Source organism: Halosaccharopolyspora lacisalsi, from assembly GCF_014137975.1.
GTDB classification, from domain to species: Bacteria; Actinomycetota; Actinomycetes; order Mycobacteriales; family Pseudonocardiaceae; genus Halosaccharopolyspora; species Halosaccharopolyspora lacisalsi.
Map to the genome: position 1 here is coordinate 281,883 of NZ_JACGWZ010000001.1, position 115,343 is coordinate 397,225.

Here is a 115,343-nt window from a genome sequence, read left to right on the forward strand (position 1 = left end):
CAGGTAGTCCCGCGTGGTGACCTCGCCGAGGGCCAGTCGCAGCGCGGCCAGCTCGCGGGCGAGGTACTCGGTGTCGGCCTTGGTCTGCTCCGCCCGTGCCCGGTCCTCCTCCAGCGACACCCGGTCCCGGTCGTCCTGCCGGTTCTGGGCCAGCAGGATCAGCGGCGCCGCGTAGGCGGCCTGGGTGGAGAACGCCAGGTTGAGCAGGATGAACGGGTAGGGGTCCCAGGCCAGCGAGACCGCGAAGAGGTTCAGCGCGATCCAGCTCACCACGAGCAGCGTCTGCCAGAACAGGAACGTGCCGGTTCCCAGGAAGCGGGCGATGCGCTCGGAGAGCCTGCCGAACATCTCGGGGTCGAAGGGGATGGCGAACCGCCGTGGTCGGCGAGGCTGGTCGAGTCGTCTCCTGGACGGGAGCTCAGGCATCCGCGTCCCCCGTGCCCTCGGCCGCGGCGGCCGTCTCCTCGCTGTCGGGGAGCCCGCCCTCGCGCCAGTTCTCCGGCAGCAGGTGGTCCAGGAGGTCGTCGACGGTCACCGCGCCGATGAGGTGCTCCTGGTCGTCGAGCACCGGGCCGCAGACCAGGTTGTAGGCGGCGAAGTAGCGGGTGACCTCGGTCAGCGTCGCCGTCGACGGCAGGCTGGCCAGGTCGGTGTCCAGCGCCCCGGCCACCAGGGTCGACGGTGGTTCGCGCAGCAGCCGCTGAATGTGGACGCATCCGAGGTAGCGGCCGGTGGGCGTCTCGGAGGGGGGGCGGCAGACGAACACCATGCTCGCCAGCCCCACCGGCAGTTCCGGATTGCGGACCATGGCCAGCGCCTCGGCGACGGTGGCGTCCGGACCGACGACGACCGGTTCGGGGGTCATGAGTCCGCCGGCGGTGTCGAAGGAGTACTCCAGGAGCCGCTTGACCGGAGCGGACTCCTCCGGCGACATCAGCTCCAGCAGCCGCTCCTTGTCCCCTTCGGCCAGCTCGGCCAGCAGGTCGGCCGCGTCGTCCGGGTTCATCGCCTCCAGCATGTCGGCGGCGCGTTCCTCGTGGAGGTGTTCGACCAGGTCCTTCTGGTCGTCCTCGGGCAGTTCCTCGACCACGTCGGCCAAGCGCTCGTCGTCGAGCGCCTCCGCGACCTCGTGGCGGCGCTTGGTGGGCAGTTCGTGCAGCGCGCTGGCGACGTCGACGGCTCGCATCGTGTCGAAGACGGTCAACAACTGGTTGACGTCCTGGGGCTGGCCGGTCAACTCCGCCACCGCGGGCCCGTTGACCTGGTCCCACTCGAGCACCTGCACGGGTCCGCGGCGCCCCAACCGCCCGGTGCGCTCCCGGACGGCGAGCTTGCCGATCCGCCAGTCCCGGGTACGGGTCTGCTCCAGCGCCGCGTCGATCAGCACGGCGGGGGTCTCCGACGCGGCCACCGTGACCCTGGCGTCGAGGAGCTGGCCGAGGACGAGGATCTCGTTGGGACGCTGGTGGAACTGGCGCATGTTCACGGTCCCGGTCGACAGCATGACCGCGTTCGCCTCGATACCGGTGACGCGCAGCATCGGCACGAAGATGCGGCGGCGGGTGGCCATCTCCGTGACCAGCCCGAGCACCCGGGGCGGCTGGTGGTCGGCACGCAGTCCCGCGACGACGTCGCGGACCCTGCCGATCGACTCGCCGTCCGGTCCGAACACGGCCAGTCCCGCCATCCGGGCCGCGAAGACTCTGGTCGTGCCTGCCACGCTGATCAGGCTAGTCGGTGCTGGCACCTCGGGCAGGCCGCTCGCCGCGGTCGCCGCTCGCGCGAAGCCGTGACGGTGACACGCGACATGCCCGTGCCGGGCGAGCGCGTGGTAGACACGGTGCGAACGTCGGACGTTCCCGAGGAGGCATCGCAATGGTCGAGAGGCAGCGTTCGCGCCGCACCTGCCTGGCCGTGCCGGGCTCCAGCCCGAAGATGATCGGCAAGGCCAGGGGGCTGGACGTCGACCAGTTCTTCCTCGACCTGGAGGACGCGGTGGCCCCCGGGGCCAAGGACCAGGCCCGCGAGACGGTGATCGAGGCGCTGAACGCGGGTGGCTGGGACGGCAAGACCCGCACCGTGCGGGTCAACGATCTCGGTACCCGCTGGACCTACCGCGACGTGATCGAGGTCGTCGAGCGCGCCGGAGCGGAACTCGACACGATCATGCTGCCGAAGGTGCGCGGCACCGACGAGGTGCGCTGGCTCGATCTGACGCTGAACCAGCTGGAGACGGCGCTCGGACTTCCCGTGGGCGGAATCGGCATCGAGGCCCAGATCGAGGACGCCAGGGGACTGGTCGAAGTGGACGCCGTCGCGGCGGCCTCGTCGCGGCTGGAGACGCTCGTGTTCGGCCCGGCCGACTTCATGGCCTCGATCAACATGCGTTCGCTCGTGGTCGGCGAGCAACCGCCGGGCTACGACGTCGGCGACGCCTACCACTACACGCTGATGCGCCTGCTCATGGCCGCGCGGGCCCACGACCTCCAGGTGCTGGACGGGCCGTACCTGCAGATCAAGGACGTCGAGGGACTGCGGCGGGTGGCCGGGCGGTCGGCGGCACTGGGCTTCGACGGCAAGTGGGTGCTGCACCCCGACCAGGTCGAGGCCGTCAACGAGCTCTTCTCGCCGAGCCAGCGCGACTACGACCACGCGGAGAACATCCTGGAAGCCTACGAGTGGCACACCTCCGCGGCCGGAGGGATGCGCGGGGCGGCCATGCTCGGTGACGAGATGATCGACGAGGCCTCCCGCAAGATGGCGCTGGTCGTCGCGGGCAAGGGGCGCGCGGCGGGACTCGAGCGAAGCGACCGCTGGACGCCGCCGGACTGAAGCCTCCACTCGGCCGTTCCGAGCGAGGTGTTCGCACGGTAGTTTTCCCGTCGCGAAGGCAGGTTTCGAGCGAGGGCGGGTTCGGCGATGACCTCGGACACGGACGGGCGCGATCAGCGACAGCTGCGGCTGGCGCTGGGGATGCGCGGTGGGGCCAGCATGGCGGTGTGGATCGGCGGCGCGGTCGCCGAGATCGACCACTTGCGCGAGGCGATGGCCGATCCCGAGACCGGGCAGCCGGACCCGTCCCCCTGGGCGAGACTGGCCCGGCTCGCCGGGTACGAGTCCGTGGACGTCGACGTCCTGGCCGGTGCCTCGGCGGGAGGTCTCAACGCCACCCTGCTGTCGGCCTCGCTCGTCTACGGAATGCCGTTCGACTCGATGCGGCAGACCTGGGTGCGGCTGGCGGACCTGGAGGCGATGGCCCGGCCGGTGCCGAAGTTCTGGAACCGGCGTCCCCGATCGCTGCTGGAGGGCGACGCCTACTTCCGCCCCGAGCTGGCCCGCACGCTGCTCGACCGGATTCCGCCGTCCGAGCAAGCGCGCTCCGGCAGACTGGACACGCTGCTCACGGCGACCCTGCTGGAGCCGGTGGCGCGGCACGATCTCGACGGCAACGCCGAGCCGATCCTCACGCAACGCCGCCGTGCCTCCTTCCGGTTCCGCCATCGGGGCCGCCCGGGTCACCCGCTGTCCGACTTCGGTGACACCGAACGGCTCACCACCACGGTGGAACAGCTCGCCCAGGCGGCTCGCACCACCTCGTCGTTCCCGGTGGCCTTCGAACCCGGCGAGATCCACTCCGCCCGCGGCGACCCGCCGCGGGGCGTGCCGAACATGTACGGCCTGTTCTCCGAGACCGCCGCGTCCACCGATTCACCGACGTACCGGGTTTTCGACGGCGGGGTGCTCGACAACATTCCGGTGACCGCGGCGATCCGCTCGATCACCGGGTCGATGGCCGACCGGCCCGTGGACCGCTGGCTGCTGTATCTGAATCCCGATCCGGCCACCGACGACGCGGGACGGCGTCACCGGCGGTGGTTCGCGCTCCCGGTCGCGCTGGCCGCGTTGCGGGCCAGGTCGGGGCAGGAGAGCCTGCTGTCCGATCTCGAAGCCCTGCACCGGCACAACGACTCGGTCCAACGTGGGGAGATGCGCCGGCGGGCTCTGTACGCAGGGTTGAACTCCGCGTCACCGCGGGAGCGCGCCGGTGAGCTCGCGCGGCGCGTGGAGGTGGTGCGTGACGAGCACGCGCTGGTGCGGGCGGAACTGGACGCGCGAACGGTCCGCGACATCCTGACCGATCCGAACAAGCAGGAGGAGAGCCCACTCCTCGAGCCGGTGGCCGGGGATCCGCTCGAAGGCTGGCCGTCGCGGGTTCGCGACGAGTTGGGGACGCGGCTGTCCGAGCGGTTCGCCCACCGCGCCGGGACGGACCCCCGGACGGTCCTCGACGGGGTGCGCAGTCTGCTGTCCGGTGTGGACGAGTGCCTCGGTTGGGCGCGGGACGTCGAGCACCGCACGGCTCACCCCCGGGAGGTCGGGAACTGCAAGGCGGCGCTGTACCGGCTGCGGACGGTCGGCGAGTTGCTGCACGGGCACGGCGACCGGTACTGGATCACGGGCGCGCGACTGGAACCGATCACCCAGTTCGCCGAGCTCGACGACTGGACGGACCGGGTGCTGGAGCGCCGGCTGCGGCTGTGGCACCACCTGCCCGCTCCGGTCGGGCCGCTGCTGGCCGCCGTGCTGGCCGCGGTCGAGGAGGAGGACGGGCTGCCGGGGCAGTGGTTCCAGCAGGCCCTGACCGACCTCGCCGCCGAGCTGTCCTCCATCGTGGACTCCTCCGGTGCGGACGCCGCCGCGAGCAACGACGACCACGTCGACGCGGTCGCCGAGGCCACCGCGGTGCTGAACCGGATCGCGGTCCGGCTGGCCGCCGTGGCGCCGGAGCGCGACACGATCACCGAACCCCACGAAGTCGGCTACTCCCTGCTCGAACAGGAGCCGGCTGAGCAGTTGACCGCGGTGCTGCGCCGGTTGGTGATACTCACGGTGCCCTTGGAGGTCGACGGTGTCCGGGGTTCACGCATCAAGTTCCTGCGGGTGACCAGCGACGCGGACACACCGCTGCCGTTCGACGCGCTCCTCACCCGCGGACACGTGAATACGGCGGACAAGGTGCGGGGATCCACCCTCGGCGGCTTCGCCGCGTTCCTGTCGGCGAAGTGGCGAGCCAACGACTGGATGTGGGGGCGGATGGACTCCGCGTCCACCCTCGTCGACCTGCTCCTCGATCCGGAGCGCCTCGTGCGGTACAACGCCGAGCTCGGTGCCGAGGGCCTCGGCGACGCCATCCAGGCCGTGGTCAGTCGCCCCACGCCGGCGGAGGGGCGCAACGGCGAGCAGACCAGGCGGTGGCGGGAGTTCCTCGCCGAACGCTGGGCCGATCGTGCCGGCGAGGTCCGCGCCGAGCTCGACGCGCTGTTCGAGCGGCCCGGGGGGCGGCATCCGCTGACCGAGACCAGGAAGGTCGTCCTCGAGCGTCTCCAGTGGACGATCGCGGCGGCCGAGGTCCCGTTCGTGACGGAGGTGAGCTCCGGTGCGGCTCCCGACGCGAGCCCGACTCCGGTGGCCGCGGAACCGAACCGGTTGGCCACCGACGTGCGGAGCTACGACGTCGGGCGGCAGCGGGTCGACGACCTCGGTGAGCGGCGCAGGGCCTCGACGGCGACCCGGTTCGCGCTGATCGCCTACCGAGCCGTCGTCCCCGGCCGACGCGGTGTGGCCGCGTCGCTGGCCAGGTGCGCCATGACGGTGCTGAAGCCGGTGGTGATGGCCGTCGTGTTCGCCTTCGCCGCCCCGCTGCGTGCGGCGGCGGTGTCCTTCGCCGCCGCCACGGGGGTGGCGTTGACGGCGGATTCGGTGCCCGCGACCCGGTCGGTCCTGCTCGACCTGGCGGGATCGTCGTTCGGGCACGGCGCCTACGTCGCGGCGGCGCTGGCCGTGCTCGCCGCCCCGTGGTTGGGCTGGCAGCTCGCCGGGCGGACGAGCCGGGGTCCGGCGCGGTGGGGAGTGGCACTGGTCGCGGCGGCGGTACTGATCGTGCTGGGGTACTGGCCGCTGAGCACGGGGATCCGGATCGGTCCGGTCGTGCTCGCGGCCCTGGCCGTGGCGCTGACCTGGTTCGCGACCCTGGCCTACCGTCCCGGTGGCAGGATCGCGGCCACCGGGCTCACGGCGATCGTGCTGGTCGCGTCGCTGTGGGGGCTGATGGCGGGGGTGTTCTCCGTCGGCGGATGGGTCCTCGTCTCCTTCGCGGCGAGCGCTTATGCCCACATGCTGTTGCAGAGCACTGTCGACGTCCTGCGCCCGCGGCCCCGTTCCGAGCGGTCCGCGACCGAGGGCTCGTGAGTTTCGCGACTCCGTCCGCGTGATCGGTGCCGTGGTCCGGGAGCCCCGCATACGCTGTGACCACGATGATCGATCGGGCAGGTATAGGCACGGATGCGAGGGGGTACTCTCGGTGTGAGACGGGACTCGCCCACGTCGGGCGGGCCCTGCGGTGCCACGCTGCGCCGGGCCCCGCGCCGCGCCGGGTGGCACCTCGCCATGACCATACCGCCGTACCCGTATCGCCGTACCCGTACCGATGTGCCGCACAGCCCCATGACCACTGCCGAGCCACCCGAATCCGGGTAGCCAGTTCCACGGAGGTGTCAACGGTGTCCAGCCCGTTTTCCGGCTCCGCCCGGTCGACGCCGGGCGGCCCGAACCTTCCCACTCCGCCGACGGGTTGGCCCATCGGCTCGTACGGCAAGTACGAGGAGGCCCAGCGTGCGGTCGACCACCTGGCCGACAACGAGTTCCCGGTCCAGGAGGTCACCATCGTCGGTGTGGACCTGATGCTCGTCGAGCGCGTCACCGGTCGGCTGACCTGGGCGCGCGTGCTCGCTCAGGGTGCGGGTTCCGGCGCGTGGCTCGGTCTGTTCGTCGGCCTGTTGCTGACGATCTTCTCCACCCAGGCGACCTGGATCTCCCCGCTGCTGGTCGGCGTGGTCGCCGGTGCGGTCTTCGGCATGGTCTTCGCCGCCATCAGCTACGCCGCGATGCGGGGCCGTCGCGACTTCTCCTCGGCCAGCCAGCTCGTCGCCGGGCGTTACGACGTGCTGGCCCAGCCCGACCACGCCGAACAGGGCCGCGAGATGCTCGCCCGCCTGGCCATGCGTCCGGCCCAGTGAGGTCGTGACAGCGGGCGGTCGTGACGACGCGGTCACGCGCGAAGCCGCGTCACCGCCGCCCCGCGGACGGGTGAAGATCACCCTTCCGCGTCCTCGGCGCCGTTGGCCGTGCGGAGGGTGCGCATGGCCGTGGCCAGGGACGCGGACATCTCCGTGCCCAGCGGATCCAGCACGCGATGACGCAGGATCTCGGCGCAGGCCCGCCTGGACCGCTCGGCGGTGTCGCGTCCGTGCTCGGTGAGCACGGCGTAGGTGACCCGGCGGTCGTGCTCGCAGGGCTCGCGCCGGATCAGCCCCGCGGCCACCAGGCGGTCGGCGACCTTGGTGAATCCCCCGCTGCTGAGTGCGGCCTCGTGGGCCAGGCGGGTCATCGGTAACCGGTGCTCGGGGGAGCGGACCAGGCGCAGCAGGATGTCGAAGGCCGCTGGGGTGAGATCGAAGCGCCGTCCGATCTCGGTCATCAGCCGCTCCTGAGTGACGTGGTAGCCCTCGATGACCAGGCCCCACCAGGTGACGATCTCGTCGTCACCGGTGTCGGGGGCTTCCTCGGCGTTCACTGCCAGCTCCTCTCGCCGCATGGTGGCACCTCTCGACCGTACCGCCCGGACTTTTCGGGTGAAACCTCTTACCTGCCTGAGAAGTATCTTGCAGGAAAGAGTTTTTCTGGGTAGTGTCCGCCCCGACGGCCGGCCAGGTCCGTCTCCCCGCAGGACACGAAACAGGAGCGTTGTCATGAGTGAGCCCGTCAAGCTCAGCGTCGTCTACTACTCCTCGACCGGGAACATCGCCGAGATCGCCAACGCGCTGGTGGCCGAAGCCGAGGCCGCCGGTGCCGAGGTGCGGCTGCGCAGGGCGCCCGAACTGGCTCCCGACGCGGCCGTCGACTCCAACCCGGCCTGGCGCGCCCACCTCGAGGCCACCCGCTCGGTACCCGAGGTGACCGCCGAGGACGTGGTGTGGGCCGACGCGGTGCTCTTCGGTTCGCCCACCCGCTACGGCAACATCGCCGCGCAGCTCAAGCAGTTCATCGACTCGCTGGGCGGTGAGTGGCAGCAGGGCCTGCTGGCCGACAAGGCCTACAGCGGGTTCACTTCCAGCGCCACCCAGCACGGCGGTCAGGAGTCGACGCTGTTGGCGCTGTACAACTCGATCCACCACTTCGGCGGCATCATCGTCAGCCCCGGCTACACCGACGGTTCGAAGTTCGTCGACGGCAACCCCTACGGAACCAGCCACGTCGATGCCCAGGGCGAGATCAAGGTGGGCGAGCAGACCCGCACGGCCGCCGCCGTGCAGGCCAAGCGCGTCGTCAGGGTCGCGGCAGCGCTCAAGGGAGCGGCCTGACCAGCGGTAGCGACGGAGTCGGGCGGTTCCGGCCGAAGCCGCCCGGCCTCCTCCCGGCAAGCCCCCAGGAGGGTGCCATGACCATCGCGACCAATGGCCTGCACCACGTCACCGCCATCGCGGGTGACCCGCAGCGCAACGCCGACTTCTACCTGAAGACGCTGGGCCTGCGGCTGGTGAAGTCCACGGTGAACTTCGACGACCCCGGTACCTACCACCTCTACTACGGCGACGAGGCCGGGCGCCCCGGTTCGCTGATGACCTTCTTCCCGTTCCGGGGAGCTCCGCGCGGCAGGCAGGGCACCGGCCAGGCCACCACGACCTCGTTCTCCGTGCCCGAGCACTCGATCGGCTGGTGGTACCGCCACCTCGAAAGCGTCGGTGTCGAGGTCGGCCGGATCCAGAACCGCGACGGCGAGGACGTGCTGACGTTCCGCGACCCCGACGGGCTCGTGCTCTCGCTGGTCGCCCACCCCCAGGGCGATCCGCGCGCGCCCTGGGACAACGGCATCGTCCCCGCCGAGCACGGCATCCGCGGCCTGCACTCGGTGACCCTCTCGGTGTCCCGGGAGGAGGCCACCTTCGGGATGCTGAACAAGCTGGGACTGAACCTGGTCTCCGAGCAGGAGAACCGCTTCCGGTTCGCCGCCGCCGACGGCGGTCCCGGATCGTTCGTCGACGTGCTCGTGACTCCGCGGGAGCCCGAGGGATTGGTCGCGGCCGGGACGGTGCACCACGTGGCCTGGCGCGCTCCCGACCAGCCGACGCAGGCGACTTGGCGCGCGGAACTAGCGGAAAGCGGTGTTCGCCCGACCTCCATCCTGGACCGCCAGTACTTCCGGTCGGTCTACTTCCGCGAACCCGGCGGCACGCTGCTGGAAATCGCCACCGACGATCCCGGCTTCACCGCTGACGAGCCGCTGCTGGAGCTCGGTCGCGCACTTAAGCTTCCGCCGTGGCTGGAGCCCAGCCGCGAACAGATCGCGGCTGGGCTGCCTGCGCTGAACCTGCCCGCCGAGAACAACCCCGAGGAGTTGCCGGCATGACCGAACTGTCGCTCCGCCACGAGTTCACGCCCGCTACCAGGGACGCCCCGGTGCTGCTGCTGTTGCACGGAACGGGGGGAACTCCCGGGGACCTGGTCGATCTCGGTCGTCAGCTCTCCCCGGACTCCGCGATGCTGGCTCCGGCGGGGCCGGTCTCGGAGAACGGGGCGCCGCGCTGGTTCCGGCGCGAGGCGGAGGGCGTTTTCGACACCGAGGACGTCGTCGCGCGCACTCACCAGCTCGCCGACTTCCTCGGTGAGGCCCGCGAGCACTACGGAATCTCGACGCAGCGACTCGTGGCGGTCGGCTTCTCCAACGGCGCGAACATCGCGGCGGCGTTGACGTTGCTGCGTCCGGACGTGCTGCGGGAGGCGGTGCTGTTCGCCGCGATGTTGCCGGTGCCGGATCCGCCCCGCGACGATCTCACGGGCAGCAGGGTGTTCCTGTCCAACGGGCAGCGCGACCCGATGGCTCCGAACCAGTCGGTCGACGAGTTGGTGTCGGCGCTGCGCGAGCGCGGTGCGGGGGTTTCGGCGCACCGCCATTCCGGGGGCCACCAGATCGTGGCGGACGACGTGGACCGGGCCTGGGAGTGGTTGCACACCAGTACCGCCTCGGTGTGACCGGCGCCGGCGTGACCGTCGAGCCGGCCGGTGCGGCGGGAAACGGTCATGCCGGCACCACGAAGGGCCTGACTGTGACGATAAACACACGGAGCGTCGTCACTCGGTCCTTCGGGTGTCGTTGTCACTGGTGAGGACGCGGATTGCTCCTCGAGGGTGACGAACGAACGGCACCCGGACGGCGGTATCCAAATCGGTGCTCGCGAAGTATAGCCGAGCGACCTTTTGCATCACTTTCCGCGTACGCGAAATACGCAGTGTCGTCAAATCGCGTTACACGTGTTTAATAACAGTGTCGACACGGCATATACCGATCTGTTGTATCTGCAGCTCAGTGTCGCTGCCATCGGGAGTTTTCCCCCGGTTTCGGTGTCCGTTCTCACACTGACCAATCGCTGAGCGGGGTCGCCTCGAATGCTCTCCTGTAAGCGTGCGATTGTGGTCCGCAAGGGGGAGTAGCGCTGCGCTGTCCGGAGCTGGTGGATTCGTATGTTTCCGCAAGGGGCATATGGGTACCCGTCCGGTGCGCCCGTTAAACCAGTAACAGTCCGGATGTGTTTTCGCGGTCGGCACGCGTGCCGACCGCTGGCAATCCGCGCACTTTTGAGGTCTTTGATTCTGCGCTCGATGCAGGCATCGGGAAGGTGGGTCAGAATTGAGTTCTGAGTCTGTCCGGAGCGTTGCTCTCACGCCCGCTCAGTCGGGTATCTGGTACGGCCGGCGGCTGAACCCCGCGGATCCGACGTACACGATCGCCGAGTACCTGGACGTACCCGGCCCGATCGACCCGGAGATCCTGGAGCGGGCCCTGGAACGCACCGCGGCGGAGGTTCCGGCACTGCGCCTGACCTTCGACGAGGACGAGCAGGGGCGTCCCCGGCAGACGGTCGGCTCCGTGGGGCGGTGGGGCCTGCGTACCGTCGACCTCTCCGGTTCCGGGGACTTCCGGGCCGCCGCCGAGGAGTGGATGCACGCGGACCTGCGGCGCCCGATCGATCCCGTTCACGACGAGCTGTGCTCCCTGGTGCTGTTCACCGCGGGTGAGCGACACAGCCTGCTGTACCAGCGGACGCACCATCTCGTGGTGGACGGTTACGGGGCCGCGCTGGTCCTGTCCCGGATCACCGCCGTCTACACGGCGCTGAACCGGGGCGAGCAACCGCCGGAACCCCGGTTGGGCGACTTCGGCGAACTGCTGGAGGCCGAGGCCGCCTACCCGGAGACGTCCCGCCACGAGCAGGACCGACAGTTCTGGACGCAGCGCCTGGCCGACCGACCCGACCCGGTGGTGCTCAGCGACCGGCCCGCCGCGACCGGGCCGATCCTGCGGCGCAGCGTGAGCATGGACGGCGCGGCCACTCGCGGATTACGAACGGCCGCTGCCGAATTGCGTACCGCGTGGAGCTCGGTGGTGCTGGCGGCGATGGCCGCCTACGTGCACCGCACCACCGGTGCTCAGGACGTCGTGCTCGCGCTCCCGGTCAGCGCGCGGAAGGGGACGCTGGGGCGCGAGACACCGGCCATGCTCTCCCAGGTGCTGCCGTTGCGAGTGCGGGTGCACCAGTGGATGACCGTCGCCGAACTGGTCTCGGCCGTGTCGGCCGAGGCCCGCCGGGTGCTGCGTCATCAGCGCTACCCCCGGTCTGACCTGGCCCGGGACCTCGGAGTCACCGCTGGTGAACGCATCACCGGTCCGGGGATCAACATCATCCCGGTCGCCCGTGAGGTCCCGTTCGGCGAGGCCACGGCCACTTCGCACAACCTGTCCGTCGGCCCGGTCGACGACCTGACGGTGACCGTGCACGGCGCGGCCGACGACAACGGGCTGCGGCTGGACTTCGACGCCAACCCCGGCCGCTACGAGCAGCGGGAGCTGGAGGCCCACGCCGAGCGTTTCCGCCGGGTGCTGGACACGCTGATCTCCGCGCCGGATGCGCCCGTGGGATCGGTGTCACCACTGGACGAGCGCCCGGACCCGGCCCCGTCCGGCGGGGACGTCACACCGCGCCACGCCACCGTGGTGGAGGCCTTCGAGTCCGCGGTGGCCGGTGGTCCGGGAAGCACGGCGCTGGTCTCCGAATCGGGGACGCTGTCGTTCGAGCAGCTCAACGCCCGTGCCAACCGGCTCGCCCGCGAGCTGATCACCACCGGGGTCGGGGTGGGTGACGTCGTCGCCGTACTGCTGCCCCGCTCGGCCGACGTGGTGGCCGCGCTGCTGGCCGTGTTCAAGGCCGGAGCGGTCCACCTCCCCGTGGACCCCGGTCAGCCCGCCTCCCGGGTGGCCGACATGGTCGCCGACGCCCGGCCCGTCGCGGCCGTGACCACTGCGGACACCCGGGCGTCGCTGCCGGACGGGCTGGCGGCCCTGTGCCTGGACGACCCGGACACGGCGGCTTCGATCGCGGAACGCGACGAGCACGACGTCACCATCGTCGAGCGCGGTGCTCCGGTGAGCTCCGATCACGCCGCCTACCTGCTGTTCACCTCCGGCTCGACCGGGCGCCCGAAGGGGGTGCTGGTCGAGCACGGGTCACTGGCCAACCTGCTCGAATCGCACCGGGAGCGGGTTTACGAGCCGGCCGGGAGCGCACTCGGCCGTCGACTCCGCGCCGCGCACACGGCGCCATTGTCGTTCGACGCCTCGTGGGATCCGCTGCTGTGGATGTTCGCCGGTCACGAGCTGCACCTGGTCTCCGACGCGGTGCGCCGCGACTCCGAGGCGCTCGTCGCCGAGCTCGATCGGCAGCGTTGGGACGCGCTGGAAACGACTCCCTCTCACCTGCGCGAACTGCTGCGGGCGGGGCTGCTCGACCAGCGCCACCGACCCCGGGTGCTGGCTCTCGGCGGGGAACCGTTCGACCAGGACCTGTGGACCCGGCTGGCCGCCGAACCCGATCTCGACGTGCACAACTTCTACGGTCCGACGGAGACCACGGTGGACTCGGTGGTGGCCACCACCGACGACGCCGACAGCGCGGTGATCGGCCGCCCCACCGCCAACCTGCGCGCCTACGTGCTGGACACGGCGTTGCAGCCGGTGCAACCCGGAGTCACCGGCGAGCTCTACATCGCCGGGGCCGGACTGGCGCGGGGCTACCTCGGACGCACCGTGGCCACGGCGGAGAAGTTCGTGGCCGACCCGTTCACCGGTGCCGGACAGCGCATGTACCGCACCGGCGACCTCGTGCGCCGGGACGAGCGCGGCCTGCTGAGCTTCGTGAGCCGGGCCGACGAACAGCTCAAGTTCCGCGGGATGCGCATCGAGCCCGGCGAGATCTCCGCCGTGCTCGGCGAGCGTCCCGAGGTGGACCGGGCGGCGGTGACGGTCCGCTCGCTCCCGGACGGGCCGCAGCGATTGGTCGCCTACGTCACCCCCGCGCCCCCCGATGGCACGCAGCCGCCCGAGGACGCTCCGTTGCGGGAGTTCCTGGCCGATCGGCTCCCGGAGTACATGGTCCCCTCGGCCGTGGTGGTGCTCGACGAGCTGCCGCTGACCGCCCACGGCAAGCTCGACGTCGCCGCCCTGCCCGACCCGCGACCGGCCACCGGCGGCCGTGCCGCCCGCGACGACGTGGAACGCAGGCTGGGTGAGCTGTTCGCCGAGGTCCTCGGCGTCGACGCGGTCGGTATCGACGACGACTTCTTCGCCCTCGGCGGGCACTCCCTGCTGGTGACCCGGCTGGCCGCACGGGTGCGCGGCGAGCTCGGCGCCGAACTGGAACTGCGGGCGCTGTTCGAGAACCCGACCGTGGCGGCGCTGGCGCCGCGACTGCGGGGACTGTCCTCACCCGTGCTCGGCCCGCGCGAACGGCCGGACGAGTTACCGCTGTCCCACGCCCAGCGCAGGTTGTGGTTGCTCAACCACGTGGAGGGCACCGGCGGCGCTTACCACATCCCGATCGCGCTGCGGATGCACGGCGAGCCGGACGTCGCGGCGCTGCGGCTGGCCCTCGGCGACGTCGTCGCCCGCCACGAGAGCCTGCGCACGGTCTTTCCGGGCCGGGACGGCATCCCGCGGCAGGAGGTCCTCGACCCCGCCGACGGTGCCGTGTCGCTGCCGGTGCACGACACCGACGAGGAGCACCTGCGCGAGGAGCTGGACGCCTTCGCGGCCGAACCCTTCGACCTCACCCGCGAGATCCCGTTGCGCACCCGGCTCTTCGCGCTGGGCTCCGAGGAGTCCGTGCTGGTCGTGGTGCTGCACCACATCGCCGGTGACGGCTGGTCGCTGCGGCCTCTGATGGCCGACCTGTCCCTGGCCTACGCGGCACGCTCGTCCGGAACCGAGCCCGCTCCGGAACCGTTGCCGCTGCAGTACGCCGACTACACGTTGTGGCAGCGCGAGGTGCTCGGGGACGACGCCGATCCGGACAGCGAGTTCGGTGCGCAGCTGGACTTCTGGACCGAGACCCTGGGCGGTTCGCCGGAGGAGCTGGAGCTGCCCACCGACCGGCCGCGCCCGGCCCGGCCGAGCCACCGGGGCGGGACGGTGCCCGTCGACATCGACGCCGCCACGCACCGAGCGCTGCACGACCTCGCGCGCGAGGCGGGCGCGAGTCCGTTCATGGCCCTGCACGCCGCGCTCGCCGCGACCCTGACCCGGATGGGCGCGGGCACCGACGTGCCGATCGGCACGCCGGTGGCCGCGCGCAACGACGAGCGGCTCGGCGAGCTGGTCGGGTTCTTCGTCAACACCCTCGTGCTGCGCACCGACACCTCGGGGGACCCGAGCTTTCGCACCCTGCTGGGCCGGACGCGCGAGACCGATCTGGACGCCTACGCCCACCAGGACGTGCCGTTCGAGCGCGTCGTGGAAGCGGTGGCGCCGCACCGCTCCCCGGCCCGGCACCCGCTGTTCCAGGTGATGCTCGCGTTGCAGAACGCTCCGGCCGCCACGGTGCACCTGCCCGGGTTGCGTGCCGAGGTGGAGGCCGAGGACCTGGGGCGCTCGGCGAAGTTCGACCTGTCGCTGTCGCTGCGCGACGACTACGACGAGGCGGGAAGTCCGGCCGGGCTCGTCGGGAGCCTGGAGTTCAGCAGCGACCTGTTCGACCCCGCCACCGCCGAGCACCTGGTGCGCCGGTTCGTGCTGCTGCTGCGTTCGGCGATCGCCGAGCCCGACACCCCGATCGGCGACGTCGAACTCGTGGACGCCGTCGAGCGGCGCCGCCTGCTCGACGAGTACAACGACACCGGTCGGCCGGTGGGCGTGTCGAGCATCGTGGAGGCCTTCCACCAGCAGGCGGCCCGCACCCCGTCGGCGGTGGCGCTGGTCGCCGCCGACGGCGCGCTGTCCTTCTCCGATCTCGACGCCAGGGCGAACAGGCTGGCCCGCCACCTGATCACCGAAGATGTGCGCTCCGGGGACGTGGTGGCGCTCGCCCTGGGACGCGGAGCCCGTGCGGTCGTCGCGCTGCTGGCGGCGGCCAAGGCGGGTGCGGTCCTGCTGCCGGTCGACCCGTCCCAGCCCACCGAGCGCACGGTGGCGGTCTTCACCGACGCCGTCCCTCGTCGGGTGCTCACCACCGGTGCGCACGCCGCGGCACTGCCCGTCGAGGACCCGCTGGTGCTGGACGACCCAGTCGTGGAGGCGGCGGTGTCCGCACGGTCGGGAGAGCGCCTCGACCCCGAGCAGTGGCCGCTGCCCGGTCCCTGTGACGCCGCCTACGTGCTGTTCACCTCCGGCTCGACGGGGCGCCCGAAGGGGGTGCTGGTCGAGCACGGGTCGCTGGCCAACCTGCTGACCCAGCACCGGGACCGGATGATCGAGCCCGCCGTCGAGCGAGTCGGCGGCAGGCGACTGCGCGTGGGGCACACGGCGCCGCTGTCGTTCGACGCCTCGTGGGACCCGCTGCTGTGGATGTGCGCCGGTCACGAGCTGCACCTGCTGGACGACCCGCTGCGGCGCGACGCCGAGGCCTTCACCGGTGAGGTGGTGGCCTCCGGGCTGGACGTGCTGGAGACGACCCCCTCGTTCGTGTGGCAGCTGGTTCACCACGGCCTGCTCGAACCGGGCAGGCACCGTCCGACCGTGCTCGCGCTGGGCGGCGAACCCGTCGACGAGCGGCTCTGGCGACACCTGCGCACCGTCGAGGGGATGCTGGCGCTGAACTTCTACGGCCCGACGGAGACCACTGTGGACTCGGTGGTGGCCGCGCTGGGCGACGCCGAACACCCGGTGATCGGTGAGCCGGTGGCCAACACCCGCGCCTACGTGCTGGACGAGCGGCTGCGCCCGGTCCCGGCCGGCGTCGGCGGCGAGCTCTACCTGTCCGGGCACGGCCTGGCGCGGGGCTACCTCGGCCGGGGCGACCGCACCGCGGAGCGCTTCGTCGCCGACCCGTTCGCCGCCGACGGCCGGCGCATGTACCGCACCGGTGACCGGGCTCGCTGGACGCCGGAAGGCAGCCTGCGGTTCCTGGGACGCACCGACGACCAGGTGAAGCTGCGCGGTTTCCGCATCGAGCTCGGCGAGATCGGTTCCGCCCTCGGCACCCATCCGAGCGTGGAGCGCGCGGCGGCGGTGGTGCGCGGTGAGGACGCCGCCGACCAGCGGCTCGTGGGCTACTTCGTCTCCCGCGACCACGAGGAACTCGACATCCCCGAACTGCGTGCCTTCCTGGCGCGACGACTGCCCGGGTACATGGTGCCCTCCGCCCTGGTCGAGCTGGCCGAACTGCCGCTGACAGCCAACGGCAAGCTCGACACCCGGGCGCTGCCGGTGCCCGCCGCCGACGGGAATCCCACCGGCAGGGCACCGCGCGATCCGCGGGAGGAGATCCTGTGCGGATTGTTCGCCGAGGTCCTCGGCGTCTCGGCGGTCGGTGTCGACGACGACTTCTTCGACCTCGGCGGCCACTCGCTGCTGGCGACCCGGATGGTCAGCCGCATCCGCTCGGCCCTCGGCGCCGAACTGGAGATCCGCGCCCTGTTCGAGAACCCGACGGTGGCGGGACTGTCCGGCCGGATCGAGCGCACGCGGCGCATCCGCACCCCGCTGCGGCCGATGCAGCGCCCGGACCCGCTGCCGCTGTCGTACGCTCAGCAGCGGTTGTGGTTCCTCAACAGGCTGGAGGAGCACAGCGCCGGCTACAACATCGCCTTCGTCGTCCGGCTGTCCGGTCCGGTGGACGCCGTGGCGCTGCACCGGGCGCTCGGTGACGTCGTCGACCGGCACGAGACGCTGCGCACGGTCTTCCCGGACCGCAACGGCACCCCGCACCAGCACGTCCTCGACGACGGACACCCCGAGCTGCCCGTCGTCTCGGTCACCGAGGACGAGCTGCGCCCCGCGCTCGAGGCCGAGGCCTCGACCGGCTTCGACGTGGCCACCGAGACGCCGTTGCGCGCCCGACTGTTCACCGTCGCCCCCGAACGGCACGTGCTGTCGCTGGTGCTGCACCACATCGCCGGGGACGGGTGGTCCACCGGACCGCTGGCCCGGGACCTGTCGCGGGCCTACACCGCCCGCGTCGCCGGGGAGGCACCGCAGGGGGCGGCCCCGTCGGTGCAGTACGCGGACTACGCGCTGTGGCAGCGGACGGTGCTCGGCAGCGAGGACGACCCGGACGGCGAACTGCGTCGTCAGCTCGACTTCTGGACCTCGCGGCTGGAGGACCTGCCCGGCGAGCTCCCGCTGCCCACGGACCGGCGTCGTCCAGCCGAGGCCGGTTACTGCGGCGGACAGGTGCCGCTGGACCTCGGCGCCGCGCGGCACGCCCGCCTCGAGGAGCTCGCCCGGGACCACGGCGTCAGCACGTTCATGGTGCTGCAAGCGGCGTTGGCCGCGCTGCTGACCCGGCTCGGCGCGGGCACCGACGTGCCGATCGGCAGCCCCGTGGCCGGGCGCACCGACGAGGCGCTGGAGGAGCTGGTCGGGTTCTTCGTCAACACGCTGGTGCTGCGCACCGACACCTCCGGGGATCCGGCCTTCACCGACCTGCTGGCTCGGGTCCGCGAGACCGACCTGGATGCTTACGCCCACCAGGACCTGCCGTTCGAGCGGCTGGTGGAGGCGCTGTCGCCGGACAGGTCGCTGGCCCGGCACCCGCTGTTCCAGGTCATGCTGACCCTGGACAACACCCCCGACGTGGGACTCCGGCTGCCCTCGGTGGACGCCGAGGTCACCCCGATCGAGAGCGGCGGGGCCAAGTTCGACCTGTCGGTGAGCTTCCGGCAGCGCCACGACGCGGACGGCACGCCGGGCGGCATCGCCGGTTCCCTGGAGTACAGCGCCGACCTGTTCGACCACGGCACCGCCGAACGCATCGGAGTCCGGTTGCTGCGGCTGCTCGACGGCGTGCTGGAACGTCCGCGAGCCCCGATCGGTGCCGTGGAGCTGCTCGACGAGCAGGAGCGTCACGAGGTGCTCGTCGGCCACAACGACACCGCCCTGCCCGTCGGGGAGGACACCGTGGTGGAGGCCTTCCATGCCACGGTGCGGGCCACGCCGACCGAGGCGGCGGTCGTGGACGCCCACCGGTCGCTGACCTTCGCCGAGCTCAACCTGCGGGCGAACCGGCTGGCTCGCGAACTGCTCGCGCGCGGCCACGGTGGCCGGGTCGTCGGCGTGGCCCTGCCCCGCTCGGTCGACGCGGTCGTGGCACTGCTGGCCGTGGCCAAGGCCGGATCCACGTACTTGCCGATCGACCCCGCCCAGCCGGGCGAGCGCATTCGCGCCATGCTCGACGACGCGGCACCGTCGACGGTGCTGACCGGCAACGACTCGGACGTGGCGCTGGGGGACGCCGACAGGACGGTGCTCGACGAGCCCGGCACCGCGTGGGTGACCGCCACCCGGGACGGACGGGACGTCACCGATGCCGAGCGCGGGGCGGCGATCCGGCCCACCGACGCCGCCTACGTGCTGTTCACCTCCGGCTCGACCGGGCGCCCGAAGGGAGTGGTCGTCGAGCACGGCTCGCTGGCCAACCTGCTGGCCAACCACCGGCGGCGGTTGTTCGGGACGGTCGCCGGCCGCAGGATGCGCGTCGGCCACACGGCCCCGCTGTCGTTCGACGCTTCCTGGGACCCGCTGCTGTGGATGGTCGACGGCCACGAGCTGCACCTCTTCGACGATCGGTCGCGGCGGGACCCGGAGCGGGTGGTGCACCACGTGCGCACTCACCGCGTCGACGTGCTGGAGAGCACGTCCTCCTACGTCCAGCAGCTGCTGTCGTTCGGCCTGCTCGACGAGTCCGCGCACCGGCCGTCGCTGATCGCGCTCGGCGGCGAGGCCGTCGGCGCCGAGCTGTGGCGGACCCTGCGCTCGAGTCCGGTGACCGCCGTCAACCTCTACGGCCCGACGGAGTCCACCGTGGACTCCGTGCTGGCCGGGCTCGACGAGGCCGACCACCCGGTGATCGGCACCCCAGCGGCCAACACCCGCGCCTACGTGCTCGACGCCGGACTCCGCCCCACACCGCCCGGCGTCACCGGCGAGCTCCATCTCGCAGGTGCCGGTCTCGCCCGCGGGTACCTGGGGCGCGCCGACCTCACGGCGGAGCGCTTCGTCGCCGACCCGTTCTCCGGCGACGGTTCCCGCATGTACCGCACCGGTGACCTGGCGCGCTGGAACACCGCCGGGCAGCTGGAGTTCGTGGGACGCGACGACGACCAGCTCAAGGTCCGCGGCCAGCGCGTCGAGCCCGGAGAGGTCGTCGCCGTCCTCAACGAGCACCCCGCCGTCGCGGAATCCGCCGTGTTCGTCGAGGACGACCGCCTGGTCGCCTACGTGGCGGTGCACCGGGCGCTCGACCCGGACGAGGTGCGCACCTTCGTCGGCAGACGGCTGCCCGCGCACATGGTGCCCGCCCTGCTGCGCGTGCTCGACTCGTTGCCGCTGACCGCCAACGGCAAGCTCGACACGAGGGCGCTCGCGCGGGCGACGGCCACCGAGCTGACCTCCTCGCGGCAGCGGCGCGGTCCGCGCACCCCGCAGGAGCACACGCTCGTCGGTCTCTTCGCCGAGGTCCTCGGCCTCGACGAGGTGGGCATCGACGACGACTTCTTCGCCCTCGGCGGGCACTCGCTGGTGGCGACCAAGCTCGTCAGCCGCATCCGCTCGGCGCTCGGCGTCGAGCTGTCGATCCGTGCCCTGTTCGACGCGTCGACCCCGGCGACGCTGGCCGAACGCCTCGGAGTGGACACCGGCGACGACGCCCTCGACGTGCTGCTGCCGCTGCGCGCAGGCGGCTCCAAGCCGCCGCTGTTCTGCGTGCATCCCGCCGGAGGGCTGAGCTGGATGTACTCGGGACTGGTGACCCGCGTGGACCCGGACCGACCGATCTACGGACTCCAGGCGCGGGGCATCGGCGATCCCGACCGGGCACCGGCCGACATCGACGAGATGGCCCGTGATTACGCGGCGCGGATCCGCGAGGTGCAGCCCCGCGGCCCCTACTGCCTGCTCGGCTGGTCGTTCGGCGGCAACGTCGTGCAGACCGTGGCCGCCCAGCTGCGCGACCAGGGCGAGGAGGTCGCGTTGCTGGCGGTGCTCGACGCCTACCCGGTCGAGCACTTCTCCGAGCAGGAGCACGACGGCGAGACCGACCTGTTCACCTCGCTGGTCCACGCGCTGGGCATCCCCGCCGAGGCGCTCAGCGACAACGAGATGGACGCCACCGAGCTCCGGCGGACCCTCGAACGCGTCGGCAACCCGCTCGGATCCCTCGACGAGGGGACGCTGCGTGCGATGGCGGTCAACTTCGAACACCAGGCGCGGCTGCTGAAGCGGCACAGTCCGGGCGTGTTCGACGGCGACGTGCTGTTTTTCACCGCCACGGAGGAGGGCCACGGCACACGCACCCCGTGGACCTGGCGCCCCTACGTCACCGGCGAGATCACCGAGCATCTCGTGCACTGCGGACACGCCCAGATGGCCGGGCCCGAGGCGCTGGACGAGATCGGGCCGGTGCTCGACGCGGCCCTGACCGCCGCCTCCGACGACACCGCCCGCGCTTCGGCCTGAGGCCCCCGAGAGCTGACACCCCGAGAAAGGAGACTTTCGTGAGCAATCCGTTCGACGATCCGGAAGGCCGGTACCTGGTGCTGGTCAACGACTCCGGGCAGCACTCGTTGTGGCCGTCGTTCACCGCGGTCCCGAAGGGCTGGCGGATCGCCCACGGCGAGGACAGCAGGCAGGCCTGCCTGGACTACGTCAACGAGCACTGGACCGATCTGACCCCTCGGCGGTCGGTCACCGAGTCCGAGCGGAGCTGACCTTGCCCACCCCCACGATCGTGGCCGAATCCCTGGTCAAGCGGTTCGGCCGGCACCGCGCCCTGGACGGCGTGAACCTGGAGGTCCCGCGCGGGCACATCCTCGGCCTGCTCGGCCCCAACGGCGCCGGCAAGACCACCACGGTGCGGGTGCTGAGCACCCTGCTGGCCGCCGACTCGGGGCGCGCCGAGGTGGCCGGTTACGACTGCGCCACCGAACCGGCCGCCGTGCGGAGCACCATGGGACTGTCCGGTCAGTACACCTCCCTGGACGAGAACCTCACCGGCCGGGAGAACCTCCACCTGGTCGCCCGCCTCTACGGTTACTCCAGGGCGCGGGCTCGCGAGCGGGCCGCCCGGCAGCTCGACCGGTTCGGGCTCACCGACGCCGCGCACCGGCGCGCGGGTGGTTACTCCGGCGGGATGCGGCGGCGGCTGGACCTCGGTGGCGCGCTGATCGCCGACCCCCGAGTGGTGGTGCTGGACGAACCCACGACGGGACTGGACCCGCGTGCGCGCAGGGACACCTGGGAGACCGTCCGGGGGCTGGTCGCCGACGGCACCACGGTGCTGCTGACCACCCAGTACCTGGAGGAGGCCGACCAGCTCGCCGACAGCATCGCCGTCATCGACCACGGTCGGGTCATCGCCACCGGCGCCCCCGCCGAGCTCAAGCGGCGGGTCCGCGGCGAGCGCGTCGAGATCGTGCTCGCCGACCCGGCCGACGCGCCCCGCACCGTGCACCTGCTGGCCGGCGTCGGGCCGTCGGTGTCCGAAGCGGAGCCGGGGCGCGTGGAGCTGGTCACGCGCGACGGCTCGCGGGCGCTGCTGGAGGTGCTGCACCGGCTGGAGCGGGCCGGGATCCCGGTGGCCGACGCCGGTACCCGCAAGCCCAGCCTCGACGACGTCTTCCTGTCGCTGACCGGGCAGTCCGGAGTCGACCAGCCCGACACCACCGACGACCCCGCGCCCGCCGGAGCCCTCTCGTGACCGCACCGTTCGTCGCCGCCCCCGTTCAGGTCTTCCGCGACGGCGGGATCGTCGCCTGGCGCAACTTCACCAACACCCGCCGCACGCCGGGAGCCCTGTTCTCGGCGGTGCTGCAGCCGCTGATGTTCGTGCTGCTGCTGGCCTACGTCTTCGGCGGCAGCCTCGGCGGGGACTCCTACCGGGAGTACCTGCTGGGCGGGATCTTCGCCCAGAGCGTGACCTTCAACGCCTCGTTCACCGCGCTCGGCCTGGCCAACGACCTGAGCAAGGGGATGGTCGAGCGGTTCCGCTCGCTGCCGATGTCGCGGGTGGCGGTGATCCTGGGGCGCACCACCTCCGACATGGCCACCAGTGTGATCACGCTGGTGGTCACCGGGGCGTGCGGGCTGCTGGTGGGGTGGCGGATCCGCGGTGGTTTCTGGGAGGCGCTGGCCGCGTTCGGGTTGCTGCTGTTGTTCGCCTTCGCGATGGCCTGGGTCGGTGCGCTCATCGGACTGACGGCCAGCAGCGTGGAGGTGGCCCAGAGCATGGGACTGATCTGGCTGTTTCCGGTCACCTTCGCGTCCACGGCGTTCGTCTCGGCCGCTCGGATGCCGCCGGGACTGCGCACGATCGCGGAGTGGAATCCGGTCTCGGCCGTGGCCGACTCGGTGCGCGGACTGTTCGGCAATCCGACTCCGGCGGGACTGCCGCAGCCCGACGGCTGGCCGAGCCAGCACCCGACGCTGTACGCGGTGCTGTCGGCCGCGGTGCTGATCGCGGTCTTCCTGCCGCTGGCCGCCGCCCGCTACCGGCGCGTCTGCGCTCGCTGAATTCGAGGTGGTTTCGCGCGAAACCGCATTTCGGCGATTTCGTGCGAAACCACCGGAACTCCTCCGCTGACTCGGGTGCCCGGTCTCTTCAGATCTGGTTGGCGATGATGACGAAGAGGGCGAGAATCCAGCCCATGATGAGGGTGGACAGCACGGTCAGCTTGTGAGTGATCAAGCGGGTCATGGCGTACTCCAGCGTGAAACGAAGGTCCGGTTTTCTCGCCTAGGGTTTTCGCGCGGAGACCGTGGAGTGCTGTCGCTCCCGAAAGTCCCGGCGCGAGCCGGGACTTCGTCGCTGGAGTGGTTCGCGTACGAGCGCGTTGGGGGGGACGTCGAGAACGCGGTGCGAAGTCCGGAACATGACTGCCTCCCCACTCGTGAACGAGGTCGACTCGTGGATCGACCGATGAGTACGTGTCCGGCGCTCCGCCGAGAACGTGGCGGGCGCGTGGATGAAACCAACGGGGTCCTCTGCCTTGACATCGTCGGCGAGGACGTGTTCGTTACAGCACATCGCTACAACCACTTGTTCTTGCGGAAGATCTTGAACAGCACGACGCAGGCCACCATCATGACCAGCAACGTCACCGGATACCCGAAACTCCACTCGGTCTCGGGCATGAGCTCGAAGTTCATCCCGTAGATCCCGGCGATCATGGTGGGGGTGGAGATGATCGCCACCCACGCCGAGATCTTGCGCATGTCGGTGTTGAGCGCGAGCGTGATCTTCCAGCCCGCCGCGTCCATCAGGGTGGTCAGCAGCTCGTCGAACCCGGAGACCCGTTCGGAGACCGTGTTCAGGTGGTCGTCGACGTTGCGGAAGTACGAGCGCACCTGCTCGGGGACCATCGGCGTGTTCCCCTCGGAGAGCCGCTGCAGCGGTTTGGTCAGCGGCAGCACCGCCCGCCGCAGCTCCAGCAGCTCCCGCTTCATCAGGTACAGCAGCTCGGTCTCCACGGTGGTGTGCGGGGCGAAGACCTCGGCCTCGATCTCGTCGATGTCGTCCTGGATGGCGTCGGTGACCTCCAGGTAGGTGTCCACCACGTAGTCGGCGATGCCGTGCAGCACGGCGGCCGGACCGAGCGCCATCTGCTCCGTGTCCTGCTCCAGCTGCTGACGTACCCGCGCCAGCCCGGCGTGCTTGCCGTGTCGCACAGTGACGACGAAGTCGTGGCCGACGAACGCCATCAGCTCACCGGTCTCCACGATCTCGCTGTTGGCCGTCAGCGTGCCGCTGGCCACGTAGCGAACGGTCTTGAGCACCATGAACAGGGTGTCGTCGTAGCGTTCCAGCTTCGGACGCTGGTGCGCGTGCACGGCGTCCTCGACGGCGAGCTCGTGGAGTCCGAAGGTCTCGGCGATACCGTTGATCTGGTGCGAGTCGGGCTCGTGCAGGCCGACCCAGACGAAACCGCTGTGGCGACGGCGGACCTCGGCCACGGCTTCCGAGTGGGACCACGTTCCCTCGAGTCGTTCGCCGTCGACGTAGACACCGCAGTCGACGACGGAGGTCGTCGACTGCGGCACCGATGCGGGTCGCAGGCGGCGATCGCTGTTGCGGGTGGCGCGGTTGCGCAGGCCGAGCGAGGGCAGAGCTGGCACGGCGACCTCCAGAGACGAGCGCTGGGATGGCTACACGAAACTCAGGCGCATCCCGGCCGAAACCGAAGGAGAGGTCGTACTGGCGGTGGCTGGCCTACCGGTGAACCTCGTCGGCGGGGATGCGGCTGGTACTACACGGAGGAGAGCTGTCGGTACGACCGGGCACGAACCCTCACCTCCTCACGAGTCGGCCACCGCTGGTGGGCCTGCCTACCAGCGTCCCACCGTACTCCTCGCTCCGAGTCGCGGCGTACCGGTGTGGCTACTGTCCACTGGGTGGGAAGGAACGTGGACCGAACGAGTGAATTTTTCGATCACCAGGACAGCGCGGAGGCGGATTTCGAGGGCTCTGCACCTTCGCTTCGTGTTCACGCGAAGCCGATGTGTGTCCAATCGCGTCACTGAGAGTTCTGTGTCACCCGTTACGGGTAAGGTATCTCACTGCGCCCCCGGAAGACAGTCCCAGGAGCGCAGCAACTCCACAAGGCCCTCGGTGAGGGCTGCGTCGCGGTCCAGTGTGGTCAATGTCGCACGATCGATCCACCGCGCATCGGCAGCGTCGTCACCTGCACAAAGAGTCCCGCTGTCGGGAACGCACCAGTAGTCGCGAATGTCGTAGTCGCCGTGGGGGCCCGTTCGCCGCAGGTTCCCGACGAGAGGGCCGACGGTGACGCGCAGTCCGGTTTCCTCGTGAACCTCCCTGCGCAGCGCCGAATCGTCGCTCTCGCCCCGCTCCACTCGGCCCCCCGGCAGAGACCACTCGCCGCGGCCGGGATCGTTGGCCCGGCGGATCATGAGCAGTCGTCCCGTGCGGTCGTGGACCACCGCGCCGACGCAACGGATGGCGGGCGGTTCGGATATGATCACTGACACGGAGGGTAGCTGAATCCGGTGTGGCCGGAAGCGGTTGGCCCGTATGCACGAAAACTCTGCCGTACAGGCGCCGAGTGCGGTACAACGGATCAGCAGGCGCTGGCACGACTCAAGGGAATTTCGGACGGGGTGCGTCACCGTGAACATCAAGAAGATCCTCACCTGGGCTGGGATCGCGTTCCTGCTGTTCTTCCTCATCTCCGCGCCTGAACAGGCCGGAGGAGTGGTCAACGGCATACTCGCGAGTCTGCGGCAGGCCGCGGAAGCGGTCATCACCTTCATGCAGAACATCTTCCGCTAGGCCCTTCGGAGGCGACCGTGTTCGCACCTCGGGATCCGGACGAGTACTTACTGCCCTCGGAGCGTCGGGTCATCCGTTTCCGCAGGCACTGGGCGTGCCTGCTGTGGGACCTGTTCGAGGCGGTGGGGCTGCTGTTCGGTGTGGTGATGGTGTCCTACCTGTTGCCTCGGAGCACGCCGCTGCTGCAGAACCTGCTCTGGTACGGCGGTCTGTTCGTGCTGCTTCGGCTCACCTATCAGACCCTGGACTGGTACGTGGAGCGCATCGTGGTGACGGACAAGCGGTTCGTGATCACCGAGGGCATCATCACCACCAACGTGGCGATGATGCCCGTCACCAAGGTCACCGACATCTCGTTCCACCGCACGCTCATGGGGCGACTGCTCGGGTACGGCACGCTGGTGGTCGAGTCCGCGGGACAGATCCAGGCGCTGAACCGGATCGAGTACCTGCCCAACGCCAACGAGGTCTACGACGCGATCTCCGAGCTCGTGTTCGGGCAGAAGAAGGAGCAGCAGGAGCGGTTCTCGATGCTCAAGGCCCGCCGCGCGGCGGTGGGGCGGGACAAGGCCAAGCTCGGTAAGTAGCGGGGCCTCGGCCCGGCTCGCGTCGCGATGAGTGGGTCGGTGCGGTGTGCTCGCGGGGCGTCGGCCACACTGGCCGGTGTGCGTATCGACCTGCACACCCACTCCACGGAGTCCGACGGCACCGACACTCCGGCCGAACTGCTGGCCACCGCGGCCGCCGCCGGACTCGACGTCATCGCCCTGACCGACCACGACACCACGGCCGGCTGGGCCGAGGCGGAACGGGAAGTACTGCGTACCGACGGTGCGAGCCCGGTGCGCGTGGTCCCGGGAGCGGAGCTGTCGTGCTCCTGCCAGGACGGCAGGGGCAACGCGATCACCGTGCACCTGCTGGCCTACCTGTTCGACCCGTCCTCTCGGGCGCTGGTCGAGGAGCAGTCCCGGTTGCGTGCTCAACGGCGGTCCCGGCTGTACTCGATGGCCCTGCGGATGGCCGAGGACGGGTTCCCGGTGGATCCCGATCGGCTGATGGCCGAGCTGCCCGCCGACTCGCCCGGAGGACGACCCCACCTGGGGCGTGCGCTGGTCGGCGGCGGCACGGTTTCCAGCGTCGACGAGGCTTTCGACCGCTACCTCGGCAGCGGTGGCGAGTACTACCTCCCGCGCAGCGACACACCCGTGCACCGGGCCATCGACATGATCACCGAGGCCGGTGGCGTCACCGTGCTGGCGCATCCCTTCGCGGGCAGGCGTGGTCCGATGGTCACGGCCGAGGTCATCGGTGAGCTGGCCGAGCACGGACTGCGGGGCGTCGAGGTGGACCATCCCGACCACGATGCCGCCGCCCGCGCCGAACTGGGTCGCCTCGCCGACGAGCTCGAACTGGTTCCCACGGGCAGCAGCGACTACCACGGGACCAACAAGACCATCGGCATCGGCCAGGAAACGACTCCTCCCGAGTCGCTGGACCGGCTGGTTCGGCAGAGCACCGGCAGCGAGATCATCGGATAGTCCGGTCCCGTGCGGACGACGGAGTCGCGGTACCCGTCGTCGCGGGAAGTGCTAAGGTTCGATCAGACCGGGAACTCCCTTGCCCGGCATCTCGAACGAGCCGTGCGGCTGGCGGGGCAGTCGCTTACGGCGGCCGGGGCCTCGGGAGCGGACGCGGACTCGGCGCTTCCTCCGCGGACCGGCTACTGTTCAAGGTGCGATTTCCGGACACACCATTGGATGGGCGGCTTCCGGCGACTTCGCGTCATGAGCACCGCCGGGGGCAGACGTTGGTACCGACCGGATCTGGTGAGGACGACCCCATGCACACACCCGCCGGGCAGCGCAGGCAGAATCCGGTCACCGCACCGGATTCGGAGCCGCGTGGGCAGGGAGCCGTGACCGCCCCTCATCGGTCTCAGCGGCATGGGGAGAGGTCTTCCGGAGTGGCTTCCCGAATGGGTGGACTCGTGCGCGGACTCACCGGCTCGTTGGCGGCGGGGCTGTTGGTGCTCGCCGTGGCGCTGGGGGGCGTCCAGTGGTGGGCGAGTACGCACTCCGTCCCCGGGCCGGGCATCGGCGTCGTCATCGGCCACTTCGTCGCCTCGGGAGCGGCGCTGGCGTTGCAGACGGTCGCCGACCGCCGCAGGGACGTGGTGGGAGGCTTCGCGGCTCTCGGCGCCTTCGGCGTGGTCGTCGCCGCGCTCGTCTACTGGTGGTGGCTGTAGGGCCTGTTTCGGTGTCGCACCGACCGTGCGAAACCGGAGCGCGCAACCGCTCCGCTCAGCGCAGGGCCACGAGGGTGTCACCGCGCTGCTCCAGCAGGACGTCGCCGACCGAGTCGAGAACGACCTCCCCCCGGTAGTCGTGCCGGTCCACCGGCAGCACCCGCAGGCGCTCGCCCGTGTTCGGGTCGTGGACGGCCAGTCCGCCGCGCACCGGGACGACGAGCTTGTCGGCGAAGATCGTGCCCGCCCCGAGGGTGTCCGGGATCGTCCACAGCGGGGTCAGCGTCCGCGAGTCCAGCGCCACGGTGTCGGTACCGGTGTGCCAGTAGATCCGGTTCGCCTTCGTCGTGGACTCGACCCGCACGTTGGCCTGCGGCGGTCCCGGCTCGGGAATCCGGAGGCGGTGGGTGGACCGCTCGTTGTCCCGGAAGCCGTGGACGACCAGTTCGGAACGGTCGTGGAGCACGACGGCCACGTGCGTCCTGCTCACCGCCACGACGCTCGCCCGCGAGCTTCCGAGCAGGCTGGTGAACACCTGCTCGGGTTCCTCGCTGCTCTCCGGGTGCGCCTTGAGCACGGTGATCCGGTCGCTCGGTGCTTTCGGGCACTCCTCGACCACGCCCACCCGGCCCCGGCCGACGGCGATGGAGGCGTACTCGCACTCCGGCCGCGCCATGTTGTTGTCCGGGTTCTTGAGATCGACCGGGATTCCGTACTGCTGCGTGCGCACCAGGTCAGAGCGCCAGGTCCCGAACAGCTGACGGCCGGTGGCGGTGACGTAGTCGCCGTCGGAGAGCAGCCGGGTACCGAACGGGGTGCTGCCGTTGCGCTGCGGCCCGAACTCGCCCGTCGCGCCCTTCAACGAGGTCACTCCGCTGCAGTTGTGCCACTTGCGGTACACCGCGATCGCACGTCCCCACTCCGCGCCGACGGTGCACAGGGGGAGGTCGCGCGCGAAGCGCCAGCGCACCTTCCCGGTGACGGGGTTCCGGCCGCGGACCTCACCGTCGCCCGCGGTCACGGCGGCCGGTCCGGCTACCACCGGCTCCGGCGTGGCGGGGCTGGGAGCCCGCCACACTTCCCCGAGTTCGGCGGGGACGCCGGCGGGGGCCGGTGCGGGTCGGATCGCCTGGCCGGCGGGTTGGGAGACGGTGGCCCGGGCGTCGCTGTTCCACCAGATCACACCAGCGCCGACGAGCACGACGAGCACGATCGCGACCACGGCGGTGAGATCACCCCGGGTGCGCCGTTCCGGCCGGACCACTACGCCTCCTGCAACTCCTCGGACGGACCGGTCGGTGCCTTACTCGGTGCCTTCGGCTGTACCGGAGTTGCTCTCACTCGCCGAACGTCCTCCGCGCCGCCTGCGACGACGACGGGCCGGCCGCTCGGTGCCACCACCGGTGGTCGCGGTGTCACCGGTGGCTGAGGTGGACACCTCGGCGGGACGCGCCTCGCCTTCGACGCCGACACCGCCGCGCGTGCGCCGCCTCCTGCGGCGCGCCGGACGGGTGTCTTCGGTGGCCTCGCCGCGCGAGCCGTCACCCTCGGCCTTCTGCGGCTCCGTCGAGCCCCCGCGAGTGCGCCGCCTGCGGGGCTTGGAATGGCCGCTCTCGGCCTCGGCCTCGGAGCGCTTGCGCTGGGACAGCGGCAGTCGCCCGGTGATGTCGGTGGGGATGTCGAGGTCGCTGTAGAGGTGCGGCGAAGTGGAGTAGGTCTCCACCGGCTCCGGCTTGTCCAGGCCCAGCGTGTTGCTGATGAACTTCCAGCGCTGTTCCTCTTCCCAGTCGACGAGGGTGATCGCCACACCTTCGCGGCCGGCCCGGCCGGTCCGCCCGATCCGGTGCACGTAGGTCTTCTCGTCGTCGGGGCACTGCAGGTTGATCACGTGGGTGACGCCCTCGACGTCGATACCGCGGGCCGCGACGTCGGTGGCGACCAGGATATCGATCTTTCCGGAGCGGAACTTCCGCAGCGCGCTCTCCCGCGCGCTCTGGCCGAGGTCGCCGTGGACGGACCCGGCGGCGAACCCGCGTTCGACGAGGTCGTCGGCGAGCCGCTGCGCCGTGCGCTTGGTGCGGCTGAAGATCATGCTCAGACCGCGCTCGCGCGCCTGCAGCGCCCGTGCCAGCAGTTCCGTCTTGTCCATCGCGTGCGCGCGGTAGACGAACTGCTTGGTGCGCTCGTGCACGGCGCTCTCGTCGGCCTCTTCCGCCCGGATGTGGGTGGGCTGACCGAGGAACTTGCGGGCCAGGGTGATGATCGGCCCCGGCATGGTGGCCGAGAAGAGCATGGTCTGACGCTGCTCGGGGACCATTCCCAGCATGCGCTCGATGTCGGGCAGAAAGCCCAGGTCCAGCATCTCGTCGGCCTCGTCGAGCACCAGGCCGCCGATCTTGCCCAGCACGAGGTGGCGCTGGTCGGCGAGGTCGAGCAGCCGCCCCGGTGTGCCGATGACCAGGTCCACGCCCTTGCGCAGGGCCTCGATCTGCGGCTCGTAGGGACGCCCGCCGTAGACGGCGAGAGTGCGGACGTTGAGGTGCTTGGCGGCGTCCTCGAGGTCGCGGGCGACCTGGACGCACAGCTCGCGGGTCGGCACGACCACCAGCGCCTGGGGAGTGCCGTCACCGGGGGTCTCCAGGCGCTGCAACAGCGGCACGCCGAAACCGAGGGTCTTGCCCATGCCGGTGCGTGCCTGCCCGATCAGGTCCTCGCCGCCCAGCGCCAGGGGGAGGGTGAGTTCCTGGATCGCGAAGGTGTGCTCGATACCCGCATCGCCCAGCGCGCGCACGATCTCCTCGCGCACGCCGAGCTCGGCGAAGGTGGGGGTGTCGGAGCCGGCTCGCTTCTCGGCGTGCAGCGGGCGAGCGCGTTGGTCGTCGGAGTTCTCGCTTTCGGCGGGAAGGTTGTCGATGGTTCGGTTCTCGGTGGACGTCAGGGTGATCGCCTCTTTCGTTCGTGCACGCACGATTCCCGCGTCCGTGTCCCCGGGCCGGTAGCCCGGGTCTCGGCGAGCTCCGGCGACCACGACTCTCGATCGCGGTCGCGCACGGCGCTCGGCCACCGGCGTGTTGGTGCGCGCTCTTGTTTCACTAGGCGGAAGGGATCCGCTGTCAGGTCTGTCGTTGTCGTGGTGCCGCAGCGCGATGCTGCCTCCGTGGCGCGGCACACACGTCGGCCCTCGCGCGCAACGTGGTTCACGTTCGCGCCGCCAGGGGTACTGAGGAGATCGGGCTGCCGGGGCGTTGCGCCCTGACCGGCATCGACCGCGGCGTCAGGGTATCGACATGGCCGAGTGACGGCCCGCGCCGAACGTGCCCGCTCGGAAACGCTCCGTGAGGAACTCGCTGATGAGCCCTTGCTCAAGTTCGCGCTGTAGCTATCAGCGCAGCTCCCAGTATAGCTCTCAGCGTAACTCTCAGTGTAGTTCTCAGCGTAATCACTGTCCGACGCCAATACTCCTCCTGTTCAAAGGGTACCCGTTTGTTCGTCCCGTGTCGCTGACGGATGCGACGGCGAAGGCGTTCGGGCCGGTTAAGCTCGTGGTCATGAGTGAGGCTGAGCAAACCGGGCAGCGGTCCCCGAGCAACGGCGAGCAAGACTACGAGCAAGGTGTCGTCGATCTGCTCGCGGCGCTGGCCTACGGTGAGCTCTCGGCTTTCGACCGGCTGGCCGAGGACGCCCGCGCCGCGCCGACGCTGTCCGGCCGTGCCGCGCTGGCCAGCATGGCGGCCGCCGAGATCGGGCACTATCGGCTGCTGGAGGAGCAGCTCGCGGGGCGGGGAATCGCCGTGGAGGAGGCGATGCGGCCGTTCGTGGCTCCCTTCGACGCCTTCAACGCCTCCACGGCACCGCACTCCTGGCTGGAGTCCCTGGTCAAGGCCTACGTCGGTGACGGGTTGGCCGCCGACTTCTACCGGGAGGTCGCCCAGTGGCTGGATCCCGACACCGAGCAGCTCGTGCTGACGGTGCTCGCCGACACCGGCCACTCGGCCTTCGCCGAGCGGGAGGTGCGGGCCGCCTGCGCGGAGGACCCCTCGTTGGGGGACAAGTTGACGCTGTGGGGGCGCAGGTTGCTGGGGGAGGCGGTGACCCAGGCCCAGCACGTGGTGGCCGAGCGCGACGCGCTCGCCGAGCTCATCATCCGCGGCTCCGGGGATCTCGCCGGAGTCGCCGCGCTGTTCCGGCGGCTGCAGAACAGTCACACCAAGCGCATGTCCCGGCTCGGACTGGGATAGCCTGGGGATATCCACAACCCACGAGATTTCGCCACGGAGGTTCAGCGTGGAGGTCAAGATCGGCATCGCGGACAACTCGCGTGAGTTGACGATCGCCAGCGGTCAATCGCAGGACGAGGTCGAGTCGCTGGTTACCGACGCGCTGGGCAAGTCCGAGGGGCAGTTGGCCCTCACCGATGAGAAGGGGCGTCGCTACGTCGTGCCGTCCGCCAAGATCGCCTACGTGGAGATCGGTGCTTCCTCCGCTCCCCGCGTCGGTTTCGGCGTCAGCTGACGTTGAGAATTTCTCCATCCGGGGTGGGCGGTTTCGACGAAAACCGCCCACCCCGGCTTGGTCAGGCGGTCTCCTCCAGCTCCGATTCCACCGTGAAGGGGGGACGCCCGACCCCGGCGATCCGGTAGCGGTTCCACGGGTCGGGGTCGGACAGGGTGCCGACCGCCTCGCCCTCCGTCGTGCGAACCACGACGTTCCTCTTCTTCCCACCGGCCAGCTCGGTGACGTCGTCGCCGGCGGGTAACCGCCCGTACCAGTGGAAGCGGCCGTCGATGGGTTGGAAGTGCCCGCGTAGCACCACCTCGTCGATCGCGACCTCGCCGCCCTCGGTGAACACCACCGCGTTTCCCCGGTAGTCGTCCTCGTCGTGGTCGTGTTCGGACACGGTTTCCCCTTCCTCGTCAGCCCACATCGGGTGGCTCTTCGTCTGTCGCGGCCCGCAGCCGCAGGGTCTGTTCGAGGGGAGCGTCCGGATCCGTGACGATGCCTCCGGAGCGCAGCACTCCGTCGATGGCGAACCAGATGATGCGCGCGAGGTAGTCGGTCAGGTCCTCCCGGCTCATCGACTGCCGGTCCAACCACCAGTCACCGCTGGCCTGCACCATCCCGACCAGTCCGTGGCTCCACGGCTCCACCCCACCGGAGTCCAGCTCCAGCGCCCGCAGGTACTCGCCCAGCAGGCGGGACAGCGAGTTGGCGATGACGGTCTTCTCGGCGGTGACCGGATCGCTGCGCACGGGTCGGTCCGCGAAGGTCCGGCGCACCACGAAGCGGTAGAGCTCGGGATGCTCCTCGATCACTCCCAGGTAGGTGCTGATGATGCACCGGATGCGCTCCAGCAGCGTCCCGCCCTCGTTGATGGTCGGGCCGATACGGCGCATGAGCAGGTCGGTGCCCCACTCGCCGACGGCCACGTAGAGGTCGCTCTTGTCGCTGAAGTGCCGGTAGAGCACGGGCTTGCTGACCCCGGCCTCGGCGGCGATCTCGTCCATGCCCACCTCGGCGCCGTACTTGCCGATGGCGCGTACCGCGGCGTCGACGAACTCGGCGCGGCGCGCTCGGCGGTGTTCGCGCCATCTCTCCTTGCGGGCATCGCCACGGGGTGGCGGTGACTGAGCGGTCTTGACAGGCCGGGGGCTGTGACTCACGCTACCCAAGATAACTGTTACTCGAAGTAACACGCAATTGTTCGTCGCACTTGTTCACTGCGGTCGTCCGCAGGGAGAGTGAGCACGCCATGAGTAAGGCCCTCCAGGTCAACGAGCGGGAGAAGACCGCGGCCCGGTTGCTCAAATCCTCGGCCAAGAGCAGCTACGACCCCGAGGTGGACATCGACTGGGACGCTCCGCTGGCCGAGTCCCAGCCCTACATCCCCTTCAAGCGCAGCACGCTGTACGGCACCTCGCTGTGGGAGCAGCTCACCCACGAGCAGCGCATCGAACTGACCAAGCACGAGTTCGCCAGCCTCGCCTCGAACGGCCTGTGGTTCGAGATGCTGCTCATGCAGATCCTGATCAAGGATGTCTACAGCCAGGACCCCCGCACCGATCAGGTGCACTACGCGCTGACCGAGATCGCCGACGAGTGCCGCCACATGACCATGTTCGGCAAGGCCTGCGAGCGGATCGGCGCTCCCGCGTACGGGCCGATCCCGGTCCTGCACCACGGCGGCAAGATCCTGCCTACGCTGGTCAAGGGACCCTCCGCGTACGCGTCGGTGCTCGTGGCCGAGGAGGTGCTGGACCGGTTGCAGCGCGACCAGATGTACGACGAGGAGGTCCAGCCGCTGGTGCGCATGGTCAACCGCATCCACGTGATGGAGGAGGCCCGTCACGTCACCTTCGCCCGCGAGGAGGTGGTGCGCCGGATGCGGGAGTGCAACGCCGCCGAGCGCGCTTATCACCAGCAGATGACGGCCGTGGTGGCGTTCTGCATCGTCGCCGCGCTGGTCAACCCCCGGCTCTACAAGTCGGTCGGGCTCCGTCCGAGGGACGCCTACCGGGTGGCGATGAACAACCCGAACTGGCAGGACACCGTCCACTGGATGGGCGAGAAGATCATGCCGTTCCTCCAGGAGGCCGGGATGATCGGCAAGTCCGGGATGATCTGGTGGAAGAAGGCGGGGTTGATCCGGTGACCGTCGAACAACTCACTCCGAACACGTTCACCACCGGCGACGGAACCCGACTCCGGGTGCACGTCGACGACGTGGCGGACGCGCCGGTCACCGTCGTGTTCGTGCACGGGTGGACGCTGAGCAGGCACACGTGGGACCGCGTGTCGCCCGGACTGTCCTCCGAGGTCGGAACACCGGTGCGCACGGTGCGCTTCGACCTGCGCGGGCACGGCGACTCCGATCCGTCGCCCGCGGGCACGGCCACGATCGAGCGCTGCGCCGATGACCTCGCCGAGGTCATCGGCCACTACGTCCCCGACGGCCCGATCGTGCTGGCCGGGCACTCGATGGGCGGCATGACGATCATGGCCCTGGCCGAGCGGTACCCGCGGCTGTTCGCCGACCGCGTGACCGGGACGGCGCTGGTGGCGACTTCGGCCGGGGAGCTGGCCGAGCCCGGCCTGGGGCTGCCGAAACCGGTGGCCGCCGTGTTCAACGCGGGGGAGCGCCTGCTGCGCTCCTGGCTGGCCGCCTCGCGCAGGCTTGTCGTGGGCAAGCGCTCGGCGTGGATGCGTCCCGGGCTGCGCTGGTTGCTGTTCGGTTCGCGGCCCGCCTCCGCCGACCTCGCGGTCACGGCCGAGTGGGTGGCCGGGTGCCATCCGGCGAGTTTCGCGGGCTTCCGCGAGTCGCTGGCCGAGCACGATCGGACCGGGGCGTTGGAGCGTTTGCGGTCGGTGCCCGCGGTGGTGCTGGTGGGGCTGGACGATCGGTTGTGCCCCTACGCGCACGCCCGGCGCATGGCCGACGCGGTTCCGGAGGCCGAGCTGATGGTCTACGCCGGGGCGGGGCACATGTTGCCGCTGGAGCGCGCCGACGAGGTCACAGCGCGTATCGCCGGTGTCGTCCGCGCCGCCGTGCGCGGATGAGACGCCGTCCGGTTCGTCTTCGGTACCGTGGGGAGGGCGAACCGGCCGGACGAAAGGATCACCCGTGGGACAGCACGCAAGCGGTGTCCACCACCATCACGGCTATGTCGAGGATGCGCCGCTGAACACGGCCATGCCCGCCCACGAGCGCCCGACCCGGCTCGACGCCGCCGAGGTGTTGCAGACTCCGGACGAGGTGGCCCAGTGGCTGGCCAGCACGTTGCGCGCGGCCATGGGCAAGTCCGAGGAGGAGGTCGGTTTCACCGACGAGTGGGCCCAGTGGGTCAAGTTCGCCCAGGCGGGCGAAACCATCACCACCGGCCTGCGCGACGGCCCGACCATCAGCGCCGTGGCCGTTTCCGAGGACGAGTGCCGCTGCGACACGACGCCGCTGGTACCGGTAGGCGGGAAGAAACGCAGCCGCTGACCTGAGAGCTCACTGGCTGGCTTGCTTAGGGGGCGGGTGGCGGAACTTCGGGCTCCGCCGCCCGCCCTGTCGTCGTCCCTCGACGGTCACGGGCTCCCGGTGGTCACGGGGCCGCCGAGGTCGCGGTGGTGATGCTTCCCTCGGTGTCGTACTCCAACTCGATGTGGTGATCGGCGTGCTCGCCCGCGGCCAGGCGGAAACCGGCCGATTCCGGTTCGGGGCCGCGTGCCACCAGGGTGTAGCCGCCTCCGGTGAGGCCGTCGAAGGCGTAGCTGCCGTCGGAATCGGGTGTGGTCACGGCGATGCTGGTGCCGGTCTCGTCGAGCAGGATCAGTCGCAACTCGGTCAGCGGCGTGCCGTCCGCACGGGCTCGCACGGTGCCCCGGACCCGGCCTGCCGCGGACAGCGCGATGTCGCGACGCGTGTGCTGCTCGGCGTGCGTGATGGCGGCGGCAGCGGGCTGGTGACCGGGAGCCGAGGCGGTGAGCGTGTAGGAACCCGCGTCGACCCCGTGAATGGTGTAGTCACCCTCCGGCCCGGTGGTGGCCACGTCGAGGACCTCGCCCCGGGCATCGGTGAGCGTCACCGTGGCTGCCGGGACGCCGCGATTTCCGGCCCCGGTGACGGTGCCGGTGACCGCACCGGCTCCGCTGCCGTCCACGGTCACGTCGTGCTGGATGGTCCGATCGTCGACGGTGACCGCCTCGACGCTGGGCTCGCGCTTGTCGGAGGAGACCACGAGCAGGTAGTTGCCGGGACCCGGCAGGCTCAGTTCGTAGCCGCCGGTGTCATCGGTGTACGTGCGCGCAGCCTGCCCACCGGCCGAGTCGATCACGGTTACCGTGGCACCGCCGAAGGCGCGGCCCGCGGTGTCGCGGAGCTGCCCGCGCACTCCCGGCAGGGAGCGATCCTGCACGGCGGTGGTCGGCCGGGTGGTTTCCGGATCGGGAGCCGCGGGGGCGGGTTCGACCGCCTCCGCCGACTCGGCGGACGCGCCGGTCTCGGCGTTGCGCGTGGTCCCCAGCGGCTTCTCCCGTTGCATCAGCGCCAGCACGAACGCCACCGCCAGCAGCGGAACGAAGTAGCGGAACACCGGTGGCAGTGCCCCCGCGAACGCCTCGATGAAGCCGTCGCGCAGCGGTGGCGGCATGCTCTCCAGCGCTTCGGGGGTGATGCTGCTGGCGTGTGACGAGGCCTGCTCGGCCAACTCCGGCGGCAGCGCCTGGTCCAGCTGGTTCGACAGCCTGCTGTTGAACAGCGTTCCCACCAGCGCGGTGCCCACGGACGCGCCGAGTTGACGGAAGAAGTTGACTCCGGAGGTCGCCGTCCCCAGGTCGGAGCGGGGCACCGAGTTCTGCACGGCCGTGGTCAGCACCGGCATGATGGAACCGATACCGGCGCCGAGGAAGACCATGTAGACGCCCGCTTCCACGCGGGTGGTGTCGACGCCCATCGTGGACAGCAGGTACATCCCGACGCCGGCCAGCACCGTGCCGTAGATCGGGAAGATCTTGTAGCGCCCGAACTGGGTGATCAGCTGCCCGGTCAGGAACGACGCGCCCATCATGCCCAGGACCATGGGCAGCATCAGCAGTCCCGAGTTGGTCGCTCCGGCGCCACCGACGATCTGCAGGTAGGTCGGGATGTAGGTCACGGCGCCGAACATGGCCAGCCCGACGGCCAGCCCCAGCGCCACGCAGACGACGAAGACGCGGTCGGTGAACAGCCGCAGCGGAAGCACCGGTTCGGGGGCGTGGCGCTCGGCGAAGAACCAGCCCGCGGTCAGCACGACGAACCCGGCGAGCAGCCCGAGGATCGTCGGGCCGTCCCAGGCGTACTCGGTGCCGCCCCAGCTGGTGATCAGCACGAGGCAGGTGACCGCTCCGCCCATCAGCACGGCCCCGGGATAGTCGATTCGCGGGGTGCGATCGTTGCGGGGGAGCTTGAGCACCAGGCTGACCACGGTGACCGCGATCGCGCCCAGCGGGATGTTGATGTAGAAGATCCAGCGCCAGCTCAGCTGTTCGGTGAAGAACCCGCCCAGCAGCGGTCCGATCACGGTGCCGATGCCGATCAGCGGAGCCAGCAGGCTCATGTAGCGCCCGCGCTCCCGGGGGCTGGTGATCTCACCGATGATCGCCTGCGCGCCGACCATCAGTCCGCCCGCACCGACGCCCTGTAGGGCGCGGAAGGCGATGAAGGTCTCCATCGACTGCGCGATCCCCGCCAGCACCGATCCGAGCAGGAACACGCCGATGGAGAACAGGAACACGGGTTTGCGGCCGAGCAGGTCGCCCAGCTTGCCGTACAGCGGCATGGTGACGACCTGACCGAGCAGATAGGCGGTCACCGTCCAGGAGATCTGGTCGAAGCCGTGCAGGTCCCCGGCGATGGTGGGCAGCGCGGTGGACACGATCGTCTGGTCCAGTGCCGCGAGCAGGATGCTCAGGATCAGGCCGACGAAGATCAGCCAGATGCGTCCCCGGCTCAGCTGCACCTCCTCCTGGGGAGGTGGAGCGGGCTCGCCACCGGATTTCTGGGCGCGCGAGGGCGCGGCGTGTGTCAACGAAACTCCTCATCGCCGGCAGGGCGGTGTCGGTCGTGGAACGTGGGTGTGGTGACGCCCTCGGTCGGTGCGGGCCGGTTGCCGGGGCGGTGTGCGCTAGAGACCGCCTTCGAGTCGGTCGAACGCCTCGTCGATCAGCGCGGCGAGCTCGGAGTCGCTGCTGCCGTGCCAGTGCTGGAAAACCACGCGAGCCACCATGGTGAACGTCGCCGCCACCAGCTTGGGACGCAGCTCGTGTTCGGAGTCGGCACCGAGGTGCTCGGCCACGGCTTCGGCGATGGCTCGCTCGCCGGCGGCGAAGTTGGCCATGTGCTGTGGCAGCAGCGCCGGATTGTCGGAGAGCAGCTGCTTGCGCAGCAGCATGTCCTCCCGCATGTCGACCACGTCGGCCGCCGCCTCGTGCAGGGCGCGGCGCAGGATCGGCAGCAGCGGCTGATCGGGTGCGGCTTCCAGCGCCGCGCGCACCCGGCGCTGAAGGCCCGTCCCGTCGCCGACCAGCGCTTCTTCCTTGCTGCCGAAGTAGTTGAAGAACGTCCGTGTCGAGACCCCGGCGTCCTCGCTGATCGCCTCGACCGTGACCTGCTCCACGCCGTGTGCCGTCGCCAGCCGCAGCGCCGCGCGCTGGAGCGCGTGCCGGGTGGCCTGCTTCTTGCGCTCCCGCAGCCCGGTACCGGATTCCTCTCCCGTCATCGCCACACGACTATGATTGCACGGCGCGCAAAATTTCTCAAAGTGCAAAAACATGTTGGGTTCGCCACAGGCCGGCCGGCCGGCGGGCGGGTCGGTCGTGGCGTCACCGTGGCGTCCGGGGGCCCGGGTGCAGTACCGCGAAAACGCGGTTTCGCGGGGAACCAGCCCGCTCGGCCACGTCGGGTACGCGATTACTCTCCGGACCGAGGGGGCGCTATCCGGTACCTGCGCGGTGACCGGGCTTTTCGCCGATCAACCGTGTTGGAGGGGGAAACCGGCCAGGCCCTTCCAGGCCAGGGTGGACATGAGGTTGACGGCCTCTTCCCGAGGAATCGAGTGCTGGCTGTTGTCCAGCCAGTCACGGGCGGTGACCTGACTCAGACCGACCAGTCCGACCGCGAGCAGTCGGGCACGGTCGTGGTCGAGTCCCGCGTCGGCGGTGACAGCCTCGGCGACCGCGTCCACGCAGGCCGACAGCGCGCCTTCGACCGCCTGCTCCACGGCGGGCTCCCCGCGCAGGTCGGACTCGAACACGAGCCGGAACGCCTGGTCCTCGCCGTCGACGAACTCGTAGAGGGCACCGACGGCAGCGCGCACGCGCTGCTTGTTGTCCGGGGTGGATTCGATGGCGTGCCGAACCCGGTGCACCAGTTCGGCGCCGTGCTTTTCCAGCAGTGCCAGGTACAGCTCCAGCTTCCCGGGAAAGTGCTGGTAGAGCACGGGCTTGCTGACTCCGGCCCGCTCGGCGATGTCGTCCATGGCGGCCGCGTGGTAGCCGTTGGTGACGAACACGTGCTGAGCCGCCACAAGCAGCTGGGCCCGGCGCGCGTCCCGAGGAAGCCGACCCCCTCGCGTCGGCTGCTCGGTACCGTGCTGCGCGGTCTCGGTCATGTGGCCTCCACCCGGATCATGCTGTGCCCCCCGGGCGGTGATTGTCCGACCGGGACCCCCGACTTTACCCCTCGGTAGTGGGGTCTCGTGGTGCTGTTCGCCGGAGTGCGCGACAACCGGCGAGAAGGCGTCGGATTGGGCATCCTGGAAGCCGTGACGGTGAACTCTTCCCAGACTCCCCCCGGAGCCCAGTTACCACGCCCCCGGCTGCGTCCGCTGCGCCGGCGTGGGGTGCTTCCCGCGGCGCCGTTGTCCGAGTCCGAGTTGCCCGCGGTCGACACCACGGTTCGCCCCGCGGAGGGGAGACTGCTCGACATCGACACCTCGCTGGGACGCGAACAGCTGTTCGTCCGCGAGAAGCCCGGGCCGGATCCGCTCGCGGACACGGCGGTGTTCCTGCACGGCCTGGCCGGTTCGTCCTCGAACTGGACCGACCTGGGCCATCTGCTCGGATCCCGAATGCGCACCGTCGCCGTCGATCTTCCCGGGTTCGGCTTCACCGAGCCCCCGGAGGGGTTCGACTACACCCACCACGCGCACGCCGAGATCGTGATCGGGCTGCTGGAACACCTCGACGCGGGTGAGCTGCACCTGGTCGGCAACTCCTTCGGCGGAGCCGTCGCCGTCGAGGTCGCCGCCCGGCGTCCGGACCTGGTCGCGACCCTGACCCTGATCTCCCCGGCCGTGCCCGACCTGCGTCCCAGCCTGCGGCGCATCTCCGACGGTCGGCTCGCGGTGGCCTACCTGCCGCTGATCGGTGCCAGGGCACGGCGCCAGCTGGCCGCCACCAGCGCGCGTGAGCGCGTGCAGCGACTGATTCGACTGTGCTTCGCCGATCCCGACTCGGTACCGGCCAACCGGGTGGAGGAGACCGTCGAGGAGTTCGTCGCCAGGGACCGGTTGCCCTGGGCGGTGTCCGCGTTGGCGAGCACCACGCACTGCCTGATTCGTTCGTGGCTGCTCGATCCGTCGCTGTGGTCGACGCTGCGCCGGGTCGAGGCTCCGACGCTGGTGGTGTGGGGCGAGCGGGATCGTGTGATGAGCGTGCGCAAGGCGCGGCGCACGGCTCGCGAGCTCCCACGGGGCAGACTGCTCGTGCTTTCGCGAACCGGTCACGTGGCGCAGATGGAGCGCCCGTCGATCCTGGCCAGGGCGGTGCTGGGCATGTGCGCGGCGGTGCGCGCGGAGGCCTGGTGAGAACACCGCTCCCGTCGGTTCGCTCGATCACGCAGGGTGCCGGGCGAAGCTGCTCGCCGTGCCGTGCTGTGACACCCTGGTCGGGTGCGTGGGCCGATCGAAGAACCGAGTGATTCCCCCGACGAACGCTCCACCGGTGGACGGGGCGAACCACTGGCGGCCTCGTGGAATCCCACCCCGGAGGAGGAACCGGAGCCCGGTTCGCGGCGGCGTCGACTGATCTCCAGATACAGCTGGGGGCTCTACGTCGTTCCGCTGCTGGTGGTGATTTCCGCGCTGGCGGTGACGCAGATCGTTCAACCCCCGCGCGGAAGCTCGGGGGAGGGCTCGGCCGGTGCGGCCCCGACCTCGGCCGACGTGCTCGATCCTCCGGAACTCACCGAGGCTCCTCGCGGTCAGACCTACGAGCCGAAGCTGTTCTCCGCCGAGCTCCCGCCGGGCGGGCCGGTTCCGAAGACCGGTGCCGGCACGTTCGAGGTGATGCCCGGTACCTCGCCGCGCATCGGCTCCGGCAAGCTCTACCGGTACACGATCGAGATCGAGACCGGTGTCGAGCTCATCGAGGGCAACGACTCCTTCGCGCGCCTGGCGGAGCAGACGCTGTCCGATCCGCGCAGTTGGACCAACCCGCGTGCCGGGGGCATTTCGCTGCAGCGGGTGGACGCCAAGGGACCACGCCCCGATTTCCGGGTCACGCTGGTCAGCCGGAACACCGCGCGCGAGGTCTGCGGATACGGCAACGGGCTGCCCTACGACGCCTCCTGCCGGATCGGGGAGCGGGTCTACATCAGCACCGCTCGGTGGGTGCGCGGCGCGGTCGCCTTCGACGGCGACATCGGCACCTACCGGCGCTACGTGGTCAACCACGAGGTCGGGCACGTCCTCGACAACGATCACGTGGCCTGCACGGAGCAGGGCGAGCTCGCGCCGGTGATGATGCAGCAGACCTTCAGCGTGTCCAACAACGAGCTGCACAAGCTCAACGAGCGCGTCTCGCAGGGCACCGAGATCCCGGCCAACGGGTTCGTGTGCAAGCCGAACGCGTGGCCCTTCCCGCTGGGCAACCACGCCGCCTGAGCGGTTCCGGCGAGGTCACCGCTCCGGCAGCGGTCCTGCGTGACCTGTTGCACCCCACGAACGTCCGGGGCGGGGCCTGAATCCGGCTGTCCTCCCGGATGATGGGAGTACCTTGGGCGAGGGAAGACCATGGGCCAGTCTTGCGTTGCACTCTCCGTGAGGCGTCCGCGGAGCGGGCGCCGCCACGGACCGTCCGGAGGCATCCCACGGGTGCCGCTTCCGGAGAGGTAAGGACCACTGAGGAGGAGCTCGGAGATGTCCGGCGATGAAACCCGGGTGACACTCCCGCCGCTCGTCGAACCCGCGGCGGAGCTGACCAAGGACGAGGTCGCGCGCTACAGCCGCCACCTGATCATCCCGGATGTCGGGATGGAAGGGCAGAAACGCCTGAAAAACGCCAAGGTGCTGGTGATCGGTGCCGGTGGGCTGGGCAGCCCCGCGCTGCTCTACCTGGCCGCGGCCGGAGTCGGCACGCTCGGCATCGTCGAGTTCGACGCGGTGGACGAGTCGAACCTGCACCGTCAGATCATTCACGGCCAGTCCGACCTGAACCGCTCCAAGGGCGAGTCGGCCAAGGACTCCATCGCCGAGGTGAACCCGCTCGTCCAGGTCAACCTGCACGAGACGCACCTGACCTCGGAAAACGCCCTGGACATCTTCCGGGACTACGACCTGATCCTGGACGGCACCGACAACTTCGCCACCCGGTACCTGGTCAACGACGCGGCGGTGCTGCTGGGCAAGCCCTACGTCTGGGGATCGATCTTCCGCTTCGAGGGCCAGGCCAGCGTGTTCTGGGACGCCCACGGGCCGAACTACCGCGACCTCTACCCCGAGCCGCCGCCGCCGGGAATGGTGCCCTCCTGCGCCGAGGGCGGCGTGCTCGGCGTGCTGTGCGCCTCGATCGGCTCGATCATGGTCAACGAGGCGATCAAGCTCATCGTCGGTATCGGTGAGACGTTGCTCGGCCGGCTGATGATCTACGACGCGCTGGAGATGAGCTACCGCACGGTCAAGATCCGCAAGGATCCCAGCGCCGACGAGGTCACCGAGCTCATCGACTACGAGACCTTCTGCGGCGTGGTATCCGACGACGCGCAGCAGGCCGCGGCGGGCAGCACCATCACCCCGCGCGAGCTCAAGGACAAGTTCGACTCCGGAGAGAAGTTCGAGCTCGTCGACGTGCGCGAACCGCACGAGTACGAGATCGTCAAGATCGACGGATCGACGCTGATCCCCAAGGACCGCATCCTGTCGGGGGAGGCGCTGGCCGAGCTGCCGCAGGATCGTCAGATCGTGCTGCACTGCAAGACCGGTGGTCGTTCGGCGGAGGCGCTGTCGGCCCTGCACAACGCGGGCTTCTCCAACGCCGTGCACGTCGGCGGTGGGGTTACCGGCTGGGCCAATGAAATCGATCAAAGCCTGCCGACTTACTGAGGAGTCGAGGCCGGGTTCCGCGCGTGGTCCGTGCGGAACCCGGCCCGGGCACGTAGGTGACTGGCGTGAGCAGAAATGTGGTGCCATCACGGCACCACGGCTCGCATGAATCTGCGCGAAGTTCCCGACGAGGTCCACGCGGCTCTTGCCAGAGCCGCCGAGGACAACCACCAGTCCCCGAACGCCTTCGTGGTGGAGCGTCTGACCGAAGTGGTCGGCGTGCTGCACAGGGCGGAGTACGTGGTTTCTTACACGCCACCACGGGGAACCGGTGTGTCGATGGATGACGCCGTGGCGGCCGCACGATAAGTACGTGAGGCCCCATGAGCCCGGCTGTGGTCGACGCGTCGGTATTGACCGCTTTCTACGTCGCTGGTGCCCCGCGTCCTCCCCAGGCCGTGCGGCGTTTGTCAGCTGGTCACGCGCTGTTCGCCCCGGCCCGTTTTGATGCCGAAATCGTTTCGGCACTACGTGGTGTGGCCGAGGGGAACGCCGTTCTCGCCGAGGCCGTACCCGGTGCCCTTCGCCATCTCGCAGGGTCGTCGGTTCGCCGCGTGCCGGTCGCGCCCCTGATGGAGCGGATGTGGGGCCTGCGCCACAACATCACCGCTTGCGACGCCGCCTATGTGGCGCTCGCCGAACAATGGGACGCCGACCTGATCACGTGCGACGCGAAGCTGGCAGGTTCCGGTGGACGGTGTCGTTTCGATGTCGTCGAATAGTCGGTCGGAAACCCGGCGACTTACCGGAGCGCCTGCCACGGAATCCCGGACGCTGCGGGTAGCGTCACATTCGTGAGTGCAACGCCGGAGCCACCCCCGTCGCACGTGCGCGCGGCATTCGGCGCGCGGGACGAGGAACCCGAACTGCTGGAGGGCGGAGTCGCATGGCGCTGCGACGAAATCGTGCTCAAGCCGGTCGCCAACACCGCGGAGGCCGCGTGGGTCGCCCAGACGCTGGGCACCCTCGAACCCGATGAGGTCCGGCTGGCCAGGCCGCTGCGCTCCACCGACGGCCGGTGGGTGGTTTCGGGGTGGTCGGCCAGCCGCAACCTCATCGGCCGGCCCGAGCCCCGCCACGACGAGGTCGTGGCCATGTCGCTGCGGTTGCACGCCTCCTGCGGTTTCCTGGCGCGTCCGCGTTTCCTGGACGCCCGCCAGGACATCTACGCGCTGGCCGACCGAATGGCCTGGGCGGAGGTGGATTTTCCGCTGCAGGCCGACAAGGGCGGTCGGCTCTACGACGTGCTGGCGGCCTCGCGACGCAAGATGCAGCTACGTCCCCAGGTCGTGCACGGGGACCTGTTCGGCAACGTGCTGTTCGCGGGCAACGTCGCACCGGGGCTGATCGACTTCACCCCGTACTGGCGTCCCGCCGAGTGGGCGGCCGCCGTCGCGGTCATCGACGCCCTGGCCTGGGGCGGCTCGGACCCGGCCATCGTGGAGCGCTGGTCGCACCTGGCCGAGTGGCCGCAGGCCCTGCTGCGTGCCCTGCTGTTCCGCCTCGCGGTCCACGCCCTGCACCCGCGCTCCACCACGGCCTCCCTGGGTGGTCTCGAACACGCCTCCCAAACGGTCCTGGAAGTACTCTGAGCGACGCGTTCGTGTGACGATGAGGACGTGAACGACGACAGGACCGCCCGACCGCTGGAGGGTTGCACCGTCGGTGTGACCGCCGAGCGCAAGGCCGAGGAGTTCGGCGCCCTGCTGACCAAGAAGGGGGCGCACGTGGTGCACGGGGCGGCGATGCACACCGTCCCGCTGCCGGAGGACGGCGAACTCGCCGAGGCGACTCGGCGGGTGCTGGCCTCGCCGGTGGCCTTCGTGGTCGCCACCACCGGAGTCGGTTTCCGGGGCTGGCTGGAAGCCGCCGAACACGACGGACTCGGCTCCGGGCTGGTCGAACACCTGCGCTCGGCGACGTTGCTGGCTCGGGGGGCCAAGGCGCTCGGCGCCATCCGAGGTGCCGGGCTGCCCGATGCGTGGAGCGCTCCCTCGGAGGAGTCCTCCGAGGTCTTCGACCACCTGCTGGAGCACGACCTCGCCGGTAAGCGGGTCGTCGTGCAGCTGCACGGCCAACCCATGACGGAGTACCGGGAGAAGTTGCGCGCGGCCGGAGCCGAGGTGATCGCGGTCCCGGTGTACCGGTGGACCGATCCGCTCGATCTCGACGCGCTGGACCACTTGATCGGTGAGATCGTCGCCGGTCGGGTGGACGCGCTGCCGTTCACCAGTGCCCCGGCGGCGGCGAACCTGCTGGACCGGGCACAGCGGCTGGGACGCGGCGAGGAGCTGCACGAGGCGCTGCGCTCACGGGTGCTGCTGGCCTGCGTCGGTCCGGTCACCGCAGCACCGATCGCCCGAGCGGGACTGCCCTACGTCATGCCCGAGCGCGCCAGGACCGGTTCACTCGTGCGCCTGCTCACCGAGCGACTCCCCGGGAGTTGAGGTCGGATGTGCGTCCCAGCGGTGGCGGCGCATGTCGACGCGGCCGTTGTCGGCGAGGACGCCTTCGGTCCGCAGCAGCTCGAGTTGGCGCTGCCGGAGGTGTCCGGCCGTGGTGCCGTCGGAGCGCAGTACCCGGTACCAGGGCAGGTCGGCGCCGTCCTCGGCCAGCATTCGACCGACCAGCCGTGGCGAGCGCAGCCCGGCGAGCTCGGCCACGTCACCGTAGCCCAGTACCCGTCCCGGCGGGATCGACGCGACGACCGATCGGACCCGCTCCAGCGTCTCCTCGTCCACGGCTCCAGTCTCGCAGAGCGCCGAACGGGGTTGATTGCCACTCCTTCGGGTGAATCGAGTCGCGTGAAGTCCAGTCGGGTGAAAACGCGTCACCCGTTCCGGTGGGGTGACCCGGTTTCGCGCGAAACCGGGGTCTTACAAGACCGCGACCGTCGCACCGAGGTGTTGTCCACGGACTCCGGTCGCCCGGAAGTGCCGGTCGCGGTGTTCAGCCGCCTACTCCGGGGACGGTCTCAGCCGCCGAAGTCGGCGACGAGCCCGGTGAACTCCCAGGGTCGCTGGTCGATGCCGCTGCACGAGGACGAGGCCGCGCCGCCGTCGGGGCAGGGACGATCACGGTTGACCGCCCAGAAGCTCAACCGCCCCAGCCCCTTGCTCTTCGCGTAGTCGGCGATCTCGTGGAAATCGGCGACCGCGACGGTCTCGTCGGAGTTGGTCCGACCGTTCATCGACGTGATGCCGATGTGGGCGTACGCCTCGGCGGCGCCGTAGCCGAAGGCTCCCCGCACGGTCTCGTGGAGCGCCTCGGTGGCGTTGACGGTGTCGCGGACCATGTCGGTCCCACCGAAGTTGAACGGCAGGACGGTCCACACGTCGACGCCGGCTTCGAGTTCGGCTCCTCGCCGGACCAGCCGCTCGCCCCACCAATTCGGCCCGTCCTTGGCCGTGGGGAAGGTGACGACGGTGCGCAGCTCGGGATTGTCCCGCTGAACGATGTTCAGCGCCTTCAGGATGCGGTCCTGGGCGGCCTGACTCTCGAACTCCGCTGCCTCGACGTCGATCTCGACGGCCTCGAGCTCGTAGGCGTCGATCACCTTTTGGTAGGCCCCCGCGAGCGCCCGCGCGTTCGGGCAGACCAAGCCGAGCTTGGGGCCGCCGTGTCCGCCGATCGAGGGCATGACGTCACCGCCCGCGTCGCGGATGGCCCGGATCGTGTCCTGCTGGGGGCCGTCCAGGGGCCGCTCGCCGCCCCACGCCGGGTTGCAGGTGCCGTCGGAGATCAGGAAAGCCATCGCGAAGCTGCCGATCCCGGTGGACCGCATCACCTCGGCGGGCTCGGGGGGATCGCCCCAGGGATACAGGTAGGGCGAGGCCGCCACCGGCTTCGGTGTCACGGAGGGAGGGGGCTGCGGTGCGCGAGCCGCTTTCGGAGCGGGAAAGGAGTCCGTGTGCTGCGCGGAGCCGGTTCCGCAGGCGGAGACGGCGGCCAGTGCGAGGGCGCACACCGCGGCCGGAACGGCTCCCGGCCGAAGAGCTCGCCTGCGTCCGATCGTGCCCATGTGTCCTCCGGCGAAGGTTCGTGTGTTGGTCGGTTCCGAGCCGCTCACCGGATCGGGCGGTGCGACCCGGAGGCGGGCAGGACGGCGTTTTCCGGCGCCCTGACGACACTTTGGCGCAACAGCGGTTTCGCCGCTCGCTCAATCGGGTGGCGCCGACGGCGATCACACGTCCGGTACCGGGCGTGCCGGTACCGACCCACCTCCGTCGGTCCGGCGGCGCGGCATGGTTCCATCGTGGTCGTGACCTCCACGGAAGCTCCCGCTCTCGTTCGCCGCGGCGACGCGGGCCGACAGCGGTACTCGTGGGACGCCCGGGCCCGTCGGGTGCTGGAGCACGACGGCGGCTTCCTGCGGGTCCTCGGCGGCCCCGGCACGGGCAAGACCACGTTGTTGGCCGAAGCGGCGGCCGACCGGATTCGCGGTGGTGCACCTCCGGAGTCGGTGCTGGTGCTGACCACGAGTCGCGATGCGGCGCTGCGGATGCGATCACTGATCGCCCGGCTCGTCACCGACTCGGCCGAAGTCCACACAGCTCGGGAAAAACTCGTGCGCACGGTGCACTCCTACGCCTTCGGCGTGCTGAGCTCGCAGGCCGCGCGCGACGACCTCCCACGCCCCACCCTGCTCAGCGGCCCGGAAAAGGACGCCCGGGTGCGCGACCAGCACAAGGACGAGCTGGAGGCCGGCATTGGCGACTGGCCGGAAGCGCTGCGTCCGGCCCTGGCGGCGGAAGGTTTCGTCGACGAGCTGCGGGACATGCTGATCCGCGCGAAGAAGCACGGACTCTCCCCGGAGCGACTGATCGAGCTCGGTCGGAGCCACGGACGTCCGGAGTGGATGGCGGCGGGAGAGTTCCAGCTCCGGGAGGAGCAGGGCGCGCTGCTCGAGCACTCCTCGGCCTGGGACGCCGAGGAGATGGTGAGCGCGGCGCTGCGAGCCTTCGACACCGACTCCGCGCTGCTGACGGCCGAACGCGAGCGCGTGCGTCACGTCCTGGTGGACGACGCGCAGGACCTGGACCTGCAGCAGTACGAGCTGTGCTGCCGCCTCGGAAGCACGTCCGCGGAGTTCCTGCTGTTCGGAGACCCGGACCAGGCCGTGTCGTCGTTCCGCGGGGCCGATCCGCGCTGCCTGCTGGAGTCCGATCCGGACGGTGACCGGACGACGGTGCTGACCACCGACCACCGGATGCCCTCGGCGATCCGCACCGGCGTGCGGCGGTTGGTGGACCGGCTACCCGGCTCCGGCCCGCAGCGCGAGCTCACCGGAGCGGAGACCGAGCCCGGCTCGCTCCGGGTGCGGGTGCTGGCCTCTCCCGCCCAGGAAGCGGCGTGGGTGGCCGACCAGCTGCGCCGATCCCACCTCATCGACGGGGTGGCCTGGTCGGAGATGGCCGTGCTGGTTCGCTCCACCGGCCTGTCACTGCCGGTGTTGCGCCGCGCGCTGCTGGCCGCCGGGGTTCCGCTGGCGCTGCCCGCCGACGACGTGCCCCTGGCGCAGCGCGGCGCGGTCCGTCCCCTGTTGACGCTGCTGCGGTGCGCCGTCAGACCGGAGGCATTGGACGCCGACGCCGCAGACGAGTTGCTCCGGTCACCGCTGGGCGGGGCGGACCCGTTGGCGTTGCGGCGGCTGCGTCGCGGGCTGCGTCGGCTGGAAGCGGCCGAGGGTGGTGAACGAGGCAGCGGTGACCTCCTCGTCGAGGTCCTGCTGCACCGGGACCGGCTGGCAGCGCTGGAGGACGGCGCGGCCGAACCCGCCCGGCGGGTCGCCGAGTTGCTGCGCCTCGGCGCCGAGGCCGGGCACCGCGGCGTCGAGCACACGCTGTGGCAGGTGTGGAAGGCCTGCGGGCTCGAACGGCAGTGGCTGAGTCGCACCGAACGGGGTGGTCTCTCCGGTGCTCAGGCCGACCGCGACCTCGACGCCGTGGTGGCGTTGTTCGAGGCCGCGGCCCAGTACGCCGAGCGCCATCCCGGTGCGGACGCGGCGGCCTTCGCCGACTGGCTGGACGGCCAGCAGATCTCGGGAAGCTCGCTGGCGCCGACCGCCCCCGCGGGGGAGGCGGTGGAGGTGCTGACCGCGCACGCCGCGGGTGGCAGGCAGTGGGAGGTCGTGGCGATCCCCGGAGTGCAGGAGGGAACCTGGCCGGACCTGCGGCAGCGCGGTTCGTTGCTGGGATCGGAACACCTGGTCGACGTGCTGTCCGGAGTGGAGGAAACGGACCGGGTCTCGGCCACGGCACCGCTGCTGGCCGAGGAGCGCAGACTGCTGCTGGTGGCGACCAGCCGGGCACGGAGTGAGGTGCTGGTCAGCGCGGTGCGCGGGGAGGACGACCGGCCCTCGCGCTTCCTCGACGAGCTGGAGGGGGTGGCGCACGATCCCGAGTCGGTGCAGCGGCCGCTGCTGCAGCCGCAGCGAGGGCTGTCGCTGCCCGAACTGGTCGGGGAGCTGCGGCAGGTCGTCTGCGACGCCGAGGCCGCCCCGGGGCGTCGCGAGCGGGCCGCCGCCCAGCTCGCTCGACTGGCCGCGGAGAACGTCCCCGGCGCGCATCCGGACAGCTGGTACGGCCTTCCCGAACCGTCCACAGCGGAACCGCTGCTCGAGGCGGGTGAGCCCGCCAGGATCAGCCCGTCCACGGTGGAGGTGCTGACCTCGTGCCCGCTGCGGTGGATGCTCGAACGCCACGGTGGTCAGGACGCCGCCGAGCTGGCCTCGGTCACCGGGACGCTCGTGCACGCCCTGGTGCAGCAAGCCGCCGAAGGGGCCGACGCCGAACAGTTGCGCAAGGAGCTGGACACGGCCTGGGAGTCGGTCGACGCCGGTGCCCCCTGGTTCTCCAGGAAGGAGCGCAAGCGGGTCGAGGGGATGCTGGAGGCGTTCCTGACGTGGTTGGACTCCTCGCGGGGCGAGCTGACCCAGCTCGGCGTCGAGCGGGACCTCGACCTGAAGATCCCCGCGCGTGATGAGGACGGACCGTGGCTGCGGCTGCGCGGACGGGTGGACCGGCTGGAGTCCGACGCGCAGGGGCGCCCGGTGGTGATCGACGTCAAGACCGCGAAAACCCCCGTGACCAAGGACGAGGCGCAGCAACACCCGCAGCTGGCCGTGTACCAGCTCGCCGCCGCGCTGGGTGCCTTCGGAGGTGAGGAGGGGGGCGAGCCCGGTGGCGCCCGGCTGCTGTACGTCGCCAAGCCCGAGGCCCGCAGCGGAGCCGCTGTCGAGCGCGACCAGCCGCGGCTCGACGAGGAACGGGTGCGGGTGTGGCTCGACGTCGTCCACGACGCGGCGGCATCCAGCACCGGGCCGTCGTTCCTGGCTCAGCAGAACTCGGACTGCTCCCGGTGCCCGGCCCGCACAAGTTGCCCCGTGCACTCGTCGGGAAGGCAGGTCGGTCAGTGATCAGTCCACAGCGGATCGCCCACGCGCTGGGTCAGCATCCGCCGACGGCCGAGCAGTCCGCCGTCACCGGTGCGCCGCCCGAACCGGCGCTGGTGGTCGCGGGCGCGGGCGCGGGCAAGACCGAGACGATGGCCGCGCGGGTGGTGTGGCTGGTGGCGAACCAGCTGGTCACCCCGGACCGGGTGCTGGGCCTGACCTTCACCCGCAAGGCCGCGCGGCAGCTCGCCGACCGGGTGCGCGCGCGGCTGCGGCGGCTGGCGGGATCGGGACTGCTCAACGAGGTGGACCCCTCCGGTGAGCTGCGGTCGACGGTGCTGGCCACCGAACCGACCGTGCTGACCTACCACGCCTACGCGGGGCGCCTCGTCGGCGAGCACGGTCTGCGCGTGCCGGTGGAGCCGGGAGCGCGGCTGCTGACCGAGACGGCGGCCTGGCAGCTCGCGCACCGCGTCGTGTCCACCTGGACCGAGGACCTGGACACCGACAAGATTCCCTCGACGGTCACCGGATACGTGCTGTCCCTGGCGGGGGAACTGGCCGAGCACCTGGTCACTCCGGAGGACGTCCGGGAGCACGCCGAGAAGCTCTGCCACGTGGTGGAGAACGCCCCGCGCGCCAAGGGGCAACGCACCGCACTCCCGCAGGACCTGCTCAAGGTCGCGTCCGCCCAGCGGCTTCGCGTGGCCCTGCTGCCGCTGCTGAAGGAGTACTCGCGCCGCAAGCGCATCGAGGCGGCGATGGACTTCGCCGACCAGATGTCGTTGGCGGCGCGGCTGGCTTCCGAACACCCCTCCGTGGTCGCCGGTGAGCGGGAGCGCTTCGGCGCCGTGCTGCTCGACGAGTACCAGGACACCGGGCACGCGCAGCGCGAGTTGTTGCGCTCCCTGTTCGGCGGGGGCGAGACTTCGATCCCGGTGACGGCGGTCGGTGACCCGGCACAGGCCATCTACGGCTGGCGCGGTGCGAGCGCGGCGAACCTGCCGCGCTTCACCGAGGACTTCCCCCGGCGCCTCACACCTTCGGGTGAACTCGACGGTTTCGGCGCGAACCGCCCGAACCCCGCCGAGCTCGCAGTCGCCGAGCGCCACGATCTGCTGACGAGCTTCCGGAACCCGCCCGAGGTCCTGGAACTGGCCAACGTCGTGTCCGAGCCGCTGCGCGCGGCGGGGCTGGACGTTCGGGAGCTGCGCGCCGAGCAGGACGCGGAACCGGGCGACATCCGCTGCGTCCTCGTCGACGACATCCGGCGGGAACGCGAGTGGCTGGCCGACCGGATGGCGGCGCAGTGGCAACGGCGCCTGGACGAGACGGGCACGCCACCGACCGCCGCCGTGCTGATGCGCCGCCGTGCCGACATGACCGAGATGGCCGCCGCGCTGCGGGAACGCGACCTGCCCGTCGAGGTGGTCGGGCTGGGCGGGCTGCTCGACGAACCCGAGGTGCGGGACCTGGTCAGCGCGCTGCGCGTGCTGGTCGATCCGCTCGCGGGCACGGCGGCGATGCGGCTGCTGACCGGTTCGCGCTGGCGACTCGGTTCCGCCGATCTCGCCGCCCTGTCCGAGCGTGCCGGTGAGCTCGCCACCCGGAGCACGGCGTCCGAGGGCCCCAAGGACACCGTCTCCGCGGCGTTGCCGGGGGAACAGTCCGATCAGGCCGGTCTCGTGGACGCGCTGGACGATCCGGGCGAGGGCAAGCGCTACTCCCGCGACGGGTTCCGGCGCATCCGTCGCCTCGGCTCCGAGCTCGCGGCACTGCGCCACCGGCTCGAACAACCACTGTCCGAACTGGTCTCCGACGTCGAGCGCACCCTGCTGCTCGACATCGAGAGCATCGCCCGCCCCGGTGGCGTCGGTCGCGCCCACCTCGACGCCTTCGCCGACGTGGTCAACGAGTTCGCCACCGCCAACCCCGCCGCCACGCTGCCCTCGCTGCTGGACTACCTCGCAGCGGCCGAGCACGCCGAGGGCGGACTGGAACCCGGCGAGGTGGAGGTCGCCGACGACCGCGTGCAGGTGCTGACCGTGCACGCGGCCAAGGGGCTGGAGTGGGAGATCGTGGCACTGCCGCACCTGGTGCACGGTGTCTTCCCCGGCGGGCGCAAGGCGTCCAGCTGGCTGCGGTCGGTGACCGATCTGCCCGCGGGGCTGCGTGGTGACGCCGCGGACCTGCCGAGACTGGACCCCGACCGGCTGGGGGGACTGGATCGCAAGGAGCTCATGGCCGAGCTCCGGGTTCACGAGGAGGAGTTCGAGCAGCGCAAGCTCACCGAGGAGCGGCGGTTGCTCTACGTCGCCCTGACCCGTTCGGAGCGCGCCCTGCTGGTGTCCGGGCACTGGTGGGGCGAGAGCGGTGGCAAGCCCAAGGGGCCGTCGGCCTTCCTGACCGAGGTCGCCGAGGTGCTGGGCGACCGCGTCGAGCACTGGAGTCCCCAGCCCGACGACGAGGCGACGAACCCGCTCGACGACCAGGCCCCCAGCGCCCGGTGGCCGGCCGACCCGCTGGGGCGGCGCCGGGAGGCCGTCACCGAGGGGGCCGAACTCGTACGGGCCGCGCTGGACGCCGGGCAGCAGCAGGAGCCGCAGCCGGAGGAGCCGCAGCCGGAGGAGCCGCAGCCGGAGGAGCCGCAGCCGGAGGAGCCGGAGGACGAGGAAGCACGGCGCTGGGCTCGGGACGTGGACGTGCTGCTGGCCGAACGCGCTTCCACGCGCAAGCGCGAGGAGGTGCAGCTGCCCGACCAGCTGTCGGTCAGCCAGCTCGTGGAGCTCGCCGGTGATCCGGACGAGTTCGCGCGGCGGCTGCGGCGTCCGCTGCCGTCGCCGCCGAACCCAGTGACCCGGCGCGGGACCGACTTCCACGCCTGGTTGGAGCACTACTTCTTCGACGGTGCGCTGCTGGACCTCGACGAGCTTCCCGGCTCCTCCGACGACTCGGCGGAGCCGGACGCCGATGTCGAGGAGCTCAAGAGCGCTTTCCGCAGCGGTTCGTGGGCCGATCGCGTCCCGCACCGGGTGGAGGTGTCCTTCGAGACCCACATCGACGGAGTGGCCCTGCGCGGCCGGATGGACGCCGTCTTCGGCGACGACGACGGCGGTTGGACGGTGGTGGACTGGAAGACCGGTTCACCACCGGGGCCGAACCGGATGCGGGCCGTGTCGGTGCAGCTGGCCGCCTACCGGTTGGCGTGGGCGGAGTTGTCGGGGACACCGCTGGAGCGGGTCCGCGCGGCCTTCTACTACGTGCGCCACGACCGGACCCTGCATCCCGCCGACCTCCACGACGCCGACGACCTCCGACGTCTGATCACCTCGGTGCCCGCCGCGGAGTGAGCGCGTCGTTGTGGCGGTGAGAGTGCCAAAACGACTCGTTCACCACGGGAACTTGGCTGTGACTTGCCCGCAGGGGATCCAGTTGTCCCCAGGACGGCACGGGTTCTTGCCGGGGAGGTCGAGGGGAATGCCGTGGTCGGGGTGTGATTCGGGGAGTCGGTGGCGTCCGACGTAGTCCTCGGGCACCCCGGGGCCCGATGCGGTCCGAAGCGCGCGTCGCTGGTGGCGGGTGATGAAGCCGCGGGTCACTTCGGCGGCCAGAGTGTCCCGTATGTGGGCGACCGTGACGGTGTCGGGACCGGAGTGTCGGCCGGTACTGCCGCGGAGGTGACCGCGGGCGACGATCGCGGCCATGACCAGCAGCGCGGCGCCGAAGACGGTCAGGGTGGCCAGCACCTGAGTGTGCGCATCGATGAGCACTCCCGGCCTCCCTCAGAAGTCCCAGTCGCTGCCGGACCAGTCCCGGTCCTCGGCGGTTTCGGTGCACGTCGGACAGCGCTCGGTGATTCGCTTCGACTCGGGCGTGCGGTCGGAGACCGTGTCGAAGGGCCACCGAATCCACTGCTCGCACACCGTCGGGACCCAGTAGCCGCCCGGCCGGGCTCCCGGCAGGACCGTGGTGGCGTGACGAACGTGCGTGCCCACCCCGACGATCCAGAAGACGTCGGCGCTGCCCGCCCGGAACGGACTCGGAAACATACGTGCCCTCCTGCTTCGTGGTTCCAACGATCGAATGAACCGAAGCTAGGACTCTGGAAACTGGAACAGCAACCAGTTACAAATAAGACAGGAAGGCGCTCTGTATCAGGTGTAACAGATACTGTTACAAAGTTTCACGCGTCGTAGGAGGTCAGGTCGTGGGTGGAGCGGGCAAGGTGCGTCAGGTGGGGTTGGGGGCTGATCTGCGCCAGGCGCGGAAAAAAAGTCAGATGTCCACCCGATCGGTGGCCGAAAGACTGGGTATCTCACATACGTCGGTAGCTCGAACCGAACAGGGGGCGCGTATCCCGGAGGTCACGGAAGTGATCGCGTTGTGCGCTCTGTACGGCATCACCGGTCACAAACGGGACCAGTTCATCGAGCGCGTGAACGACAGCGACGGGAGTACGGCATGGTTGGCGACAGGACCTGCGACAGCGCAGCAGATAACCAGCCTCGTAGCGCTGGAACGCCAAGCAGTGACCATCACCGATGTTTCACTCAACTTGGTACCGGGCTTGGTGCAGACCCCCGAATACGCACGTGAGCTGATTGGTACAGGACCGGACGAGGAGTGGTTGCTTTCTACGCGGCTGGCTCGTCAGGCGCTGCTTACGAAGCCCGGAGCACCTACGGTGCGGTTCATCGTCGACGAGTCCGCTCTTCGGCGCCTGATCGGCGGTGCGTCAGTGATGCGAGACCAGCTTGATCACCTGCTGCGCAGTCGGTCGAAGTCGAACGTTGCGGTCCAGGTTATTCCCAGGTCGGTCGGAGCCCATCCAGGTTTGGACGGGTCGTTCGTCATGCTCACCTATCCTGATCGTGAGCCACACGTGTATATAGAGGCTCGGCGAGTGGGCCTGTTCCTGACTCGCCCGCAGGACGTCGAACCCTTCGCCGACGGGATCGAGGAGATCGACATGAACCTGCTTGGCGAAGAACGGTCTGCGGAGCTGATCACCGAGATCAAGGAAGGACTACCTGATGAGTGAGTTGGTATGGCGCAAGAGCAGCCGTAGCGGCTCGAACGGCAACTGCGTCGAGGTGGCGCTGAGGACGGAGGGCGTGGCCGTGCGGGACTCGAAGGACCGCGCTGCCGGGCACTTCGGAGTGTCCGTGCGCCAGTGGCGGTCCTTCCTGGCCCGGCTCAAGCACGGGTACTACGACGGCTGAACCCCTCGCCTCTTGTCCAGGTCGGTGTCCTGATCGAGTTCGGTGGGCGGGGTTTCGAAGAGGCGGTCGCTCCAGGGATCTTGACCTCGAGTTCGCTGGAACTTCTCCGGTTCTCATCGGAGTGGTCGGAGGAAGGGGAAGCGGACGCGATGGTTTTCACCGATGTCGAGCGGGACCACCTGTTCGGGCGGCTGCTGGGGCGGCTGGCCACGATCGACCCCGACGGGACGCCGCAGGTGCGTCCGCTGGGTTTCCGGCTCAACGCCGACGGCACGATCGATCTCGGCGGCCCGTGGGTCGCCTCGACCCGGCGGTACCGCAACGTGGTGGCGAATCCGCGCGTGGGCTTCGTCGTCGACGACCTGACGCCGGACGAGCCGGGTGAGATCGAGCCCGGCATGGGACGCGGTGTCGAGGTGCGCGGCCGTGCCGAGGCACTGAGCGTCGACGACCCGCCCGGTGCGCCGGGCATGGCCGGTCGCGACATCATCCGCGTTCGGCCCGAGCGGATTCCGAGCTGGCACATCGATCCCGAGGCTCCGGCCGGATATTCCCGAAAACGTGGTGTGACGGACACCGGCGAATCGAAAAACCACACCTTCGGGTGAAGCAGCTTGTCAGGGGGGATCTTCGCCGAGGAATATGCTCGCGATGTCACAGCACACCGAATGGCAATTGGATTCTCCGCCCGAGACCGAGGTGCGGGTGGACGAGGACGTCCTGGCGCTGCGCGCACCGCTGGTGCGGGTTTACCGGGACGGCGCGGGAGCGTGGTTCTTCGACGGCCCGGGCGAACCACCGCGCCCGGCCACGACCACGCTGTTGGGGGCGGTGGTCGGAGCCTGGCCGCACGTCGCGGCGCTGACGGAGCTGGACGACGGCACCACGATGGTGTGGTCCTGGGAGAAGCACGGCTGGACCGGTGAGTTCGAGTGCCGCTGCGGAAGCTGCGAGCAGCCGGCCGCCGCGGACCTGGACCGTCATACCTGGCCCTCGGAGCTGGAGCCGGACCGCCTGGTCAGCGTCGAGCAGACCGCGTTGGCCGGGCAGATCGCGCTGTCCGACATCCTCGCCACACCGGGCGGGATCGCCCTGCTGGGGCCGGGTGGCCAGCGCCGCACGAGCGACGAGATGGCGCCGGTGGCCCTGGCCAACGTCATCCGCCGCTGGCCGCACACCATGCAGGCCCTGCGCACGGTGCGTGAGGGTTACGGGATGCGCTGGAACTCCGAAGAGCTCAACTGGCACGAGTACGCCACGGCCTGAGACCTCAGCAGGTGGTGTTGCCCGCGCTGTCGGCGGCTCGTTCCAGGGCCCTGGAGTAGAGCACCTCCAGCAGCCAGCGGGTGAACGGGCTGGAACCGAACTCCGGGGAGCGGTCCTCCGGGCTGAGTATCAGCTTGGCGGGACCACTCGTGCCGGACTGGACGACCCCGATGCCGTAGTAGTCCAGCTCGACCAGCGGCCACGGGCGGTAGGGGTGGTCACCGGGCAGCACGACCGTGCAGGGGGCCAGTGTCATGAGTGAACCGCACGAGCGCAGTGCGCGTCGGGACTTCGTCACCGGCACGAGCGTGCCGATCAGGTCCACGCCGGGAAGCGGGAGATGGTCGTGGGTCCGCGGCTCCGACCAGGAGCGAAACCCCGACGGGTCGAGCACGGGTTCCCAGCCGTTGCGGCTGCGCCAGCGATGCACCTCGGGGCGGATCCGCGCGACGGCGGTGAAGCGGGCGCCGAGGACCTCGACGTCCGGAATGAGAAATCCGTGCCATCCCAGGGCACGAGCCGCGTGCTCAAGTTGCTGCACCCGCTGCATGATACGCACGAGAACCCGGTGACCACCAAGCCGTTCGGCCGTGGCGATGAAGTCGTTACGGATCGGTGTTCGCGCGTACGCTCAGCGCCCGCCGGATCAGTGGGAGTTGCAGCGGTAGCCGTGCGTAGGCACCGTAGCGCAGCGCCCGGGGTTTGTTCCGCCAGTCGACGGCCATCCTGACGTTGGCGGGGAACACCGCGGCCAGCAGCCCGGCCGTGGCGGTCGCCCCGGCCCGGCGCGTGCGCGGGTGTGCGACCGTGGCCGCGCAGGCCAGCTCCGCGACGCCGGAGACGTGGGTCCAGGGGCGAGCCGATCCGGGCAGCGTTCGGGGGACGATCGTGTCGAACGGTTTCGGCCGCAGGAAGTGCACGGTGCCGGTGACGGCGAGACCTCCGGCGAGCAGCAATGCGGAACGATTCGGTATCATAAAAGAAGGCTGTCACGGCCGTGGGGCCGGGGCAACGCCGTGATCGACCACTTCGAGGGTGAACGTGCGCGTCCTTTCGTGGTCGCCACACCGGAGGCGTTACGGTACGACTTCGTGACCGAATCGATCCACGCCGGTACCACGCCGAGGAGGCGTACGCGGTGACTCGCCATGACCCTCGCGCGAGTCCGCGCGGTGGGAGAACCCACAGACTCGGAACGCCAGGAACGATCGGCCGCCGCGATGACGACGACGGGATCGCCGACCGGCTGACCGACCGCCCCGATCACGCCCTGGTCGGGATCATCCGGATGCCGGAGACGGCGATCGGGCCGGCGCGCTCGATCGGCCGCCGCATCATCGGTGCCACCCTGGCGCTGGTCGTGACCGTCGTCATCGTCTACATGGACCGCGGCGGCTACAGTGACACCGACGGTGACGCGCTGAGCCTGCTGGACGCCCTGTACTACGCCACGGTGTCGCTGTCCACCACCGGATACGGCGACATCGCCCCCGTGAGCCAGTCGGCCCGGCTGGTCAACATCCTGATCATCACGCCGTTGCGCGTACTCTTCCTCATCGTGCTGGTCGGGACCACGCTCGAAGTGCTCACCGAGCGGTCCCGCCAGGCATTCAAGATCCAACGCTGGAGGTCCAAGGTGCGCGACCACGTGGTCGTCATCGGGTACGGAACCAAGGGCCGCTCCGCGGTCACGGCCCTGCTCGGTGACGGCGCCGATCCGAGCAGGATCGTCGTGGTCGACAACGACCAGAACGCGCTGGAGACCGCGTCCTCGCTCGGCCTGGTCACGGTCCACGGCTCCGGAAGCCGGTCGGACGTGCTGCGGGTGGCCGGTGCCCAACGAGCACGCGCCATCGTGGTCGCCCCGGCCCGCGACGACACGGCCGTGCTGGTGACGTTGACCGCCCGGGAGCTCGCATCGAAGGCACAGCTGGTCGCCGCGGTGCGGGAGGCGGAGAACGTGCACCTGCTGCGTCAGTCCGGGGCGGACTCGGTCGTGGTCTCCAGCGAGACCTCCGGCAGGCTGCTGGGCATGGCCACGACGACACCCTCGGTGGTGGCGATGTTCGAGGACCTGCTCAGCCCGGACCTGGGACTGGCGATCGCCGAGCGGGAGGTCGAGCGCTTCGAGGTCGGCGGATCACCACGGCACCTGTCCGACATCGTGCTGGGCATCGTCCGCGAAGGCGCGCTCTACCGGGTCGACGCACCGGAGGCCGACGCCATCGAGGAGGGCGACCGCCTGCTCTACGTGAAGAAGGTCTCCTCGGCTCAGGAGTGAGGCGGTCCTGCCGCCCGGGGACTCTGGGAGTATCGAGGTGTGGGTCGACGACGAGCTGCGGCATCGGTGGGACTGATCCTGCCGACTCTGATGGTGATGGGAGTGGTGCTGGTCGCCGCGTCCTGGTGGCCACTACCCGGCGTCTACGGGCGGGAGGCCGGCACGCTGCGTTCGGTGTCGGCCACGGTGGTCGAGTCCGCGCCCTGCGGCTCCTCCACCGCGGGCGATCTGCTGGAGATGACGGTCGACGGCGAGAAGGTGCGGGCCCGGTACGACGGGTGCGGCCACAGCAGGGGACGACAGTTGCGGGTCCGCATCCCCGCCGATCCCGCCGGGAAGTTCACCGCGCTGCCCGCCGGTTCGGGCGAGGGCAACAGCGGCGCCGACCTGCGCACCCGGCTGAGCTGGGTGCTGGTCACGCTGGCCGGTGTCGCCGGTGGTGGTTATTCCCTCATGCTGCGCCGATGGATCTTCGACCGGCCGTCGGCGTAGCCGGGTTCGTGCGGTTTCGCCGGGCTCTTCAGCTCACTCTCGATGCGCCGGCCAGCCAGGTGTTGCACTGGGTGATCCGGTTCTCGTAGAAGCCCTGCCGCGCCCACTCCTGGTTGTGGGCCGTCGTGCCGTGGTTGCGCACGTTGCTGTACTCGTCGCCACGGTTTCCCGCGTCCCTCAGGGCGGGCAGGATGTAGTCGTCGCTGACACCGCCGTTCTGCAATGAGGCGAGGGCTTCGCCGCCGTAGCAGGTGGCCTGGAGCTCCAGGCGGCGGGACAGCTCGAGCCCTTCGGCGGTGTCACTGCCGTCGGCCTGGTAGACCGCCCGGTTGTACGCCTTCATGATCCCGGTCATGCCCTGGACGGCGTGACCGAACTCGTGGGCGAACTGCCCCAGGTACGGACCGGCGCTGTCGCGGTCCTCGACCTGGGAGTAGTGCCGGGCGGTCCAGTAGATCGTGTGGTTGCTGCTGCAGTACATGGCGGTTTTCCGCCATCCGCGGGTGCCGCACGGGCTGTTGACGTCCGAGCCGGTCACGACCACGTTCGGCATGGTCGCGGGGAGATCGGCCTCCCGGAGCGCGGGAGTCCACATCTTCATCAGGCAGGGTGCCAACGCCTGGATGAAGGCTCGTTGAGAGGCGAGGTCGGTGGCGAAGGGCGGCAGTTCGCACGAAGTGTTGACCGCCCCGTTGCCCTCGATGTTGAACGGGTGCTCGCCGAGCGCGCTGACCGGTCGCGGCCCTGCCCCGACGGTCGCCGTGGTGGTTTCCGTGGTGGTCGTGGTGGTGGACTCGCGCGTCGAGCTGTCCGTGGTGCTGTCGTAGGTCGACTCGGTGCCGGAGAGTCCGTAGTCGTTGTCGTAGGTCTCGGTCGCGGGGGGTTCCCCTCGGGGGGAGCTGTAGTCGGAACCGGCGGCGTTCGTTTCGGAGTTGGCCGCGACGAGTCCTATCGAGGTGGTGAAGACGAGGAGGACTCCGCAGACGATCGGGATGACGATCGCGGCGGCGTTGGTGCGCTTGCGGGGCGGTGCTGCCGGGCGTGCTCCGTGGTGTAGCGGAGGCCCCTGCGGTAGTGGTTGTCCGGGATGGACGGGCCCCGATGGGCTGGCGCGGGGCGGTGGCATGACCGGTTGCGCGGGAGCGTTCCGGGGCGGCGGCTGCGGTGGCGGCCCGGCGGGAGGAGCCCCCGGATGCCGAGGGGGCGGTGCGGTGGGGCCGGCTCCCGGACGTCCCAGCGGACCGGCCGCCGGGGGCGGTGCGGGAGGCCGCTGGTGAGGTTGTTGGTGAGGCCACCGAGGTGGCTGCTGTGGTGGTGTCATGGACGTCTGCGCCCCCAGCTGGTCACTCCGATGAGGACGCTTTCGTCCGGATCCGGTGAGCCCGTCATCGCCGAAAACCGCCCCTGTCTCTTGCGCTGTTCGCCGGATTAGCCTACCCAGGATTCGCTAGGGTTTGGTCCGTGTTGATGAAACGGTTTCTGATCTCCTTCGTCACTACCGTGGTGACCATGCTGCTGGCCGGTGCTTCGGCTTCGGCCGTCGCGGCGCAGGCCGGGGAGGTGACCAGTGACATCGACGTGAAGTTGGAGCGCGACGGCAGGCTGTCGGTGACCGAGCGGGTGACGGTCCCGCAAGGGAGCACCGCGCACCGCACGGTTCCGCTGCGACAGGCCGCCGGTGCGGACGCCGACCGGGTGTTCACCGTCGAGAACGCACGTGTGCGTGGCCCCGGCAGCGCCGATGTCGGGGCGGAACGCTTCACGCTCACCCTCCCACCAGGACAGTCCACTGTGACTTATTCGGCGGGCGGGGCCGTCGCCGACACGGCGGAGGGTCAGCAGGTGCGCTGGCGGGTCTCGGGTGGCTGGGACGTGCCGGTGAGCAAGGTGGAGACCTCCTTCATCGCCCCCCGGCTGGCGCGCTCCATCGACTGCAGCGCGGGCCGGGTCGGGACCGATACCGAGTGCGACCAGTTCCAGATCGGCCAGGCCGGGGGGACGCGGGCCGTGCACTTCGACCTGCAACCCGGGGAGCGCATGGGACTGGCCGTCGAGCTGCCCGCGGGGACAGTGCCGCCCAATGCCCGTTTCGACGAGTCCTTCGGTTTCGGCAGCGCTTTCGCGCTCACTCCGGCCAGCGGATCCGGTCTGGTCGGCATCGGGCTGTTGTTGATCGGTGGTTTCGGCCTGTTGTGGTACTTGCGGGGGCGTGACGAGCGCGTGCTGGCCGGTGAGGTCGGGCAGGTCGAGGTGCTCATGGAGGACTCCGACGGCGGGATGTCGTTCGCTTCCCCGGACGGGGTGCTGCCGGGCCAGATCGGCACGGTCATCGACGAGCACGTCGACGTGGTGGACGTGACCGCCACCGTCGTCGACCTCGCGGTGCGCAACTACCTGTGGATCGAGGAACTTCCCGGCGAGGAGCAGGGGCGGGACTGGCGGATCGTGGGGGTCAATCCGCCGGACGAGTCGCTGCGGCCGTACGAGCGCGAGGTGTACGAACTCCTGCTCGGGGAGGAGGAGCAGGCCCTGGTCTCCGAGCTGCGTGCCGGCCGGGAGGTGGACCTCGCGAAGGTGCGGGACGCCCTGTACTCCGACGTGGTGGAACAGAGCTGGTTCTCCCGCAGGCCCGACACCGAGCGCAATCTGTTCTGGTGGGCTGGCGTGGGAGTGGCCGTGGCCGGCGTGGTGCTGACGGTCGCGCTGGCGTTGACGACGTCGCTGGCGTTGCTGGGTGTCGGGGTCGTCCTCGGTGGAATCGCGCTGACCTTCGGGGCGCGCCTGATGCCCGCGCGGGCGCGGCGGGGCAGTGCCCTGGTGGCGCAGGTGCGCGGACTTCGGGACTACCTGCACAGGGTCCCGGCCGGTTCCGTCCCGGCGCGGGACCGGGAGATGGTGTTCTCCCGCTCGTTGCCGTACGCGGTGGTGCTGGGCGAGACCGAGCGCTGGCTGTCCGAGTTCGCAGAGCTGGACCCGGGGGCCGACGGGACACCGGGGTTGTACTGGTACGGCGAACTGGTCGAGCAGGACGGACACGTGGTCCCGAACCTGCGCCGTTTCCGCACGCACTTCCCGATGCTGGTCTCCGCCCTGGACGGCGTGCTGGCTCAGCCCGGTCACCTGCGTTCGGTGCGGTAGTGCGCGGAGCGTGAGAAAATAGTTCGATAACGCTGATTCGGGGTAATCCGAATGCCGTTCGCGAATTTATTCTTCTCGCGGGGAGACCCCTCGTTGGAGTGAAAACCCCTTCGGGGGATTGTTCCGGCTCGTCCTCCGTTTCAAGATCGGTGTTGATCGGATGCAGCGGTCCGATCGGAGGAAATCCATGAAACGACATCGCAACCCCCGCATTCTCGTCGCCGCGCTTTTCGCCGCGTCCGTGGGGACCGCCTCGGCCGGGACGGCCGTGGCCGCCGAACCGCCCGAGGAGATCTCACCGGGGCTCACGGGCGACTACGACGACGGTCGGGGATTCGACAACTGCCCGCAGAACACCTACTGCCTCTACGACGAGGCCGATTTCAACCAGGACAACAGCCACGCCCGCTACTGGTGGCTGCGCGGTACCGCCGGAGACCTTGCCGAGCTCGCGGACGGAGGTTTCTCAGACAGGGCCGCTTCGGTCGTCAACAGGACGGGTGGTCCCATCTGCCTCTTCTCCGAGTACCTCGACGGAAACTGCCTCAAGGTCGACGCGCACACCGCGATCCACGATCTGGACCAGTACGAGTTCTACGACGAGAACTCGGACGGCGTCTCCTCGGTGCCGGCGAACTCCTCCGTCGACTGCGACAACCCCATCAGCTGAGGATTCCTTCGCGGAACCCGCTTTCCCGCATCGCCACACGTCTTCTGGTGTGGTGACGTGTGTCTTCTTCTTTCTTCGTAGTTTCGAAGTGCAAAGGTCGAGGAAATGATCGTGCGCAAAACAGGAAGAAAGATCCGACTGGCCGTGGCGGCGGGAATCGCCGCGACCGCGATGACCGGGGCGATGGCCCACGCCGCCGCGCCGCCGGACGACGGCCCGGATCACAAGACCGGCTCCGGCATGGAGGAGTGCCCGACCAACCGGGTCTGCTTCTACGCCGAGGCTGAGTTCAACAATGGTGGAGACACCGATGAAAACGACATCTGGACCGTCGGCAGGAGTTGGCCCTACTTCAACCAGAATTTCGAAGGGAGCACGCTGAGCAACCAGGCCCAGGACAGGACCGAATCGATCGTCAACAACACCGATCACCCCGTCCACGTGTTCGACGGCTGGAAGTACGGCGGGGAGTGCCTGACCATCAAGCCCCGTAGTTGGGTGACCGACCTCGCCGATTACCACCCGATCGGTCGAGCGGTCAACTCCAATGCCGCCGCGTCGATGTCGACCGATCCGATGTTCACCAACCACTGCTACCCGGCTTACAAGAGCTGATCCGTCCCGGTACCGTCCGCCCCGGCACGTCGTGTCGGGGCGGACGTGCGTCGATCACAGCGCCGACGGCGTGGCGGCCGCCCGCCCCGGTCGCCTTCCCGAGATCGGCTGTTTTGCCTCGAAACACGCAAAGTGATCGACCAGCCGAACACGGTTGCGGTGCTGGCTAGGATGATCGGGTCGGCACGACACCACCCGCACGGGCGAAGACACGGGAGCAGGCCATGGCACGGGACGGAAGCTACGGACCGCAGGATCTCGACCTGAAGTTGCCGAACTCGGCTCGGCTCTACGACGTCTTCCTGGGCGGGGACCACAACACCGCCGAGGACCGGTCCCTGGCGGAGCGGATCCGGCTCAACGCACCGCGGTGGTCGCTCGGGGCGCAGTTGAACCGTTCCTTCCTGCGCCGGGCGGTGCAGTACATGGTCGAGCAGGGGATCGACCAGTTCCTCGACCTGGGCTCGGGCATCCCCACGGTGGGCAACGTGCACGAGATCGCCCAGCAGCACAACCCGGACGCCCGCGTGGTCTACGTCGATTACGAGGCCGTGGCCTACAACACCGCGCGCACGATGCTGGCCGACAATCCCAACGCCACGATCCTGCACGCCGACTTACGGGACCCCGCCGCGGTCCTCGATCACCCCGACACCCGCGAGCTGCTGGACTTCTCCCGCCCGGTCGGTCTGCTGGTCGTCGGTGTGCTGCTGTTCTTCAGCCCGGAGGACCGGCCGGGCGAGCTCGTGCGGGCCTATCGCGAACAGCTCGTCCCCGGGAGCTACCTGGCCATTTCCCAGGCCAGCGACGACGACCTCCCGCCGGACCTGCAAAGCGAGATCGACCAGGTGGTGGCCTCCTACGAACGGGCCAACGAGCAACTCACTCTGCGCGACTACGACGAGGTCGCCTCGTGGTTCGCCGGAACCGAGCTGGTCGAGCCGGGGCTGGTGCACTATCCGGACTGGCGTTCCGAGGACGAGGAGCTCGACGACGTCCAGCTCAGCTGCCGTTACGGATACGTCGGCGTGGGCCGCGTCAGCTGACTTGCTGGCCTGCCGGCGCGGTGGCCACCCGGTCGGTCACCGCGCCGGGAAGACCTCGGTACTGCCTCACCGCGTCGTGAGTCCTTGCGGCCGTTCGGGTGATCTTGCCCGGGTGCGCCTCCCGTTCGCCATCCGTGCGCGGTAGACAACGTGGCGTGAACGTTGCGAACGGTTCCGGGCGGACGCCCGCGTTTCGTGCCCTGGCCGGTCATTCCGCGTGGTCCTCGCTGGTGAACAGCGGTGTCCGGGGCAGGCACGACGCCGGTACGAGGGTGTTGCGGCAGGGCGATCCCGGTGGCTGGGTCCTGCTGTGCGTGGCGGGCCGGATCAAGGTGACCTATGCGGAACCGGACGGCCGGGAGCTGATGCTGGCCGTACGCGGTCCCGGAGACGTGCTCGGCGAGTTCTCCGGTCGTGACGGTGGGCCGCGCTCGGCGACGGTGCGGGCGATCGAGTCGTGCGTTGTCTCGCGGTTGCCCGACGAGCGGTTCGCCGAGACGGTGGCCCGGTTCGGCCTGGACGCCGAGCTGAACCGCTACATCCTCGGAAAGACGCGCGAAAGCAGCGCCCACGTCTGGCGGATGGCGTACCGCCGTACCCCGGTGCGCCTGGCGGAGCTGCTGCTGACGATCGTGGCGGCGGCGGGGCCCGACCACCGCAGCCCCGCCACGGTGACGCTGTCGCAGGAGGAACTGGCCGACGCGCTCGGGCTGGCCCGCAGCGCGATCACTCCGGTACTGGCGGAGTGGAAGGAAACCGGCCTGATCACTTCCGGCCGGGGACGCGTGGAGATCGAGGACCTGGCGGGACTGTCCGCCGTGGCGCGATCGACCGGGGACTGAGTGATTTTCGCACTGTGTCCAGTTCTGGACAGAAGTCCCGTTCGCACGGGGTCACAGTGGTCTCGGCAGTCCGACGACGACGGAGGAAGCGATGGACACCGATTCCGAGACGCACCACCACGGGCCGGGCGAGTACCTGGGAGTGCTCGTGGTCGACGCTGAGGGGTTCAGCGCGCACGACGACGTGCGGCAGAAGCGACTGGCGGGCCTGGTCCCGCGGGTGCTGGAGAAGGCGGCGGCGCGCAGCGGGACGGAGGCGTTGTGGAACGGTCGCCGTTTTCCGGCTCACCGGGGTGACGGCTACCTGTTCGGCTTCGACCCGGGGCTGCTCGCCAGGGTGGTCGACTTCTACTTGGACGCCCTGCAGTCCGAGCTGCGCTCGTGGGGGCGGAGCCTGAGAGCAGAGGGCATGTCCCTGCGGCTGCGCGCGAGCGTGCACGCGGGGCCGCTCCAGGACTTCGACAGCCTGCTGGCGGACTCACCCGCGGGCAAGGTCATGATCGATACCCACCGGGCCGTCGATGCGCCGCAGGTCAGGGCTCTGCTGGAGGAATCCGACCCGGGGGTCACCTTCCTCGGCACGGTCGTGTCCGAGGAGGTCATGGAGCGCGTCGTGCGTGCCGGTCACTCGGTCCGGCGTCCGAGCGAGTTCGTGGTGGCACCCCTGGAGGTCGCCGGTAAGGACTACCGGGGGACGGGTTACCTCCGGGTGCCCGTGCCGTCCGGGGACCTGCTCGTGCACGGTCTGCTGCGCGGTCAGCCCGAGGAGCACGAGGAGCCGGTCGACACGTCCGCCGCACCTCAGCACGGGACCACGACGAACACCGGTGGCGACGTGGACGGCGGCAACGTGGTGCAGGGCGGGCACGTGGGTTCGTTCGGGGATCACGGGAACAGGGCCACCCACGGTTCCGTGGCGGTCGGTTCCGCGACCGGCCCCGGCACCACGGTCGGCCACACCGTGGACCAGTCCTCCGGAAAGCAGGAGTTCTCGGGGAACTTCGGCATGGGCGGTGACGGCAACTTCGGACCATCGGCCGGCCGTCGTGTCGGGACCGCGCGTGACGACGAATCGGGAGGTCAGCGGTGAACGACGACGGCGTGGCGGACTTGCTCGATCCCGACGGAGGCCATCAGGGACGCGTGGACGACCACGGCATGCTCGTTCCCGAGCAGGTGCTGGAGGCGTTCCCGGAATCCGCCGCAGCACCGCGGGAAACCGACGAGGCGCCGCAGGAGTCCGTCGGAGACCACCACGACGTGAGCGCCCGGGGTGACAGTGTCGCGGTCGACTCGATCTCCGGTTCGGGCGTCACCGTGGCGAAGGAGGTCGACCACTCCCGGGACAAGCGGATCAACTCCCCCGAGTTCAACCTGTACTCCTCGGCGGAGGAGATCCTGGAGGTGGCGCGCTCGGCCGATCCGGGAGCGCGCCGTCGGGAGTGGGACGCCGACGCACTGCGGAAATCGGCCGAGAACTACGTCGTCCCGCAGGGGTTGCTCGAACCGGAGGAGCGCTCGGCATACCGGGTGCTCACCTCACGTCGTCACCTCGCGATCACCGCGCCGGTCGACCGGGCCGGACACGAGGCGGCGGCGCTTCGCCTCGCACACGAGGTCCGGAAGCGTTCGGTTCCCGACCTCGTGGTGTGCAAGGAGCTGGTGGACCGCGACTTCCGCCTGACCGCGAAAACGCTCCTGCGCGAGACGCGTCCCTGCCTGGTGATCCTGGATCTGCGTGACGCCCTCGACTCCGCCGTCGACAGGGTGTGCAATGGCCTGACGTCCTTCGTGGAGGAACTGGAGCCCCGGAACGGCTACCTGGTGCTCCTTCTCCCGCACGGTCAGCGACGCCGGTTCGACGACGAGTTCCCGGCACGGGCCCACGAGCTGGGCAGGCCACCGGCCCCCGAGGTGCTGTCCCGGCATCTGCGTGGTGTCGACGACTCGGCTGACCTTCTCGAGCAGTCGCGACTGACCGCCTACCTCGAACAGGCGTGGCCGCCACGGGCGACCGAGCTGGCGTGCTGGGTCTCCGAGATCGCCGAGAGGGGAGAGACGGACTCCGCCGAACTCGCTCGGCAGGCATGCGGTGTGGTCGAGGACTGGTCGGGCGCTCTCCGCGAGGAGATCGCGGCGCACCAGCAGGAGGAGGACGTCGAGTGGCTGAGTCTGCTGCTCGCGGCGGCCCTGCTGGAAGGAGCTCGACCCCAGCAGATCGTCGCGGCCTCGGACCGGTTGCTGCGGCGTCTGGAGCACCGTCCGCCGGAGGCCGAATCGCTGCTGCGGCCGGGTGTGGTGACCACCCTGCGAAAACTCGGGAGCACGGTCTTCGACGTGGAGCGGAGCCGTTTCGAACGTCCCCACTACGGGGAGTCGGTGCTGCGGCACTTCTGGAGCGAACACCCGATGCTGCGGAGGTCCATCCGGGACTGGATGGCCGAGCTGCGGGTCGGCGGGTTGCACCGACGGGACCTGGAGCGGGTGGCCGACCGGACCACCGAGCTGGCCAGGGTGACCGGATCGCGCGTGGCCATCGACCTCGCCAGGAGGTGGGCGACGCCCGAAGGGGGAAGCTCCGCCGGAGCGGTGGGCGGGTTCGACGGTGCGCGGCGTTCGATCGCGGTCCGGTTGCTGACCAACACTGCCCTCGATGCGACGACCGGGCGCCACGTGCGGGACAAGCTCTACGACTGGGCTCAGCGCGGCACTTCGCCCGAATTGGGCTTGGTCGTGGCCGAGGTGTGCGGCGGTGCGATGAGCGTGGAGTTCCCGCGCGTGGCGCTGACCCGGCTGAAGCTCCTGGCGGCGAGCGAGAACGAGGCGGTGCACGCGGCCGTGGTGGAGGCTCTGACCAGCATCGCCGGGCACCTCGGGCCGCCCGGTTTCCTGCGCTACCTCGCGGAGTGGTTCGACCGGGCCGAGCCGATCCGGTTGGCGACGTTGGCCGAGGGCATCGATGCAGTACTCGCCCTCGCTGTCGAGGGTGACGCCCTGTCGCCTGATTTCATCGATGCGGCCGAAGTCCGGATCTTCTGGCGGCGGGCGCTCGACGACATGCCGCTGGAGGAGAGCCGCAGGGTGCTCGCGGCGTGGTTGCGGCCCGCGACGTCGGTACCGGAGACGGTTCGCGAGCGGATGGTGGAAGTACTCGTGGAGGCCACCGAGCACCAGCCGCACCGGATCCAGCGGTTGTACTACGCGAGCCGGATCGCCACGCCTTCCTCCGAAGCCCCGGGGACCGATCCGCTCGGTGACGTCGTCCAGCAGATGTGGACGCGGCTGGACGAGGTCGACCCGCTGCGCGCGTGAGACGGGACCTCCGAACGAACCCGGAAGGGGAGTGATGACGATGACGACTCCGCAGTGGTGGCAGCAGCTGCGTGCCTGGTGGGAGGAGCGTCACCTGCGCAGGCAGTGGGCGATCCAAGCCCGGAACGGAGACGCCCTGCGCAGGCAGAGCCAGCTCGGTGCCGTGCCGGCGTGGCACCATCCGGAGCCGAACGACACGCTGCGGCTGGTCAGCGCCGACGACCCGTTGAGCTTCGACGTTCGGGTCCACGTCGGGTGCTACCGGACCAACGGCGGCCAGCTCGCCTCGGCGGCGCACCCCATCGCCCGGGAGGGGATACGCCGGCGGGCGGAGTCGATCGCCGCCCGTTACACGCTGGCTCGGCGGGACGAACTCCGCGATGAGCTCGAAACGGAGTTCTGCCGGCCTCGTGAAGTCCCGGAAACGGGGGTGCAGGCGTGGGCGCACTGCGTCGCCGTCGAGGCCGATCCGGAACTGGTCGAGGCCGTCGAGCGGCGCGACGAAGCGCGGCGGCGGCAGCTGGTCGCCTCCTGGCAGGGGCAGCAGCGCCGGGTGGAGGAGCAGCGACTGCGCGAGCTGCTCACCGATCCGACGCGTGCCACGGCGTGGTGGTTCGCCGAGAACCAGGACAAGCCGGAGCGGCTGCTCGAGACGGCCCGGAACTTCCAGCAGCTCCGTGACGTGCTGGAACCCGCGCCGGGAGACGAGGCCGACAGCGTGGGTCGCGTGGTCGACGACTACGTCACCGACGCGGATCCGGCCCAGCGCGACTACCTGGTCCGGCGGCTGAACGCCATCTTCAAGGAGGCCGGGCGTTCCGACCTGGCCGACCGCGTGTACGCCCTGCCCTCCGAGGACATGGCGGGTCGGGGTGCGGACGCTCCGGGGTGACCGACCGCTGGGACGGTGGCGTCTCGGCTCGTGAGCCGTCACCGTTCTCGGCTCACCTGCCGACACGCCGAGATTGCGCTAGGTGTTCAACGACACATCAGGGGTCGCACGTAGGCTGGTGCCATGGTCGAACCGCAACTGCATCGCGTCACCCTGCCCAACGGGTTGCGCGTGGTGCTCGCTCCGAACGCCCCCGGCGGTCCGCCGGTGGTCGGGCTCAGCGTGCACTACGACGTGGGCTTTCGTTCCGAGCCCGAAGGCCGTACCGGATTCGCGCACCTGTTCGAACATCTGATGTTCCAGGGCAGCGAGAGCCTGGAGAAACTGGCTCACTTCCGGCACGTGCAGGGTTCCGGCGGCATCTTCAACGGTTCGACGCACCAGGACTACACCGACTACTTCCAGGTGTTGCCCTCCAACGCGCTGGAGCGGGGGCTGTTCCTGGAGGCCGACCGGATGCGTGCGCCGAAGCTGACCGAGGAGAACCTGCGCAACCAGGTGGACGTGGTCAAGGAGGAGATCCGGCTCAACGTCCTCAACCGCCCCTACGGCGGGTTCCCCTGGATCCTGCTGCCGCCGGTGCTGTACTCGACCTTCGCCAACGCCCACAACGGCTACGGCGACTTCACCGACCTGGAACGGGCCACCGTCGACGACTGCGCCGCGTTCTTCGACACCTTCTACGCGCCCGGCAACGCCGTGCTCACGCTGACCGGTGACTTCGACGTCGACCAGGCCACCGAGCTGGTGCACAAGCACTTCGGCGACGTGCCGGGGCGTTCGGTCACCGAGCGCCCGTCGTTCGGCGAACCGTTCCCCGCCCAGCAGCTGCACGACCACCACCCCGATCCGCACGCGCCGTTGCCCGCCGTGGCTCTCGGCTACCGGCTGCCCGATCCGGTGCACGAACTCGACGGTTACCTGGCCAACGTCGTGCTGGCCTCCGTGCTCTCCGACGGCGACTCCTCCCGGCTGCAACAGCGGATGGTCCACCGCGACTCCCTGGTCGTGGACATCCAGGCCGGATGCGGACTCATGGGCGCCCCGCTGGACGCCCGGGACCCCGACACGTTCACGGTCACCGCGATCCACACTCCCGAGGCCGGTTCCGAGCGCGTGATCGGTGCCGTCGACGAGGAGCTGGACCGGTTGGCCTCCGAGGGCCCGGACGCCGACGAGCTCGCGCGGGTGACCGCGCGCTGGTCGGCCGGACTGCACCGCGAGCACGACCGGCTGGTCTCCCGCACCCTCGATCTGGGCAGCGCGGAGCTGATCCACGGCCGCGCGGAGTTGATCTCCGAGCTGCCCGGGCGCGTCGACGGGATCACCACACAGGACGTGGCCGCGGCCGCCAAGGCACTGCGCCCGGACGCCAGGGCCGTGCTGGAGCTCGAACCCGCAAGCGAGACGAACACCGCCGGAGGTACGGCATGACCCGGGCAACTCACCGCAGCGCCGAGGAGATCGGTCGCACCGAGTTCGGGCCTCGCCCGCTGCCTCCACTGGACACCCCGCGCAGCGGGCAGTCGCCGGAGACGGTGGACACCGTGCTCGCCAACGGGCTGCGCGTCGTCGCCGCCCGCCACGGCGCGGTGCCGATGGTGGAGATGCGACTGCGCATCCCCTTCGCCGGCCAGGACACGCTGCATCCGGCCAAGGCCGAGGTGCTGGCCGAGACCCTGCTCACCGGCACCGAGAGCAGGGACCGCGTGCGCGTCGACACCGATCTGGCCGCGGTCGGTGGCGAGCTGCACGCCGTGGTGGACCCCGAGCGGCTCAGCATCTCCGGCGAATCGCTGGCGAGCGGTACGGACACCCTGCTCGACGTGCTGGCCGACGCCCTGACCGGTGCGGTCTACCGTGACGACGAGGTCGCCGGTGAACGTGACCGGCTGGTCGAGCGGATCGCGGTCGCGCGGTCGCAGCCACGCACCATCGCCCGCGAGGAGCTGCAGCGCCACCGCTACGGTGACCACCCCTTCGTGCGGGAGGTCCCGGAAGCCGCCGATGTCGCCAGGGTCACCGCCGAGGACGTGCGCGAGCTGCACCGCCGGTCCGTGTTGCCCCGCGGTGCGACGCTGGTGCTCGTCGGCGACATCGACCCGGAGCGGGCCGTGGCCGACGTCGCCCGCGCGCTGTCCGGCTGGTACTCGGACGAGTCCGCGCGGGAGCTGCCCGAACTCCCGGCCGTGCGGGGAGGGGACCTGCGGCTGGTGCACCGCGAGGGTGCGGTGCAGTCCCAACTGCGGCTGTCGTCCCAGGGGCTGCCCCGGACCGATTCGCGGTACCCGGCGCTGCAGATCGCCAACCTCGCCTTCGGCGGCTACTTCTCCTCGCGGCTGGTGGAAAACATCCGCGAGGACAAGGGCTACACCTACGGTGCGCACTCCACGTTCGAGTTCACCTCGTCGGGGGGCACCATCATGGTCGACGCCGACACCGCCAGCGAGGTCACGGCGGCGGCTTTGCTGGAGACCCGCTACGAGCTCGGCAAACTCGTCGCGGTCCCACCGACCGACTCCGAGGTGGAGTCCGCGCGCCAGTACGCGATCGGCAGCCTGCTCACCTCGGTCTCCTCGCAGTCCGGGTTGGCCTCCATGCTCTCCGCGCTCGCGGCCCTGGGGCTGGGGCAGGAGTGGCTCAGCGCCCATCCCGATCGGCTTCGTGCGGTGACCCGCGAGGAGGTCGTCGAGGCGACGCGTTATTACGCGCCGACGGCGTTCACCGGAGTGATCGTCGGCGATGCCGACAAGATCGGCGAACCGCTGCGTTCGCTCGGCGGGGTGGCGCTGCCGTGACGACGTGTTCCGGACAGCACGCCGTGGTCGGGTTCCAATTGGACAGCACTCCGCTGCTCTCCCGGCCCACGGCGGACCTCGCGGAGCCGCGGTGGGACACCCTGGACCAGACGGCGCTGTGGGGCAACGGACTGGTCGTGCGGGTCGATGCCCGCGGTCGCACCCCGCTCATCGCGGACGACCGGCTGGTGTGCGTCCCCGCGAAGGAGTACGGCTCGCAGCCGGTGGCCGGGGCCGTGCTCCTCGCTGTCCGGGGTGAGACGAGCTACTGGGCGTTGCGCACCGAGCCGGACGAGGAACAGGACACCTGGCGGGATCTGCGCTCCGCGGGCGGATTGCTCGACGACACCGACGCGAGTCTGCTGACCACCGCCGTCGGGTTGCTCGGCTGGCACGACAAGGCGCGCTACTGCGCGGTGTGCGGGGCGACGACCAGGCGTGTGCAGGCGGGCCGGGCGCGCCGGTGCACCGGATGTGACCGGGAGGAGTACCCGCGCACGGACCCGTCGATGATCTGCCTGGTTCACGACGGCGGCGACCTGGTGCTGCTGGCGCGTCAGACCAAGTGGCCTCCCGAGCGCTATTCCGTGCTGGCCGGGTTCGTCGAGGTAGGGGAGTCGCTGGAGGGGTGCGTGCGGCGTGAGGTGGCCGAGGAGGTCGGTCTCGCCGTGAGCGACGTGCGCTACCTGGGCAGCCAGCCGTGGCCGTTCCCGCGCTCGCTGATGCTCGGCTTCGCCGCGATCGCCGATCCCGCGGTAGAGCTGCGCCTGGCCGAGGACGAGATCGCCGAGGCCCGGTGGATGCACCGGGACCACATTCGGGAGGCGCTGGAGGCCGACGGGCCGGTGCGGGGGCTACGACTCCCGCCGGGAGTCTCCATCGCCTACCGGATGCTCCGCGGCTGGGCCTACTGGAACGACTGAGCACCGGGGGGCGATTTCCACGAAAATTGCCCCCGCTCAGGCGGCGGATTCGGGCACCCGCGGGGTGACGTCGGTGTCGTCGAGGTGCGCCACCATGCGCACGCTGCCGCCCAGCACCTCCACGTGGGCGCGGACACTGGCCACGGTCAGCGTGTCGATGTCGCCACGCTCGATCGCGCCGACCCGTGGCTGTCCGATGCCATGGCCTTCGCCTGCTCGACCTGCGTGATCCCGGCCTGCTTGCGCAGCTCGCCCAGCCGGTCCCCGGTGACGTAAGCCCCCGTGACCCGCCGCGCCTCGTCCTGTCGTTCGGGGGTAATGGCCAGCTCTTCGCGAACCTGTTCCCAGAGGACAGCGGCCAGCTGTGCTGCGTGCTCTGCCATGAGCACAAACCAGCGCGTACTCACGTTATCCCCTGGCCGCGTCCAGGATCACCACTCGAAAGTGAGTGCATCACCCGGTCGTGAGGCGGGGGCCGGGGGTGAACCGGACGGGCAGGTGCTTGATGCCGTGGATGAAGTTCGAGACCAGGCGTTGGACGGGTCCGGTGGTTCGCAGGTCGGTCATGCGCCACAGGGCTTCGGAGTGGAACGCGCGCAGTTGCAGTCGGGCGAAGTGGGCACCGAGGCAGACGTGCGGACCGTTGCCGAAGGCGACGTGCTCGTTGGGCCGGCGGCGGATGTCGAAGCGCCGGGGCTCGGCGAACCGGTCCTCGTCGAAGTGCGCCGAGCAGTGGAACACCACCACCTTGTCGCCCGCACCGATGGGCTGCCCCGCGAGCTCGGTGTCGACGGCCGCCGTGCGCCGGAAGGTGAGCACCGGAGGGTGGTAGCGCAGGGTTTCCTCGATCGCGGTGTCCAACAGCTCGGGTTCACGCAGCAGCAGTCGGTGCTGCTCGGGGTGCTCGGCGAAGGCCAGCATCCCGCCGGGCAGGGCGCTGCGAACCGTGTCGTTGCCCGCCACCGACAGCAGGAAGAAGAACATCTCCAGCTCGGCCTCGGTCAGCTTCCTGCCGTCGACTTCGGCAGTGGCCAGCGCGGTCATCACGTCGTCGTCCGGAACGCGCCGCTTGTACTCGGCGAGTTGGCGCGCGTACCCGAACATGTCCGCCAGCATCGCCGGTGACCGGGGGTTGACCGGTTCGCCGTCGGAGTCGAGTTCGGTGGCGGAGTGCTCCGGGTCCTGGTACCCGATCACCCTGTTGGTCCACTCCAGCAGCATGCTCCGGTCCGACTCGGGAACACCGAGCAGATCGGCGAGGTTGAGCAGCGGGAAGTCGTCGGTGACCTCCGTGGGCAGGTCGCACTCGCCGCGTTCGATCACCGCGTCGACCAGTCGTCGCGCCCGCGTGGCCACGTTGGAACGGAAGCGCTCGATGCGGCGTGGGGTGAAGGCGCGGCTGACGATCCGTCGCAGCTTGCCGTGCTCGGGCGGATCGAGGTTGAGCATCATTCTGCGGATGAACGGCAGGTCCGCCGGATCGGGATCGCGAATCTGGGTGGCTCCGACCCACGACGAGAACTCGGCGTGCGACTTCAGCACCCGCACGACGTCGTCATAGCGGGTCACCGCCCAGAATCCGGTCCCGGCGGGCCAGACACCGACGGCGGGCTCTTCCTGCCAACTCACCGGATCGTGCTCGCGCAGCCGACGGAAGCCCTCGTGGGGGATGCCCCGCGCGTAGTGCCTCGGGTCGAAGACGTCGATCAGTGCCTCGGTCATCGTGCGAGGAACGCCTCCATGCTCGATACCAGGGAAAGGGGGACCTCGTCGGGCGCGTAGTGCCCGGCGTCGGCGAAGACCTCCAGCTCGGCGTTGGGGTACCACCGCAGCCAGGTGTCGGTCATGACCTCGGGCGACAGCGCCGGATCGTGGGCTCCCGCCAGCGCCAGCACCGGCGTGGTGTTGCCCTCGATCCGCTCGTGGATGTCCGTTCGCGACCAGGAGTCGAGGAAGCGACGGAAGGCGACCTTGTCGGTGCGGCGCAGCGAGCGGTCCACCATCATGTCCAGCCAGACGGCGGGTAGTCGGTTCCCGGTGGTGAGGTCGATGATCGCCCTGCGCTGGTCGGGGGACTCGTCCGCGCCCTCGAACAGGTGCCGGCTCCGTTCGTCGAACGGCACCCCCGACGCGGGTACCGGAGAGATGCCGACGACGGCCTCCACGCGCTCGTCCGCGCTGACCAACACGTGCTGGGCCACCATGCCGCCCATCGAGTGGCCGACGAGGGAGAAACGATCCCAGCCGAGCTCCTCCGCGGTGTCGAGGACGTCGGCCGCTGCCTCGGCGACCGAGTGCTCGCCCTCCTGCTTCAGGGCTTCGCCGTAGCCGCGCTGATCGACCAGCGCGTAGCTGAACGACCCGGTGTCCAGATACGGGCGGATCGGGCCGAAACTCGTGCGGTCGCCGAGCCAGCCGTGCAGGACCAGGACCCTGCGTTCTCCCGAACCGATCAGGTCGTGGGGCAGGATCATCGAGGCTCCCGGGAAGCAGGTGTCGGAGCACTCCACTGTGTTCGCGGCCACATCCTCGAGTCAAGGATCCCCGCCGACACGCGGATCCGTGTGCAGGGTGTGCGGCTGAGTGCGGGTGGTCCTCTGCGAGGATGCGGGCATGGCCGAACTACCGCGACTGCTGGAAGGACTGGATCCCGAGCAGCGCGAGGCGGTCACGGCCCCGCGCGGCCCGGTGTGCGTGCTGGCGGGTGCGGGCACCGGAAAGACCCGCACGATCACCCACCGCATCGCCCACCTCGTGGAGCGCGGGTTGGTCGTTCCCCAACAGGTGTTGGCGGTGACGTTCACCGCCCGAGCGGCCGGGGAGATGCGCACGCGGCTGCGCGCGTTGGGGGCCGGCGGGGTGCAGGCGCAGACCTTCCACGCCGCGGCGTTCCGCCAACTGCGCTACTTCTGGCCGCGCGTGCTCGACGGCTCCGTGTGGCCGCTGACGGACAACAAGTTCCGGCTGGTCATGCAGGCCGCGCATCGACTCGGCATGTCCACGGAGAAGGAATCCGTGCGCGACGTGATCGCCGAGATCGAGTGGGCGAAGGCCTCGCTGGTCGGTCCGGAGCAGTACTCGAAGGTCACGACGCAACTGGGGCGTCCCACACCGGTGGTCGCCGACCAGCTCTCCAAGGCCTTCGAGGTCTACGAGCAGCTCAAGAACGAGGCACGCGTCCTCGACTTCGACGATCTGCTGCTGCACACGGCCGCGATCCTGGAGGATCACCCCGAGGTCAGCGAGGAGTTCCGGTCCCGTTACCGCTCCTTCGTCGTCGACGAGTACCAGGACGTCAACCCGCTGCAACAGCGCGTCCTCGACGCGTGGTTGGGCGGCAGGGACGACCTCACGGTGGTCGGTGACGCGAACCAGACCATCTACTCCTTCGCCGGTGCCGCGCCGAAGTGGCTGATCGGGTTCCCGCGCCGCTTCCCGGAGGCCACCGTGGTGCGCCTGGAACGCGACTACCGTTCCACACCGCAGGTCGTGTCGCTGGCCAACGAGGTCATCGACGCCGCGCAGGGACGGCCGGCCGGTACCCGGTTGCGCCTGGTGGGACAACGCGCGGACGGACCGAAGCCGGACTTCGCCGAGTACGACGACGAGCCCGCCGAGGCCGAAGCCGTCGCGCACCGGATCGCGGCGCTGGCCCAGCAGGGCGTGGCGCTGTCCGAGATCGCCGTGCTGTTTCGGGTCAACGCGCAGTCGGAGGTCTACGAAAAGGCGTTGTCGGACGCCGACATCCCGTACCAGGTACGCGGGGGCGAGCGGTTCTTCGCGCGCAACGAGGTGCGGCAGGCGATGGTGTCGCTGCGCGGCGCCGCGGCGCGTGACGACCTGTCGGGTGAGGACCTGCCCGCGAACGTGCGCGCGGTGCTGTCCGAGCTCGGTCTCACGACGCGGCCTCCGGAAGGCGGAGCCGCGCGGGAACGGTGGCAGTCGCTGAGCGCGCTGGTCGAGCTGGCCGAGGAACTGGCCGCGACGGTGCCGGAAGCCGGGCTCGCGCGGTACGTGGCCGAGCTGGACATGCGGGCGGAGGCACAGCATCCGCCGACGGTGGAGGGCGTGACGCTGGCTTCGCTGCACTCGGCCAAGGGGCTGGAGTGGGACGCGGTGTTCCTGGTCGGGGTCGTCGACGGCACGTTGCCGATCCAGCACGCGGACGGCAACGACGCGGCGGTCGAGGAGGAGCGCCGGCTGCTCTACGTGGGCGTGACGCGTGCGCGGGAACACCTGACGCTGTCCTGGGCGCTGTCCAGGTCCGCGGGTGGCCGCCGCCACCGCAAGCGCAGCCGATTCGTCCACTCGCTGGTGCCCGAAGGACATCCGGCCGCACTGCCCGCCCAGACCGCACGACGCTCGGGTTCCTCCGGCAAGTCCAAGGCCGACAAACCGACCTGTCGACTGTGCGGCAACCGGCTGGTCAACACCAAGGACATCAAGCTGGGGCGGTGCGCGGAGTGCCCTTCCGACGCCGACCAGGAACTGTTGGCCAAGCTACGCGCCTGGCGCAGCCAGCGGGCGCGTGAGCTCCAGGTGCCGGCCTACGTGGTGTTCACCGACGCGACCCTGCTGGCGATCGCGGAGCAACGCCCGGGTGACTCGGCCGCGCTGACGGCGATCCCGGGCGTCGGAGCCACCAAGCTGGAGCGTTTCGGTGCCGAGGTGTTCGAGCTGGTCAGCGGCGAGTAGGCCGCTGCGCTGCGGGAGCAAGATTTTTACCTCCATTCGGGGGTCGTGGTGAAAAATCGGTTGCGGCGGACATCGCCGCGGCCATAATCTACGAGTGCCAGGCCGAGAAGCCCCGTGCCGGATCACTGTCATCCCGGTGCGGAACTCAGTGGAAGGAGGTGACCCCGAGATGCTCGACATGATGATGCCGACGGCTCCGGGGCACCTCGTGTCCGGAGTCACCGCTTTGTGCGGGATTCACGGTGAAGATTCCGGCTATGGCCACGCTCTCGTGCGCCAGCGTGGGTTCCACGCGTCCCCCGAGACGAGCTCCTGCCGGTTCGTGCGGAAACGAAGTCCCTGATCTCCTGACCAGGAGCAGGCATGTTCTCTCCAGGCCGCGGACCCGCAGGAGTCGGGTCCGCGGCCTTTTTGTCGCGCCCGGATTCTGCGTCGAGACCCGCCCAGCACATCGATACAGACAGGAGGAAGTGTTTTGTCGTTCACCAGTGTCCCGGTATCGGGCGGGACCGAAGCCGAGCAGTGCGGTGAACCGGTGGCCGAACTGCTCGACAGTGCTCTGAGCTCGGGTGACGAGCTACCCTGCCGCCGCGACCCGGATCTGTGGTTCGCCGAGACCCCGACCGAACTCGACAGGGCCAAGGCCCTCTGCGCCGACTGCCCGATCAAGGTCGAATGCCTGGCCGGAGCACTGTCCAGGGGAGAGCCGTGGGGAGTCTGGGGTGGAGAGATCTTCGAGCGGGGGGCCGTGATCGCGCGTAAGCGTGCGCGCGGCCGTCCGCGCAAGAATCCGCAGAACTCGGGCGCGGTACGTGAGGGGCAGGAGCGCGTGGCATGACCGGCGACTACGGTTTCGCGCGAACTCGTGTTTTCGCGGTTTCGCGCGAAACCGCGAAATCCGCGGTCGTCGCGGTGCCGGGCGGAAGGCGGTACCACCGTCGGGTTCTCGGCGCCACGACGCCGTAAGCTCCTCCGGTGATGGGACACGTGCACTCGCATTCATCCGACGGGATCGACTGGGACACGCGATTGCGCCAGCTCAGGGAGACCGATGCCCTGACGGCGCCGGAGACCGCGGCGCTCGCCGAAAAACTGCTGCTTCCCGCCGACCGCACGGTCGTCGACATCGGATCGGGTGCCGGTGGTTCGGCGGCGGCCCTCGCCGCCGCCCTGCCCGCGGGCGGTGTCGTCACCCTGGTGGATTCCGCCCCGGAACTGCTCACCGCCGCCGTTGAGCACGTTCACGAAACGGCTCCCGGGGCGGAGGTCCGCACCGCCGAGGTCGACGCGGCGACCGACGAGGTCCGTACGGCCGCCGAACCCGCCGATCTCGTCTTCGCCTCCTTCGCCGTGCATCACCTGCCCGACCAGGCCGCCGGCATACGCCGGTTGTCCGCGCTCGTGCGGCCCGGCGGACGACTGGCCATCGTCGAGTTCGGCCTGCCGACGCGCGTACTGCCCTGGGACGTGGGTCTCGGCGCTCCGGGTCTGGAAGGAAGGCTGGCCGCGGCCGGTGACGAGTGGTTCCGGCGAATGCGTGCCGACATGCCCGGTGCGACCCGGCTCCCGACGGGCTGGCCCGCGGCACTGACGGCGTCCGGCCTGGAGCGAGTGCACTCGTGGAGCTACCTGATCGACCGTCCGGCACCGCTGTCCGGGCCCGCGCTCGACGTTGTGGTCCGGCGCCTGGAGGGGATGCGCGAAACGGCCCGGACGGAGGGCTGGAACGAGGACGCGGAAGTCGTCGACCAGCTGCTCGACGTCGACGGTCAGCACTACGTCGGTCATCGCGACGACGTGTACTACCTGACAGCGAACACGGTGCACGTCGGCACCCGGCCGCGCGGGTGAGGCTCACTCGTCGACGAAGCCCGGCTGCCAGGTGGCGATGATCTCCCGAGCGGCGACCTCCGCGTCGAGTTGGCAGAGGATGCCGGTCGCTCCCAGCGTCACCCGGTGGATCAGCAGGTAGTCCGGGGGCAGGTTCAGCGACCGCCCGGTCCGGAACTCCGGGCTGCGCAGGTCACCCACCCGGTCGGCCTGCCACTGCATCCACGAGCGGGTGAAGTGGAACGTTTCGGTGCGCACCGGGTCCACGAACGGACCGAGATAGGCCTGCACGTCCTCGGCCCGCAGCGTGGAGTCGGTGTGCACGAAGCGATCGGCGCGCAACAGCTCCAGCAACTCCTCCGAGCGGTCCTCGTAAGCCAGCCGCAGCATCCGGCCCATCGTGACGGGTAACCCGTCCGGGAGCCGGGCCACCGCGCCGAAGTCGATCACCGCCAGCCGTCCGTCCGGCAGCAGCATGAAGTTGCCGGGGTGGGGGTCGGCGTGCAGCAGCCCGGACCTGGCCGGCGAGGAGAAGTGGAACTCGCTGAGCAGCCGCCCCGCCTCGTCGCGCTGCTCGCGGGTCCCCTCGTTGATGATCTCCGAGAACGGTGTGCCCGTCACCCACTCCGTGACCATGACCTTCGGCGAGCTGGCCACGACCCGGGGGATTCGCACCTGCTCGTCCCCCTCGAACGCGGCGGCGAACGTGCGCTGGTACTCGGCCTCGTCGCGATAGTCGAGCTCCTCGACCATCCGGTCCTGCAACTCCCCCAGCAGTGGCTTCACCTCGGCACCGGGAGCCAGTGACTGGAACAACCGGGAGAAGCGCATGAGCTGGCGCAGGTCCGAGCGCAGCGCCTCGTCGGCGCCGGGGTACTGGATCTTGACCGCGACCTCGCGGCCGTCGTGCCACCGTGCCCGGTGCACCTGACCGATGCTGGCCGCCGCGGCCGGGGTCTCGTCGAACTCGGCGAACCGCTGTGGCCAGGCACTGCCGAGCTGCTCGTCGAGCATGCGCCGCACGTCGTGCTCCGACATCGGGGGCGCCGCGGCTTGCAGCTTGGCCAGCGCCTCGCGATAGGGCTCGGCCATCTCGTCGGGCACGGCCGCCTCGAACACGCTCAGCGCCTGCCCGAACTTCATGGCGCCGCCCTTGAGCTCCCCGAGGACCGCGAACAGTTGCTCGGCGGTTCGGGCCGAGACATCGGCGCTGATCTCCTCGGAGTCCTGGCCGGTCAGCCGTCTGCCCCAGCCGGCGGCCACCCTTCCCGCGACCCCCAGAGGCAGGCTGGCAAGTTTGGCGGTGCGCTGTGCCGCACGGCGGGGCATGTCGGTCACGAATTCTCCTTCCCGCACAGCTTGGGATGGGGCCGTCCCGTCGGGGAAGGTCCCTACCACATGTTAGTGGCTGAGCACGCAGTTGTGGCGGGCTCAGGCGTACGGAAAGTGCGTTGTCAGGACGACTTGCCGAGAATGCGGGTCATCTTCGTGCCGCAGACGGGACACGTCCCCTTGGCCATGCGTCGGCCGTTGGTTTCCGAGACCTCACCGGAGAAGTCCCGCTTCTCCCGGCACTTCACACAGTAGCCGTTGTACGTCTCGGCCATGGTTGTCCCTCCCGTTGTCCGTGGTCGTTCGCCGCCGTGGTGACGGTGACACGAGTCCCGCCTCGTGCTGGGGAAACAGTACCCGTGGAACGCCCCGCATACCTACGCACGACGTATCGCACTTTCGGCTTAATGGAGTAGTCCATCGGTGACTACAGCAAGTAGTCGCTTGCGATGGAGGGGTGTGGCGGTCTCGCGCGAAACCGGGGAACCACCCACCGGAGATAAACGGTCACAGGGCGGGAGGGAGGTAGGCCCGGACCAACGCCGCGGGGAGGCACAACTAGAGTGCCGCAGCGTGAAGGGGCAGAGCGCTGAACCGCAGGTGGAGGTGCGTCGCAGCAAACGCCGGCGCAGGACGGTGAGTGCGTACCGGGACGGCGGCACGGTGGTCGTGCTGCTTCCCGCGAGCATGGACGAGGCGGAGGAGGAGCACTGGGTCGCCGACATGCTCAGCCGGTTGCGCCGCAGTGAGACCCGTCGCCGATCCTCGGCACGTTACTCCGACGAAGCCCTCGCCGCGCGCTGTCGGGATCTGTCGGAGGCCTACCTCGACGGACGAGCCGTGCCGGAGGGGATCCGCTGGGTGGCGCCGATGCGCACGCGGTGGGCTTCGTGCACACCGGGAACGGCCACCATCCGCGTGAGCAGGCGGCTGCGCAATGTCCCCTCGTGGGTGCTCGACTACGTGCTGGTGCACGAGCTCGCCCACTTACTGGAGCCGGGGCACGGAGCGGACTTCTGGAAGTGGGTCGACCGCTACCCGAAGACCGAGCGTGCCATCGGCTACCTGGAGGGGCTCTCCGCGGCCGCGAACCTCGACCTGGACGACGAGCTCGACGGAGCGACCGGATCCGACTCCTGAGAGCTCGCGGGACTCACCGGTCGTTCTCGTCGTCTCCGTCGTCCCGGTTCGACTCCTCGCCGTCCCGGTTCGACTCCTCGCCGTCCCGGTTCGACTCCTCGTCGGTATTGCTCTGTTCGCGCTCCTGGGCCTCGGTCCGGCGGATCGCCGCGATCGGGTCCTCGAGGTCCTCGTGGCTGCCGCCGCCCCACCTGTCGGCGAAGTCCAGCGGCTCGTCCAGGTCCTCCGCGGAGGGAAGCAGATCGGGGTGGTCCCAGACCTGGTCCCTGCTCTGCACTCCGTAACGCTCGGTCAGCAGGCGCCACAGCGAGGACGCGGCGCGCAACCTGCGCGGACGCAGTTCCAGGCCCACCAGGGTGGCGAAGGTCTGCTCGGCGGGACCGCCACTGGCGCGGCGTCGCCGGATCGTCTCGCTCAGGGCCTCGGCGCCCGGCAGCCGCTCGTCGACCGCGTCGGCGACGACGACGTCGACCCAGCCCTCGACGAGCGCGAGCAGGTTCTCCAGCCGGTTGAGAGCCGCCTGCTGCTCGGGCGTGGTCTGCGGTTCCAGCATCCCGGAGCTCATCAGTTCCTGCATCGAGCTCGGATCGCTGGGATCGATCTTGCTGGCGAGGTCCTCCAGCGAGGAGGTGTCGACCCGGATACCGCTGGCGTACTCCTCGACGGTGGCCAACAGCCGCTGCCGCAGCCACGGCACGTGGCTGAACAGTCGGTGGTGCGCGGCCTCGCGAGTGGCGAGGAAGACCGTGACCTCACTGGCCGGGCGGTCGAGCCCCTCGACGAACCGGTTCACGTTGGCGGGCAGCAGGGCGGCGGTGCCCTCCGGACCGAGCGGCAGTCCGATGTCGGTCGTGGTCAGCACCTCACCGCCGAGCTGGGCGAGCCCGTTGCCGAGCTGGGAGCCGAAAGTCAGCCCGCCCATCTGCCCGAGCATCGACATCAGCGGGCCGGCGGCCTGCTTGGCCTCCTCCGGCATGGCCTCCAACCAGGACTGGGAGACGCGCTGGGCGACCGGATCGCACAGCCGCTGCCACGTGGGCAGCGTCTTCTCCACCCAGTCCACCGACGACCACGCCTGCACCGCTTGGGTACCCGCGGGAAGCGCCGTGGTGGGATCCAGCCACATCTCGGCCAGCCGGACCCCGTCCTCGATGGCCTTGACCTGCTCCTGCTTCGGACGCTCGGTGCGCTCGTTGCTGTGCAGCTGCTGAACGGCGAGCTGCTTGGCCAGGTCGTAGTTGACCGGCCCCTCGCCCTGGCCGCCGCCGGAGTGACTCAGCGCCTGACCGAGCTGGGTCAGCATCTGGCCGAGCGCGCCGATGTCGAAGTTCGGCATACCGCCGGACCCGGGCATCCCCCCGAAACCGGGGAACTGGCCCGCGTTGCCGGAACCACCGGCGCCGCTTTCCGAACCACCCGATCCACCTTGCGAGGAGTCGCGCTTGTCGCGATCGTCGGGATCCTCGTTGTTGGGGTCGTTGGAGCCGAACCCGAACGGCACATCACTCATGGTTCCAGCGTACGCGGAGCCGTTCCGCCCGACAGTCCCAGCCCGGGGCTGCTCGCGCTCGGCGAAACGGGCTTTTCGCCTGCCGGGGCGCCTCCGGCCGTCCGCCACGGCGTCGGCACGTAGGGTGGCGTGCCGTGACCCGCCGAACGTGGACGCTGCTGACGAGTGTCGTGCTGGTTGTCGCCTTCGGGCTACTCGGGGCCTTCGTCCGAGTACCTTACGTGGCGCTCGGTCCGGGGCCGACCCACGACACGCTTGGTGCCCAAGGTTCCCGGCCGGTAGTACGGATCCAGGGACACAAGACCTACCCGACGACCGGGCACCTGAACATGACCACGGTCGCGGTGACCGACCGGATCTCGTTGTTCGGCGCGCTCGCACTGTGGACCAGCGGTAGCTACGCGCTCGCTCCCCGCGAGGTCTACTTCCCCCCGGGCAAGACCGAGAAGCAGGTCGAGAAGAAGAACGCCAAGGCGTTCCGGAGCTCGCAGACCACCGCCAAGACCGCGGCACTGCACCACCTCGGCTACCCGACGAAGGTGATCGCCGAGGAGATCGTGGCCGACAGTCCGGCCGAGGGGGTCATCGGGGCCGGTGATCAGCTGCTGTCGATCGACGGTCAGCAGGTCACCGATCCCGACTCGGTCAGCGCCGCGCTGCGGGACGACCGGCCGGGGGGCCGGGTCACCGTGCTGTTCCGGCACGGCGGGGAACCACCCCGCTCCGCGACCGTTCGCCTGGCCGAGCGTCCCGCTGACCTGCCCCGGCCGGCCGACGGTGAGCCGCGGGGCTTCCTCGGCGTCAAACCGGGATCGCGGCCCGCGGTGGACTTCACCGTCGACATCAGCCTGCCCGACGTCGGTGGCCCCTCGGCCGGACTCATGTTCGCGCTGGCGATCACCGACAAGTTGACGCCGGGCAAGCTCACCGGCGGTGAGTTCGTCGCCGGTACCGGGGAGATCACCCCGCAGGGCCAGGTCGGGCCGATCGGCGGGATCGGCTTCAAGATAGCCAAGGCCGCCGAAGCCGGTGCCACGGTGTTCCTGACACCGTCGGACAACTGCGCGGCGGCCGAGGCACAGGCACCGGAGGGGATGAAGCTGGTGCGGGTGAACACGCTGGACGACGCGACGAGGGCACTGGAGGCGCTGAACAACGGTCAGCGGCCACCCCTGTGCTGACGTCCGCCTCCGGCGTTGATCAGGGATTGAACGTGTCGCGGAGGGCCTGCAGCAGGTTCGGCGCCAGTGAGGTGTCCTGAACGAGCTCGTCCTCGTTCGCCCCGTCGCGCAGCCGCATCACGCAGGTTTCGTCACCGTTGCGGAGCACGGCCGCGACCAGCCTGGCCTCCTGCCGGTCGGGGTGTTCGGCGGCCATCGTCCTGGCGGCCTCGTCCTCGTCGGGCAGTGCCGACTCCGCCTCGGGAGGCAGCACGACGATCTCCTGGAACAGTGCGCACCCCGTGACCTGATCGGGCCAGCTGACCCGTGCCAGCGCCTCGGCGAGGTCCTCGGCCGGCAGCGACTCCTGGGCGACGGGAGTCAGGGCCGCCTCCGAGTCGAGCTGCTCGGCCAGGTCGGGTTCGGCGGCGAGCAGCTCACTGGTGGGCACGAGGGCGAATATCTGGGCGGGCTGGTCCCAGCCCTCCGCTCCGATGAACTCCTCGATCTCGCGCGCCACGGCGGGCAGTGCCGCCGCCTGCTCTTCGCCGGCTCCGGTGGTCATGCGCTCATGGTCGCACCCGTGCTCGCGATGTTCGTGGTCCGGTTCGCTCCACCGGGGTGTCCGGTTCATACGAATTCGGCGGGCACCGTCTCGGGGCGTGAGGGCAAGGTCGTAGAGTTGAAGCTCATGGGGCTGCGGCGTGGCCCACACGTCGGTCCCGCGAGCTCGACAATCGTCCTCAGGAGAGTGCGCCGTGGCCAACAGGCCCCCGGTAGGAATACCGAAACTGTCCCGGCGGAGCAGAATCCTGCTCATTCTGGGTGCCGTCCTGCTGATCCTGCTGATCGCCGGATCGAGACTGATCGGTACTTACGTCGACTGGCTGTGGTACGGCGAGGTCGGGTACCGGTACGTGTTCAGCACGATCGTGCTGACGCGCCTGACGCTGTGGGCGGCAACCGGAGCGTTCATCGGTCTCGTGCTGGCGCTGAACCTCTGGATCGCCTACCGCCTGCGTCCCGTGTTCGTGCCGACCAGTGGCCCGGAAGACCCGCTGGCGTGGTATCGAACCGTGGCGACGCAGCGTTCCAAGCTCTTCGGGATCGGTATTCCCGTGGTGGTGGGCGTGCTCGGCGGAATCGCGGCCCAGGGCGACTGGCAGCTGGTGCAGATGTTCCTGCACGGCGGCTCGTTCGGCACGGCCGATCCGCAGTTCGGCAAGGACGTCAGCTTCTACACCTTCAGGCTGCCTTTCTACCACTGGTTGCTGACCTGGGGCTTCGTCGCGGTGGTGCTGTCCTTCATCGGGGCGCTGGTCACCCACTACATCTTCGGCGGTATCCGGCTGACCGGGCGCTCGGGACAGCTGTCGGTGCCCGCGCGGGCGCAGCTGGCGATCCTGGCCGGGGTCTTCGTGCTGCTCAAGGCGGTGGACTACTACCTCGACCGCTACGATCTGCTGCTGTCGCAGCGCAGTGACCGCTTCACCGGTGCGACCTACACCGACCTGCACGCGGTCATGCCGGCCAAGCTGATCCTGCTGTGCATCGCGGTGTTCTGCGCCTTCGCGTTCTTCGCGGCGGTGTTCCTGCGCAACCTGCAGATCCCGGCGCTGGCCACGGTGCTGCTGGTGCTGTCGAGCGTGGTCGTCGGGGCGGTCTGGCCCGCCCTGCTGCAGCAGTTCTCCGTCAAGCCCAACGCCAACGAGCGCGAGTCCCAGTCGATCGAGCGCAACCTCGCTGCCACCAAGCGGGCCTTCAACATCAACGAGGACAACGTCGACACCCAGCGGGTCGAAGGCAGGAAGACCAAGCCGTACCCGGGTACGACCCAGCTGTCCCCGGAGCAGGTCGCCCAGAACGAGGGGACGATCCCCAACATCCGGCTGCTGGACCCCAACATCCTGTCGGAGACGTTCACCCAGCTCAAGCAGCAGTACAACTTCTACGGGTTCCCGGACAAGCTCGACGTCGACCGGTATCGCACCCCGTCGGGTGAGCTGCAGGACTACCTGGTGGCCGTGCGCGGTCTCGACACGGACAACCTGACGCCGAGCCAGCAGTCCTGGATCAACAGCCACATGAAGTACACGCACGGCAACGGCTTCGTCACCGCCCCCGCCGACCGGGTGAGCACCACTCCGGGCGAAGGGGCCGACGCCGGTGCGTATCCCGTGTTCTCGGTCAGCGACACCGAGAACAACGGCCAGGGGCGGGTCCCGGTCGATCAGCCCCGGGTCTACTACGGCGAACTGGTCAACACCTACGCCATCGTCGGCGGGGAGCCCGGCGACCAGCCGCGCGAGTACGACACGCCGAACGAGACCTACACCTATGACGGTGCGGGCGGGGTGCCGATGGGCAACCTGTTCAAGCGAATGGTCTTCGCCGCCTACTACGGCGAGCAGAACATCCTGTTCAACCAGGCCATCGGCTCCGAGTCGCAGTTGATCTTCAAGCGCAACCCGCGCGAGCGGGTCAAGGAGATCGCTCCCTGGCTCAAGCTCGACGGTGACTCGTATCCGGCCGTGGTCGACGGTCGCATCAAGTGGATCCTGGACGGCTACACGACGCTGAACAACTACCCGTACTCGCAGCGGGTCCAGTTCGGCGAGGCCACCAGCGACTCGCTGGACAACAACGCGGGTCCGGGCAACGAGCTCAACTACATCCGGAACTCGGTCAAGGTGACCGTGGACGCCTACTCCGGCAAGGTGCAGCTGTACGAGCACGACAAGCAGGACCCCGTGCTCGACGCGTGGCAGGGCATCTTCCCCGGGCTGATCAAGCCGAAGAGCGCGATCAGCCCCGAGCTCCAGCAGCATCTGCGCTACCCGGCCGACCTGTTCCAGGTGCAGCGGCAGATGCTGACGAGCTACCACGTCGACGACGCGGCCAGCTTCTACGCCCAGCAGTCGTTCTGGGGAGTCCCCCCGGACCCGACGGTGGGTGGCCAGGGCGGTAACAACAGGTCGGGCGGCAAGCAGCCGCCGTACTACGTGATCGCCCAGATTCCCGGGCAGAGCAGGCCGGTCTTCCAGCTCACCAGTGCGCTCACCGCGCTGAAGCGGCCGAACCTCGCTTCGTGGGTCTCCGTCTCCTCGGCACCGCAGAGTTACGGGGAGATGACCGTGCTGGAGCTGCCGACGGACACCCAGACACCGGGCCCGGCCCAGGTGCAGCGGCAGATGGAGTCCACTCCGAAGGTCACGCGGGATCGGACGCTGTTCGACAACCCGGCCGTGCAGCCGCAGTTCGGGAACCTGCTGACGCTGCCGGTGGAGGGCGGCCTGCTGTACGTGGAGCCGATCTACATCAAGCCCAGCAGTCCGGAGGCCTATCCGCAGCTGGCGAGGGTGCTCGTCTCGTTCGGCGGCAAGGTCGGTTTCGCACCGACGCTGGAGGAGTCGCTGAACCAGGTCTTCGGCGCGGGCGCCGGACAGGCGGCCGACACCGCCGACAACCCCGGCGATCAGCAGGACGGCCAGCAGGACGGTCAGCAGGACGGCGATCAGCAGGACGGCCAGCAGGACGGCCAGCAGCCGGGTCAGGATGCCGACCCTCAGGTGTCCCAGGCCGTCGGGGACATCCAGTCGGCCATGGAGCAGCTGCGCACTGCGCAGCAGTCGGGCAACCTGGGTGAGATCGGCAAGGCCCTCCAGCAGCTCGAAGCGGCGACCAAGCGCTTCGAGCAGGCACAACAGTCCGGAAACTGAGCCCACTCCGGGTCGCGCCCGCCTTCAGCGGGCGGGCGCGACCCGGATGGGGACCCCCTTCGTGGTGCGCTCACACGGCCCGCTACACTGGAGCTACAACAAAATACAGCGCAGAAACACGGCGCGGGGTGGAGCAGTTCGGTAGCTCGCTGGGCTCATAACCCAGAGGTCGCAGGTTCAAATCCTGTCCCCGCTACTGGGTAGCGGCCCCGGTTTTACGGCCGGGGCCGCTTACTTCCCGAACCGCTGTCGCTGAGTGGGACTCTCGAGGTTCGGCTGAGGCCGGGAGAGGGTTTCGACCCCCCGTGTGAGCGGGTTGTCGCCGAGGTGTACAGTAGGTTTCACAACGAAATACAGAGTATGAACATCGAGTTCTCGCTGAGAACGCGGTTTCATGGCTAGAGTTTCATGAACACGATTCATGAAAGCGGCGCGGGGTGGAGCAGTTCGGTAGCTCGCTGGGCTCATAACCCAGAGGTCGCAGGTTCAAATCCTGTCCCCGCTACTGATACCGAGGGCCCGGACATCGTTCCGGACCCTCGGTCTTTTGTGTGCCGTGGGTGGCTCGACCGAGCTCGTTCAGCTCGCGGCCCAGGCTTGGGCGCACGCCGGCGAGCAGATGCGCCCGTCCCCGGCGCCTCTGCGGTGGGCGCGCATCTTGCGCTTGCACATCATGCACTTGTCCGTGCCAGTGTCGATCTCGACCGGTATCAGCGATTTCGCCCGCTCGCTGACACGGCTGGTCACCTTCGTCCGACCCTCCGCGAGCTTGTTGCGTAACCGGCTGCGGTGCATGGTTGGGCCTCCCTGGGTCTCGTCGTTTCACGGCCACCTGCTGAGGGACTATCGTAAGGGTGCCCTTAACCGGGCTTACTTGTGCAGTGGTTGAGCGCAAGTTCGTTCGATCGGGGTAAAGTTGGTTACTTTTCGTGTTCACATGGATGTCCAGGGTAGTGGCGTCCAGGAGTGAAGGCGAATCAGTATCGCTTTTACGGACCGATTTTTCCCGGTCCGTGCACTCTTCGTCACCCCCTGGCGGACATTGCCACAGTGGACAGCAAAGCCGACCACTGTGGACAGCTTTCCGCTTTCGTGGCACCGTAGGGATGTGACCGAGCTGAATGCGACCTCCGCGGCCCTGCTGGGGCTGCTGCACGAGGGTCCGATGACAGGCGGGGAGCTCGTGGCTGCGGCCACCGATCGCTTCGGTGGCTTCTTCAGTGTGACCCGCAGCCAGGTTTATCGGGAGCTGCCCGCATTGACCGATGCCGGGCTGTTGCGCCTGGGCAAGCAGGGACCGCGCTCCAGTCAGCAGTACGTGATCACCGCAGCGGGCAAGCGGGCCTTCAAGTCCTGGCTGAACACCGAACCCGGCCCGGACAACGTCCGCAGCCCGCTGATCCTGCGGTTGCTCTACTCCGGGTCGCTCACGCCGAAGCAACGGGCGAACCTGGTCGACTCCGCCAGGATCCAGTACACCGAGAAGCTCGACGAGGCCAAGAGGGCGGCCAAGGCGGCCGACGACCCGTACGAGAAGGCCGCCGCGGACTTCACGGTCGCGCACAACAGGGCGGTGCTCAAAATGATCGACGCCATCCCCGAGTAGTCCCTGGTGCACGTCGTGTCCCCGGCGGTGGCCCGTGCCCGTCGGTGACCGAGCAGGAGTGCAGTACCCTGGAGTGTTGTGAATCCCGACGTCGCTGCCGACATCAAGGACCTGTCCAGCACGCTCGAAGGCATCGAGCGTGTGATGGACCTGGACACGTTGCGCGCCACGATCGCTGACCTGGAGCAGGAGGCCGCACGCCCCGAGTTGTGGGATGACGTCGACTATGCGCAGCGAGTCAACAGCGAGCTCGTGCACAAGCAGTCCGACCTCCGCAAGGTCACCAATCTGCGGCAACGGGTCGAGGACCTGGAAGTGCTCTACGAGCTCGGTGAGGCCGAGGACGACCAGGCCAGCCTCACCGAGGCCGAGCGGGAACGCGCTCGGCTGCGCAAGGATCTGGCGGACCTCGAAGTTCGCACGCTGCTCTCGGGCGAGTACGACGAGCGCTCCGCGGTGGTCACCATCCGGGCCGAGGCCGGGGGCGTGGACGCCGCCGACTTCGCAGAGATGCTGATGCGCATGTACCTGCGCTGGGCGGAACGCCACGAGTACCCCACGGAGGTCTACGACACCTCCTACGCGGAGGAGGCGGGCTTGAAGTCCGCGACGTTCCGGGTCAACGCCCCCTTCGCCTACGGGACGTTGTCGATCGAGCAGGGGACCCACCGGCTGGTGCGTATCTCGCCGTTCGACAACCAGGGACGTAGGCAGACCTCGTTCGCCGGTGTCGAGGTCCTTCCCGCGGTCGAGGAGACCGACCACGTGGAGGTCCCCGACAAGGACATCAGGATGGACGTCTTCCGGTCCTCCGGTCCCGGTGGGCAGAGCGTGAACACCACGGACTCGGCGGTGCGGCTCACGCACGTGCCGACCGGCATCGTCGTGTCCTGCCAGAACGAGAAGTCGCAGCTGCAGAACAGGGCTGCTGCGATGCGCGTGATGCAGTCCAAGCTGCTGGCTCGCAAGCGCGAGGAGGAGCGGGCCGAGATGGACGCGCTCAAGGACAGCAGCGGTTCGGGCTGGGGCAACCAGATGCGTTCCTACGTGCTGCACCCCTACCAGATGGTCAAGGACCTGCGCACCGACCACGAGGTCGGCAATCCGGAAGCCGTGCTGGACGGGCAGATCGACGGTTTCCTGGAGGCCGGTATTCGGTGGCGCCGCGAGCAGCAGGACCAACCCGCGTAGGAGGCTCCACGGCTCGGCTCGCTGGGAGGGCGTGCCGAGTGCCGGTAGGGGAGCCTCGGGCGCCGGCCGGGCCGACTCGTGCGTTCGGGGAGAAAGCGGCTTCGCCGCTTGCCCGACGACGAGTTCGGTTGGGCAGGCGGTTTGCCGGGTCCGCGCGGGGAACCGCCCGGAGCCCCCTCGGGGCGCGAGATTGTAGCACGGGTCCGCTTCCAGCGATAACGATCCGGTGGCGGTCCGGGTGCATGAAGCTCCTTCGGACGAAGGTAGGCTTACTCCTCGTGATCCGGCTCGAACACGTGTCAAAGTCGTACAAGACCTCGACTCGCCCCGCCCTCGAGGACGTCTCGGTGGGGGTGGACAAGGGTGAGTTCGTGTTCCTCATCGGCCCCTCCGGCTCGGGCAAGTCGACCTTCCTGCGGTTGCTGTTGCGTGAGGACGTGCCCAGCAGGGGCAGGGTGATCGTGGCCGACTGGAACGTGGCCAAGCTGCCGCGGCGTCGCGTACCGCGACTGCGCCAGCGGGTGGGCTGCGTGTTCCAGGACTTCCGGCTGCTGAACAACAAGACGGTTTTCGAGAACGTCGCGTTCGCTCTCGAGGTCATCGGCAAGCCCAGGCACACGATCCACAAGGTGGTGCCCGAGGTCCTGCAGCTGGTGGGTCTGGAGAACAAGTCCGATCGGATGCCGCAGGAGCTCTCCGGTGGTGAGCAGCAGCGCGTGGCGATCGCCCGCGCCTTCGTCAACCGGCCACTGGTGCTGATGTGCGACGAGCCCACCGGCAACCTGGACCCCGACACCAGCCAGGACATCATGCTGCTGCTGGAGCGGATCAACCGCACCGGTACCACGGTCCTGATGGCCACTCACGATCACTCGATCGTGGACTCCATGCGTCGTCGCGTCGTCGAACTCAGTCACGGGCGAGTGATCCGTGACGATGCGCGGGGCGTCTACGGCGTCGGCCGCTGACCAGCTTCGCGGACCTGCCCCTTCCTCCCGTACGAGCCCAGACCAGCCGAAAGCGGACACAAGATGCGAGCGAGCTTCGTATTCAGCGAGGTCGTCAACGGCCTGCGCCGTAACGTGACGATGACGATCGCGATGATCCTGACCACGGCGGTCTCTCTGGGCATGCTCGGTGGCGGCCTGCTCGTGGTGCGCATGATCGACAAGATGCAGAGCAGCTATCAGAACCAGATCGAGACCGTGGTCTACCTGAATTCTGATGTCAGCGCCAACGACCCGGCCTGCGACAAGCAGCCCTGCGCCAACCTGCTGTCCGATCTCAAGCAGAGCTCCGGCGTCGAGTCGGTGCACCACGAGAGCCGCAAGGAGGCGTACGCCAAGGCCCAGCAGCTCTTCGAGTCCCAGCCGCAGCTGCGTCAGCTCGTCCGGCCGCAGGGGTTGCCCGCCTCGCTGCGGGTCAAGCTCTCCGACCCCGAGCGCTTCGAGGCCCTCAAGAAGGAGTTCGCCTCCAAGCCCGGGGTCGAGAACATGGTCAACCAGGCCAAGTACATGGACAAGTTGTTCGGATTGCTCAACGGGGTCCGCAACACGACGTTCGTGGTCGCGCTGATCCAGGCGCTGGCGGCGTTGATGCTGATCTCGAACACGATTCAGCTCTCGGCGTTCAACCGGCGTACCGAGACCGGCATCATGCGCCTGGTCGGGGCGACTCGCTGGTACACGCAGTTGCCGTTCCTGCTGGAGGCCGTGGTCTCCGGTGTGATCGGCTCGCTGCTGGCCATCGGTGGGCTGTTCGCGCTGAAGCCGCTGTTCATCGACAGGGTGATGGGATCGGTGCTGGGTACCGGGGCGTTGCCCCAGATCGGCTACGGCGACATCTTCTACGTGTCCCCGATCCTGGTGCTCGTGGCGACCGCGATCTCGGCGGTCACCGGCTACGTCACCTTGCGCCTGTACGTGCGCTTGTAGAGTCGCGGGTATGGCTAAGGAACGCGGCCGCAAGCTGATCGCGCAGAATCGCAAGGCTCGTCACGACTGGTCGGTGCTGGATACCTACGAGGCCGGGGTCGTGCTGACCGGAACCGAGGTCAAGAGCCTGCGACAGGGGCGCGCCTCGCTGGGGGAAGCTTTCGCGACCCTCGACGACGGCGAGGTGTGGCTGCGCAACGTGCACATCCCGGAGTACAAGGAGGGTACGTGGACCAACCACGAGCCACGTCGTTCCCGCAAGCTCCTGCTGAACCGCGGTGAGATCGAGCGACTGGTCGGCAAGACCAAGGAGAGCGGACTGAGCCTGGTTCCGTTGTCGCTGTACTTCTCCGACGGCAAGGCCAAGGTCGAGATCGCGCTGGCACGAGGCAAGCGCAAGCAGGACAAGCGCAGGGACATGGCCGAGCGGGACGCGCAGCGTGAGATGCAGCGGGCGATCGGTCGGGCTCGCAAGGGCATGAGGACATGACACCGCAACCGGATGAACCCTCCTGCGACGAGCGGGTCCGTCCCTGGTTGGACGAGCTGGGACTGCCGGGACTCGTCGACATCCACACGCACTTCCTGCCCCAGCGGGTGCTGGACAAGGTGTGGGCCTACTTCGACGCGGCGGGCACGCACTACGGCATGGACTGGCCCGTCCACTACCGCTACGACGAGTCGACCCGGTTGCGCGTGCTGGGCGAGCTGGGGGTCACCGCCTTCGCCCCGCTGGTGTACCCGCACAAACCGGGGATGGCCGGCTGGTTGACCGACTGGGCCGTCGAGTTCGGCCGGAGGACACCGGGCGCGGTGCCCACCGCGACGATGTACCCGGAACCCGACGTGGCCGACTACCTCGCCGGTGCGCTGGACGCGGGCGCGCGGTGCGTCAAGGTGCACATCCAGGTCGGTGGTTTCGACCCGCGTGATCCGCTGCTCGACAAGGCGTGGGGGATGCTGGCCGAGTCCGCCGTTCCGGTGGTGGTGCACTGCGGGCACGGACCCCTGCCCGGTGAGCACACCGGTCTGGACGTGTTCGCCGAGGTTCTTCGGCGGCATCCGCGCCTGGTGGCCGTGCTCGCTCATGCCGGTATGCCGGAGTACGACGTCGCGCTGCGGCTGGCCGAGCGGTATCCACGGGTGCACCTGGACACCACGATGGTCGGAGCCGACTTCACCGAACGCTTCGCCCCGTTGCCGCCGGACTGGTCGTCGAGGCTGGTCGGACTGGCGGACCGTGTCGTGCTGGGTTCGGACTTCCCGAACATCCCGTATCCCTACGCCGAGCAGCTCGCGGCGATCGCGGGATGGGCCGCTGCCGACGACCGGCTCGGCCGGGACTTCCTGCGTTCGGTCCTGCACGACGCTCCTGCGCGCCTGCTGGGGCTGTGATCGGCATCATTGCCGAGCCGGATGACACGGGGCCACGTCGTTGTTGTCCGGGGCGAGCACCCGGATACAGGATCGGTAACGAAATCGGCCGGTGCGGGGAATGAATCCGGCACCGGACGCGTTACACTGAGTGCGGTCGGTGCGGACCGGGGTCCACGCCCTGGTTGGTGTCGACCGTGTCCTGAACGAGCAAGGGGGTGAACGGTTTCGACTCCGTACGTTGATCCAAGGGAAGCGTGCCGGTGCAGGCGGAAGACCACCGTACAAGCGTCGCCGTAAACTAATAAGCGCCGACAACAAGAGTCAGCGCGAGTTCGCACTCGCCGCCTGAGGCGAGTAGCGACTCTGTCGGACCGGGAAAGCCTCCGTCCCGGATTCCGGCACCGTTGAGGAGGCTCCACCACCAGGGCTGGTCGCGGGCCCTGGTAGGGACACCCTACAGCGACTGGGCTTGTCACACCGGCTAGTTCGCGAGACCGGTGAAGCCAAGTAGAGACACAGCGGACTGCGCACGGAGAAGACTTGGTGAACCGACGGAGGACCCGGGTTCGATTCCCGGCACCTCCACCAGGAGCCCGGCGGACGTCACGTCCGCCGGGCTCTTTTCATGGAAAACCCCCGTGCTCCACCCGGTCGGCCTGGCGAGCGGGCACCCGGACGGTCGCGGGTGGCCTCGTTCGCGCGTGCAGTGGCGGAACGTGAACCAGTCGAGGCTGAGGACGGGGGAGGCTTTCCCCGCGCTGGAAATGAACTTCAGGAACACGCGGTGCTTGCCCCTCCAGGATCGTCGGTTTGTCCTGTATCACCTTCGGGCCCGGGTTTTTCGGGATGCGGTGGGGCTTCCCACCGGAGGTGGGGCGTTTTCGGTCGAGGGTGCGGGTTTTTCGGCCGGAGGCGGGGAACTTTCGACCGAGGACCGGGCGCTTTCGGCCGAAGACGGGCGGCGGCGGTCCGGCTGCTGCGTTCGGTGAGAACACCGACCCTCGCGCCGAGAAGGACGAGCAGCACGGCGCAGCCCGAGGGCGCGAACACCTTCGACAGCCGTGCCGTGCGGGCGGGTGGGGCTGGCCGGCCTGGTCCGATGTCGCCGGGGCGGGAACGGCCGGTGCGGAGGGGGAGTTCTGCTGCGCGCGCAGGGCCCGTGCGTTCGGGTCGACGAGGGCGTCGAAGGAGCCGCTGCCGCTACGCGGCAGGAGGGGCTGGACGCGGGGCGCACCTCCTCCAGGTCCATTCGCCGTGCCGGTCTTTGACCATCAGACCGCTGATCACGGGTTTGGTGGTGTTGCGGCAGCGGCCCGCTGACGATGGAGCTGAGGAGGATCAGCGGTTCGGTGGTGTTGTCGTGGGGCAGGCGTCCCTCGGCCGTCGTGAACAGCGTCGCGCCCGGACTCCACAGGTCCGGTGCCGTCGAGACGGAATCGCCCGCCGCGATCTCCGGGAGAGGGAGGAGGGAGTGCCCGTCACGAAGCCGGTTCGGGTGCTCGTGGGATCGGCGGCGTTGCGGGCGATGCCGAAATCGCCGAGCTTCACCTGGTCGTGCTGACCTAGCAGGACGTTGGCCGGTTTGACGTCGCGGTGGGTGATGCCGATCCGGTGCGCTGCCTGCAGTGCCGCCGCGACGCTGTCGGTCACCAGCGCGAGTTGGTGCTGATCCAGCGTGCCGTGCGCGTCGGTGATCGCCGTGGGGCTCTGGGACGCGAAGAGCTCCATCACCACGAAGATCGTGTCGCTGCCCTGCGTCCCGTCGTAGAGCGGCACGACGTTGGGGTGGCTGACCATGGCCATCGCAGGTGCTTCCCGGAGTTCGGAGGCGTCTTCCTCGGTCAGTTCGGGTGGGAGCCGCAACTCCTCGACGGCCACGGGGCGGTGCAGCAGCTCGTCGGTACCCGCCCACACGATTCCCATCGCACCGTGATCGATCCTGGTCGCCAGCCTGTACCGGTTCGCGACGAGGCGCTGGGAAGAGCTGCCGGAGGAGTCTGCTGGTCGGTTCGACGCACCGAACATCATTCCTGAAAACATCCGCGTGTGAGGAGGATTCTCGGATCGTTCACCACGCCGCCGCCGTCTGGCACGCGGGTACCTGAACTCGTCCGGATTGGTTACGCTTCCTGATGATCCGATGATGTGGAGGTCCGGTGCCACCTGCGTTGCTCGCGATGAGTCTGGGGACCTTCGGCATCGGCACCACCGAGTTCGTCACCATGGGCCTGCTGCCGGAGATCGCCGGTGGTGTGGACATCTCGATCCCCACGGCCGGGCACCTGATCTCGGCCTACGCGGTGGGAGTCGTCATCGGTGCTCCGCTGTTGACGGCGCTCGGTTCCGCCGTGCCGCGGAAGGCGTTCCTGCTGGGCACCATCGGCCTGTTCGCCCTCGGCAACCTGCTGACCGCCGTGGCGGGCAACTACGAGAGCCTGCTCGTCGCGCGGCTGCTCACGGGAATGCCGCACGGAGCGTTCTTCGGCTCCGCCTCCGTCGTGGCGGCCGGACTCGTCGATCCCGGTCGGCGGGCCAGGGCCGTCTCGGTGCTGTTCCTCGGGCTGACGCTGGCCAACGTGGCCGGAGTGCCCGTCGGTACCTACCTCGGACAGCGGTTCGGGTGGCGCTGGACGTTCGCGATGGTCGCCGTGCTCGGGCTGGCCAGCCTGCTCAGCATCCTGGCCGCGCTGCCGCGCCAGTCGAGGCCCTCGGGCGGTATCCGCGACGAGCTGGGAGTGTTCCGGCGACTGCAGGTGTGGCTGGCGCTGGCGGTGGTGATGCTCGGGTTCGGTGGGACGTTCGCCTGCTTCAGCTACATCACCCCGATGATGACGAGCGCCGCCGGATACGAGGCCGGTGACATGACCTGGCTGCTGATGATGTTCGGGGTCGGCATGAGCATCGGCACGTTCGCCGGTGGGAGGCTGGCCGACCGCGCCCTGCTCCCGAGCCTGTACGCGTGCCTGAGCGGACTAGGACTCACGCTGGGGCTTTTCGCGGTCACCGCGCACGGACAGGTCTCGGCGGCGGTCACGCTGCTCTTGATCGGGGTCACCGGATTCTCGGCGGGTCCTATCGTGCAGACGCTCATCATGCGGCGAGCCGAGGGGGCTCCGAGCCTGGCCTCGGCGTCGGTGCACTCCGCGTTCAACATCGCCAACGCGATGGGGGCCTACCTCGGCGGATTGGTGATCGCCGGAGGACTCGGCATCACCGCCCCCAACTGGGTCGGGGCGGCGCTCGCCTTCTCCGGCCTGATTCCAGCCATCGCCTCGGGCCTGGTGGAGCGTCGTGGTGAGGCGGTTCGCCGGTGCGCGGTCTGAGCCGCCCTGAGCGTCGTCCTGACCTCGCTGCGGCGGTGATTCGGGCCTACGCACTTGCGGAACCGCGCTCACGGACCCCACAGGCTCATGTAGCTCATTCGCGGCCAGAGGCTGTCCCAGGGCTGCTTCGGGTCCTCGGCCAGCCAGATCGGTTTGCCGTCGTAGTAGGTGGGCAGGCGCGTGTGGATCTTCCCCGCCAGGGTGACGTCGTGAAAGAACCGCTCCAGGTACTCGCGGCTCCCGTCGAGGTAGAGCACCTGGTCGGTGCCCTCGCGGGGGTGGCCGAAGTAGCCGAAGCCCCGGCTGCCGCTGTGGACGCGGGGGATGCCCAGCTCGGGGCCGTAGTGGTGGATGGCCGAGGCCGACCAGTAGTCGTGGGTGATCACGGCGGTGGCCCGGCGCTGCTCCGGTGGCAGGTTCCGGTGAACCTCGGCCACCTGGGACGTGACGCGCTGCCAGCCGAGACTGCCCCTGCCGAGCACGTTGGAGCTCGCGACGGCGGAGGCCGGAGTCAGGGGCAGCGCCGAGACTGCCAGGCAGGCCGATACGGCGTAGGCGGGGGAGGCGATCCAGCTCCACCGCGAGTTCTCGCGTTCCTCCCGTCGGCGTTGCAGCTCCACCGTCGCCACCGCGAACAGCAACCCGTAGAAACCCGCCACGTAGTAGGAACGGCCGCCGCTGAGCGCGAATATCGCGGTCAGCGCCACGGTGGTCCATCCGAGGAACCGGTAGGGCCTCAGCTCCCGCGACCGCAGCAGTCGCCACAACCCGAAGCACACCAGCACGGCTCCGACGAACCCGGCACCGTCGGTCGCCGAACGCAGGAAGACCCAGAGGTCGAAGGTCTCCGAGGAGACGACGTGGGCCATCCGCAGCTGCGGCCAGCCGTTGTTCGCCTGCCACAGCGCGGTCGGGACCGCTGAGAGCACCGCGACGGCCGCCCCCCACCACAGCTTGGGGCGGGACAGCAGGCGCCGGGGGCCGACGAACAGCACCGCTACCCCCGCCGTCAGCCAGAAAGCCGGGATCAGCAGCTTGACCTGCATGGCCACCGCCGTGACCACGCCCGCCCACAGCAGCAGGCGGTCGTCGTCCTCACCCCGGTCGTGCAGCCGTACCCAGCGCACGAGCAGCCAGCTGACCAGCGTCCACATCACGGGGTCGATCGACCACGTCAGCAGGAAATGTCCGGCGGTGATGAACTGGTTCGCGGTCGCGCACGCCCCGGCAGCCAGGGTCTGGGCGCGGCGATCTCCCCCGAGCTCGCGCGCGATGAGAGCGGTCGTGAACACGGTCGCGACCGCGGCCAGCATCGCCGGGGTCCGCAGCACCACCACCGAGTCCGGCGCCAGCGTCTCGGCCAGCCGTGCCAGGAGCGGCAAGGCCGGTGGCTGGTCCGCGTATCCCCAGGACAGGTGGTCGCCGGCGGCGAGGAAGTACAACTCGTCGGCGAAGTATCCGTAGTGTCCGCTGGTCAGCAGCAGTGCGCTTCCGAGGAGTGCGGCGATCAGCAGCACCGGGGTCTTGGCCAGCGGTGCGAGGCCGTCCGCCCGGACGGGAGGGCGGGGGGCCCGAGGGACCGCTGGAGGAGCCGTGGTGTGCAAGCACGACTCCTTTCCCGCGGATCGGACGACTTCGCGCGAAACCGTGACTTCACCGAGCTCGATGGTCCGGTTTCGCGCGAGACCACCGCCTGGTGGACGGCTCAGCCGGGGGGCCAGGAGAGGGGGCGGCCCCCGATCAGGTGGCAGTGCACGTGATGCACCGTCTGGCCCGCCTCGGTGCCGGTGTTGAGCACGAGCCGGTAGCCCGCATCGGCGACGCCGTCCTCCTCGGCGATGCGGTGCGCCTCACTCACCAGCTCGTCGAGCAGGCCGTTGTCGGCCGCCGCGGTGTCCGCCGCCGTAGCGTAGTGGGTCTTCGGGATGATCAGCACATGCGTCGGTGCCTGCGGGTTGATGTCGCGGAAACCCAGCGTGCGCTCGGTCTCGCTGACGGTCGTTGCGGTCATCTCGCCTGCGACGATCTTGCAGAAGACGCAGTCCGCCGTTTCGGTCACGCTGTACCTCCGGACTCTCGCGGGTTCTCGCCCCGGGGAAATCCTAGAGGTCGTCCCACCGGGGTTCGGGCGGGCGTTCTCCCGGAGACGAGAATGGGGGAGTGGACCCGCTGTATGACCCCGACGACGAGGAACTGCTGCATCCCAGGCAGGCACGCGAACTGGCCGGCCTCGTCGAGACCGCGCGGTTGGCGTCGGGGGCGGTTCGCAACGGCAGCATCGGCAAGGTCGGTGCCGCGAGCGTGGTCGTCAACGAAGGCAATCCGCTGACCGGTGGTAATCATGCCTGCGCGCTGTGGGGCACGCTCGCCGAGGTCGCCAGCACCCTGCTCCGGCTGGAGGACACCTTCGCCGAGGCCGGGCGTTCGGAAGCCGTCGTCCACGCCTCGCCGACGACCCTCGTCGAGATCGAGGGGATCGCCGACGACGCCGGATGGCGTGCCGTCGAGGAGAACGTCGCCCTGCTGCACCGTGCCGGAGGTGCGGACGCCTCGACGGGAAGGTGGGGTTCGCCACGCGCGGCGCGGGAGACCGACGTGGCCGGCATCGCCGCACTGCTGGCAGACGAGATGGGACTGTCGGATTCGGGCGAGGCGCTCCTGGCGCGCAATTTCCGCTATCGGATCGACGACTCCCGTTGCACGGTGCGCGTGCTCGACGATCCCGAGGTCGAACGTGTCGCCGGGTTCGCGCAGGGATTCACCGAGCACGGGATCGGTCTCGTGGAGCAGGTCGTGGTTCGGCCCGGACGCCGTGGGCGCGGTGCGGGCAGCGCCCTCGCGGCGCAGGTCGTCGCCGACGCGCGTGAGCGCGGAGCGCGGATGGTGGCCGCGTACGCCGAGGAGGGCGGCTCGGCGGAGCGTTTCGCGGAATCGTGTGGTTTCGAGACCGCCTACGCCGTCACCGCCTACGCCCGCCGCGTCGACGAGCTGCTGGACTAGTGCCCGGAACGGGTTCGTCGTCGGGCTGAACCCGCTGCGCACTCCCGTTCGGGGAGTGATCGACCGCGTATGGCGGTGAGGGCGTCTCCGGCTGGATAAGATCCCCGCATGGATGACGTCAGAAATGTCACGGTCGGGTTACTGGAAACGGCCGATACGGGACGTGGACGGAGGCAGCTCGACGCCGCGCTCATCGCCTTTCTGGGATTGGGCGAGGACGGCTGGGGAATGCGGGTCGACGAAGTCCCGAAGCATTACCGCAGCGCGATGCGCGCGGCCCTGGAAGCGGCGGCGAGACAGTCGTGACGGTGCCGGCGAGCCGCCCCCGCCTGGTCGGAGACGTTTGCGTGGACGAGTGCGGACGGGCCGGCCAGCGGTGATCGTCCGTCGTGTTCGTGCGCGGTGGTGCCCACGGCTCGTGGTGCTGGCACGACCGGCTTGTGGCACAGCACGGACCCTTCGCGGAACGACGAGCCGAGCTCCGATGCGCCGGTCACTGTCACGGCGCGAGGTGAACGCTCCGAGTGGTCGAGGGAATTTTTCCGGGGACGCCCGGACTTGTTCGCAGGGGCCGGAGCGGCCCGTTCTGCGGCGACGAGTGGAGGCGCGGTGTCGAGCGATTCGGCAGCGGGCGGTGCGAGCACGCGAACACGTGAGCGCCTGCCCCCGGAGATCTGGATCCTCGTCACGGGCAGCTTCATCATCGCCGTGGGGATGGGCATCGTCTCGCCCGCGTTGCCGACCTTCGCCACGAGCTTCGACGTCGGGGTCACGGCTGCCTCGCTGATCGTCAGCGCCTTCGCGTTCATGCGGCTGGTCTTCGCCCCGGCCAGCGGGAAGCTGGTTTCCTGGCTCGGGGAGCGCCCGATCTACGTCTGGGGCATCTTCATCGTCGGGCTCAGCAGCACGGCCTGCGCCTTCGCCCAGTCGTACTGGCAGCTACTGCTGTTCCGCGGCCTGGGCGGGATCGGCTCGACGATGTTCACGGTCTCGGGACTGGCGCTGCTGATCCGTCTGGCTCCGCCGCACCTGCGCGGGCGCGCGTCCGGCATGTGGGGAACGAGCTTCCTGCTCGGCAGCATCTCGGGACCGATCGTGGGTGGCGTCATGATCGGCTACTCGCTGCGACTGCCGTTCCTGGTCTACGGCATCGCGCTCTACCTGGCGGCGTTCCTCGGCTGGTTGATGCTGCGCAACTCCGCGCTGGCCGCGAAGGAGGGCGACGACGGTGCCCCGGTCATCACCATCCGGGAGGCGCTCGGCGAGCACGCCTACCGCTCGGCGCTGCTGTCGAACTTCAGCAAGGGATGGACGGTCCAGGGAGTGCGCATCGCCCTGGTGCCGCTGTTCGTCACGCAGGCGCTGCACCTGTCGCAGTCCATGTCCGGTGCGGCCCTGTCGGTGTTCGCCGTGGGCAACGCCGCGGTCCTGCTGGTGGCCGGACGTCTCGCCGACTCCCGGGGGCGTAAGCCGCTGGTGCTGACGGGGCTGGCCGTCGCCGCGCTGGGCAGCGCCTCGCTCGGGTTCGCGGAGTCGGCGCCGCTGTTGCTCGGCGCCTCGCTGGTGGCGGGTGTCGGTACCGGGCTGATGACCCCGGCGCAGAGCGCGGCGGTCGCCGACATCGTCGGGGCCAGGGGCAGGGGTGGCCCGGTACTGGCGACGTTCCAGATGGCCGCCGACGTGGGCGCGATTCTCGGCCCGCCGATGGCCGGGGCCCTGGCCGACGTCCTCTCCTTCCGCGCCGCGTTCGGGGTCACGGGACTCGTCACCGCGGCGGCACTGCTGATGTGGTTGGCCGCGCCGGAGACGCTGCGGAAACCGGCCGCCGAACATCATCGGGACGAGGGGGACGACCGCGCCGCGGACGAGCCCGAGCGGAGCGCCGGCCGATAACCCATGTGTCCGTGGGCCCCGGATGGGGTAGACCGCTGTCGGTAGCCGCGATGCCGGTACTGGAGGCGGACATGGACAGCGGAATCGAGGCAACCGCGCTCTCCGAGGAGGCGTTGGCGAGAGAGCTTCGGCACCTCCACGAAACGCGACACGAGACGTTCCTGCACGGTGCGGCCGACGCGCTCAACGAGCACAATGAGCGCACCCGCGAGCTGGAGCAGGAATACCTTCGGCGCCATCCCGAGCGGGAAGTGGATCCTCGTCGGACCCGCGCCGGCGCGAGAGGAGCCGACCACCATGCCTGAATCCGTGGCACAGCGGCGCGGACGCAAACCGCGCATCGTCGTCGTGGGGGGTGGTCACACGGGATTGACGGCCGCCCTGCGCCTTCAGTCGAAGCTGATAGAGGGCGAGGCCGACATCACCGTCGTCGACGCCCAGCCGCACATGACCTACCAACCGTTCCTGCCCGAAGCGGCCGCCGGATCGGTGGAACCCCGCCACGTGGTGGTCCCGCTGCGCGAGGCCCTGCGAAGCAGCGAGGTCCTCACGGCCATGGTCACCGGCATCGACCACTCCCGTCGTTGCCTGACCGCCCAGCTGGCCGACGGCAAGGTCGAGCAACTGGAGTACGACATCCTGGTGGTGGTGCCCGGCTCGATCTCGCGGTCCCTGCCGATCCCGGGACTGGGCGACGAGGGGATCGGCTTCAAGACCATCGGTGAGGCCATCTACCTGCGCAATCACGTGCTCTCCCGGTTGGACGCCGCCGCCACCACCACGGACCCGGAACTGCGGCGCAAGCTGCTGACCTTCCTGTTCGTCGGCGGTGGCTACGCCGGTATCGAGGCGATGGCCGAGCTGGAGAGCATGGCCCGGTACGCGACGCGCTACTACCCCACGATCGCGGTGCGGGACATGCGATGGGTCCTGGTGGAGGCCATGGGGCGGATCATGCCCGAGGTCAGCGAGCGGATGGGCGTCTACACCCGTCGCCGACTGGAGGAGCGCGGTATCGAGGTCAAGCTCGAAACCACCGCCAAGACCTTCGAGAACGGCCACGTCGTGCTTTCCGACTCCGACGAGTTCGACGCCGACACCATCGTGTGGACCGCGGGAGTCAAGGCGCACCCGATGCTGGAGGAGAGCGACCTGCCCCGCGACGGCAAGGGTCGTGTCGAGTGCACCACCAAGCTTCAGGTCCGCGGCACCAGCGACGTGTTCGCGGCGGGTGACTGCTCCGCGGTCCCCGACCTGACCAGCAGCGAACCCGACGCGACCTGTGCTCCTTCCGCCCAGCACGCGGTCCGCCAGGCGCGGGTGCTCGCCGACAACGTCGTCGCTCTGCTGCGGGGGCGGGAGCTGAGCGACTACAAGCACAAGTACGCGGGTTCGGTCGCCGGGCTGGGCCTGTTCCAGGGGGCGGCCGAGGTCTACGGCATCCGGCTCAAGGGGCTGTCCGCGTGGATGCTGCACCGGGCGTACCACGTCGCGAAGATGCCCACGGCCTCGCGCAAGGCACGCATCATCGGGGACTGGTTGATGGAGCTGCCGTTCCGGCGTCAGGTGGTCGCGCTCGGCGAGCTGCACGACCCGCGAGCGGAGTTCGTCAAGGCATCCAACACGCGCGGTCTGCCCAGCGAACGCGGTCAGGCCGGATAGCGCTCACTCCAGGCCCGGTAGGGGGGCCGCGCCGTGATCCCAGCGTATCGGCCGTGGACTGCCCTTCTCGGGCTTCTCACCGTCCTCCGCGCGGGGAAGGCGGTTCGGTTCGAGCACCCGCACGACGCAGGTGATGCCGAGACGCTCGCGCAGCGCCACGGCGAGGTCGCGTTCGAGCGTCTCGGTGTCCTCGGCGGGGGAGTGCTGCTCCACGCCGACGCGCAGCTCCGGATGGGAGGGGTCCCGGCGGTCCTCGACCACCACGTAGTGCGGAGCCACCCGCGGATCGGTCAGCAGCACGGTCTCGATCTCGGTGGGGAACACGTTGACCCCGCGAATGACCAGCATGTCGTCCCGTCTGCCCAGGACGCGCGTCATCCGGCGCAGGGTGCGGGGGGAGTCCGGCACCGGTCCGCTGATCGAGGCGATGTCACCGGTGCGGTAGCGCAGCAGGGGCAGGCCGGTCTTGGTCAGCGTGGTGAACACCAGCTCGCCGGCCTCGCCCTCCGGGAGCGGTACGCCGTCCGGGCCGACGACCTCGGGGTAGAAGTGGTCCTCGGCGATGTTGAGCATGCCCGCCGAGTCCAGGGACTCGCACGCCACTCCGGGTCCGATGATCTCGGTGAGTCCGTAGATGTTCAGCGCTTCCAGGCCGAGCAGTTGCTCGATCTCCAGCCGCATCTCCTCGGTCCAGGGCTCCGCGCCGAACAGCCCGACCCGCGGGGGCAGCTGGTCCGGGGTGATCCCTGTGTACCGCAGCGACTCACCGAGATAGAGCGCGTAGGAGGGGGTGCAGCACAGGACGTCCGGGCGCAGGTCGAGGAGCAGCCGTGCCTGTCGGTCGGTGGCGCTTCCCGCGGCGGGCAGCGCGGTGGCTCCCAGCCTCGTCGCCCCGTGGTGCACTCCCAGCCCGCCGGTGAACAGGCCGTAGCTGTAGGCGGAGTGCACCGTGCTGCGGCGGGTCGCCCCCGCTCCGCCCAGAGCCCGAGCCATGACCCGACTCCAGACGTCCAGGTCGTGGGCCGTGTAAGGAGCCAGGGTCGGTCTTCCCCGAGTGCCCGACGTGCCGTGGACGCAGACGATGTCGTCCTCGGGAGCGGCACGCAGGCCGAAGGGGTAGTACTCCCAGAAGTCCTGCTTGGTGACGAACGGCAGCTCGTGCAGCTCCTCCAGGCTGACGTCGACGCCCCGCTCGACGCCGCAGTCGCGCAGCCGTGCCGCTTGGACGCCGCCGGTTTCCAGCAGGCGCTGGACGAGTCTTCGTAGCCGGTGCTGCTGTAGGTTGCGGCGCTGTTCGGGATCGAGGCCCTCGGTCGCCGGTTCCGTCAGGGGTGTTGATACGCGCTGTGCTGTGGTCACGACTCTCGGTGTAGCAGGCGTGGTCGCCGATGGGTAAGCCGCGAAAAGGGGGACCCCCCGTTCGGGGGCCTTGAGAGCCTGTTGTAAAGTATCTCCTGCAAGCGATGAGCAGGGGTCAACACCCACTGAGCATCGTGACAAGGAAACAGGGGGCTGTGGCGCAGCGGTAGCGCATCTGACTGGCAGTCAGAGGGTCAGGGGTTCGAATCCCCTCAGCTCCACTCTTGCGAGAACCCCCAGTGCGCTGGGGGTTCTTTGCTGTTCGGGGTGTTTCGTACCACCGGCGGAACCACCCGCGCCACCGCGAGCGCGACCCATCTACCGTGCTCGTCCGCGCCGACCGCGTGAGCCCAGGCCTGGCCGAATTCCTCCTCGCTCACTGAAGCGCGCGCATCGTGGGAGCAACGACAGACCAACCGGAGGTCAGCGTGAACACGGCAACCGGTACGTGCCGGGTCGGCGACGACGACCAGGACCGTCCTTGCGAGATCGCCCTGGACGATGGCCCCGGCCAGGGCTTCTGGTACCTGGACACGTGCGTGAGCTGGGAAGAATCCGACGAACTGATGAACCGGGACCAACCCGTGGACGTGAGGATCCACCTGGACGAGGGAGTCTTGGTGGGTAGAGCACTCCTGAACAAGATCCGCGCTGCTCCGGGGAGCGAAGGGCCGGACTCCTATCCGGTGAGTGCTCACATGATCGGCTCCGGCCCGTTGAGGGAGGCGGCGCGCTGACCGGCTCGGTCGCTTGCCGGTGTCGGCGGGTTCGCCAGCGGGTGGAACCGCCGGGCGATGCGCACGGGGCACGCACCGCCCGGCAGCGACGACTCGATGCCGGAACGTTCGGGGTGTCGGCGCCGGGCCGGGCCTTTTACGGGGCACCTCGGTGGGTGCACTGGCTTGTCCGGCAGTCGTGGTTGGCGGCGTAGACCCGCAGGTAGGCGTTGACGCATTCGCTGCAGGCCCGTGCGGGCGGGGCGGGGTTGTTCGGCCCCATCGTTTTGCCGCAGCGCGAGATCCGGTCGTGCGAGCCGGGTCGGCGTTCGTGGACGTAACCCTGGTGGTCCACCCACGTGTCCCGCCGGCTCGACGCGGGCGGCCCGTACGCGAGCGTGACCCGCTCCCACCGGAGCACCGGTTCGCACACTTCCCCGGCAGGGTCGCTGCCCTCGGACGAATACGGCGCTGTGTGCGGGGTCGATGACTGCGCGTTCATGGTTACAACATCGCCCGATCGACCCTGACGGCCTCAGGGCAGGAGGTCAGGCAGTTATGGGCATCGGTGGTCACGTGGCAACATCACCCGGTATGGGCCGTAACGAACGTCTGCACGCCGCCCGCCAGGCCACCCCGTCGCCGAGGGTTCCGGGTGCGTGCCTGTCGCGGGCCGAACTCGCCGAAGCCGTGAACACTTGGCTTACCGAGCACACCGACCGCCCGGGCGCGTTGGACGAGCAGGCCATCGCCCGCTACGAACGCGGCACCGTGCGCCGCCCGAACCGCGACTACCGTGCGGCCCTGCGAGCCGTCCTCGGCGCTGACCAGGACACCGAGCTCGGATTCATCGCGTCCGGTCCGTCTCACGAACCGTTGAAGCAGCCACATACGATCGAACTCGACCCGGCGCGAGTATGGAGCCCTGATGAGCAGGCCCGCGTCGAGCACGTGTCCGGGTGCGCCCGCCGCGTCGACCAACCGGTCCTGGATGCGCTGGCCGGCACACTGGCCGCCGTGCGTCGCCTGGAGGACGAGACCAGCGCCGCCGACGTGCTGCCCTCGGTGGTGGCTCAGGCCCGGCTCGCCGACCGGCTCGCCGACAACGCCCCGAGCGGGTTGCACTCGACCGCGCTCGGGCTGGCTTCCGAAATCGCCCAGTACCGCGGGTGGCTGGCCATTCCCCGCGGACAGTGGGACGAGTCCCGCGCCCATCTCGACCGCGCCGCCGTGCTGGCAGTGCAAGCCGACGACCCGCTACGTCTGGCAACTGCGCTCAGCTTCAACGCCTACCGGGCGATGCTCGTCGACGACATCCCTACGGCCGCCTCTTTGGCAGACGCCGCAGGCCGGGAAAGCCGCGTCGATCCGGGACTGCGGACCTACATGACGGTGCAGCGCGCCGAGATCGCCGCCTACGGCCGGGACACGAACCGAGCAGCCCGGCTACTGGCCGAGGCCGACCACATGATCGAGCAGCTACCGCCCGCCGAGGAACTCCCCGACAGCTCGTACTGGTACACCCCGAGCGTGCTCACCGGGCACAAGGGTTTCGTGCTGCAAGCCCTCGGCGAGCATGAGGCTGCCCGCCGAGCCGCCGCCGAGTCACTCGACGCTATGCCGGAGACGTGGCGACGCTCGGAGTGGGCGGTGCAGCACCGAGCGCTCGCCGAGGCGTAGACCGCGTGTGTTGTGCACGTCGAGAACCGGAGTGGGCCGAAGTCGTTCGATCCGTCGTTCTGTGATGCTGCGCAGGGCCGTTGAACTGCGCTGATGGGCGGTGGGGAGCTCGCCTGTCCGCGCGGGTCACGGTTCCGGCGGCCAGCGGGGCGGGAGGTTCGAATCCCCTCACCGCCCCGCACCACCGGGACCGCGCTCAGTGCAGCGTGGTGAGCGCGGCCCGGGTGAACGGAACGAGCTCGGTCTCGCGGCCGTCCAGCACCTTCCGCGACCACTCCGGGTCGGCCAGCAGCGCGCGGCCGACGGCGACGAGGTCGAACTCGTCGCGCTCCAGTCGCTCGGCCAGCCCCTCGACGCTGCCCACGTTGGTTCCCGCGCCGCTGCCGAGGGTGGCGGGGTCGAACGCCGTGTCCAGCCCGACCGAGCCGACGGTGATGACCGGCTTTCCGGTGAGCTTGCGTGTCCACCCGCCGATGTTCAGCTCTGAATCGGATTCGGGAAACTCGGGCTCCCAGTAGCGGCGCCCGGAGGCGTGGAAGGCGTCGACCCCGGCTTCGGTCAGCGGGGCGAGCATCGCCTGCAACTCGTCCGGGGTCTCGGCGAGCTTGGCGCCGTAGTGGTCGGCCTTCCACTGCGAGAACCGCAGGACCACGGGGAAGCCGGGCGAGACCCGCTCACGCACGGCCGCGACGATGTCCGCGGTGAACTTGGTGCGCTCGACCGGGGAGCCGCCGTAGGCGTCGGTGCGCCTGTTGGTGCGCTCCCACAGGAACTGGTCGATCAGGTAGCCGTGCGCGCCGTGGATCTCCACGCCGTCGAAGCCGATGCGCTCGGCCTGGTGCGCGGCCTCGGCGAAGGACTCGACGAGGCGTTCGACGTCGGCCGACGAGAGCTCCTCGCCCGCCTCCGGGGTGCCGTCCAGCGCGATTCCGGAAGGTCCGACCGAGGGCGCCTCGGGGAACGGCGGCTTGCCGGCCTGCCGCTGGATGCCGACGTGCCACAGCTGCGGCATGATCCGGCCGCCGGCCTCGTGCACTGCGGAGACGACGTTGCTCCAGCCTGCCAGTGCTTCCTCTCCGTGGAAGCGCGGCACGTTCTCCCGGTCCCCGGCGGAGGGGTCGTCGACGTAGGTGCCCTCGGTGATGATCAGACCGGTTCCGGCGGCCGCGCGCCGGGCGTAGTAGGCGACGACGTTCTCGTCGGGAACGCCGCCGGGGGACTGGTCCCGGGTCATCGGGGCCATGACCAGCCGGTTCGGCAGCTCCACCGATCCGAGGGTGAACGGACGGGAGAGTGCCTGCGCTGCGCGAGCGGACATGCGGGTGTCCTCCTGGTGCGTGCGAAAACAAAATGTTCCTAGTAAAGATACACTTTTATGTGCGGGCGCCTCCGGGGACGTTGCTAGCCTGGGACGTCACCCGGGGAGAGCCGCCGGGCTCGCGACGGAGGGAGGTGTTGCCGGCGTGCTGGACCTCCGCTTTTCCAGCGCCCTGACGGCGATGCTGATCCTCGCCCTCGCCGACGAGGAGGGGAGCCCGACGCTCAGCTCCGCTCAACTCGCCGACAAGATGGGCACCAACGCGAGCCTGGTGCGCAAGCTGATCGCCCCGCTGGCGCAGGACGGGCTCGTCGTCTGCGCCAAGGGACGCTCCGGCGGGGCCCGGTTGGCGCGGCCCGTCGAGGAGATCACCCTCGCCGAGATCTACCGCTGCTCGACGGGGGACAAGCCGCTGTGGAACCGCCGCTCCGGCAACGAGCACGACTGCCGGGTCGCCGCGAACGCGCAGTCCTACTTCGCCGAGCTGACAGCGGAGGCCGAACAGGCCGTGCTCGGCGCGCTCGGCGACCGCACGCTTGCCGACGGCGTGCGCGAACTGCGGCGCTTCGACCGGGAACCGGCGCAGGGAACCAGTCGCGGCTCCGGCACCTGCTAACGTCTGTGCGCAGGTTCTTCCGGCACGAAGGGGCGTCATGGATACTCCGGCGATGCGGTCGGCGGGCCGGATCGACGACCTCGTCACCGGCGCCGGACTCGTGGCCGGTGCGGCCAACGTCATCATGCAGCTCGGGCGTCCCGGCGTCGGTCACGGCGTCCTTGAGAGCACTGTGGACAGCGGGAACCTGTTCCGCCGCCCGTGGAAGCGCGCCCGCACCACGTTCACCTACCTCGCCGTGGCCACCATGGGCAGCGAAGAGGAGAAGAGAGCCTACCGACGGGCCGTGAACCGCCAGCACGTCCACGTCCGCTCCGGCGAATCCAGCTCGGTGCGCTACAACGCCTTCGACCCGCAGCTGCAGCTGTGGGTGGCCGCGTGCCTGTACAAGGGTTTCGAGGACTCGTACGAGGCGCTGGCCGGTGCGTCGCTCTCGCCGGGCGAGCGGGAAGCCGTTTACGCGGCCTCCGCGCCGCTCGGGACGACGTTGCAGGTGCCGCCCGGGAAGTGGCCGGGCAGCCGGGACGAGTTCGAGGAGTACTGGCAGGAGGGGCTGCGGAAGGTCTCCGTCGACGAGCCGGTGCGCGAGCTGCTGCTGTCCGTCGCCGTTCTGGATTTCCTCCCCGCGGTGCTGCGGATCCCGTTCGGGCGGTTCAACCGCTTCGTCACCACCGGCTTCCTTCCCGCGACGTTCCGCGAGCAGCTGGGGCTGCGTTGGAGCGACGAGGACCAGCGCCGGTTCGACCGCGTTTGCCGAGGCGTCGGCGCGGTGGCGCTGCGCCTGCCCAGGAGCGCGCGGCAGTTCCCGCTCAACGCCTTCCTCGCGGACCTGCGCCGCCGGATGCGCAAGGGCCGGCCGCTGGTGTGACGGTTGGGAGTCGCGGTGCCGGCCGGGCCGCGCCGAGGGGCCGGTACGTCGGATCGGAGCAATCTCTCAGGGGCTGTCCGTGGCCGACTGCGCGGCCAGGAAGGCGTCATACCAGTCGATGGTGGTGCTCAGTCCGTCCACGAGTGGGGTGGGCTGCCTGCCGGTGATCCGCTCGCCGAGTTCGTGGATGTGCTCGGTGCTGACCGCGGGCACCGTGGGCAGGTGCCACACCCGGCCGGTCGCGGCCTCGGCGGTGGCGGTGCCGAGATCGGCGAGACCACGGGCGACGTCCGGCAGGTAGGAGTAGCTGTGCGGCAGCGTGGTGTCGCCGAACCCGAGTGCGGGTTCTCCGGTCAGTACGGCCGGGAAGAACGTCGCGCCGAGGGTGGAGTTCAGCACGCGCGGACCGTAGAAGTCGGCGGCTCGCCCCGGGGCGATTCGGGCGTGACCGGTGCGGTGCGCGTCCAGGTAGTCCTGGTCCAGCGCGGCGCGCATCCGGCCCTTCCCGCTCGTCGCGGCCCGGGGAGTGTCCTCCGTGATCGCCGCGCCGTCCGCCTCGCCGTACGGGTGGAGCGTGTCGAGCACCACGAGCCGGGCGTCGTTCCGGCCCGCGGCGGTGAGCACCGCCCGGCCGATTCCCGGCATCGACTCCTTCTGGAGGTGATACGGCACGTCGACGGCGTGGTAGATCGTCGCGGCGCCTTTGGTCGCGGCTACCGCCCGGTCGAGGGAGGACACGTCGGCCTCCACCGTCTCGACTCCGGCGGGGGCGTTCTCGATCGGACTGCGGTTGACGTGGCGTACACGGAGTCCGCGCGCGACCAGCTCGTCCACGGTGGTCGTTCCCGCGGGGCCCGCGCCGAGCACGACGTGCAGTTCACCGGTGGTCGTGGTCATCGGTCCTCCAAGTTGTGAGTGACTGGTCATTCACTTCTCGGGGCGCGTCGTTCCCGCCTCGGCGATCCGGTCGGACGGATCAGGAAGCCGGGCCGTGCCGGATGCCCGTCGTGAGTGCGGCCGCCCAGTCGGCATCGGTGTCGAACGCGTCTACGGCGGTCAGCAGGTGGCACAACTGGCCGCGCGCGACGAACTCCTGAGCTTGGCTCGCGTCGGCTCCTGCTCGGGACGTGGCCAGTGAGGTGATCCTTCCGACGCCCTCGCGGACGGCCGCGGCGACCTCGGGGGTCTGGGTCGTGGCCAGTGCCTGCACCTGGAGCAGCAACAGGTCGCGATCGGCGATCAGCTCGGCGTACCGCGCGCCCATGCGGTCGAGGACCTCGGTGGCCTCCGCGTGCCCGGCCTCGTCGGCGGCCTTTTCGAGCACGTCGACGATGCGGTCGTAGCAGTCGTCGATCGCCGCGACGAACAGGTCGACCTTGCGCGGGAACAGCTTCATGACGTACGCCGAGGAGATTCCGGCGTGGTCGGCCACCCGGGTGACCGGACTGGTGGCGTATCCGGAACGGGCGAACACGGTCACCGCGCTGTGGATGACCGTGCGCCGGCGCTCCTCGGCCGTCGACCTCGAATCCGCCCTCATGGTGAGTGACCATACACTCACCGATCGTCTCGTTCAACGCTCGTTTTCCGGGCCGACCGAGGCACCGGGAGAGCGACCGCCACAGGTACTGGCGTCCGTGCTGCTTTCGCTCTAGTCTTGCGGTACGCGCTCGCCGCGCCCGTCCGGTCCGCTCGGATCACGGGATAATTTAAGAAGGATATTAGGCTGGTCTCAGCTTCCTGTCAGCCGGCGTCCTTAAGCTGTCCCCATGAATTCCGACGACACCACGAGCACGGAGACCATCGACAGCCCCGCGGAGAAGGCGGAAGAGCCGTCGGCTGCCGAACGGTCGCGGGAGGATGCCACGCAGGAGTCGACCCCGCAGGAGTCGGCGCAGGAGGCGACGACGCAGCAGCCGACGGCAGAGGCGACGACGCAGCAGCCGACGGCAGAGGCGACGACGCAGCAGCCGACGCCGGAGCAGGTCGCGCAGCAGCCGGCCGCGCAGCGGACCGAGGCCGCCGGTGGTTTCGGAGCGGGTGCCGCGGCCGTGGCCAGTGCCGGCCTCGGGGTGATCTCCCTGACGGGGACGTCGCTCGGGGACATGCTGCGCGCCCGCGGCGAGATCGTCGGTCAGATCAGTGCGAGCTCCGGCGGTGGTGGCAATCCCGTCGAGGCGCTGTACGGGACTCCCTGGCACACGGCCGCGTTCGTCAACGGCATCTTCGCCCTGGTCGCCGTGCTCATCGGCGGTGTGACGCTGGCCGTGTGCGCCGGGCGCACCAGTACTCAACCGTGGGTGCGAGCCGTGGCCCTGGGCGGCGTGGTGCTCGGCGGGATCGGAGTGATCGTCACGGCTGGCATGGCCCTCGACCTCTTCGCCGCCCAGCCCGCGATGCCCACGATGGGTGGTGCCGGTGGCTGAGTGACGGGCGCCGGGGCACGATCCGCAGCACCGGTCGTCACGCATCGGTCATTGTTCAATCACTGAAGGTGACCACTGGGCGTGGTCGGTGCCCCGGAAGGGCTCACGCGCACGGACGAGGATTGTTC

General features: G+C 69.7%; 102 protein-coding genes, 3 tRNA genes and 1 other RNA gene (1 of these 106 only partly in view). 72 read left to right on the forward strand and 34 right to left on the reverse strand.

All coding sequences use genetic code 11. The features are described from left to right. On the reverse strand, positions 1 to 426 hold the 5' portion of the coding sequence (locus tag FHX42_RS01410) for a DUF1003 domain-containing protein (protein WP_182542314.1). It extends 126 nt beyond the left edge of the window; the window shows 426 of its 552 coding nt (coding positions 1–426); the start codon lies at positions 424 to 426; its stop codon lies beyond the left edge, outside the window. After that, a complete protein-coding gene (locus tag FHX42_RS01415) occupies positions 419 to 1,720 on the reverse strand; it encodes a magnesium transporter MgtE N-terminal domain-containing protein (protein ID WP_182542315.1) in 1,302 nt (433 codons plus the stop codon). The genes FHX42_RS01410 and FHX42_RS01415 overlap by 8 nt, the downstream gene beginning before the upstream one ends. A 155-nt stretch (positions 1,721 to 1,875) precedes the next feature. Here FHX42_RS01415 and FHX42_RS01420 point away from each other — a divergent pair, with 155 nt between their 5' ends. The 3 genes from FHX42_RS01420 (at position 1,876) to FHX42_RS01430 (ending at position 7,076) form a co-directional block, all read left to right on the forward strand. Further along, positions 1,876 to 2,832 carry an HpcH/HpaI aldolase/citrate lyase family protein gene (locus tag FHX42_RS01420; protein WP_182542316.1) on the forward strand — a complete coding sequence of 319 codons (957 nt, stop codon included), beginning with the start codon at positions 1,876 to 1,878 and terminating at the stop codon, positions 2,830 to 2,832. Between the two features lie 87 nt (positions 2,833 to 2,919). After that, complete coding sequence (locus FHX42_RS01425; protein WP_182542319.1) at positions 2,920 to 6,249, forward strand: patatin-like protein; 3,330 nt, start codon at positions 2,920 to 2,922, stop codon at positions 6,247 to 6,249. A 311-nt stretch (positions 6,250 to 6,560) separates the two neighbouring features. Further along, positions 6,561 to 7,076, forward strand: coding sequence for a general stress protein (locus FHX42_RS01430; protein ID WP_182542321.1), 516 nt, complete (start codon positions 6,561 to 6,563; stop codon positions 7,074 to 7,076). A 77-nt stretch (positions 7,077 to 7,153) separates the two neighbouring features. Here the strand turns inward: FHX42_RS01430 and FHX42_RS01435 are convergent, their stop codons facing one another. Continuing rightward, a complete protein-coding gene (locus FHX42_RS01435) occupies positions 7,154 to 7,654 on the reverse strand; it encodes a MarR family winged helix-turn-helix transcriptional regulator (RefSeq protein WP_182542323.1) in 501 nt (166 codons plus the stop codon). Positions 7,655 to 7,808: 154 nt separating this feature from the next. Here FHX42_RS01435 and wrbA point away from each other — a divergent pair, with 154 nt between their 5' ends. The 7 genes from wrbA (at position 7,809) to FHX42_RS01470 (ending at position 23,110) form a co-directional block, all read left to right on the forward strand. Further along, positions 7,809 to 8,420: an NAD(P)H:quinone oxidoreductase gene (gene wrbA, locus FHX42_RS01440; RefSeq protein ID WP_182542324.1), complete on the forward strand. Its 612-nt coding sequence runs from the start codon at positions 7,809 to 7,811 to the stop codon at positions 8,418 to 8,420. Between the two features lie 77 nt (positions 8,421 to 8,497). Next, positions 8,498 to 9,466 carry a ring-cleaving dioxygenase gene (locus FHX42_RS01445; RefSeq protein WP_182542326.1) on the forward strand — a complete coding sequence of 323 codons (969 nt, stop codon included), beginning with the start codon at positions 8,498 to 8,500 and terminating at the stop codon, positions 9,464 to 9,466. Beyond that, complete coding sequence (locus FHX42_RS01450) at positions 9,463 to 10,089, forward strand: alpha/beta hydrolase (protein WP_182542328.1); 627 nt, start codon at positions 9,463 to 9,465, stop codon at positions 10,087 to 10,089. The genes FHX42_RS01445 and FHX42_RS01450 overlap by 4 nt, the downstream gene beginning before the upstream one ends. A 655-nt stretch (positions 10,090 to 10,744) precedes the next feature. Further along, complete coding sequence (locus tag FHX42_RS01455; protein WP_182542330.1) at positions 10,745 to 21,058, forward strand: non-ribosomal peptide synthetase; 10,314 nt, start codon at positions 10,745 to 10,747, stop codon at positions 21,056 to 21,058. A gap of 38 nt (positions 21,059 to 21,096) precedes the next feature. Further along, positions 21,097 to 21,309, forward strand: coding sequence for an MbtH family protein (locus FHX42_RS01460; protein WP_182542331.1), 213 nt, complete (start codon positions 21,097 to 21,099; stop codon positions 21,307 to 21,309). 2 nt (positions 21,310 to 21,311) lie between these two features. Then, on the forward strand, positions 21,312 to 22,298 hold the full coding sequence (locus tag FHX42_RS01465; protein WP_182542333.1) for an ATP-binding cassette domain-containing protein: 987 nt from the start codon (positions 21,312 to 21,314) through the stop codon (positions 22,296 to 22,298). Continuing rightward, a complete protein-coding gene (locus FHX42_RS01470) occupies positions 22,295 to 23,110 on the forward strand; it encodes an ABC transporter permease (RefSeq protein WP_182542334.1) in 816 nt (271 codons plus the stop codon). Before FHX42_RS01465 ends, FHX42_RS01470 begins: the two co-directional genes overlap by 4 nt. A 516-nt stretch (positions 23,111 to 23,626) precedes the next feature. On the opposite strand, the gene FHX42_RS01475 is transcribed toward FHX42_RS01470, so the two are convergent. Both FHX42_RS01475 and FHX42_RS26155 read right to left on the reverse strand, forming a co-directional pair. Next, on the reverse strand, positions 23,627 to 24,712 hold the full coding sequence (locus FHX42_RS01475) for a magnesium and cobalt transport protein CorA (RefSeq protein ID WP_182542336.1): 1,086 nt from the start codon (positions 24,710 to 24,712) through the stop codon (positions 23,627 to 23,629). Positions 24,713 to 25,150: 438 nt separating this feature from the next. Then, a complete protein-coding gene (locus FHX42_RS26155) occupies positions 25,151 to 25,579 on the reverse strand; it encodes an NUDIX hydrolase (RefSeq protein WP_328795836.1) in 429 nt (142 codons plus the stop codon). Positions 25,580 to 25,724: 145 nt separating this feature from the next. Here FHX42_RS26155 and FHX42_RS01485 point away from each other — a divergent pair, with 145 nt between their 5' ends. The 4 genes from FHX42_RS01485 to FHX42_RS01500 all read left to right on the forward strand — a co-directional run bounded on the left by FHX42_RS01485 (position 25,725) and on the right by FHX42_RS01500 (position 28,131). Further along, the gene (locus tag FHX42_RS01485) at positions 25,725 to 25,886 is read left to right on the forward strand and encodes a hypothetical protein (protein WP_182542339.1); all 162 of its coding nucleotides are present in this window, start codon (positions 25,725 to 25,727) and stop codon (positions 25,884 to 25,886) included. Between the two features lie 17 nt (positions 25,887 to 25,903). Continuing rightward, the gene (locus FHX42_RS01490; protein WP_182542341.1) at positions 25,904 to 26,473 is read left to right on the forward strand and encodes a PH domain-containing protein; all 570 of its coding nucleotides are present in this window, start codon (positions 25,904 to 25,906) and stop codon (positions 26,471 to 26,473) included. 78 nt (positions 26,474 to 26,551) lie between these two features. Continuing rightward, positions 26,552 to 27,424 carry a PHP domain-containing protein gene (locus tag FHX42_RS01495; RefSeq protein ID WP_328795837.1) on the forward strand — a complete coding sequence of 291 codons (873 nt, stop codon included), beginning with the start codon at positions 26,552 to 26,554 and terminating at the stop codon, positions 27,422 to 27,424. Between the two features lie 437 nt (positions 27,425 to 27,861). Then, the gene (locus FHX42_RS01500; RefSeq protein ID WP_182542344.1) at positions 27,862 to 28,131 is read left to right on the forward strand and encodes a hypothetical protein; all 270 of its coding nucleotides are present in this window, start codon (positions 27,862 to 27,864) and stop codon (positions 28,129 to 28,131) included. A gap of 55 nt (positions 28,132 to 28,186) precedes the next feature. On the opposite strand, the gene FHX42_RS01505 is transcribed toward FHX42_RS01500, so the two are convergent. Next, positions 28,187 to 29,395 carry an Rv3212 family protein gene (locus FHX42_RS01505; protein ID WP_182542346.1) on the reverse strand — a complete coding sequence of 403 codons (1,209 nt, stop codon included), beginning with the start codon at positions 29,393 to 29,395 and terminating at the stop codon, positions 28,187 to 28,189. A gap of 39 nt (positions 29,396 to 29,434) precedes the next feature. After that, the gene (locus FHX42_RS01510; protein WP_182542348.1) at positions 29,435 to 31,099 is read right to left on the reverse strand and encodes a DEAD/DEAH box helicase; all 1,665 of its coding nucleotides are present in this window, start codon (positions 31,097 to 31,099) and stop codon (positions 29,435 to 29,437) included. A gap of 580 nt (positions 31,100 to 31,679) precedes the next feature. On the opposite strand from FHX42_RS01510, the gene FHX42_RS01515 reads away from it, so the two are divergent. Further along, on the forward strand, positions 31,680 to 32,369 hold the full coding sequence (locus tag FHX42_RS01515) for a ferritin-like fold-containing protein (RefSeq protein WP_182542350.1): 690 nt from the start codon (positions 31,680 to 31,682) through the stop codon (positions 32,367 to 32,369). Between the two features lie 46 nt (positions 32,370 to 32,415). Then, positions 32,416 to 32,643, forward strand: coding sequence for a DUF3107 domain-containing protein (locus FHX42_RS01520; RefSeq protein ID WP_182542351.1), 228 nt, complete (start codon positions 32,416 to 32,418; stop codon positions 32,641 to 32,643). Between the two features lie 61 nt (positions 32,644 to 32,704). On the opposite strand, the gene FHX42_RS01525 is transcribed toward FHX42_RS01520, so the two are convergent. Together FHX42_RS01525 and FHX42_RS01530 are read right to left on the reverse strand one after the other, a co-directional pair. Beyond that, positions 32,705 to 33,028: a DUF4873 domain-containing protein gene (locus tag FHX42_RS01525; protein WP_182542353.1), complete on the reverse strand. Its 324-nt coding sequence runs from the start codon at positions 33,026 to 33,028 to the stop codon at positions 32,705 to 32,707. 16 nt (positions 33,029 to 33,044) lie between these two features. Then, a complete protein-coding gene (locus FHX42_RS01530) occupies positions 33,045 to 33,791 on the reverse strand; it encodes a TetR/AcrR family transcriptional regulator (RefSeq protein ID WP_182542354.1) in 747 nt (248 codons plus the stop codon). Between the two features lie 89 nt (positions 33,792 to 33,880). Here FHX42_RS01530 and FHX42_RS01535 point away from each other — a divergent pair, with 89 nt between their 5' ends. The 3 genes from FHX42_RS01535 (at position 33,881) to FHX42_RS01545 (ending at position 36,112) form a co-directional block, all read left to right on the forward strand. Then, on the forward strand, positions 33,881 to 34,780 hold the full coding sequence (locus FHX42_RS01535) for an AurF N-oxygenase family protein (protein WP_182542355.1): 900 nt from the start codon (positions 33,881 to 33,883) through the stop codon (positions 34,778 to 34,780). Beyond that, the gene (locus FHX42_RS01540) at positions 34,777 to 35,685 is read left to right on the forward strand and encodes an alpha/beta fold hydrolase (RefSeq protein ID WP_182542356.1); all 909 of its coding nucleotides are present in this window, start codon (positions 34,777 to 34,779) and stop codon (positions 35,683 to 35,685) included. Before FHX42_RS01535 ends, FHX42_RS01540 begins: the two co-directional genes overlap by 4 nt. A 64-nt stretch (positions 35,686 to 35,749) precedes the next feature. After that, on the forward strand, positions 35,750 to 36,112 hold the full coding sequence (locus FHX42_RS01545; RefSeq protein ID WP_182542358.1) for a hypothetical protein: 363 nt from the start codon (positions 35,750 to 35,752) through the stop codon (positions 36,110 to 36,112). 103 nt (positions 36,113 to 36,215) lie between these two features. Here the strand turns inward: FHX42_RS01545 and FHX42_RS01550 are convergent, their stop codons facing one another. The 3 genes from FHX42_RS01550 to FHX42_RS01560 all read right to left on the reverse strand — a co-directional run bounded on the left by FHX42_RS01550 (position 36,216) and on the right by FHX42_RS01560 (position 40,259). Further along, on the reverse strand, positions 36,216 to 38,678 hold the full coding sequence (locus FHX42_RS01550) for an MFS transporter (protein WP_182542359.1): 2,463 nt from the start codon (positions 38,676 to 38,678) through the stop codon (positions 36,216 to 36,218). Between the two features lie 96 nt (positions 38,679 to 38,774). Further along, the gene (locus tag FHX42_RS01555) at positions 38,775 to 39,368 is read right to left on the reverse strand and encodes an acyl-CoA-like ligand-binding transcription factor (RefSeq protein ID WP_235986969.1); all 594 of its coding nucleotides are present in this window, start codon (positions 39,366 to 39,368) and stop codon (positions 38,775 to 38,777) included. A gap of 252 nt (positions 39,369 to 39,620) precedes the next feature. Beyond that, positions 39,621 to 40,259 carry a TetR/AcrR family transcriptional regulator gene (locus FHX42_RS01560; RefSeq protein ID WP_182542362.1) on the reverse strand — a complete coding sequence of 213 codons (639 nt, stop codon included), beginning with the start codon at positions 40,257 to 40,259 and terminating at the stop codon, positions 39,621 to 39,623. Between the two features lie 87 nt (positions 40,260 to 40,346). On the opposite strand from FHX42_RS01560, the gene FHX42_RS01565 reads away from it, so the two are divergent. From FHX42_RS01565 to FHX42_RS01595, 7 genes are all read left to right on the forward strand, one after another. Then, positions 40,347 to 41,456 (forward strand): alpha/beta fold hydrolase, encoded by a 1,110-nt coding sequence (locus FHX42_RS01565; RefSeq protein ID WP_328795838.1) that lies wholly within the window; start codon positions 40,347 to 40,349, stop codon positions 41,454 to 41,456. An 84-nt stretch (positions 41,457 to 41,540) separates the two neighbouring features. Next, the gene (locus tag FHX42_RS01570) at positions 41,541 to 42,533 is read left to right on the forward strand and encodes a DUF3152 domain-containing protein (RefSeq protein ID WP_328795839.1); all 993 of its coding nucleotides are present in this window, start codon (positions 41,541 to 41,543) and stop codon (positions 42,531 to 42,533) included. Between the two features lie 255 nt (positions 42,534 to 42,788). Next, positions 42,789 to 43,970: an adenylyltransferase/sulfurtransferase MoeZ gene (gene moeZ, locus FHX42_RS01575; protein ID WP_182542364.1), complete on the forward strand. Its 1,182-nt coding sequence runs from the start codon at positions 42,789 to 42,791 to the stop codon at positions 43,968 to 43,970. 105 nt (positions 43,971 to 44,075) lie between these two features. Then, positions 44,076 to 44,279, forward strand: coding sequence for a toxin-antitoxin system HicB family antitoxin (locus tag FHX42_RS01580; RefSeq protein ID WP_182542365.1), 204 nt, complete (start codon positions 44,076 to 44,078; stop codon positions 44,277 to 44,279). Between the two features lie 14 nt (positions 44,280 to 44,293). Further along, complete coding sequence (locus FHX42_RS01585; RefSeq protein WP_182542367.1) at positions 44,294 to 44,692, forward strand: type II toxin-antitoxin system VapC family toxin; 399 nt, start codon at positions 44,294 to 44,296, stop codon at positions 44,690 to 44,692. 72 nt (positions 44,693 to 44,764) lie between these two features. Next, positions 44,765 to 45,562 carry a TIGR02569 family protein gene (locus tag FHX42_RS01590; RefSeq protein ID WP_182542369.1) on the forward strand — a complete coding sequence of 266 codons (798 nt, stop codon included), beginning with the start codon at positions 44,765 to 44,767 and terminating at the stop codon, positions 45,560 to 45,562. A 27-nt stretch (positions 45,563 to 45,589) separates the two neighbouring features. Continuing rightward, a complete protein-coding gene (locus FHX42_RS01595; protein WP_182542371.1) occupies positions 45,590 to 46,417 on the forward strand; it encodes a uroporphyrinogen-III synthase in 828 nt (275 codons plus the stop codon). On the opposite strand, the gene FHX42_RS01600 is transcribed toward FHX42_RS01595, so the two are convergent. Both FHX42_RS01600 and FHX42_RS01605 read right to left on the reverse strand, forming a co-directional pair. Then, entirely contained in the window at positions 46,376 to 46,711 is a 336-nt protein-coding gene (locus FHX42_RS01600; RefSeq protein ID WP_182542373.1) for an MGMT family protein, read from the reverse strand. The genes FHX42_RS01595 and FHX42_RS01600 overlap by 42 nt on opposite strands. Positions 46,712 to 46,944: 233 nt before the next feature. Next, positions 46,945 to 47,991 (reverse strand): chitinase, encoded by a 1,047-nt coding sequence (locus tag FHX42_RS01605; RefSeq protein ID WP_182542374.1) that lies wholly within the window; start codon positions 47,989 to 47,991, stop codon positions 46,945 to 46,947. A 240-nt stretch (positions 47,992 to 48,231) separates the two neighbouring features. Between FHX42_RS01605 and FHX42_RS01610 the strand changes: the two genes are divergently transcribed. Continuing rightward, complete coding sequence (locus FHX42_RS01610; protein ID WP_182542377.1) at positions 48,232 to 51,387, forward strand: ATP-dependent helicase; 3,156 nt, start codon at positions 48,232 to 48,234, stop codon at positions 51,385 to 51,387. After that, entirely contained in the window at positions 51,384 to 54,713 is a 3,330-nt protein-coding gene (locus tag FHX42_RS01615) for an ATP-dependent DNA helicase (RefSeq protein ID WP_182542379.1), read from the forward strand. The genes FHX42_RS01610 and FHX42_RS01615 overlap by 4 nt, the downstream gene beginning before the upstream one ends. A 39-nt stretch (positions 54,714 to 54,752) precedes the next feature. Here the strand turns inward: FHX42_RS01615 and FHX42_RS01620 are convergent, their stop codons facing one another. Continuing rightward, positions 54,753 to 55,133: a hypothetical protein gene (locus FHX42_RS01620; protein ID WP_182542381.1), complete on the reverse strand. Its 381-nt coding sequence runs from the start codon at positions 55,131 to 55,133 to the stop codon at positions 54,753 to 54,755. A 12-nt stretch (positions 55,134 to 55,145) separates the two neighbouring features. After that, positions 55,146 to 55,412, reverse strand: coding sequence for a hypothetical protein (locus tag FHX42_RS01625; RefSeq protein ID WP_182542383.1), 267 nt, complete (start codon positions 55,410 to 55,412; stop codon positions 55,146 to 55,148). Positions 55,413 to 55,570: 158 nt separating this feature from the next. Here FHX42_RS01625 and FHX42_RS01630 point away from each other — a divergent pair, with 158 nt between their 5' ends. The 4 genes from FHX42_RS01630 (at position 55,571) to FHX42_RS01645 (ending at position 57,851) form a co-directional block, all read left to right on the forward strand. Further along, entirely contained in the window at positions 55,571 to 56,404 is an 834-nt protein-coding gene (locus tag FHX42_RS01630; RefSeq protein ID WP_182542385.1) for a helix-turn-helix domain-containing protein, read from the forward strand. Beyond that, positions 56,397 to 56,585 (forward strand): DUF397 domain-containing protein, encoded by a 189-nt coding sequence (locus tag FHX42_RS01635; protein WP_182542387.1) that lies wholly within the window; start codon positions 56,397 to 56,399, stop codon positions 56,583 to 56,585. Before FHX42_RS01630 ends, FHX42_RS01635 begins: the two co-directional genes overlap by 8 nt. Positions 56,586 to 56,734: 149 nt before the next feature. Next, the gene (locus FHX42_RS01640) at positions 56,735 to 57,193 is read left to right on the forward strand and encodes a PPOX class F420-dependent oxidoreductase (protein ID WP_182542389.1); all 459 of its coding nucleotides are present in this window, start codon (positions 56,735 to 56,737) and stop codon (positions 57,191 to 57,193) included. A gap of 43 nt (positions 57,194 to 57,236) precedes the next feature. Further along, on the forward strand, positions 57,237 to 57,851 hold the full coding sequence (locus tag FHX42_RS01645) for a hypothetical protein (protein WP_182542391.1): 615 nt from the start codon (positions 57,237 to 57,239) through the stop codon (positions 57,849 to 57,851). A gap of 4 nt (positions 57,852 to 57,855) precedes the next feature. Here the strand turns inward: FHX42_RS01645 and FHX42_RS01650 are convergent, their stop codons facing one another. After that, positions 57,856 to 58,392, reverse strand: coding sequence for a hypothetical protein (locus tag FHX42_RS01650; protein ID WP_182542393.1), 537 nt, complete (start codon positions 58,390 to 58,392; stop codon positions 57,856 to 57,858). 64 nt (positions 58,393 to 58,456) lie between these two features. Then, on the reverse strand, positions 58,457 to 58,828 hold the full coding sequence (locus FHX42_RS01655; RefSeq protein WP_182542395.1) for a DoxX family protein: 372 nt from the start codon (positions 58,826 to 58,828) through the stop codon (positions 58,457 to 58,459). A gap of 311 nt (positions 58,829 to 59,139) precedes the next feature. On the opposite strand from FHX42_RS01655, the gene FHX42_RS01660 reads away from it, so the two are divergent. Then, entirely contained in the window at positions 59,140 to 60,132 is a 993-nt protein-coding gene (locus FHX42_RS01660) for a potassium channel family protein (protein WP_182543435.1), read from the forward strand. Between the two features lie 39 nt (positions 60,133 to 60,171). Continuing rightward, the gene (locus tag FHX42_RS01665; RefSeq protein ID WP_182542397.1) at positions 60,172 to 60,624 is read left to right on the forward strand and encodes a hypothetical protein; all 453 of its coding nucleotides are present in this window, start codon (positions 60,172 to 60,174) and stop codon (positions 60,622 to 60,624) included. A 28-nt stretch (positions 60,625 to 60,652) separates the two neighbouring features. On the opposite strand, the gene FHX42_RS01670 is transcribed toward FHX42_RS01665, so the two are convergent. Beyond that, positions 60,653 to 61,750, reverse strand: a complete 1,098-nt coding sequence (locus FHX42_RS01670) for a neutral zinc metallopeptidase (protein ID WP_182542399.1) — start codon at positions 61,748 to 61,750, stop codon at positions 60,653 to 60,655. A gap of 341 nt (positions 61,751 to 62,091) precedes the next feature. On the opposite strand from FHX42_RS01670, the gene FHX42_RS01675 reads away from it, so the two are divergent. The 11 genes from FHX42_RS01675 (at position 62,092) to nudC (ending at position 74,860) form a co-directional block, all read left to right on the forward strand. Next, positions 62,092 to 63,762, forward strand: a complete 1,671-nt coding sequence (locus FHX42_RS01675) for a DUF2207 family protein (protein WP_182542400.1) — start codon at positions 62,092 to 62,094, stop codon at positions 63,760 to 63,762. A 187-nt stretch (positions 63,763 to 63,949) separates the two neighbouring features. Then, entirely contained in the window at positions 63,950 to 64,432 is a 483-nt protein-coding gene (locus FHX42_RS01680; RefSeq protein ID WP_182542401.1) for a peptidase inhibitor family I36 protein, read from the forward strand. A gap of 111 nt (positions 64,433 to 64,543) precedes the next feature. After that, on the forward strand, positions 64,544 to 65,047 hold the full coding sequence (locus FHX42_RS01685; protein ID WP_182542403.1) for a peptidase inhibitor family I36 protein: 504 nt from the start codon (positions 64,544 to 64,546) through the stop codon (positions 65,045 to 65,047). Positions 65,048 to 65,271: 224 nt separating this feature from the next. Then, positions 65,272 to 66,093: an SAM-dependent methyltransferase gene (locus tag FHX42_RS01690; protein WP_182542405.1), complete on the forward strand. Its 822-nt coding sequence runs from the start codon at positions 65,272 to 65,274 to the stop codon at positions 66,091 to 66,093. A gap of 155 nt (positions 66,094 to 66,248) precedes the next feature. Then, the gene (locus FHX42_RS01695; RefSeq protein ID WP_328795840.1) at positions 66,249 to 66,935 is read left to right on the forward strand and encodes a Crp/Fnr family transcriptional regulator; all 687 of its coding nucleotides are present in this window, start codon (positions 66,249 to 66,251) and stop codon (positions 66,933 to 66,935) included. Positions 66,936 to 67,026: 91 nt separating this feature from the next. Further along, entirely contained in the window at positions 67,027 to 68,025 is a 999-nt protein-coding gene (locus FHX42_RS01700) for a hypothetical protein (protein WP_182542406.1), read from the forward strand. Beyond that, positions 68,022 to 70,247 carry a hypothetical protein gene (locus FHX42_RS01705; RefSeq protein WP_182542408.1) on the forward strand — a complete coding sequence of 742 codons (2,226 nt, stop codon included), beginning with the start codon at positions 68,022 to 68,024 and terminating at the stop codon, positions 70,245 to 70,247. Before FHX42_RS01700 ends, FHX42_RS01705 begins: the two co-directional genes overlap by 4 nt. A 40-nt stretch (positions 70,248 to 70,287) precedes the next feature. After that, positions 70,288 to 71,139 (forward strand): hypothetical protein, encoded by an 852-nt coding sequence (locus tag FHX42_RS01710; protein WP_182542409.1) that lies wholly within the window; start codon positions 70,288 to 70,290, stop codon positions 71,137 to 71,139. Between the two features lie 123 nt (positions 71,140 to 71,262). Then, a complete protein-coding gene (locus tag FHX42_RS01715; protein WP_182542410.1) occupies positions 71,263 to 72,573 on the forward strand; it encodes a M16 family metallopeptidase in 1,311 nt (436 codons plus the stop codon). Further along, the gene (locus tag FHX42_RS01720) at positions 72,570 to 73,937 is read left to right on the forward strand and encodes a M16 family metallopeptidase (protein ID WP_182542411.1); all 1,368 of its coding nucleotides are present in this window, start codon (positions 72,570 to 72,572) and stop codon (positions 73,935 to 73,937) included. Before FHX42_RS01715 ends, FHX42_RS01720 begins: the two co-directional genes overlap by 4 nt. Continuing rightward, on the forward strand, positions 73,934 to 74,860 hold the full coding sequence (nudC, locus tag FHX42_RS01725) for an NAD(+) diphosphatase (RefSeq protein ID WP_328795841.1): 927 nt from the start codon (positions 73,934 to 73,936) through the stop codon (positions 74,858 to 74,860). Before FHX42_RS01720 ends, nudC begins: the two co-directional genes overlap by 4 nt. A gap of 146 nt (positions 74,861 to 75,006) precedes the next feature. On the opposite strand, the gene FHX42_RS01730 is transcribed toward nudC, so the two are convergent. The 3 genes from FHX42_RS01730 to FHX42_RS01740 form a co-directional block, all read right to left on the reverse strand. Further along, on the reverse strand, positions 75,007 to 75,243 hold the full coding sequence (locus FHX42_RS01730; RefSeq protein ID WP_182542412.1) for a hypothetical protein: 237 nt from the start codon (positions 75,241 to 75,243) through the stop codon (positions 75,007 to 75,009). Positions 75,244 to 75,313: 70 nt separating this feature from the next. Beyond that, positions 75,314 to 76,582: a cytochrome P450 gene (locus FHX42_RS01735; RefSeq protein WP_182542413.1), complete on the reverse strand. Its 1,269-nt coding sequence runs from the start codon at positions 76,580 to 76,582 to the stop codon at positions 75,314 to 75,316. Continuing rightward, entirely contained in the window at positions 76,579 to 77,334 is a 756-nt protein-coding gene (locus FHX42_RS01740) for an alpha/beta hydrolase (RefSeq protein WP_182542414.1), read from the reverse strand. The genes FHX42_RS01735 and FHX42_RS01740 overlap by 4 nt, the downstream gene beginning before the upstream one ends. Positions 77,335 to 77,473: 139 nt before the next feature. On the opposite strand from FHX42_RS01740, the gene FHX42_RS01745 reads away from it, so the two are divergent. The 3 genes from FHX42_RS01745 to FHX42_RS01755 all read left to right on the forward strand — a co-directional run bounded on the left by FHX42_RS01745 (position 77,474) and on the right by FHX42_RS01755 (position 81,406). After that, a complete protein-coding gene (locus tag FHX42_RS01745; RefSeq protein ID WP_182542415.1) occupies positions 77,474 to 79,555 on the forward strand; it encodes an ATP-dependent DNA helicase UvrD2 in 2,082 nt (693 codons plus the stop codon). A 475-nt stretch (positions 79,556 to 80,030) separates the two neighbouring features. Continuing rightward, entirely contained in the window at positions 80,031 to 80,393 is a 363-nt protein-coding gene (locus FHX42_RS01750) for a WhiB family transcriptional regulator (RefSeq protein ID WP_220479429.1), read from the forward strand. Positions 80,394 to 80,533: 140 nt separating this feature from the next. Beyond that, positions 80,534 to 81,406 carry a class I SAM-dependent methyltransferase gene (locus FHX42_RS01755; RefSeq protein WP_220479735.1) on the forward strand — a complete coding sequence of 291 codons (873 nt, stop codon included), beginning with the start codon at positions 80,534 to 80,536 and terminating at the stop codon, positions 81,404 to 81,406. 3 nt (positions 81,407 to 81,409) lie between these two features. On the opposite strand, the gene FHX42_RS01760 is transcribed toward FHX42_RS01755, so the two are convergent. Beyond that, positions 81,410 to 82,714 carry an ABC1 kinase family protein gene (locus tag FHX42_RS01760; protein WP_220479737.1) on the reverse strand — a complete coding sequence of 435 codons (1,305 nt, stop codon included), beginning with the start codon at positions 82,712 to 82,714 and terminating at the stop codon, positions 81,410 to 81,412. 125 nt (positions 82,715 to 82,839) lie between these two features. Continuing rightward, on the reverse strand, positions 82,840 to 82,992 hold the full coding sequence (locus FHX42_RS01765; RefSeq protein ID WP_182542418.1) for a DUF5679 domain-containing protein: 153 nt from the start codon (positions 82,990 to 82,992) through the stop codon (positions 82,840 to 82,842). Positions 82,993 to 83,290: 298 nt separating this feature from the next. Here FHX42_RS01765 and FHX42_RS01770 point away from each other — a divergent pair, with 298 nt between their 5' ends. Continuing rightward, positions 83,291 to 83,857: a M48 metallopeptidase family protein gene (locus tag FHX42_RS01770; RefSeq protein WP_182542419.1), complete on the forward strand. Its 567-nt coding sequence runs from the start codon at positions 83,291 to 83,293 to the stop codon at positions 83,855 to 83,857. A gap of 13 nt (positions 83,858 to 83,870) precedes the next feature. Here FHX42_RS01770 and FHX42_RS01775 read toward each other — a convergent pair whose 3' ends face one another. Then, entirely contained in the window at positions 83,871 to 85,367 is a 1,497-nt protein-coding gene (locus FHX42_RS01775; protein ID WP_182542420.1) for a zinc-dependent metalloprotease, read from the reverse strand. A 134-nt stretch (positions 85,368 to 85,501) separates the two neighbouring features. Here FHX42_RS01775 and FHX42_RS01780 point away from each other — a divergent pair, with 134 nt between their 5' ends. Further along, entirely contained in the window at positions 85,502 to 86,548 is a 1,047-nt protein-coding gene (locus FHX42_RS01780; RefSeq protein WP_182542421.1) for a YlbL family protein, read from the forward strand. 19 nt (positions 86,549 to 86,567) lie between these two features. On the opposite strand, the gene FHX42_RS01785 is transcribed toward FHX42_RS01780, so the two are convergent. Continuing rightward, a complete protein-coding gene (locus tag FHX42_RS01785) occupies positions 86,568 to 87,092 on the reverse strand; it encodes a PPA1309 family protein (RefSeq protein WP_182542422.1) in 525 nt (174 codons plus the stop codon). Positions 87,093 to 87,309: 217 nt separating this feature from the next. Here FHX42_RS01785 and FHX42_RS01790 point away from each other — a divergent pair, with 217 nt between their 5' ends. The 3 genes from FHX42_RS01790 to FHX42_RS01800 all read left to right on the forward strand — a co-directional run bounded on the left by FHX42_RS01790 (position 87,310) and on the right by FHX42_RS01800 (position 90,751). Next, positions 87,310 to 90,246: a UPF0182 family membrane protein gene (locus FHX42_RS01790; RefSeq protein ID WP_182543439.1), complete on the forward strand. Its 2,937-nt coding sequence runs from the start codon at positions 87,310 to 87,312 to the stop codon at positions 90,244 to 90,246. A gap of 122 nt (positions 90,247 to 90,368) precedes the next feature. Then, positions 90,369 to 90,442, forward strand: a tRNA-Met gene (locus FHX42_RS01795). Positions 90,443 to 90,677: 235 nt separating this feature from the next. Further along, positions 90,678 to 90,751: transfer RNA gene (locus FHX42_RS01800), tRNA-Met, on the forward strand. 74 nt (positions 90,752 to 90,825) lie between these two features. Here FHX42_RS01800 and FHX42_RS01805 read toward each other — a convergent pair. After that, on the reverse strand, positions 90,826 to 91,041 hold the full coding sequence (locus tag FHX42_RS01805) for a hypothetical protein (RefSeq protein ID WP_182542423.1): 216 nt from the start codon (positions 91,039 to 91,041) through the stop codon (positions 90,826 to 90,828). A gap of 313 nt (positions 91,042 to 91,354) precedes the next feature. On the opposite strand from FHX42_RS01805, the gene FHX42_RS01810 reads away from it, so the two are divergent. The 7 genes from FHX42_RS01810 (at position 91,355) to ssrA (ending at position 96,942) form a co-directional block, all read left to right on the forward strand. Beyond that, entirely contained in the window at positions 91,355 to 91,852 is a 498-nt protein-coding gene (locus FHX42_RS01810; RefSeq protein WP_182542424.1) for a PadR family transcriptional regulator, read from the forward strand. A 78-nt stretch (positions 91,853 to 91,930) separates the two neighbouring features. Further along, a complete protein-coding gene (gene prfB, locus FHX42_RS01815; protein WP_182542425.1) occupies positions 91,931 to 93,043 on the forward strand; it encodes a peptide chain release factor 2 in 1,113 nt (370 codons plus the stop codon). A 278-nt stretch (positions 93,044 to 93,321) separates the two neighbouring features. Beyond that, positions 93,322 to 94,011: a cell division ATP-binding protein FtsE gene (gene ftsE, locus FHX42_RS01820; RefSeq protein WP_182542426.1), complete on the forward strand. Its 690-nt coding sequence runs from the start codon at positions 93,322 to 93,324 to the stop codon at positions 94,009 to 94,011. Positions 94,012 to 94,074: 63 nt separating this feature from the next. After that, complete coding sequence (gene ftsX, locus FHX42_RS01825; protein WP_182542427.1) at positions 94,075 to 94,977, forward strand: permease-like cell division protein FtsX; 903 nt, start codon at positions 94,075 to 94,077, stop codon at positions 94,975 to 94,977. Between the two features lie 10 nt (positions 94,978 to 94,987). Further along, positions 94,988 to 95,467, forward strand: a complete 480-nt coding sequence (smpB, locus tag FHX42_RS01830) for an SsrA-binding protein SmpB (protein WP_182542428.1) — start codon at positions 94,988 to 94,990, stop codon at positions 95,465 to 95,467. After that, the gene (locus FHX42_RS01835; protein WP_182542429.1) at positions 95,464 to 96,372 is read left to right on the forward strand and encodes an amidohydrolase family protein; all 909 of its coding nucleotides are present in this window, start codon (positions 95,464 to 95,466) and stop codon (positions 96,370 to 96,372) included. The genes smpB and FHX42_RS01835 overlap by 4 nt, the downstream gene beginning before the upstream one ends. 193 nt (positions 96,373 to 96,565) lie before the next feature. Continuing rightward, positions 96,566 to 96,942, forward strand: a transfer-messenger RNA (tmRNA) gene (gene ssrA, locus FHX42_RS01840). A 750-nt stretch (positions 96,943 to 97,692) separates the two neighbouring features. Here ssrA and FHX42_RS01845 read toward each other — a convergent pair. Next, positions 97,693 to 98,394: a serine/threonine-protein kinase gene (locus FHX42_RS01845; protein WP_328795842.1), complete on the reverse strand. Its 702-nt coding sequence runs from the start codon at positions 98,392 to 98,394 to the stop codon at positions 97,693 to 97,695. A gap of 116 nt (positions 98,395 to 98,510) precedes the next feature. Here FHX42_RS01845 and FHX42_RS01850 point away from each other — a divergent pair, with 116 nt between their 5' ends. Beyond that, on the forward strand, positions 98,511 to 99,677 hold the full coding sequence (locus FHX42_RS01850) for an MFS transporter (protein WP_182542431.1): 1,167 nt from the start codon (positions 98,511 to 98,513) through the stop codon (positions 99,675 to 99,677). Between the two features lie 68 nt (positions 99,678 to 99,745). Here FHX42_RS01850 and FHX42_RS01855 read toward each other — a convergent pair whose 3' ends face one another. Next, positions 99,746 to 101,092, reverse strand: coding sequence for an ArnT family glycosyltransferase (locus FHX42_RS01855; protein ID WP_407926202.1), 1,347 nt, complete (start codon positions 101,090 to 101,092; stop codon positions 99,746 to 99,748). Positions 101,093 to 101,382: 290 nt separating this feature from the next. Next, complete coding sequence (locus tag FHX42_RS01860) at positions 101,383 to 101,688, reverse strand: HIT domain-containing protein (protein WP_220479752.1); 306 nt, start codon at positions 101,686 to 101,688, stop codon at positions 101,383 to 101,385. Between the two features lie 149 nt (positions 101,689 to 101,837). Between FHX42_RS01860 and FHX42_RS01865 the strand changes: the two genes are divergently transcribed. The 5 genes from FHX42_RS01865 (at position 101,838) to FHX42_RS01885 (ending at position 106,232) form a co-directional block, all read left to right on the forward strand. Continuing rightward, entirely contained in the window at positions 101,838 to 102,677 is an 840-nt protein-coding gene (locus FHX42_RS01865; protein ID WP_182542434.1) for a GNAT family N-acetyltransferase, read from the forward strand. A gap of 108 nt (positions 102,678 to 102,785) precedes the next feature. Beyond that, positions 102,786 to 102,983 (forward strand): hypothetical protein, encoded by a 198-nt coding sequence (locus tag FHX42_RS01870; protein WP_182542435.1) that lies wholly within the window; start codon positions 102,786 to 102,788, stop codon positions 102,981 to 102,983. 303 nt (positions 102,984 to 103,286) lie between these two features. Next, entirely contained in the window at positions 103,287 to 104,570 is a 1,284-nt protein-coding gene (locus FHX42_RS01875; protein ID WP_328795843.1) for an MFS transporter, read from the forward strand. A gap of 71 nt (positions 104,571 to 104,641) precedes the next feature. Further along, positions 104,642 to 104,875: a DUF6158 family protein gene (locus FHX42_RS01880; protein WP_182542436.1), complete on the forward strand. Its 234-nt coding sequence runs from the start codon at positions 104,642 to 104,644 to the stop codon at positions 104,873 to 104,875. Next, positions 104,868 to 106,232: an NAD(P)/FAD-dependent oxidoreductase gene (locus FHX42_RS01885; RefSeq protein WP_182542437.1), complete on the forward strand. Its 1,365-nt coding sequence runs from the start codon at positions 104,868 to 104,870 to the stop codon at positions 106,230 to 106,232. The genes FHX42_RS01880 and FHX42_RS01885 overlap by 8 nt, the downstream gene beginning before the upstream one ends. 3 nt (positions 106,233 to 106,235) lie before the next feature. On the opposite strand, the gene FHX42_RS01890 is transcribed toward FHX42_RS01885, so the two are convergent. Next, positions 106,236 to 107,591: a phenylacetate--CoA ligase family protein gene (locus FHX42_RS01890; RefSeq protein WP_182542438.1), complete on the reverse strand. Its 1,356-nt coding sequence runs from the start codon at positions 107,589 to 107,591 to the stop codon at positions 106,236 to 106,238. Positions 107,592 to 107,740: 149 nt separating this feature from the next. Between FHX42_RS01890 and FHX42_RS01895 the strand changes: the two genes are divergently transcribed. From FHX42_RS01895 to FHX42_RS01905, 3 genes are all read left to right on the forward strand, one after another. Beyond that, a tRNA-Ala gene (locus FHX42_RS01895) sits at positions 107,741 to 107,812 on the forward strand. A 207-nt stretch (positions 107,813 to 108,019) separates the two neighbouring features. Then, entirely contained in the window at positions 108,020 to 108,328 is a 309-nt protein-coding gene (locus tag FHX42_RS01900) for a hypothetical protein (protein ID WP_182542439.1), read from the forward strand. A gap of 573 nt (positions 108,329 to 108,901) precedes the next feature. Further along, a complete protein-coding gene (locus tag FHX42_RS01905) occupies positions 108,902 to 109,987 on the forward strand; it encodes an XRE family transcriptional regulator (protein ID WP_182542440.1) in 1,086 nt (361 codons plus the stop codon). A 196-nt stretch (positions 109,988 to 110,183) separates the two neighbouring features. Here FHX42_RS01905 and FHX42_RS01910 read toward each other — a convergent pair whose 3' ends face one another. Then, entirely contained in the window at positions 110,184 to 111,305 is a 1,122-nt protein-coding gene (locus tag FHX42_RS01910; RefSeq protein WP_182542441.1) for an NADH:flavin oxidoreductase, read from the reverse strand. Positions 111,306 to 111,450: 145 nt separating this feature from the next. On the opposite strand from FHX42_RS01910, the gene FHX42_RS01915 reads away from it, so the two are divergent. Continuing rightward, positions 111,451 to 111,921 carry an RrF2 family transcriptional regulator gene (locus FHX42_RS01915; protein WP_182542442.1) on the forward strand — a complete coding sequence of 157 codons (471 nt, stop codon included), beginning with the start codon at positions 111,451 to 111,453 and terminating at the stop codon, positions 111,919 to 111,921. A 37-nt stretch (positions 111,922 to 111,958) separates the two neighbouring features. Beyond that, entirely contained in the window at positions 111,959 to 112,789 is an 831-nt protein-coding gene (locus tag FHX42_RS01920; RefSeq protein ID WP_235986874.1) for an oxygenase MpaB family protein, read from the forward strand. A 66-nt stretch (positions 112,790 to 112,855) separates the two neighbouring features. On the opposite strand, the gene FHX42_RS01925 is transcribed toward FHX42_RS01920, so the two are convergent. Together FHX42_RS01925 and FHX42_RS01930 are read right to left on the reverse strand one after the other, a co-directional pair. After that, complete coding sequence (locus tag FHX42_RS01925) at positions 112,856 to 113,686, reverse strand: NAD-dependent epimerase/dehydratase family protein (protein ID WP_182542443.1); 831 nt, start codon at positions 113,684 to 113,686, stop codon at positions 112,856 to 112,858. A gap of 79 nt (positions 113,687 to 113,765) precedes the next feature. Further along, the gene (locus tag FHX42_RS01930) at positions 113,766 to 114,329 is read right to left on the reverse strand and encodes a TetR/AcrR family transcriptional regulator (protein ID WP_220479435.1); all 564 of its coding nucleotides are present in this window, start codon (positions 114,327 to 114,329) and stop codon (positions 113,766 to 113,768) included. Positions 114,330 to 114,558: 229 nt separating this feature from the next. Here FHX42_RS01930 and FHX42_RS01935 point away from each other — a divergent pair, with 229 nt between their 5' ends. Next, positions 114,559 to 115,215, forward strand: a complete 657-nt coding sequence (locus FHX42_RS01935) for a hypothetical protein (RefSeq protein WP_182542444.1) — start codon at positions 114,559 to 114,561, stop codon at positions 115,213 to 115,215. Positions 115,216 to 115,343 lie beyond the last annotated feature (128 nt).

Excerpts from the sequence above, each read along its gene's own strand:
- FHX42_RS01420 (WP_182542316.1), top strand. The coding sequence starts at position 1,876 with ATGGTCGAGAGGCAGCGTTCGCGCCGCACCTGCCTGGCCGTGCCGGGC.
- FHX42_RS01425 (WP_182542319.1), top strand. The coding sequence starts at position 2,920 with ATGACCTCGGACACGGACGGGCGCGATCAGCGACAGCTGCGGCTGGCG.
- FHX42_RS01435 (WP_182542323.1), bottom strand. The coding sequence starts at position 7,654 with ATGCGGCGAGAGGAGCTGGCAGTGAACGCCGAGGAAGCCCCCGACACC.
- wrbA (WP_182542324.1), top strand. The coding sequence starts at position 7,809 with ATGAGTGAGCCCGTCAAGCTCAGCGTCGTCTACTACTCCTCGACCGGG.
- FHX42_RS01445 (WP_182542326.1), top strand. The coding sequence starts at position 8,498 with ATGACCATCGCGACCAATGGCCTGCACCACGTCACCGCCATCGCGGGT.
- FHX42_RS01450 (WP_182542328.1), top strand. The coding sequence starts at position 9,463 with ATGACCGAACTGTCGCTCCGCCACGAGTTCACGCCCGCTACCAGGGAC.
- FHX42_RS01500 (WP_182542344.1), top strand. The coding sequence starts at position 27,862 with ATGGGTGGACTCGTGCGCGGACTCACCGGCTCGTTGGCGGCGGGGCTG.
- FHX42_RS01515 (WP_182542350.1), top strand. The coding sequence starts at position 31,680 with ATGAGTGAGGCTGAGCAAACCGGGCAGCGGTCCCCGAGCAACGGCGAG.
- FHX42_RS01535 (WP_182542355.1), top strand. The coding sequence starts at position 33,881 with ATGAGTAAGGCCCTCCAGGTCAACGAGCGGGAGAAGACCGCGGCCCGG.
- FHX42_RS01555 (WP_235986969.1), bottom strand. The coding sequence starts at position 39,368 with ATGACGGGAGAGGAATCCGGTACCGGGCTGCGGGAGCGCAAGAAGCAG.
- FHX42_RS01560 (WP_182542362.1), bottom strand. The coding sequence starts at position 40,259 with ATGACCGAGACCGCGCAGCACGGTACCGAGCAGCCGACGCGAGGGGGT.
- moeZ (WP_182542364.1), top strand. The coding sequence starts at position 42,789 with ATGTCCGGCGATGAAACCCGGGTGACACTCCCGCCGCTCGTCGAACCC.
- FHX42_RS01580 (WP_182542365.1), top strand. The coding sequence starts at position 44,076 with ATGAATCTGCGCGAAGTTCCCGACGAGGTCCACGCGGCTCTTGCCAGA.
- FHX42_RS01585 (WP_182542367.1), top strand. The coding sequence starts at position 44,294 with ATGAGCCCGGCTGTGGTCGACGCGTCGGTATTGACCGCTTTCTACGTC.
- FHX42_RS01605 (WP_182542374.1), bottom strand. The coding sequence starts at position 47,991 with ATGGGCACGATCGGACGCAGGCGAGCTCTTCGGCCGGGAGCCGTTCCG.
- FHX42_RS01625 (WP_182542383.1), bottom strand. The coding sequence starts at position 55,412 with ATGTTTCCGAGTCCGTTCCGGGCGGGCAGCGCCGACGTCTTCTGGATC.
- FHX42_RS01635 (WP_182542387.1), top strand. The coding sequence starts at position 56,397 with ATGAGTGAGTTGGTATGGCGCAAGAGCAGCCGTAGCGGCTCGAACGGC.
- FHX42_RS01640 (WP_182542389.1), top strand. The coding sequence starts at position 56,735 with ATGGTTTTCACCGATGTCGAGCGGGACCACCTGTTCGGGCGGCTGCTG.
- FHX42_RS01645 (WP_182542391.1), top strand. The coding sequence starts at position 57,237 with ATGTCACAGCACACCGAATGGCAATTGGATTCTCCGCCCGAGACCGAG.
- FHX42_RS01655 (WP_182542395.1), bottom strand. The coding sequence starts at position 58,828 with ATGATACCGAATCGTTCCGCATTGCTGCTCGCCGGAGGTCTCGCCGTC.
- FHX42_RS01660 (WP_182543435.1), top strand. The coding sequence starts at position 59,140 with ATGCCGGAGACGGCGATCGGGCCGGCGCGCTCGATCGGCCGCCGCATC.
- FHX42_RS01670 (WP_182542399.1), bottom strand. The coding sequence starts at position 61,750 with ATGCCACCGCCCCGCGCCAGCCCATCGGGGCCCGTCCATCCCGGACAA.
- FHX42_RS01675 (WP_182542400.1), top strand. The coding sequence starts at position 62,092 with ATGAAACGGTTTCTGATCTCCTTCGTCACTACCGTGGTGACCATGCTG.
- FHX42_RS01680 (WP_182542401.1), top strand. The coding sequence starts at position 63,950 with ATGAAACGACATCGCAACCCCCGCATTCTCGTCGCCGCGCTTTTCGCC.
- FHX42_RS01690 (WP_182542405.1), top strand. The coding sequence starts at position 65,272 with ATGGCACGGGACGGAAGCTACGGACCGCAGGATCTCGACCTGAAGTTG.
- FHX42_RS01700 (WP_182542406.1), top strand. The coding sequence starts at position 67,027 with ATGGACACCGATTCCGAGACGCACCACCACGGGCCGGGCGAGTACCTG.
- FHX42_RS01710 (WP_182542409.1), top strand. The coding sequence starts at position 70,288 with ATGACGACTCCGCAGTGGTGGCAGCAGCTGCGTGCCTGGTGGGAGGAG.
- FHX42_RS01715 (WP_182542410.1), top strand. The coding sequence starts at position 71,263 with ATGGTCGAACCGCAACTGCATCGCGTCACCCTGCCCAACGGGTTGCGC.
- FHX42_RS01720 (WP_182542411.1), top strand. The coding sequence starts at position 72,570 with ATGACCCGGGCAACTCACCGCAGCGCCGAGGAGATCGGTCGCACCGAG.
- FHX42_RS01730 (WP_182542412.1), bottom strand. The coding sequence starts at position 75,243 with ATGGCAGAGCACGCAGCACAGCTGGCCGCTGTCCTCTGGGAACAGGTT.
- FHX42_RS01735 (WP_182542413.1), bottom strand. The coding sequence starts at position 76,582 with ATGACCGAGGCACTGATCGACGTCTTCGACCCGAGGCACTACGCGCGG.
- FHX42_RS01740 (WP_182542414.1), bottom strand. The coding sequence starts at position 77,334 with ATGATCCTGCCCCACGACCTGATCGGTTCGGGAGAACGCAGGGTCCTG.
- FHX42_RS01745 (WP_182542415.1), top strand. The coding sequence starts at position 77,474 with ATGGCCGAACTACCGCGACTGCTGGAAGGACTGGATCCCGAGCAGCGC.
- FHX42_RS01755 (WP_220479735.1), top strand. The coding sequence starts at position 80,534 with ATGGGACACGTGCACTCGCATTCATCCGACGGGATCGACTGGGACACG.
- FHX42_RS01760 (WP_220479737.1), bottom strand. The coding sequence starts at position 82,714 with ATGCCCCGCCGTGCGGCACAGCGCACCGCCAAACTTGCCAGCCTGCCT.
- FHX42_RS01765 (WP_182542418.1), bottom strand. The coding sequence starts at position 82,992 with ATGGCCGAGACGTACAACGGCTACTGTGTGAAGTGCCGGGAGAAGCGG.
- FHX42_RS01775 (WP_182542420.1), bottom strand. The coding sequence starts at position 85,367 with ATGAGTGATGTGCCGTTCGGGTTCGGCTCCAACGACCCCAACAACGAG.
- FHX42_RS01785 (WP_182542422.1), bottom strand. The coding sequence starts at position 87,092 with ATGACCACCGGAGCCGGCGAAGAGCAGGCGGCGGCACTGCCCGCCGTG.
- FHX42_RS01805 (WP_182542423.1), bottom strand. The coding sequence starts at position 91,041 with ATGCACCGCAGCCGGTTACGCAACAAGCTCGCGGAGGGTCGGACGAAG.
- ftsX (WP_182542427.1), top strand. The coding sequence starts at position 94,075 with ATGCGAGCGAGCTTCGTATTCAGCGAGGTCGTCAACGGCCTGCGCCGT.
- smpB (WP_182542428.1), top strand. The coding sequence starts at position 94,988 with ATGGCTAAGGAACGCGGCCGCAAGCTGATCGCGCAGAATCGCAAGGCT.
- FHX42_RS01835 (WP_182542429.1), top strand. The coding sequence starts at position 95,464 with ATGACACCGCAACCGGATGAACCCTCCTGCGACGAGCGGGTCCGTCCC.
- FHX42_RS01845 (WP_328795842.1), bottom strand. The coding sequence starts at position 98,394 with ATGTTTTCAGGAATGATGTTCGGTGCGTCGAACCGACCAGCAGACTCC.
- FHX42_RS01860 (WP_220479752.1), bottom strand. The coding sequence starts at position 101,688 with ATGACCGCAACGACCGTCAGCGAGACCGAGCGCACGCTGGGTTTCCGC.
- FHX42_RS01870 (WP_182542435.1), top strand. The coding sequence starts at position 102,786 with ATGGATGACGTCAGAAATGTCACGGTCGGGTTACTGGAAACGGCCGAT.
- FHX42_RS01880 (WP_182542436.1), top strand. The coding sequence starts at position 104,642 with ATGGACAGCGGAATCGAGGCAACCGCGCTCTCCGAGGAGGCGTTGGCG.
- FHX42_RS01885 (WP_182542437.1), top strand. The coding sequence starts at position 104,868 with ATGCCTGAATCCGTGGCACAGCGGCGCGGACGCAAACCGCGCATCGTC.
- FHX42_RS01905 (WP_182542440.1), top strand. The coding sequence starts at position 108,902 with ATGGGCCGTAACGAACGTCTGCACGCCGCCCGCCAGGCCACCCCGTCG.
- FHX42_RS01910 (WP_182542441.1), bottom strand. The coding sequence starts at position 111,305 with ATGTCCGCTCGCGCAGCGCAGGCACTCTCCCGTCCGTTCACCCTCGGA.
- FHX42_RS01920 (WP_235986874.1), top strand. The coding sequence starts at position 111,959 with ATGGATACTCCGGCGATGCGGTCGGCGGGCCGGATCGACGACCTCGTC.
- FHX42_RS01925 (WP_182542443.1), bottom strand. The coding sequence starts at position 113,686 with ATGACCACGACCACCGGTGAACTGCACGTCGTGCTCGGCGCGGGCCCC.
- FHX42_RS01930 (WP_220479435.1), bottom strand. The coding sequence starts at position 114,329 with ATGAGGGCGGATTCGAGGTCGACGGCCGAGGAGCGCCGGCGCACGGTC.
- FHX42_RS01935 (WP_182542444.1), top strand. The coding sequence starts at position 114,559 with ATGAATTCCGACGACACCACGAGCACGGAGACCATCGACAGCCCCGCG.